The sequence below is a fragment of the Verrucomicrobiota bacterium JB022 genome (assembly GCA_030673845.1).
Classification (GTDB): domain Bacteria; phylum Verrucomicrobiota; class Verrucomicrobiia; order Opitutales; family Oceanipulchritudinaceae; genus WOUP01.
Genome location: JAUTCQ010000001.1, coordinates 1 through 114,195, shown reverse-complemented (window position 1 = coordinate 114,195; position 114,195 = coordinate 1). Strand labels below are relative to the sequence as shown.

Sequence of the window (114,195 nt, the reverse complement as noted above, 5' to 3'; positions counted from 1 at the left end):
AGAGCTGTCCCGCCTGCTCCTGGATCAGAAGGATCGGGAGGAACACGACGAGCGTCGTCAGCGTCGAGGCCACCACGGCCCCACCGACTTCTTTCGCGCCGTCGAGCGAGGCCTGTTTGGGCGACTTGCCCATCTCCAGGTGGCGGAACACGTTCTCGATCACCACGATGGCGTTGTCTACCACCATGCCCACCGCAAAGGCCATCCCGGCCAGCGAGATGATGTTGATCGAGCGGCCCAGTGCCACGAGGATCACGATGGAGCCGATGACGGAGACGGGGATCGCGAGCGCGATGATGCCGATCGTGCGCAGCGAGCGCAGGAAGAGCAGCAGCGTGATCACCGCCAACACACCGCCCACCATGATGTTGCTCTGCACGAGCTCGAGCGCGGCGTGGACGTATTCGGTGGAGTCGTAGGTCTGCACCAGCTCCAGCTTGCCGTCGATGCCCAGGCGGGCGGCCTGTTGCTCCAACAGCCCGCCGGGGGCGTTCAGGCGGTCCACCTCGTGCTGGATCGCGGCCATCGTATCGAGCAGGTTGGCCCCGCTCTCGAGCTGGAAGTTGATGAAGGGCATGAGCACGCCGCGAGCGCGCACCCAGTCGGTCATCTCCTTGTAATGCTGCGTGACGGAGGCAACGTCTTTGACGAAAACGGGGCCGTATTCGTCGCGGCGGATGATCATGTTTTCCACCGCATCGACATCCGGGAAGCGACCGACCGAGCGGATGCGGATGTTGTTCTTCCCCTCCTCCAACTGCCCGCCGGAGAAGTTGCCGTTGGAGAGTTGGAAAGCATCCATCAACTGGCTGTAGGTGATGCCGCGCTGCGCCAGGGCGAGCGGATCGACGTGCACCTGCAGCTCCGACTCACGCGCGCCGACGAGGCCGACCTGGCTGACGCCCGGGATGCGCTCGAAGCGGGGGTTAAGCCGGCGCTCGATGAAGTCGTAGAGCGTCGTGGCATCAAAGTTCGGGTCGGAGGACGAGAGGCCGATCCAGGCGATGTAGTCGACCGATTCGGGGTCGACGTCTTCCACCACCGGCTCGTCGACGCCTGCCGGGTAGCCGGGGACTTCGTCGAGCTTCTGGACGACTTCGGCCATCGCCTTGTTGATGTCGGTGCCGGTGCGGAATTCGAGGCGCAACTGCCCCTGCCCGGCCGAGCTGATGCTGGTGAGCGAGAGCAGGCCGCCCACGTTGCCCAGGCGTTCTTCCTGGGGCTCGACGACGTCGGTTTCAATCTCTTGCGGCGAAGCGGCTTCCCAATGGGTCGTGACGGAGATCACGACGGAATCCACTTCGGGTGCCATCTGCACCGAAACGCTTTGCAGCGCCATAAAGCCGGCCAGCAGAGAGAGGATCATCCCCACGGCGACGGTTATAGGTTGGCGTATAGCCAACTGAATCAAAGAGTTCATGGCCTCAATTCCCTGACGGGAAAACTAGAATGTGAGCGTCTGGTAAGTCTTACAGCGTGTTGGGCTGCGGGCGGGTCGTAGCCGCCACTTCCATTTCGGGTTCGCCGGTGGGCACACGCTCCACCACCACGGGCTGGCCAGGCAGCAGGCGCTCATTGCCTTCGACGACGACGAGTTGACCGGCCTTCAGGCCTTCGCCTTCGATCGCGAGCCACTTGCCTTCGGTGAAGAGTACCTTCACTTCCTTGCGCGTGGCCTGGGAGCCTTCGCCCCCGGCGTCGACGACGTAGATATAGGTCGACTCCTGGCTACGAATGACCGAGTCGACATCCACCGCGAAATACGGGCGGCGCTCGCCGGTCGGGATCCAGGCAGTGACGGACATGCCGGGCGAGAGGCGCCCCTGCGGGTCGTCGAGCTCCACCACCACGTTGAAGGTGCGGGCGCGCGGGTGCACTTCGGGCACCACCACGACGCTCTCGGAATCGACGTCGAGCTGGAGGCCGCGGACTTGCACGCTGATCTCCTGCGCATGGGCAGACACATCGGCGGCGAAGCGCTCGGGCACCGTCAGCCAGGCCTCGATCTTGCCCGTCGAGACGAGCGTGGCGATGGATTCACCGGGCGTAACCCACTCGCCAAGCTCCACGTGGCGGGCGACGACGCGGCCGGCAAAGGGCGCGCGCACCGTCAAGTCCGACAGGCGGACGTCGAGGTGCTCGATGCGGCTGTCGACCTCCTGCAGGGAGACCTTGGCGGAGTTGAGGCGGGTCTCGGCGACGCGGAATTCGCGCTGGGCGTCGAGGAACTCACTTTGCGAGATCGCATCGCGCTCGCGCAAGGTGCGCTTGGTCTCGAAGTCCTGCCGCGCACGGTCCAGCTCGGCCTCGCGCTGGGCGATCAGCGAGTCGGTCGTGGAACGGAGGGCCTTTTGCTCGGCGAGCAGGGCCTGCAGGCGGCGGCCGTCGAGGCGGGCGATCACCGCGCCCTGCTCGACCGTATCGCCTTCGTTCACGAGGATCGCATCGACGGCGGCGCTTTCGCGGGCGGCCAGTTCGGCCCGGGCCACGGCCCGGAGCGAGCCGGTCACGTAATCGTGCGGCTGAAGCGGCACCTGCCGGATCGGAGCCGCCAAAACGGTGGCCGATTGAGCCCAGCCCTGCGTAGGAAGAAGAGCGAGCGTGGTGGCGGTAGCCAGAGGAAGAAGAGCTTGAAGGTGTTTCATTTTGACTAGATGGTCATCTACTAAGAAATGACGATTGAGCGTCTCGAAATAGGACATGAAGGCGCACATTTTTTGAAAAAAGTGCGTCAAGAGGACAGGCAATGCCCGTTAGGGCACAAATGGGGAGATCACCCGCCAAACGGCGGTCTCCCGATAATCACTTGGACGAGCTGCAGGGCCTTGGGCTGAACAGCCTCACCTGCGTCAATAGGATGGTTGCGTTTGAATGACGGCGAGTATGAGATGCACCCTACCACAGAATAGTTGACTGTCTAGTCAAAAATCGAGAAAGGCAAAAGAATCATTTGCCCACCAACTGGCCATCCTGCTTGAGGCCGAGGATACGCTGGAAGCCCGGCTTGAGGTCGCGCAGGATTTCCGGGTCGTTCCGCATCCGGGCCTGGCTCATCATACCGTCATAGAGGCAGTCGATCAGGCGCACGGCCTCATCGGGGTCGATCTCGTCGATCTGCTTTTCGGCAATCGCTTCGCGGATGGCGTTGCCGATGTAGCGGAGGTAGCGCTGGTTGATCTCTTCGATCTTTTCCGCCAATTCGGGCTCCACGCAGGCGCACTCGTTGGACATGCTGGTGAAGGGACAACCGAGCGCGCGCCCTTTGTCCTTCTGGATCTTGCGCACTTTCTCCAGCGCGTAGTCCGCATGGTCGAAGAGGCGTTGCAGCGGGTCTTTGGATGCAGAGTAGATGGTGTCGAGCTTGGCCCGCATCTCCTGCCAGGAAACGTCGAGCGATTCGATCGCCAGCTCCGTCTTCGACTTGAAGTAGTAGTAGAACGAGCCCTTCTTCACGTCGGCCGCCTTGCAGATCTGGTCGATCGTCAGCGAGGAGTAGCTGCGCTCCCACATCAGGTCGTAGATGGCCTCCAAAAGGCGTTCCTTCGCGTCGCTGGTACGTCCCATTATCTCGCAATATAGTTGACCAACTGGTCAAGTAAAGGGCAAATGCACAAATTGAGCCCTTATTATCAGAATTACTGAAGGCGCAATCGCCTTCCTCTAATCCACCAACGCCTGTCCGTAGATCCGGATCAGCTCCCGGCAATGGCGCTCGACCGTCCACGGGGCGGCCCAGTAGCGGCTGTAAGCGGTGCGGCGCAGCTCCTCCCCCCGCGGCAAGGTCTTCTTGATGGCCTCGGCGAGGGAGGCCGCATCGCCGCGCTCAAAGATCGTCCCCGTAACGCCATCCTGCACGTATTCGGTCGTCGCAATGCCATTGGGCACGATGACGGGGCAGCCGAGCGCCATCGCCTCCAGCGCAGTCAGCCCCGCCGTCTCATACCAAACAGAGGGGAACACGAGGCAGCCGGCGGTAGGCAGGAAATCCCAGACAAAGCTCTGCGGCTGCCAGCCGAGAAAGCTATGCTCAGGGTAACGCTCCTGCAGCTCTGCCAGCGCCGGGCCGTCGCCGATCAGCGTGACGGAACGCCCCAGCAGTCGCCCGGCCTCCGCCAGCAAGTGGCAGCCCTTTTCCGGGGAGATGCGACCGGCAAAGACAATCGGCCCGTCTTCACTCCAGGGCGCGAGCGGGCGCTGCTCGATGCGCATGGGCGAGGTGGGGACCTCTGCCGCCACCTTGGGCAGATGCGGGGCGAGCACCTTGCGCGTAAAGTCCGACGGGTAGACGATCGCGCGCAGATGGCGAGCCTTGCCCAGGATGTGCGCCTGCGAGAACGACCGCACCGAGCGCCAGAGCTTCATCGGGTACGAGCGGCTGTCGCAGTTGGTGGTCAGACAGCGCGCGCCCAGCGGCGACAGCGTGCAGATCTTTTGCGCCGGGTATTGGTAAAAAGCACCGTTGGGGCAGGCGCCGAAGTAGTCGTGCGCGGTGAAGATCCAGGGCAGGCCGGCGTGCTCGATCGCAGAGATGGCGGAGGGCGAAAAGACTTTTACCCAACCGTGCAGGTGGACGACGGTGCCCTCCTTGGGGCGCGATTGCAGGAGCGCCTCCAGTCGGCGCTGCACCTCGCGGTCGTGGATGCCGTCGATGGCCGCCTGCTTGCGATCCGGCCGGTCCAGGAAGGCTTCGCGGCCCAGCTTGACCACCTCCAGGCCACTGGCCTCTTCCAGGCGCGGATCGACCGCCTCGGTGCCGGAGATAAAGGTGACGCGGTGGCCCTGCCGGGCGAGGCCGAGCGCACTCTCGACCGCCACATAGGCGAGGCCGCCATTCACCACCCCGGTATCGGTGATGACAATGATATGGTCGAGGGACATCCGGCAGATTCGATGAGCAACAGGGCAAGGGCCGACCCGCCAAAACAGGCCTGCCCATGGTCGAGCGACAAGATTCGCCTGTTTTGCATGAAGCCCTCACCGAGGCAAGCCCAAAGGGCACCCCCGCCCCACCCGCCTAAACTTGTTAACTGAACTGCCGATATATAGGGACATAAACCCAATCCTCACCATGATGCCCCTTCCACCAAAATTCTGGGATCGCCTGATCCTGCTGCGGGGGTCATCGGCACAACACACGTATCCGCGCCCGTCTGCCGAAGATATGATGCGCTGGGTACCGGCGAAGGCCGTAGACCCCCGAGGACGTTTTGCCGCCTTGCAGAAGTTTCACGGCGGAGACTGCCTCAAAGACTGATCGGTCTGTTCTGGTTTGCCAGACCGTCCTCCCCGTGACACCTTTCGGGGATGCAAAAGCGACGCCTCGGCTCATCGAGCATCACCGTCTCTGAAATCTGCCTCGGCACCATGACCTTCGGGTCGACCTGCGACGAGGCGGAAGCCCACCGGATCCTGGACCGCGCCCTCGACGCCGGGATCGACTTTTTTGACACGGCGGAGATCTACCCCGTGCCGCCCGACATCAGCTATGTGCACCGCACGGAAGAAATCGTCGGGCGCTGGCTGAAGAACCAGCCCCGCGAGTCGATCATCCTCGCCACCAAGGTGGCCGGTGCCGCGCACGCGTGGTTTACGCCGCCTGTGCGCCACGGCAAGACGGCCCTCGACCGCCACCACATCCGTGCCGCGATCGAAGGCAGCCTGCGCCGCCTGCAGACAGACTACATCGACCTCTACCAGACGCACTGGCCCGACCATGACTTCGGCTACGAAGAGACCCTCGAAGTATTGCACGAGCTGCATGAAGAGGGCCTCGTGCGCGTGATCGGCAGCAGCAACGAAACCCCGTGGGGCACCATGAAGGCCCTGCAGGTGGCGAAAGACAACGGCGTGCGCCGCTACGAGACGATCCAGAACAACTTCTCCATCATCAACCGCCGCTTTGAAGACAGCCTGGCCGACATCTGTCGCCGCGAGGGGCTGAGCTGCCTGCCCTTTTCCCCGCTGGGCGGCGGCGTGCTCTCCGGCAAATACAACGCCTCGGAGCTGCCGGAGGGCGCCCGCTTTTCCCGCTACCTGAGCATGGGCCTGGAGCGGCAAAAACAGATGGCGGAGCGCTTCGTCAACGAGCGCAGCCTCGGCACCACGGCCGAGCTGATCGAGCTGGCCCGCGAGATCGACCTCCACCCCGTGACGCTCGCCCTCGCCTGGAGCAAGCAGCACGATTTTGTCGCCTCCACCATCGTCGGCGCCAACACCGTCGAGCAGCTCGAGCCCTCCCTCGCCGCCGCCGACGCCACGCTGCCCGCCGATGTGCTGGAGCGGATCGACGAAATCACGCGCCGCCACCCCTACCCGCTTGGCTAAAGGAACTGCGATGCACGGCCCCGATCCCCGGAACGTCCACCCGATGGAAGGCTTCCCGCAGGTGTGCTACATCCGCAACACCGTGCGCAACCCCAACATCGAGATCGGCGAGTATACCTACTACGACGACCCCGATGGCGCGGAAGACTTCGAGCGCAACGTGCTCTACCATTATCCCTTCATCGGCGACAAACTGGTGATCGGGCGCTTCTGTGCGCTCGCTCGCGGCGTGAAATTCATCATGAACGGGGCCAACCACAAGATGGCGGGCCTCTCCACCTACCCCTTCCAGATCTTCGGCCACGGCTGGGAAAAGGTGATGCCCGCGATGGACGAGCTGCCCTACAAGGGCGACACGGTGATCGGGCACGACGTGTGGATCGGCTACGACAGCCTGATCATGCCCGGCGTCAAGATCGGCAACGGCGCCATCGTCGCCGCCCGCTCGGTCGTGACCCGCGACGTCCCAGCCTACACCATCGTGGGCGGCAACCCGGCCCAGCCCATCAAGGCCCGCTTTGCGCCTGAAGACATCGCCCGCCTCGAAGCCATTGCCTGGTGGAGCTGGCCCATCGAAAAGGTTACCGCGCACCTGCCGCTGATCGTCGGCGGAGACATCGCCGCCCTGGAGCAGGCCGCATCAGCCTAAAGTCTTATTAAATGAACCTTTCCGTAGTGGCACCCTTCCAGGGTGCATCCTTTCTTTGGACGGTTACCTGCAGTGTCGGTTCGCATTGCGAACCTCAACTGCAGGCTAAGTGATGGCATCCCTTAGGGATGCTGCAACTTGTAGCAAGCCAGAGGCTTACCAGCTCTTAGCCCGGGGTTAAGGTCCGCAGTAGCGGACCGACACCCCGGGTTCTTCAGGATCAAGAATGCACCCCGGCGGGGTGCCACCATAGGGCCTACCAAGACCCGGATCAAGAGCACTCGCATCCGGCACTGTTCACTCAATATGACACTAGAGCATTTCAAGAGCAAGTGGCCGCGTTTTGCGCTGTTCAAAGCACCAAGCAAGCGCGGCAACAGGATTTTGAAATGCTCTAAGTACAAGCAATGGCCCTCCGCCTGTGCCGTGAAGAAAAACGAGCTCATTTCCTATGTTGTGTTATAGGTGGGTGCCCTGCGCACGAGCGATTGTCTTCCGATGGACGGCATGACAGGGACTCGCGGCTTTAGGCTCCCTTATTAAGCTTATCAGGGAAGAGCGCTTCGAAAATCTTCCGAACACCGCAGAGGGCCAAAGGAACCGTGAACATACGCAAACGGCCCCCGGCGTCAACCCGCAGTTTACAAGAAAAGGGGCAGATGCCGATTTCACCCTAAAGCAGGTAAAAAGCTGCCCATATCGGCTTTCACATCGCTTGCTCGCGCCGGGGTTTTTGCTCAATGTGCCTCGATGGCCGAAATGCCCTCCGACAAACCCGCCCCTGCCAAGCAGGAGCGCAAAGACCTCTTCCCCCTGCCCTGGGTGCTGATCTCGATCCTCATCTACATCCTGTTGCAGATGGCTTACCTCGTTTTTTTCAGCGGACGCTGAGCCGACCTGCGAAATTCTCCGCAAATGCGCTTGACGCTCAGGGAGATTTCCGCACGATCTTCAACTTTCCAGCATTGAGTCATTTGATGCTGAAGTGTTCTTGCTCAGGTGGTGGAATTGGTAGACACGCTGTCTTCAGGCGGCAGTGCCGCAAGGTGTAAGGGTTCGAGTCCCTTCCTGAGCACCACTTTCTTACTCACGGCCAACGTAGCCGGGGTATCCTTTTTCCCGTTGATCGGGCTCCTTGCAACTCGCTCGCAGAGAGGGATCTAAATGATCTTTTGCGTTGCGAATCTCGTGCAATCGAAAACAATACGTGCTTATGCCTACGGAAGTGGCAGCGCGCTCTAACCGCCAACAGGTCCACCAGCTCTCGGTCTTCGCCGACAACAAGGTGGGCCGTCTCAACGACTTGATCGGCCGTTTTGCCTCCCGCAACATCCACATCGCGGCTCTCAGCCAGGTGGATTCCACGGAGTGCTCGATCATGCGGCTGATCGTGAATTACCACGACGAAGCCAAGGCGCTACTGGAGGAGTTCAACTACACCTTCAGCGTCACCCCCATCCTCGTGGTCGAGCTGCCCTCCGCCGACGCCCTGCGCGAGGTGACTTGCGGGCTGGTAGAGGCAGAGATCAATATCCACTACCTCTACGCCTTCCTCACCCGCCCGATGGAGCGCACCGCCCTCGCCCTGCACCTCGAAGATATGGACCTGGCAGCCCAGGTGCTGATCTCCAAGGGGCTCAAGATCCTCGATCAGGCGGATATCGCGCGCTAGTTTCAGCGGCGAGCGCGGGAAAATGTCGTCGGGCGTGCTTTCACCGCCTTCGCGCCTTGGATAATTGCTTCCACGGATGTGCCGGGCTTAACGTGGAAGCCCCAATCCGACTCACCAGATGGAGAAAGGCGCCATACGACCAGCCCGGTGCCCCGCTGCTCCATCCTGATTGCGATCGATGAAATCCGAGCGGAAGCAGCCTCAGACTTTTGCCGCATGTGCTGGACAAGGGGCTCCTGACTCTCCGGCCAAACCCCTGTTTTCACATAGTAGTCGGCGACAGAGTAAAGCAGTTCCAGCTTGTCCATTGTAGCGGCGTCGCCGAAAGCGCAGCTGGCGGTTTCCGCCTCTGCCAGGAGGTGGCCAGGAGTCCCAGCTAACGCCAGGCTTACCAAGATCAAAAGCCACTTTAACGACGAAGGTATCACGCTGATTAACTTATACCAAACGTGTCGTGTGGCAAGCCCTTCAGTCCTTCGTCTTCACCTTCTCGAAAGCCTTCAGTGCCCGCTCGCGGCCCTTCTGGTGGTCGATGATCGGCCACGGATACGTTTCACCCAGCTCCACCTTGGCATACTCGCGCACATTTTCGGGGGCTTCCCAGGGCGCAGAAAGATACTTGGTGGGTAACTTGACCAGTTCCGGCACCCATTGGCGGATGTAGGCCCCGTCGGGATCGAACTTCTCGGCCTGCGTCATGGGGTTGAAGATGCGGAAGTAGGGCGCGGCGTCGGCCCCGCAGCCAGCGATCCACTGCCAGCCCAAGATATTCGAGGCCAGATCGGCATCGACCAAGGTGTCCCAAAACCACTGCTCGCCCTCCTGCCACGGCAGCAGCAGGTGCTTGACCAGCAGCGAGCCCACGATCATGCGCACGCGGTTGTGCATCCAGCCTGTCGCCCAGAGCTGCCGCATGCCGGCATCCACGATGGGATAGCCGGTCTGACCGCGTTGCCAGGCCTGCAACGCCTTTTCGTCCTGCGTCCACGGGAAGGCACGGAAGCGGTCGTTCATCGGCTCAATCACCGTCTTGGGGAAGTGGTAGAGGATGTGGTAGCCGAATTCCCGCCAAATCAGCTCTTTGAGGAAGGTATGCCCTCCCCCTTTCTCCGCCCGCTTGCCCAGCGCCGCCACCACCTCGCGCGGCCCGATCTGCCCCCAGTGCAGGTAGGGCGAGAGGCGTGAGGTGCCGTCCTCCGCCGGCAGGTTGCGCGCGTCGGCGTAATCACTGGCGGAATGCTGCACGAAGTCGTTCAGCCGCTTCAACCCGCCCTCGCGCGTAGGGTCCCAGGCAGCGTTAAAGCCCGCATCCCACGAGATCTTAGGCAACAACCCCAGCTCGTCCACCTTCAGGCTTTGCGGCCACTTGCCCGGCCCGATCGCCTGCTGCATGTCGACCTTTACCGGCTCGGGCAACGCGTGCTTCAGCACCTCCTTCGAGTAGGGCGTGTAGACTTTGTAGGGACCGCCGTCCTGCTTCGCGACCTTCCACGGCTCGACCAGCAGACTGGAGTTGAAGGAATCGACGTCGAAACCGGCGTCCTTCAGCGTAGTCTTGAGACGGCTGTCGCGCTGGATTGCCTCTGGCTCATAGCGGCGGCTCCAGTAAATCCGCTCCGCGCCGGTGTCCTTGGCCACATCGCGCAGCACCTGCTCAGCCGTACCCTGGCGAATCGTCAGACGCAGGTTGCAACCGGCGAGCTGTTGTTGCAGGTCGCATAAGGCATGGTGTAGCCACCACCGCCCTGCCCCACCGGGCGCGCGCCCACCCTCTTCGTCCGGGCTCCAGATAAAGAGCGGTACGACGTTGCGGCTTTGCTCAAGCGCCGCCGCCAAGGCCACATTGTCATCCAGACGCAGATCCTGGCGAAACCAGACGATGGTAGGTGCAGACATGGCCCCACCATAGGGCAGTCGCCGAGCTTCACCAGCCCGAGCACAAAAAAGCCGCGCATCGGGCAGATGAGCGGCGAAAACTGAACGGCAAGCGGTAGGCGGTCTACAGCTCGACCGTGACCAGACCGGCGGCCTTTTCGCGCGCGGCTTCGGCCAGCGGGGTGCTGAGGTAGCGCTCGGAAGGGCTGCAGCCCACCGTGACAATCGTCTTGCCGGCATTCTCCGGGCGCTTGGCCAGCTCGAGCGCGGCCCACAGGTTGGCCCCCGAGGAAATGCCGAGCGGCAAGCCGTCGTTGATCGAGGCGGCACGGGCGGTGTCGAAAGCGGCTTCGTTCGTCACCTTGATCACCTCGTCGATGATGTTGACGTTAAGGTTACCGGGGATGAAGCCGGCGCCGATGCCCTGAATCTTGTGCGGGCCGGGCTGGCCGCCGCTGATCACCGGGCTGTTTTCCGGCTCGACGGCCACCGTCTTCAGGCCGGGCTTGCGATCCTTCAGCACTTCAGAGACCCCCGTGATGGTGCCGCCGGTGCCTACCCCAGCCACAAAGATGTCGATCTTGCCTTCGGTCGCGGCCCAGATTTCCTCAGCCGTCGTGCGGCGGTGGACTTCCGGGTTGGCCGGATTGTCGAACTGGCTCGGCATGAAAGCCTTGCCCTCGCTCTCCACCATCTCGCGGGCCTTGGCGATCGCGCCCGGCATGCCCTTCGGCCCCGGGGTCAGCACGATCTCGGCACCCAGCAGGGTGAGGAGGATGCGGCGCTCCATCGACATCGTCTCCGGCATCGTGAGCACGCATTTGTAGCCCTTGGCGGCGCAAACGAAGGCCAGTGCGATGCCCGTGTTGCCCGAGGTGGGCTCGATCACGAGGCTGCCGGGCTTCAGGCGGCCATCCTTCTCAGCCGTCTCGATCATCGCCAGGCCGATTCGGTCTTTCACGCTGCTAAGCGGGTTGAACCATTCGGCCTTGATGTAGACGTCGGCTTCGAGACCGGCCGCCATGCGGTTTACCTTGATCAGCGGGGTATTGCCCACCGTGCGGATGATGTTGTCTGCGCGCAGTGCCATAGGTGCAAAGGGGTTAATTGGGTATGCTACCTAAGAGACTAAAGTATGAGTCCCTTCCTGCAACTCATTTTCGACATTTGGGCATGAAAAAGCCAGCCCCGATGGCAGGGCTGGCGGTAAAGCTGTCTCTGAAGGCCCGGAAATCAGCCGCCGACCGGGCCGAAAAGCTCGTCGAGCTCGGCCGCCGTCCACTGCTGGCCCTGGTCCGCCGTTTGCGAGCGGACTTCGGCAACCATTTCTTCCGTCACTTCAGCCGCGTTGTTGTTGAAGTCGGGCGTGGTACGGATGTAGGTGAGCACGGCCGCGACTTGCTGGTCCTTCAAGCGCTCGAAGGGCGTCATCGCATTGTTGTAGGTATTGCCGTTCACCGTCACTTCGCCCGCCAGGCCGTGCAGCACGACGGCGATCAGGCGCTCCGGAGCACCCTGGACCCAGTCCGAGCCGGCGAGAGGCGGATAAGTGCCCGGGATACCCTGGCCGTTGGTCTGGTGGCAGGCGACGCAGTTTTGCGCAAACGTGCGCTTGCCCAGCGCCATCATATCGACCTCCACGGGGCCTTCGTCGGCCGCCGCGCCCGCCACCTTGTCTTCATTATAGTGGAAGGGGTCGAAGCTGAAGGTGTACTTCGCCAGGTAGAGGCCAGCCCACACGCAAAGGAACATGACCATGGCGGTCAGGACGAGCGGCAGAGGCGCAAAGCTCTCGGTCGGCTCCGGACGCTCGCGCAACAGCTGGTTGTGCACGCGCTGCATGCGGGCATCCTCGAAGCGGTTGCCTTCGAAGGTGTCGCGCGACTCACCGTCCGGTGGATACTGTTTGCGAATGTCGTCGCTCATGCGGCTTTATTGCTCAAATTTCATTTCGGGGAGTTCGTACTCCTGCTGAAGGCTCAGCAGATACGCCACCAAGTCTTTCGCCCGCTGCGTGGGAACCAGCTCGTAGCCGTCCTCCAGCGCCCAATCGCCCGGCAGGACGATGGCTTCAGGGCTGGGCCCGCGCGTTTCCGAGATCTTCTGCTCTTCGAACAGGAACGCGTAAGGCGGCATGATCGAGTAAGGCGAAGTGATCTTGGGGTTGTAAAGGTGCTGGAACTGCCAGGTAGCGTCGTAGCGAATGCCCACATTGGCGAGGTCTGGCCCCGTCCGCATTGTGCCGAGCATCACGCGGCTCTGCATGATGTAGTCGCGTGCGACGGACTGGCGTTGCCCCCAGCCCCGTTCAAAGTCGGAACCGAAGCCCTTGCGGCGCACCTGCTGGCTATGGCAGTAGAGGCAGCCCATCTCTTCGTAGACACGCTGACCTCGCAGCGCGCTGCCCGAGACCATCTGCGGGTAGAGAGGCTCGTTGGCCTGGTTCAGGCCGGGGAGAACTACGCCGGTATCCGGGTCCTCGTAAGTGACGCCAGAAATGGGCGTCTCCGTGGCGTCCGTCAGCGTGGAGCTGACAGGGTCCAAATCATTCAGCTGGCGATTCGTAACCAACACGATCCCCGTCCAGGAGAACGCGAGGGTGAAGAAGATCCCCAAAAAGAGTAAAGGTAGACTACGCATTGGCTTCAGCAGTAGGGCGCGTCAACAAAGTAGGTTCGGAGGCTCGGCCAGCCTGCGACGGACGGAACAACATCCACATCACGTTGATGAAGAAGGCAAAGTGGCCGATCGTGATCAGGAAGCCCGAGATCGAGCGCAGCCAGTGCCACGGAATGCGGTCTTCCACCAGTTGTTGGAACGCATAGGCATAGCTGGAGCCATCGGGCGTCAGCGCGTTCATGTGCTCGCCAAAGAGCCAGCCACCGATCTGCAGCGCATTCACCATCAACAGGATACCGATTGCGGTCATCCAGAAGTGGGTCTTGATCAGGAAGGCGCTCGGCCATTCACGGTTGAGCAGGCGGGGCAGCATGAAGTAGATGCCGCCAAACATGATCATCGTGTAGAAGGCATACAGGCCGTGGTGCGCGTGCCCAACGGTGAAGTCCGTGAAGTGGGTATTCAGGTTCACATCGCGCAACGCCATGGCCGAGCCGATGAGGCTCACCACCGTATAGTTGATGGCCCCAAACACGATAAAGCGGATAGTCGGGCTGGCCCAGCCTTGGCGGTGCAGGCCCACGACCGTCATGTGGTGATTCAATGCCACCACAACGACCGGGATCACCATCATCACACTGGCGACCGTGCCGCAGGAGATAACCCAGGCGGGAACGGGGCCACCGATCAAGTGGTGCACACCAGCCCAGTTGTAGAAGAGGGCCAGCGTCCAGAAACCGTAGACGGAAAGATAATAGCTGTAGATCGGGCGGCCGAGCACCTTGGGAATCAGGTAATAAGCCGTGCCAAGGCCGATCGGAGTCAGCCAGAGGCCGAGCACGTTGTGCGCGAACCACCAGTTGGTCAGCGCTTGCACGACGCCCTTGGCGGGCTCGAACACGAGCAGGATCTGGGCGGCGCAGTAGAGCCAGGGCAGCCAGAAGAAGGCCGCCAGGATATACCACTGCGAGACGTAGACGTGGTCCGACTGGCGCCAGCGGAAGGCGATGATCGCCCAAACGCCGATCATGGCAAAGGAGATGGCCAGCAGCGGCGTCACGTAGGCCGGCATTTCGAGCCACTCTACCGCAATCATGTCGCCGCGCAGGATGCCCAAGACCCCGACCGTCACGCCGAGGTTCCAGAACACGCCGCCCGTCATCAGGATGTTGATGTGGCGGACGCGGGTACGGCAGAGGCGGGCCATGATCCACAGCGCTACGCCAAAGCCGGCGTTGGTGGCCCAACCGTAGATGACGCTATTAAGGTGAGCGGCACGAACGCGGCCGAAAGTAAAGGCTTCGAGATCGCCGAGGAACCCCGGGTTGGTGAACTTGATGGCGGTCAGCAGCGCGAAGAGCGTGCCCACCATCAGCCACAGCACGGAGGCGACCACAAAGAAGGTCCCGGGCAGACGCATGGAGCGGTCTACCTCGCTCAACCGAGCGCGGAGTTGCTCATGCTGCTCCGGCGCGGTGGGGCTGAGGGATTCCAGCAAAGTAGGAGATTGGCTGCTCATGGCAAAATTGGCAGGCAGGGTAGATTACTTCTTGCCCGGGAAAAAGTCGGTTTGAGTGCCTTCCGGCTCATCCTCATCGAAGATGACCCGGGCACTTTCTTCTAAATTATCGAACTGGTTGTTCTTCTTCGCCCAATAGAGCGCGAACACGCCGCCAAAGAAAAAGAGGCTGGCGAATACCGCACCTATGCCGATGTATTCCGGCCAGCTCATTGAGCCGCGTTACCCTCCAGCTTTTGCTGGTTTTCGGCCTGCAGTTGCTGCAGCGTCAAAGCCTTGGCGCGCTCGATGGGCACGCGGACTTGGCCGTTGGCCTGGTCGACCCACACGTAGCCCGTGGCGAGCTTGTTCTGGGCGGCGAAGACTTCTCGCTTGATCTGCAGGCGGGCGTCGCCACCGGCCTCGATGGAGTTGGTCCCTTGATTGGGGCCGTAGGCGATCAGCACGATGACGCCGAAGAGCAGGATAACCCCTACCCAACCGATCGCGGAAAACAGAATCTTGCGATCGGAGGGCTCCGGCTGATGGATATCAGTGTGTGCGTTACTCATTGGGGTTCAGCGATTCGAGGATGCGCGGGTCGCGGATCGGGACGGCCCGATACTGGTTGCTGCTGCGGAGGTAGGCCCAGATGAAGATGCACCCGGTGCCGAGGAACGTCAGCACGTCGACCGGCATGATGGAAAACGGACGGGTGAAGGTCTCGTGGTGATCACCCACCAGCTCCTGCGGCATGATGTTCCAGTAGAGGTCGACAATGTGGAAGGCCAGGATGTAGACCGCTGCGGCCAGGATGCGCCAGCCAAACTTGTTGGTGTAGAACAAGAGCCAGAAGAACGGGATGAAGAAGTAGCCGTAGATCAGCAGGCGGCTGATGATGTACCAGCTGTTCTTCGAGCCATCGGCGGCAAACTCGCGCATGTTGTACCAGAAGGTTTCTTCCGGGATGTTGGCGCTGTAGATGAGGAAGAACTGCGAGAAGCTGATATAGGCCCAGAAGATCGTGAAGGCCAACATGATGCAGCCCATCAGGTAAAAGTGCGGGCGCTTGACGATGCCTTCCAGGCTGCCGTTGCGGCGGGATTGCCAGAAGAGGGCAAGCACCGTGGCGGCGAGGCCGGCGCGCATGCTGGCAGCAAAGAACCAGACACCATACATGGTCGAGAACCAGTGGTAGTTCATGGACTTGAACCAGTCGATCGCGGCAAAGGTGGTCGCGAACGCACACAGTGGGATGCCGGCGGCGGAGAGCTTGCGAGCCCAGTGCACGTATTTGTGGTCACCCGTCTCGTCCATCTTGAGCGACCACTTGCGGAAGAGGTGCGTCAGGCCGATCCACACGGCGAACACGCCGAAGAAGCGGATGAGCAGGAAGGCGAGGTTGAGGTAGCCCGACTTGGCCTGATACAGCACGTCGTCAGCGACGGTGCCGTGGCCGCCGGGGGCTTCCTTGGCAGCGCCGAGCCACGTCCAGGCCACTTTGCCGCCTTCCGGGTTCATGATCACCAGGGCGATCAGGGGGAGGAAGCAAACGAGGAGCCACGGGGTGGCGGCGAAAAAGTGCTCGATCTGGCGACGCACCACGATGGACCAACCGGCATCAAAGAGATACCAGATCATCGTGAGGAAAAGGGTGCCGATAACGATGGACACCCAGAAGGAGGCGCCCACGAGCCAGCCGGAGAAGCTGCGAGCCGGGTCCACCTCGCTGCCCGTGACGAACAGGAGGATGGTGCTGAGGGCCAGCAGGATGGCGCCCGCGATCAGGAAGATCGTCGAGGGCTCTTTGCGGCCGCCCGCACTGGCGGCAATGGAGGGAGAGTATGTATCCGAGCTGCTGCTCATGGTCCTTAAAGGTCTTCGCGGTGTTCGGGGGGGACATCGTCGATGGTCGAGGCGGAGGCACGCTGCAGGGCGCGCACATACATCACGACCTTCCAGCGATCCTCAACGCGGATCTTGCTGCCGTAGGCATACATCGTGTTCTTGCCGTGGGTGATGGTGTTGAAGATCTCACCGTCGGGCTGTTCCATGATGCGGGTGTCCAGCAGGCTGACGATCGTGGCGAAGCCGTAACGCTCGGCCGCGACGACGCCTTTGCCGTTGCCCACTTCGCCGTGGCAGGCGATGCAGTAGATGTTGAAGAGCTCCTGGCCGCGGTCCATGTTTTCCTGGGTTAAGTCGACCGGGATGCCGTCGCCGAAAGCGTTGTTGGTGCCCAGGTTGCCAGCGCCGGTGGCCAGGTAGTCATCCTCGCGGAAGTGACCGTCGGGCTGGGTGTGCACGTAGTTTTCCTGGAAGGCGGTCAGGTGCGGCATGGTGCCGGGCACCGCCGGGCGGTCGTTGCGGCCGTCGGCGAAGTAGCCATTGCCAGCCTGTTCGAGGAACTTGGCCTGACGGTCCATGTCCGGGAAGATCTCCAGCGGAGCCTGGCGGAACTTGCAGCCGCGGAAGCCCATCAGCGAGATGAAGGCGATGAGGCCGAAGACGTAGATGACGAGGAACTGTTTCATCAGGCCTTCACCTCCTCTACATCTTCAAGCAGCACGACTTCGCTCGGGTGCAGCCCTTCGAGGAGGGAGCGGGTGCGAGCTTCGTCATACAGGGGATCGTCCACTTCGATTACGACGGCAAACTTGTCGTCCATCAGGCGGTGAAATTTCGAATAGTCCATCACCGGGTGGTGGTGGCGCGGCAGGCGATTGATGAGGAACATGCCGAGCAGGGTGCCGAAGGCCGACAGCAAGATCGTCAGCTCGTAGGCCACCGGGAAGGGGAACACGAAGCTGAAGTACGGCTTGCCCTGCACGATCAGGGGGTAGTTGACCTGCCCCATGAACCAGGCGATCGTCATACCCGTGGTAAAGCCGGTGATGCCACCCACGAGCGTGAAGGCGCCGACAAGGGAGCGGCGCAGGCCCATCGCTTCGTTCATCCCGTGAATGGGGAACGGCGTGATGCAGTCCCAGCGCTTGTATCCCGCGTCCCGAACGGCTTCGGCCGCGTGGTAGATCTCCTGGGCGGTATCAAAAAGAGCTAGAATTCCGTAGGGCTTGCTCATTCCGTCGGAGGCGTAATGTGGTGTTCGTGAGCGTGACCGTGCACATCGGCTTGAGGCGACACTGCCTTGATTTCCGCAAAGGCCATGAGAGGCAGGAAGCGGATGAAGAGCAGGAACAGGACGCTGAACAGGCCGAAGGTGCCAAAGAAGGTGAAGATGTCGACCACGGTTGGGCTATAGTAGTCCCAGTTGGCCGGCAGGAAGTCGTTGGCGAGCGAGGTGACGGTGATCACAAAGCGCTCGAACCACATGCCGACGTTGATGATGCAGGAGAGGATCCAGACCAGCCAGAGGTTTTCACGCACGGCCTTGAACCAGAAGAACTGCGGCGTGATCACGTTGCAGGAGATCATGATCCAGTAGGCCCAGGCGTATTGACCAAACGCACGGTTGACGAAGGCAAAGCCTTCATAGGGGTTCGCACCGTACCAGGCGATGAAGAACTCCATGCCGTAGGCGTAACCGACCATCGTGCCGGTGGCCAAACAGATCTTGGCCATGCAGTCGATGTGGCTCTGGGTGATGAGGTCTTGCAGGCCGAAGATGGCGCGCAAGGGGAGCATCAGCGTAAGCACCATTCCGAAGCCGGAGAAGATAGCGCCGGCGACGAAGTAGGGCGGGAAGATCGTGGTGTGCCAGCCGGGGAGGTTGGAAGCTGCGAAGTCGAACGACACCACGGTGTGCACGGAGAGCACGAGCGGTGTGCTGAGGCCTGCCAGGAGGAGGTAGGCCATTTCGTAGTTGTTCCAGTGGCGGTGGCTACCGCGCCATCCCATGGCCAGCACGCCGTAGAAATACTTGCGGAAGGTATACCAGCCGCGTTCCCAGCCTTGGGCAAATTTGCCGGTGATCAGCTTCATGCGCTCGGCGTGGACGCCGTGGGCGCGGTCGCGGATCGCCGCCAGGTCGGGGATCATGCCCATGTACCAGAAGAGCACGGAGACGGTGCCGTAGGTCGAGACCGCAAACACGTCCCACTCCAGCGGGGAGCGGAAGTTGGGCCATACCCACTGGTAATTGTGGAAGGGCGTGAGGAACCAGGCGAACCAGACGCGGCCGACGTGGAAGAGCGGGAAGATGCCGGCGCAGACCACCGCGAAGATGGTCATGGCCTCGGCGGCCCGGTTGATCGACGTCCGCCATTTCTGCTTCAGGAGGCATAGAATGGCGGAAATCAGGGTGCCGGCGTGGCCGATACCGATCCAGAACACGAAGTTGACGATGGCCCAACCCCAGAAGACGGGATTGCGCAAGCCCCAGACACCGGTGCCGGTGGAGACGAGGTAGATCAGGCCGGCGAGCGTGAAGCTCGCCATGAGGCATGCCAAAATGAAGGCGGTCCACCACCAGGTGGGCGCGTTTCCTTCGACGATGCCGCAGATCTTCTGAGTGATCCAGCCGTAGTCGCGCTGGTTCTCAATGATCTCACGCCGGGGCATGTTGGCCGGGCGTACCTCTTTGAGGACGGCCGGCTCCTTGGCGGAGGCATGAGCTGTACTGTGTGCGCTGCTCAAGGTTATCGATCGTTAAAGGTTAGCGTCGGTTTAGTGGTGATGCTCATCGCCGGCGGCGTGGTCATGGTTGTCGTGGCTGTCGTGCGCTTCGGCGTCGTGGCCGTGGGCGGCATGTGCCTCATCGCCATGGGCTCCGTGGTCCCCGCCGCTGGCACCTTTGTATTCCTTGTAGCTCAGCGGCTCGGAATAGTCGGGCATCTTCGGGTTGGGGTTGCGGAGGCGCGCCATGTAAGTGGTGCGCGGGCGGACGTTGAGGTAGCCGAGCAGCGCGTAGTCGCGGTCATTCGCCTTGGCCTTGGAAACCGCCGTGTTGGCGTCGGAGATGTCACCAAAGGTGATGCACTCCGTCGGGCAGGCGTTTTGGCAGGCGACGCGCACGAGGCCGTCGGGGATGTGAATGTTGTTGCTATCCTTGGCCTTCACCTTTTGGGCGATCTTGGCCTGCTGGATGCGCTGGACGCAATAGGTGCACTTTTCCATCACCCCGCGCATACGGACGGTCACGTCCGGGTTGCGCTGCATGGCTGCGAGGGTGCCGCCTTCGGTCTTGTACTTGTCGGTGCCGAGCGGCCCAGCATACAGCTCGTCGACATTGCGCTTGTTGTAATCGAAGAAGTTGAAGCGGCGGACCTTATACGGGCAGTTGTTCGCGCAATAGCGGGTGCCGACGCAGCGGTTATAGGCCATCACGTTGAGGCCCTGGCTGTCGTGGACGGTCGCATTGACGGGGCAGACCTGCTCGCAGGGGGCGCTTTCGCAGTGCACGCAGCCCATGGGCATGAACGAGGCCTGCGGGTTGGCCGGGAGCGAGACGCGGTTCTGCTCCATGTCGCCGGAGCTGAAGTAGCGGTCGAGGCGCAGCCAGTGCATTTCGCGGCCCATGGCGGTCTGCTCCTTGCCGACGATCGGGATGTTGTTTTCCGATTGGCAGGCAATGATGCAGGCGTTGCAGCCGGTGCAGGTGTTCAGGTCGATGCTCATCCCCCACTGTTGCTCGGGGATGAACTTTTCCATCGCGCCTTCCTTCTTCCAGGCGGAGACGTTGGGCGGCGGGGCACCGAACTCGGGGTGCTCGTAAAGGCTGTTACCGCGGGGCTGCTTGAGGGACTTCTCTTGCAGCGACATGTCTTTCGCCGTGCCGTAGATGGGCGGCGAGTGCGATTCCATGCCCACGTGGTCGACCCAGTCTGGATGCTCGGCGTGGTGCGAGGCGTTGGCTTCGCGCACGATGGCGCGGCCTTCCATCGACCAGTGCTGGCTGGTGTTGGCCAGCGGGTAGCGCTCGGCGAGGACGGTCATCTTGGCACCGATGCGGGCGCCGGGCGAATCGCTATGGGTCAGCGGGTAGGCGTTGAAGCCTGTGCCCTTGCCCACGCGGCCCACCTTGCTGCGGCCGTAGCCGAGGGTGATGACCACGCTGTAGTCGGGCAGACCGGGCATGATGTAGAGCGGGCCGCGGATGGTGGTGCCATCGAGGCTCAGCTCAGCCACCGGGCTGGTCTGGGTGTCCTTGGTAAAGGAGTTTTGCTGCTTGGCAACGCCGCCGATGAGGAACTTGCCGTCCTTGGTGCTGTAACCGCTTTCCTCCGCCAGCTTGGGGCTGATGAGGATGGCGTTGTCCCAAGTGAGCTTGGTCATCGTGTCGGGCACTTCCTGGAGCCAACCGTTGTTGTTCCAGAAGCCGTCGCCGACGCTGTCGCTGGGCTTGATGCGGACTTCGAGGGCGTCCTTGCCGAGGCGCGGGGCGCTGAAGTCGAACCCGCCGAGGCGGCTGCGAATGGCGCCAGCCGTGACCGTGGCGTTGATGGCCGGGAAACGGCGATCGAGCAGACCACCGTCGGCCAGGAAGCGGTTGAAGGCTTTGGCCCTGTCGGCTTCCTGGGTAAAGGCACCGAAGGTCTCGACGACGAGGGCGTAGGTGTCGGAGGTCTGCTGGCCGCCGAGGCGGGCCACGACTTCCAGCTCCGAGATACCTTCGAAGAGCGGGAGGATCATCGGCTGCACCGGCAGCAGGGCACCGTAGTAGCTGAGGCCGTCGCTCCAGCTTTCGAGGTAGTGCGTGCTGGCGATGTTGACCTGCGAGAGGAGGGAGGTCTCGTCGTAGTAGTAACCGTGACGGATGACCTGCTTGACCTTCTTTTGCAGGGCTTCCCAACCGAGGTTGGCCGGGGCATTGTAAACGGGGTTGCCGCCGAGGATGATCAGCGTCTCGACTTCGCCAGCGTCCATCGCCTGCCCAAGCTCCTGAATGGTCAGGGCTTCATCGGCGGGCAGCTCGACATACTGGACGGTGTGGCCGACTGCGCCGAGCTGGGCGTTGATCAGCTGGACGAGCTGGTGCACCGGAGCCGGCAGGTGGGCACCTGGGTGGACAACGGCGTGGCCGGCGTTGGCGAGCAGGTCGGCCGCACATTCCTTGATCCAGGAGGCGTCGATACCGGCGCTGGCGCCTTGTTCGCGGAGTTGCTGGACGAGGCCAGCGTCCCCACCCTTTTGGCTGAGCACTTCCGCCGCAATCAGGGCGACGAAGGCCGGCATGTGGGAGGTGGGCAGACGCAGACGGTGATCCGCCATAGCACCGGTCGCCGTAAAGGCGCTCTCGGCGAGGTAGAGGCGGTTCATGTTCTTCGCGTCGGCCTTGTTCTCGACCTTGCGGCCCTTGGCGTAAGCACGCGCGAGGCCGAGGGAGCCGGGCTCCTGGGTCGTGAAATCGCTATCGACGGCGAGGATGACCTTGGCCTGCTCGAGGCTGTAGAGCGCACGGGCCGAACGACCGAGGGCCTGACTGAGAGCCTTGTCGGGATTCGTGCGGCCGGCGGGGGCGTATTCGGCCCAGCGCAGGCGCGGCATCTTTTGCTTGAGCTGCTGGGCGAGGCGGCGGCGGGTCGGCGAGCTGCTGGGCTCGGCGAGGATCGCGAGGCCTTGGCCGCCCGTCTGGCCAAACTTGTCACCCACTGCTTTGAGCACGTCCGCGACTTCGGCGCTGCTGATCCGGCGATTGTTCGCGCCGGAAGAGGCCGTCATGCGGTCGGGATCGTAAAGGTTGAGCACCGAAGCCTGAGCGAAGGCGTTCATGCCGCCGCCGTAGAGCTGGTAGCCGCGATTGCCTTCGAGGTGCGTCGGGCGATTCTGGTGGGTTTCGACCACCAGCGGAATGCTGTCGACAGCGTCCGGGAAGGAGGTGGTGTAGAAAACCGGCAGGCCCGGGATGCTATTCTCCGGCTGGCGGGAATAGGGAAGGATGTTGGCTTCCGGGCGGCGGCAACCGGCAAGACCGATGCCGGCGGCACCGAAGGAGGCCGCCATGATCTTGAGGAAGTGGCGACGGTTCACGCCGGTGGCTTCCGAGGCGCCTTCCGGGAATTCGCGGTGGAGCCAGTTGCGGAAACCTTGGGTGTCGGCGAGTTCGTCAAGGCTACGCCAGTAGCTCTTGCCCGTCGTGCCCGCCCCGGAGGCGGAAGAGTTTTGGAAGTCCTGAATCATCGGTGACAACCCGAGCAGCTTTGGGGAGGATTAATGTTCCAGTCGACGACCCGTTCGTGCGCCTGTTCCAGGAACGCTTCACGGTTTTCCGGTTGCCAGGTCAGGTCGTAAACCTTGTCGAGCGGGCGGACGTGTTGGTCGGCATTGCGGTGGCAATCGAGGCAGAAGCCCATCGAGAGGGGCTTGTCGTGCCAGACTTCCGTCATCTCGTTGATCTGGCCGTGGCATTCCACGCAGCTCACGCCACGGTTTACGTGCACGGAGTGGTTAAAGTAAACGTAGTCGGGCATCTCGTGGATGCGGACCCACTCGACCGGCTCGCCGCTCTCGAAGCTTTCGCGGATCGGGGCCAGGGCGGGACTGTCGCGACGCACCTGCGAGTGGCAGTTCATGCACGTCTGCGAATCCGGCACATTGGCATGGCCCGACTGGTCGACATAAGAGTGGCAGTAGCGGCAATCCAGGCCAAGCTGATCGACGTGGATCTTGTGGCTGTAATAGACCGGCTGGTGCGGCATGTAGCCGACACGGGTGTATTGCGGCGGGTAGTAATACCAAACCGCTGCAGCTACCGTGCAGGCCAGTACAACCAGGACCATAATGACCTGGAGCGGCACACTGTTAGCGGAGCGCGAAAAGATGTTGGGCATGAGATCTCCGAAAAATGGCTTACCGTTGATCGGCCTGGTAAGGGACCGACCGCTTGTCGCGCTCCAACTGGCGCGGCAAATCCGACGCTTCAGTCGATCGTGTGGGCTCTTTCTGCGGCGTTTGACCTTTCACCAGGGAGACCCCGGCGAGAAGTGCACCAGCCGACAGCAGGAAACTTTTACGCGAAATTCGCTCTTGTGCCATGGTTGATGGTGAGACGTGAGAATGTCGAAGCTGCGACGCCGACCTCGCATCGCGATTGAAAGCCGGAATTACGTGTGTATCCCGGGATCAAGGCAACAGAAAAAAATGAACGAGATGGGGAGAACTTCTATTGCGACAGAATCTCACACAAGGCGCTCACTACTCGGTAGTTATCTGCATCCTACCGGAGGCCGCTCGGCTACTGGCCCCACTGGGCAAATTCTGTCAAGGAGGTCGCAGACCCTGCATTTATGGCGCTTAAGCAGCCCATCAGGGTGGAAAATATTGCACAGGGTATGGTCAAGTTTTCCCAAATAACCGGAGCTAATGCTAAAAATCAGCCACGGTTTTACTTCGTCTTTACCCGAGAGGCGGCTGCAGGCAGGTAGGGATTGGCTGCCGCCAGCGCACGGGCTGAGACGAGGAAACTGGAAACGACCATCAGCAGGGCCGCCGCCACTGGGTGCAGCCACCCCATCGCGGCCAAGCCCATACCGACTATATTATAGCTGGCGGCAAAGCGGAGATTCCAATGGACGACCTTGCGCACGTGGCGCGAGAGCTGCACCGCCTGAGGGAGCGCGGCCAGCGAGTCGCCCAGCAAGACGGCCTCGGCGGTGGAGCGCGTAAGAGCTGAGCCGCTCCCCATCGCGATGGCCGTGACGCCTGCCGTCATCGCGGCCGCGTCGTTGATGCCGTCGCCCACGTAGAGCCAGGCCCCCTCCCCCACCAGCGCGCGCACCCGGCGCTCTTTCTCCAGCGGGTCGAGCCCTGCTTCGACCGGGGCCCCGCCGATCTCCTGCCAGCGCGGCTGCGGGTCACCCGTCAGCACCCGCCCGGAGAGCCCGAGGGCTTGCATCGCGGTCATGGCTTCGGCCGCATCGGCCCGAAGACCTTCCACCAGATGGATCTGTGCCACCGACTGGCCATCGACCAGCACCCAGATCTCGCGGTGCTCGCTCGCCGTGGCCCAGGCTGGGCGTTGCGCGAGCAGTTCGAAGCTGCCGATCGACACCGTGCGGCCTTCCACGCTTGCCTGCACGCCGAGCCCGGGCAGGAGCTGCGTGTCCTCCACCGACAGGCGCTGCTCGGAGGCGGTGGCAAGGGCTCGCGCGACCGGGTGCGGCCAGAGGGCTTCGACCGAGGCCACGGCAGTGGTGATCCAAGCTCGTTCGGCTTCGGCGGCGGGGGCGAACTGCCAGTTCGTCACCTGCAAGACGCCTTCGCTCAGGGTGCCCGTCTTGTCCCAGACGACGCCCTCGGAGAGCGCCAGACCGTCGATCACCGTGGCAGAGCGCGCGACGAGCCCGAGCTGGCTCAGACCATACAGCGCACGCCACACTGCCAGAGGCGTTGCGAGGCCCAGGGCACAGGGGCAGGCAACCAGCAGCACCGCCATGGCGTTGAAGAGCCCTTGCCACCAGACGGCCCCGGCGAGGGTCCAGCCCACAAAAGTCAGTAGCGAGACGCACACTACGATGGGCACAAAATAGCGCATCAGGCGGTCGGCCTGGGCCTGCAGCCGCGAGGGGCGCTCACCCGCTTGCTCGACCAATGTGAGGATTTCGTCGAGCTGACGAGACCGCGTAGCACGGGGGCGAATAATGAAATGGCCGTCGACGGAATAGGTACCTGCCAGCACCGTATCGCCTTTTTGGCGCACGACCGCATCGGGCTCGCCGGTGAGGCTGGTCTCTTGCACGTAGCCCCGCCCGCCCACGACCTCGCCATCTACCGCGATGGGTTCGCCCGGGTGCACCACCACGCGGTCGGTCTCCGGGTCGACCAGGCCGACGGCCACTTCGCGGCGCCCTCCCCCATCGGTAGCCACCCACGTGGTCGAAAAGGCATCGCGCAGGGCGGCGAGCTCTTGCTCGATCTTGCGCCGCTGCCGCGCCCCCACGAGGCGCCCGATGGTGTATATAGAGAGTACTACGGCCACGATCTCGTAATAGACACTCGTCTGCCCGGTGAAGGTCGAGACGAGAGAGCCGCCCAGCGCGCCCATCATGCTCAGCGTAAAGAGCGACTCGATGGTGACTTGCCCGCGCGTGAGAGCCACCCAGGTGGCACGAAGCAGCGGACGCCCGAGCAGGGCCAGCGGGATGAGCGCCGAAAAGAGCAGCCCCCCGTGAATACACCAATACATCGGGCTGCCGAAGGCGGGGGCCTCCCCAGCCAGCCGAGCATTATTATAACCGAGGCCGAAGGTCATCCCCTGCCCCACGAAGACGAGGGCGATGGCCAGCTTGAACCATTCGCCCGACTGGTCGCGGTCGCTGACCGGGTCGAGCAGGCCGGCAGCCGTCGGGCTGGCGCAGGCGCAGCCAATCACGGTGGGACGCAGGGATGAGGCCGAGGCGGATCGTCCGGACATGCTCCCAATGTGGGCGATCCAAGGCGGTTCGACAACTCTTCTGGTCGAGCTGCGGAAGGACTCCCGTCTTAAATTTCGGTAAACAATGGGTTTTTCGTTTGCCGAGAGGCGCGTGCGGGCCTTTAGTCCACCGGTTAATCATGACGGATGCTTTCAAGATGGGCGTTCTCGCGCTGGAGGACGGAAGTGTGTTCCGCGGTCGGGCCTTCGGGGCTACCACCACCGCGGTGGGCGAAGCGGTTTTTAATACTGCGATGACGGGTTACCAGGAGACCATTACGGACCCCTCCTACTACGGGCAGATCGTCACCATGACGGCCCCGCAGATCGGTAACTACGGCATCAGCCTCGACGACAACGAGAGCGATCGGCCGCAAGTCTTTGGCTTCGTCGTCCGCGAGCTCAGCCGCGTTTCGAGCAGTTGGCGCGCGTCGGAGACGCTCGACGGCTGGTTGCAAGCCCACGGCGTGCCCGGCGTCAGCGGCGTCGACACTCGCGCGATCACCAAGCGCCTGCGCGTGCACGGCGCCCTCAAGGCCTGCATCAGCACAGAGGGCATCTCCGATGAGGAGGCCGTCAAGCGCGCGCGCGAGTGGACCGGCCTCGTCGGGGCCGACTATGTGCGCGAAGTGACCACCAAGGAGGCGTTCGACTGGAACAGCCGCCAGGTGGATGCCACGCCGTTTACGGTGCCCGGCACCCAGCTGATCGCCCCGAGCATGGAAGGCCGCAAGCGTTACAAGGTCGTCGCCTTCGACCTCGGCGCGAAGTACAATATTTTCCGCAAGCTGGCCTACCATGGCTTCGACGTGACGGTGGTCCCGGCCACGATGAGCGCCGAACAGGTGAAGGACCTCCAGCCCGACGGCGTCTTCCTCAGCAACGGCCCGGGCGACCCCGCGCCGCTGACCTACGTGCACCAGACCGTGGCCAAGCTGATCCAGGAATACCCGACCTTCGGCATCTGCATGGGCAACCAGATCCTGACCCACGCCCTCGGCGGCAAGACCTACAAGCTGAAGTTTGGCCACCGCGGCGCCAACCAGCCGGTCAAGAACCTCGAAACGGGCAAGGTCTCGATCACCTCGCAAAACCACGGCTTTGCGGCCAGCCCACAGGAAGTGGAGCAGCGCGGCGGCATCGTGACGGAGATCAACCTGAACGACGGGACCGTCGAAGGCCTCCGCCACAAGGACCTGCCCTGCTTCTCGGTGCAGTATCACCCGGAAGCCTCCCCGGGCCCGCACGACAGCGACCCGCTCTTCGACGAGTTCCACCAACTGGTGGCCAAGGTCAAGGGCGACAAGTAAGCAAGATCTTAGATCGACTTTCAGCGCAGCATCCGCTCCCGGATGCTGCGTTTTTTTTTGCAGCCTGGCGTCGCCCGCATCTACAGGGCTCCCCACCCCAGCATCAGGAGGGCTTTGAGGCTCCACGCGACGAGGCGGCCACGGTTCACCACGAGCAGGCGGCCGATCAGGGCAGGCTCGGGGCGTTGCTCCAATTTCTGATGCAGGGGGACTGCGCCCAACCCGGTCGTCAGCCAATTCGTCACCACCAGGCCGATCAGCATGAGGCGGAGAGCTAGCGGAAGGCTACCGTCGAAGCACAATGCTACGGTTGCGATCAGTTCGGCCAGCATAACGGGCGCGACAACCCAGCCCATGCGACGCGCATGTTGGGCGTGGTAGGCCGGCCAGCACTCGGCGGCCACCTGCCGAAAGAGCGGGTAGAGCGCGAGGTGCACCGTCCAGATCAGGCCCAGCAGGAAGAGGCCGCTTGCGCTTGAAATCTGCCATGCCCAGTTCATCCTCGATCCTTTAACCCTGATCACGCATGAGTGCCGAGCCAAATCAGGTGGTGGGAGTCGACGGGTGCCGCAGCGGCTGGATCGCGGTGGCAGGTGGCGCGGAGCCGACGACGATGCGGGTCTTCGGCTCCGTGCAGGAGCTATGGGAGGCTTACAGCGACGCCTCTACCATCGCGATCGACATGCCCATCGGCATGGCCAGCGGGCGCCAGCGGAGGGCCTGCGACCGCGCGGCCCATGTAGCCTTGCGCTTGCGACGGGGCGCGCCGAGTCGCGTCTTCCCGGTGCCGGTGCGCGAGGTGCTGGCGCTGACGGTGGATGCGCCGTACGCAGAGGTGTTGAAGCTGCACCGGCAGGTGGGTGGGCGCGGGCTCAGCCAGCAGGCTTATCACATCTTGCCGAAAATTCGCGAACTCGATGCCCTGCTCCAGGCTGTCCCAGACGCCCGGGAGCGAATTGTCGAAGCGCATCCGGAGATCGCGGCCGCAAGGCTGAACGGCGGGGTGCCGCTGCCGCCGAAGAAGGAGAGCGCCGGTTTTGAGCGGCGGCTACAGGTGCTGGAGGCGGTCATCCCGCGCGCAAGGGAGCTCTATGCGACCTGGCGACCTTTGATCCGGGGCGCAGCTCAGCCGGACGACTTGATCGACGCCTTGCTCTGCTGGCGGGTGGCCCGACGCCCGAGGCAAGAGCGGGGCACGTTGCCGTGGGGCCCCACGCCGCACGACGCCACCGGGCTGCCGATGCGGATCGTGTTTTAGAGCCCCAGCAGGCGACGGGCGTTGCCTTGCATCACCAGCGAACGCGCTTCGAGATCGGTGATCTCGGCTTCGGCCTCCTGCACGAGGTGGGCAAAGGAAGGCTCCTTCTCCGTGCGGGGGTAGACGCGCAGGGGGTAATCGGTGCCGAAAAGGATCCGCTCGGGGCCGACGAGGCCGAGCACGGTCTGCCAGACGCGGCGGTCGTAGAGCAGCGGACTGGCGGCGGTGTCGAAGTAAACATTGTGGAGCACCTTGCGCACATGGCGGTTGAGGAAGTAAAAGGGCAGCCCCCCACCCCAGTGGGCGAAGACCAGCGGCAGCTCCGGAAACTGCTCGGCCAGCCAGAAGTAGTCGGCCAGCGGGGTCTCGATGCGGCCCGGGTAGTCGTGCCCTACCGGCTCGGTCACGTGCAGGGTGATCGGGACGTGCCGCTCTTGCGCGAGGGCGCAGATTTTCAGCCAGGTGGCATCGGTTCGCACGTTGAAGCCCTGCACGGTGGGCATCATCTCACCGATGCCCTTGCAGCCTTGGTCGAGCGCCCAGACGAGTTGCTCGTAGGCCAGTTCGCCGGCGGCAGGTTGAACGGTGGCAAAGGGGACGAAATGCTCGGGGTCCTGCCGTGCCCACTCCAGAAACAGCTCGTTTTGCCAGTGGCAGGTGCGCTGGTGGATCCAGTACCAGCCTTGCAGCACGCTCTTCTCGACGCCCCCGGCATCCATCGCGGCGACCATGGTTTCGTGGTCGGCCCAGCCCTGCGGCCCGCGCGTCACGAGCAGGCCCCAATAGTGCTCCCCCTGCTCGGCCGCCCATTGAGCCGGGGCCTGCGCGACCTCCGTCGGGTAGCGGTGAGTATGCCAGTCGATGTATCCAGCCATGAGAGTCATGAACTTGCCATACCAGCGAAGAAGTGGCTGACGATCCAGATCAAGAGCAATATCGCAATCACCCACAGGAGATAATGGAACATGGCCGCCGAAAGGCCAAGTAGCAGCGCGGTTTCCGAGATGCGCCGCTCTTCCCCCCGAATCAGAGAAGCCAGGCCACATGCCGATCCGATCATGCCCAAACCAATAACGCCCATATATAGGTACTGCGTCTTCTGCTTTTCCTTCGGCTCCGATTCAGGCTCAGGCTCTTCCTGCTTTCTGAAAGTAAACGAAAGGAGGGGATCTTTCTGCTCACCCAGCGTAACCACCGTAGAGTGCTTCTTTTCCTTTTCCTCGACCCCAGGCAGCTCAATGCTGCCGCGAATCCATGGCAGCAGCAGGGCGCCGGTCAGTGCAATCCATCCCACCATACAACCTGCCGCACCCCAAGGGCTTCGATTTGAGGATTTCATAGTAATGACAGGTTTTAGCATATGCTCCTGCCCCTCCCGCACGAGCACAAAAAAAGCCTGATCCGGTGCGCGGATCAGGCTGAAAGGTGTTTTGCGAATCCTGGGACCAGCAGCGCTTAGGCGCCGATCTGGAAGCGGGCGAAACGCTTCACAACGATGTTTTCGCCCATCTTGGAGATCTGTTGCTTGATCAGCTCGGTGATGGTGATGTCCGGGTTCTTGACGAAGGGCTGCTCCATGAGGCAGATCTGTTGATAGACCTTCTCGATCTTGCCTTCGACGATCTTCTGGACGATGTTCGCGGGCTTACCTTCGACTTGACCGGCGGCGATTTCGCGCTCCTTTTCGAGGAGTTCGGCCGGCACTTCTTCGCGGCTCACACAGACGGGGCTGGCGGCGGCGATGTGCATGGCGATGTCGCGCACGAGGGCCTTGAAGTCGTCGGTCTTGGCCACGAAGTCCGTCTCGCAGTTGAGCTCCACGAGCACGCCCACCTTGCCACCCATGTGGATGTAGGATTCCACCAGGCCGTCACCGGCTTCGCGGCCCGACTTCTTGTCGGCGCTGGCGATGCCCTTCTTGCGCAGGTAGGTAATCGCCTCTTCTACGTTACCGTTGGTTTCGAGAAGGGCTTTCTTGCAATCCATCATGCCCGCGCCGGTCTGGGCGCGGAGGTCGGAGACCATCTTAGCGGTGATTTGGCTCATAAGTCGTTACGGAGAGGATAAGTCGGAGGAGGAAAGAGCAGTCTTTACTCGTTGTCGCTGCTGTAGGACTGGGGCACTTCTTCGGACGCGCCACGCGGGTTCACGGGCACGACTTGCTCTTCGGTCGCGGGAGCGGCGATGACGTTGCCCACATTGCGGGGCTGGATCGTCTCGGGGCTTTCGCGGCGGGCGAGGCCGGCCTGGATCGCGTCGACGATCGTCTCGACGACGATGCGGATCGACTTGATGGAGTCGTCGTTACCCGGGATCGGGTAGTTGATCACCGTCGGGTCGCTGTTGGTATCGACGAGGGCGACGAGGGGGATCTGGAGGCGGCGGGCTTCTTCGACGGCGATGTGTTCATTCTTGGTGTCGATGATGAACATGGCGCCGGGCATTTCGCGCACGTTGGCGATGCCTTCGAAGTTGCGGGTCATGCGGACCATTTCGCGACGGATCGCGGCCACTTCCTTGTTGTGCATCTTGTCGAAGGTGCCGTCAGCTTCCCACTTCTGGTACTTCTGATACTTGTCCATCGAGCGGCGCACGGTGGTGAAGTTGGTCAGGGTACCGCCGAGCCAGCGGGCTGCGGCGTAGGGCATGCCGCAAGAGTTGGCGGCTTCGCGGACGATTTCCTGGGCTTGCTTCTTGGAGCCGACAAAGAGGATATCCTTGCCGCTGGCGACGAGGTCTTCGACAAACGCGGTGGCCTTCTCGAGCTGAGCGTAGGTCTTCTCGAGGTCGATGATGGAGATGCCGTGGCGATTGTCGTAGACGAACTTCTTCGCCTTCGGGTTGTAGCGGCGCACTTGGTGGCCAAAGTGAACGCCGGCGTCCAGGAGGTCTCGGATCGTGATATTCATGTGTCGTACTTGCCCCATCCCTCTCGGGACAAGCTGGCGCAGGGGGGGGCGGTGCCAGCTTTATTTTTCGTTGGTTATTGGTGGTTTCGTTCTTTTCCAGCCCGGGAATTCCGTGCGCGAAAAGGTGAAAAGACAACCGCCCGCGCGCGGGGTGGCAAGCGAAAAGTCGGCCCGAGGGTAAACTTGCCCCTTCTGGCCTGGTTCTAACGCAAGCGATGGCAGCTTCAAAGCTCTTGGCGGCCGTTGGCGAGGGCGTCGGCCAGGGTCTTGCGCAAGACGTCGATCGAGAAGGGCTTGCCCAGATAGCCGTCGAAGCCGAGGCGCTGGAACCGCTCGGACTCGCCCGGCAGGGCATGCGCGGTGAAGGCGAGGATGGGGACGCTTTGGTAGGGCTCGATCTCTCGCATTTCCTGCATGTATTGGATGCCGGCTTCGCTGGTTTCGAGGCTCAGGTCCATGAGCACGAGGTCGAACGGGCGTTGCTTGGCCAGTTCGAGCGATTCGGCGCCGGTGGAAGCGAGGGCGACGTCGTACTGGTCTTTGAGCAGCATCCCGAGCAGGCGCTGGGTGCTGGGGTTGTCTTCCACGGCGAGGATCGAGCGCCGGGCATCGCTGCCTTCCGCTGCTTGCTGCGGCTCGGTCTGGCGCGGGTCGGAGGTGAGCGGTTTCGGGCTTTTCATTAATGAAACGGTAAAGGAACTGCCTTTGCCTTCCTCACTTTCGACGTGGATTTCGCCTCCCATGAGGCGGACCAGCTGACGGGTGATGGTGAGGCCGAGGCCGCTGCCTTCGATCTGGCGGGTTTCGCTCTGGCGCGAGCGGGTGAAGGCGTCGAAGATGTGCGGGATGACGTGCTTGGGGATACCGAGCCCGGTGTCTTCCACTGCCACGTAAAAGCGGTCGGACTGCTCCCAGAGGCGGACGGATACGCTGCCTTCGGCGGTGAACTTGAGGGCGTTGCCGATCAGGTTCATCATCACACGAGTGAAGGCGGCGCGGTCGACCATGCCGGAGACGGGCTCGCGGCAGTAGGTGTAGCTAAATTCGATGCCTTTTTCGTTCGCCTGCGAGCGGAAGAGGTCGACCAGCTCCTCCAGCTCGCCGCGGATGTCGATCGGCTCGCGCTTGAGCGGGGATTCGCCGCCTTCGAGGCGGGCGAGGTCGAGCACGGAGTTGAGCGTATCCATCAGGCGTTTGCCGCCGCTGCGGATCATGGCGGTAATCTCCTTGATCTCGCCATTACCGTGCAGGTCGAGCACTTCCGCAAAGCCGAGGATGGCGGTGAGCGGGGTGCGGATGTCGTGGCTCATGTTGGCGAGGAAGACGGACTTGGCGCGGGCGGCTTCTTCGGCCCGGTCTTTGGCCCGCCGCAGCTCCTGCTCGGTCCGCTTGCGCTCGGTGATCTCGCGCGAGACGGCGAGGACTTGCGCGACTTCGCCCGTTGGCGCCAGCTCGGGCGCAAGGCGGGTGTGAAAGGTGCGAAGGGTGCCGTCCTGGTGTGGGTAGTCAAACTCCAGCTCGGCATGCTGCGCCCCTTCGTAGATGCGTTCGATCGCGATACGCCAGGCTTCCAGACGCTCGGGAGCGACCTGCAGTTCGTTCAGCGTCTTGCCCGTAAAGTAATCGGAGGTGAGCCCTGTGAGGTCCAACACGGCGCTGTTGATGTAAATGATGCGCAGCTCGCGGTTGTAGCGGGCGATGACGTCGGGCGAGTGCTCGACGAGGGCGCGGAACTCCTGCTCGCGCCAGTGGAGGGCACGCTCGGCCTGGCGGCGCTGGCTGATGTCGTGTGCGACGCCGATGGCGCGGGTCAGGTTGCCCTCCGCATCGCGAAAGCCTTTGCCGCGGCAGGATACGTAGACGCGCTGCTCGCCTTCGAGCACGGAAAACTCCACCGAAAACTCGTCCTGCGTAGTCGCAGCGGTGTGGAAGGCATTGACGAGGCGAGCCCGTTCGTTGGGGTGGACGCGCTCCAGCAGGTCGACCACGCTGATGCCTTGCAGGCTTTCCAGCGCGATGGGGAGCCCCTCGACCGACTGCCAGTAGAGGGCGTCGCGCTCGTGATCCCACTCCCAGATAAAGGTGCGGGAGGCTTCCAGCGCCAGGTGCAGGCGGTCCACGGCTTGCTTCAGCTCTTCTTCGCGCTGGTTGACTTCGCGGAGCATGAGCGCAAGGGCTTGCGCGAGCTGGGCCATCTCGTCGGAGCCTTCGTCGGGCACGTAGACGGAGTAATCGCGGTCGCGTGTGACGCGGCGGGCCAGATCGGCCAGAGCCAGCACCGGCGTGGACAGGCGGCGCTCCAGCATTCGGGCTGCCAGCAGCGAACTGGCCGCCGCCAGCAGGAAGGCGCAGGCGGCCGTGATCAGGTAGAGCACGAAGCGCTCGTCGCGCGCATCGTAACCGGCAACCAACAGCAACCGACCGACTTCGCTGCCTCCCACTTCGATGGGCAGGACGATCTCGATGGCATCGGCCCCTGTCTTGACGCCGATCGGGGGTGCCGCCGGGGGGATTTCGAAGGAGGAACCGGGCTGGACGAAGTTGGCGATCAGCTCGCCCGTATCCAGGTAGACGGCAGCGGCATTGACTTCGCGGTCCGACTTGAGACCGTTCATCATGCGGCGAGCATCGGGCGCGGAGCGGAAGGCGACCGCCGCACTCAGGTTGTCGCGCACGATCCGGGCCTCCGTATGCAGCTTGTCGACGAGTTCCCGCTCGGCCGAGCGCCATTCGAAGATGAGCAGGATGGTAAAGGAGACGACGAGGCTCAGGACGCTGGTCATGAGGAGGGCCAGGGTCACTTTCATCCGGATCGACTTGCCGGGAAGCTTCATCATGGCGCTTCGATCACCTCCCGCGCCACGGCCAGCAGGCGGGCGCTCAGTTGCAGACGGGCGTCTTGGCATTTGGATGGGTTGACAGCCAAGGCAATGCGGTCGCGCTCATAAAAGAGCCCTACCATGCCTCCGCGTTTGGGAAAGTCTCGATAATCCGCTACGGTGAGGACGGGCCGCCCTTCATAGTCCTTTACGATCCGCTCGGTCCAGCGGCGGAAGGAGCGGCTGACGAATACTACGTGGGCGTCGTCGACTACGTCGAGGGAATCGGTGGTGCGGACTTCGATGGCATGGCCCTCCACGTCCTTGCCCCGCACCAGTTCCGTCAACTCCTCGGCAATCTCGTTCGCGCCGATCACCAGAAAGACGAAGGGGCGGTCGGCCGGGAGCTCTTCCCAGTCGACAAAGAAGCAGAGGCGGAAGAGGAAGGCGGCCTTGAGCTTTTCGGCCGCCACCGGGATCTGCTCGTCGTCGTGCTGCGCGTAAGCAGTGCCGCACCCTGCCAGCAGGATGGCCAAAAACACACTGAAGAGGCGTGAGAAACGAGAGCGCAGCATGTACCCCTAAAAAGTGAACGCAGCCTGTGCTGCCACCATCCGGCTGATCTCGCGGCGCACGGGAGACGCCTGACGATATTCCGGATGGTAGCGATCGAGCAGGTTTCGCCCGATCAACGCAAGCTCGATCCCTGGGCGGGGTGCCCAGGCGAGACGCACGTCCATTTCCAGATAATCGGGTACGGCCGGCGCGGGCAAGTCTCCAACATAACGAAGATGCGTGGTCAATTCCGTGGCGCGGGGCAGCTCAAAATGCGCGACGAAGGAGGCGAGGTGTCGCGCGTCGTTGCCCAGCAGCTGTTCCGAACTGGCGAGGGCGGCCCGGCTGCCCGGCTTGAGGTCGTAATCCTGCCCCAGGTAGCTGTAGCTGGCCTGCAGGCGCACCCAGTAGAGGGGGCGGTATTCCACCTGCGCCTCCCCACCCCACGTTTCGCCCCGCTGGCCGTTGGCATAGACGTAGCGGCTGCCGCCCAGCGGCTCGACCGTCGCGAGGTCGTCGTAGTCGTGGTAAAAGAGCGAAAGCTCGATCGAAAAGGTGTCGTTGGTGCGAAAGCGGTGGCCCAGCTCGTAGGCAACGAGCTTTTCGGATTTATAGTCGTCGTTGCCTTCGATCGAGAAGAGCGGCGTGACCCAGCGCAAGTCGGTATCGGCCCGGGCGGGGGTGCGCACCGCGCGGGAGATGGCGGCCCAGAACATGTAGCGATCGTCGGGCAGCCATTTGAAGCGGGCACTGGGCTGCACTTCCGCCCGATCGACGAGGCCGTTGTATTCGTACTTGCTGCCGAGCACGAGGCGGAAGGCCGGGTGGATCGTCCACTCGTCCTGCAGGTAGAGGTTGGCCACGCCAAAGCCTTCGTCTTCCGGCTGCAGGTAGGGGATCGAAACCTGCCGGGTCTCGTCCCAGGAATAGCGGTAACCGCCGCCCCACACCATGTCGTGCCGCTCCAGATGGCCGACGTGGTGGCGCAGGCTCAGCTCTGCCGTCTCGCGAAACTCGTCCAGCGCGCCGAGGTGCAGGCGGTCGTAGCGGTCGTACCAGGTTTGCACGTGCAGGGTCGAATCGTCGGCCAGCGCCTGCTCCCAACGGGCGAGCAGGTGCCCGCCTTCGTAGGTCTGGTAATCGTCGTAGTGGAGGCCGAGCTTGTCGGTAAAATACTCGCCAGTTGTCACCAGGCGACCGCGCTCGGTGGGCAGGTAGTCGGTGCGGAAGCCGAAGCGCGCCATTTCCGTGCGGTCGTAAGGGCTTTTGTCGCCGCCCTGGAACCAGGTGGCGTTTTCGGTGTAATACTTGGAGTAGACGCGGGCGTAGAAGTTCTTCGAAGGCTGGAAGCCCACGCGGCCCGACTGCACAAAAGTCTCCGGTGCGCCCCAGGTCGTCTCCAGCCGCACGCCCTGCGTATCCTCCGCCGGCTTGGTGTAGATGTTGATCACGCCGTTGACGGCATTGGCGCCCCACATGGTGGCCCCGGGCCCGCGAATGACTTCGATCCGGTCGAGATCGCCGAGGATGTAGTCGGGCCCGTCCCAGATCACGCCCGAGAAGAGCGGGCTGTAGAGGCTGCGGCCGTCCATCAACACTTCCAGCTTGTTCGACGTATCGAGGTTGAAGCCCCGAATGCTGATCGCCCAGGCTCGGCTGGTGTGTTGAGACACCTGGACCCCCGTCGCATAACGTAGCACATCGGGCAAGCGCAGCGCTCCCGTCTGCCGGATCTGGGAGGCCGAGAGCACGTCGACCGCGGCTGCCGTCTCGAAGAGCACCTCATCCTTGCGAGACGCTGAAGAGACGGGGATGCTGAGCAGCTCCTCGATATCGAGCTCGCCAAACGAGGCATCGGGCGGAGAGCCGACGTCCTGGGCGAAAAGCGAGGGGGACAGAACTACCGAGACAAAAAGGAGCGAGCGAAATTTGGACATGTGAGACGGGAGCGGGAGAAACTAGCAGCAGTAACCGTTTCCATCAAGCAGGTGAAAACCATTCAGCGAAAAATCTTTCCTGAAATGGAAGTTACCGACCGTTGATCCTTCCGCCTCACTAAAAACACGAAGGCCCGTCTCCACAAGGGAAACGGGCCTTTACTTGAGGCTGGCTTCTATTAGCTGGTGTTCTCCAAAAAAAGAGAGCGGCCCGCCCTACCACTTGTAGGTGCCGAAGCGGTCGAAGAACTGGCCGGTGGGGCCGTCGTCGTCGATCAACGCGTAGTGCACGGGGGCTTCTGCGCCCACTTCGACCGGCTGCGCACCGGGGATCTTGACCGCGCGGGTGGCCGTCAGACCCGGCTCGACGGCATTGACCTTGATGCCGGTACCTTCCAGCTCGCGCGCGAGGTGCACAGTCAGCACGTTGATGGCAGCCTTGCTGGAGGCATACACGGGCAGCAGGACGTTGTAGTAGGGGCTCTTCTCGTCCGTCATGCCGGCGAAGGAGGCCAGGCTGCTGGAGACGTTGACGATGCGCCCGTGGGCGGAGCGGCGCAAGAGCGGCAGGAAGGCCTGGGTGACGCGGATCATACCGAAAAGGTTGGTCTCGTAGGTGGCGATTACGTCTTCGAAGGGCGCCGTGCTCCAGGGGCCGCGATCAAGCGCAATGCCCGCGTTGTTGACGAGGATGTCGAGGCGCCCGTAGCGGCTTTCCAGCTCTTCCGCCGCACGTTGCACGGTTTCCTGCACTGTCACATCGAGTTGGACGATGTCGATTTCAAGGCCGTCGCGGCGGAATTCGGCGGCGACGCCCCGCCCTTTTTCCACGTTACGCGCGCCGATCACGACTTTGATGTCCTGCAGGCAGAGCTGCCGGGCCACTTCCTTGCCAATGCCATCGGTCGCGCCGGTGACGAGAGCGATACGCTCGTTTTCCTTGTTCATGAGCTGTGTATCTTTCTGGGATTCGAGTTAAGTCGGTTCGGAGAGAGGACGGGCCTGCGCTTGACCTCAAGTTCGCTTGAGGCCACGCTGCGTGACATGTCCAAAAAAGAGTCGTTGCTGACCGTGGGCGAGATCTCCCGCCGTAGCGGTATTGCGGTGTCGGCGATCCATTTTTACGAGTCGAAGCAGCTGGTCCGGAGCGTGCGCAATGGGCAGAACCAGCGGCTCTTTTCCCGCCGCGAGCTGCGAATCCTCGCCTTCATCAAGGTGGCGCAGCGGCTCGGCTTCACGCTGGAAGAGATCAAGGAGGCCTTTCGCGACCTGCCGCCCAGCCGCGTGCCGACGAAGGCAGACTGGCAAAAAGTCAGCCGCAACTGGCAGCTGGCGCTCACAGAAAAAATTGAATTAGCGAACAGAATGAAGGACCAACTGGGCCGTTGCATTGGCTGTGGCTGCCTGTCGACGAAGGACTGCCCGCTGCGCAACCCCGACGACGAGCTGGGGCTGCAGGGCGCGGGGCCTCGGCTGCTCTAGCCGCCACGCGGATCGCCCGTGTCTTGCGTCGCTTGGCCCGAGGTGCAGCCATGGCCGTGGGAGGTGTTTCCGGTGTCATGGCCGAGGTTTATACGACCTCAAGTTAACTTGAGGACAAGGGAATACTTCGGGATTCCGCGGTCATCACTAGCGCTTATTCTCAAACGAGATTACCTGATGGCTGTGAGCAAGGAGAGCCGCCTTAGCCGAGTTTTATCGCACAAAAAAGCCTTCCGTGGCGGAAGGCTGGGCAGGTTGCGGAACTAAAAGGCGGCGTTAACTGTCCTGACCGCTGGGGCGCAGAGGCTCCAGCCGCCAGATCGCCCCGTCTTTGGTATCCGTAATGACGTAGAGCATCCCGTCGGGGCCTTGTTCGACATCGCGAATCCGCTCCGGCAGCGGGATCCGCTCCTCGTGGGCGACTTCCTGCCCGTCGATCTCGATGCGCACGAGCTGGCGGCTGGAAAGGCCGCCGACAAAGAAGCTGTCTTGCCACTCCGGGAAGCTCTCGCCCGTATAATAGGCCATGCCGGAGGGGGATATAACGGGCGAGTAGTATTTGACCGCGCCGGTGAACTCTGGATGCGTTTCAGGCTTGGCGATCTCCGAGCCGTTGTAGTGATAACCCGCGCTGACGACCGGCCAGCCGTAGTTATGGCCTTTTTGGGGCTGGTTGAGCTCGTCCCCGCCCAAGGGCCCCATTTCGACAATCCACAAGTCGCCCGTGTCGGGATGCACGGCCGCAGCTTGCACGTTGCGGTGCCCGTAAGACCAGATTTCTTCGCGCTTGCCTGCTTCGCCGACAAAGGGGTTGTCATCTGGCACCGAGCCATCGGCGTTGAGGCGCACCACCGTGCCCAGGTGGTTGGAGAGGTCTTGCGCCGGGTCGAACTGGAACCGCTCGCCCAGGGTGAGGAAGAGGTGGCCTTCCTCGTCGAAGACGATCCGCCCACCGAAGTGCTTGTTACCGTCGATGCGCGGCTCCTGACGGAAGAGCACCTCAAAGTCCTGAATGCGGCCGTCCTGCCACTTGCCTCGCCCGAGAGCGGTCGACGCCCCACCCTGCCCGGATTCGGCGTAGGACAGGTAGACCCAGCCATTTTGCTCAAAATCCGGGTCGAGCGCCACGTCGAGCAAGCCCCCCTGCCCGTCGGCAAAGACTTTGGGCACGCCGCGCACCGGGCGGGAGAGCTTGCCGTTGCCTTCCAGCACGCGCAGGTCTCCGGCGCGTTCCGTCACCAACAGGCGTCCATCGGGCAAAAAGGCGAGCCCCCACGGGTGATTCAGGCCTTTGGCAATTTCCTTGACCGAGACCGGGCCGGCTTCGGTCAGGACGGATTCGACTTCATCGTCGGACGAAAAGACGGGCTGCTGGGCCGTGAGCATGGCCGTGCCGGCCAGCACGGCGAAGGGGTAGATCATCGAGCGCTTCATAGCCGTCTACCTTCGCAGGTGACGTACCAGAATCATCGTTATGGGCTAGCGGGAGTTCCAAGGGATGCGGCTGGAGCGGAAGATCAGCTGCATGCGCCGCAGGAGCGTCAACTGCAGCGGCTCCGCCGAGCCAAGGCGGTCGGCCTCCGCACTTTCGATGGCCTGCTCCTGTTGCCGACGGCGGTTGGCGAGGTTGCGGCTCAATGTCTCCAGCAGTGCCGGCTCTTCTTCCACGAGCTTCATGATCGTCCCGCGCTCGATCTCGAACAGCACGACGGGTGTGGTGGTCGCGACGGAGGCGGAGCGTGGATCGCCGGTGAGCATCGCCATTTCGCCAAAAAAGTCGCCCGGCAGCAGGCGGCCAAACTGGATGCGCCGCCCACCCTTGTCGGTATAAGCCTGCAAATGACCTTCCAGCACCACGTACATCTCCGTAGTATGGGCGTGCTCCTTTACCAGCACCTCTCCTGCCCCAAAGCGCCGCAGCTGGACGTTGGAGGCCAGGGTGCGCAGGCTATCACGGCCCAGCCCGAGGAAGAGTGCCACCCCCTCCAGCACCGCAATGCGGTCGGCCACATCGTCGAGGTGGGCGCTGCCGTTTTGCAGACGGCCTAGATAGATCTCCTGCCGGCCCGACGAGAGGCGGATGCCCGCCATGCGCAGGTGCCGCATCACGCTCTGCTGCACCCGGCTCATGACTGTATTCTGCGAATATGCGGTGTTGTCCATCCAGAAGCGGACCCAGTATTCGACGCCGGTGTGCGAAAGGTCGGACACCAGCACCTCCGGGGCCGGATGCACCCGCGGGCCTTCCGGGTGCGTGGTCTCCGCCATCACCCCACGCATGATCAGCTCGATGGCGCGCTCGCAGGGCACTTCCGGGGGCAGGCGCAGGCGAAAGTCGATCCGGCTCTCGATGTGTGGGCGGGTGTGGTTGAGGACCACGGAGGTGCTGAAAAGGCTGTTGGGGCAGACGACGATCGTCCCGGCACGGGTGCGCAGGAGCGTAGTGCGCCAGTTTACCTCCATCACCCAGCCGGTGTGGTTACCCTTGGCGCTCTCGAGCGTGATCCAGTCGCCAATCTGGTAGGCCGATTCGAGGTTGCTGCTGAGCCCGGAAAAAACATCGAGGATGATCGGGCGCAGCGCGAGGCCGATCACGATACCGAAGATACTCGACAGCGTGAGCAGCGAACCGAAGACCCCGTCGAAGAGGATCGCGATGCAGATCGCCACCGCGACGAAGAAGAAGATGACGCCGCAGAAGTCTTTGATGATACGCGGCACCGCCTTCTTGGTCGCCCGGCTGAGGATCCACTCCAACCCCACGATCCAGACGAGCGCGAAGGCAAACCAGACGCCGACAGCGGCATAGGCGGCCAAGATGCCCCGATGCAGACGCTCCACCCAGCGAGGATGCTCGAAACCCCAAAGGGATTCGAGCCAGGGCTGGACCGTCAAAGTGGCGATTAACAGCAAAGCCAGCGCGATCGTGGGAGGTACGAGCGCACGCAAGAGAGAGACCGGGCGGGCGGAGGCAGCCGTAAGTGTCATGGAGGCGGGCCGAGAGACGTCTCTTGCGTTCTGAGCCGGACCGCCCAACGCGGCAAGCCCCTTTCACCCAGACGCCCAGAAACAAGCAAACGACCCTAAAGCAGACATAAAGCCTAGGGCCCAAAACGCCGTAAGCCTACTGGGAGCTGCGCCCACGAGGGGGGTAATCCTCCGGGGGTGGCAATACGTCCAATTGCTGACGCGGCAGCGAAGGCACGATCTTCCCCCGGTGCTCAGCCTTGTTCATCTCTTCGGACAGGGCGATAAAGAGGTTGCTCGACGCCCGACGACGCGAGCGCACCTCCACCAGATAGCGCACGGTGACATTGGTCCACGCATCGGTCGGCGTCACGTAGCTTTGCGGCTCCAGCGATACATCGCTATCGAGGCGGCGACGCTTGAGCAACTCGGCGTAGGCAGCGGCCGACTGCGCCATGCTGTTCCCCAGCTCACGCACGGCTACTTCGCGCAAAATGCGGGCAGCGTAAGGCAAGTCCGACTCGTTGGCGATGCCCACCGTCACCTCGTCCCACACGTAAGGGAAATCGCGGGTGTAGTTCACGATGCTGCTGCGGAGGATCTCGCCGTTGGGGAAGGTGATCAAGGCGCCCGTCGGCTGTGCGCCCTGCACCGGCTTGTCGGGGCCGCCGATCTCCCACACGGTGGTCGTGAGGATGTCGATCTCGTAGACATCGCCCACGACATCCCCGATTGCGATGCGATCTCCCGGGCGGTAATAGCCCTTGAAGGAATTGAGCAGCCAGCCGCTGAAGCTCTCGATGGGCGTCTGTAAGGCCCACGACAGGGCGAGGCCCGCCAGCCCGACCGAGCCCACCAGCGCCCGAGCGTCCCCCGCGATCACGCTCAACGCCGCCCCGACCGCCAGGAGGTAGACGGCAATACTCGTCAAGGCCGCCACCGCATCGGCACGCCGCCAGTTGTGCAGGCTACGGCGCAGGATATAGGCAAAGAGCCGCGCCAGCAGCGCCCCGATCAGAATAACGGCCAGCCCCACCCCGATGCGGGGCAGCAGGTGCACGAGGCTGTCGCCCAGATCGCTGAGAGTGGAGCCTGCCTGCCGGATGGATTCGCTGGCATCCAGAGCCTCCGCGTCCCCGGTCGGTTGCTCCACCACGGGTGCCTCCGGCTCGTCTTGCGCCGAGAGATCGACAGGAGACAACCCGAAGACGAGCAGCAGGAGGGCGGTGAATGTCACCGCCAGCATCGAACCGGCCCGAAATCGCGCGAGGCGACGTTGAGCACCGGCGGCATATGCGCTCGTGCGCTCTGCCCGGCGGCCCAAAGCCGCCTTGCGTCGTGCACGGTTGCGATTTGCGGCACGATTGCGCCGGGTAGGCGGTTCAGCGCGGTTTCTGGGCGATGGGAGGCGATTACGGGGCTTCACGCGGGTAGGTGCAGCAACCCACGCGCCATGGACTGGCATATGAATTGCGATGGTTAGGGCGGAAACAGTTTAACAACCTCAACCCCTGAGAACCATGAAACCCAGCGATAAAGACAAGTCCGAAGGCAACACCAAGAAGGTAACCGGCCAGGTAAAGGAAACCGCTGGCCGCGTCGTCGGCAACCGAGACATGGAGGCCAAGGGCAAGGCTGAAAAGGCCGAAGGCAAAGGCCAAAAGAAGGCCGGCGAAGTCAAGAAGGTCTTGGGCAAGTAGGATTGCCATTCCCTTTTCACTCCCACGAGGGCGACCGGCTAAACGGTCGCCCTTTTTCTTTGGGCGCACGCGCTGCACATGGAAGCCGTGCGTCGCTGGCACGGGTTATGCAAGAGGGGAAGAGGACATTGATCCAAACAACTCAAACCCCTCATACTCATGAAACCCAGCGACAAGAACAAGACCGAAGGCAACACCAAGAAGGTAACCGGCCAAGTGAAGGAAACTGTCGGCCGCGTGGTGGGTAACCGCAATCTGGAAGCCAAGGGCGCCGCCGAGAAGGCCGAGGGCAAGGCCCAGAAGAAAGCCGGCGAAGTCCAGAAGGTCTTCAACAGCTAGCGGAACGACTTTCGTATCCTGAAAAACGAAGGGCGACCATTTGCGGGTCGCCCTTTTTTGTTTGAAACTAGCGCGCGTCCCTCATTTGTGAGAGGAGGTCCACGACCGTGGAAGATCGTTGCCCCAAGCGCCGCGTGACTTCGGCGATCCGCTCTCTCCGTGAGACCGCAAGGTAATCTTCACACTGTTGGCGGATCAGAGCACTTGCTGCAGCGTCTGGCATTGCATGATGCTCCACCACATTATCATACTCCAGAACGTTCTGCAGACTCCGAGTTTTATGGGAGTTGGAACTGAGGAACACGCAAGGTGTACCACCACACGAAGCCATAACCGCCGGGTGAAATCTTCCCGAGACGAATACTTCTGCATTACCAAGGATAGCGGCGCCAATTCGGATCGGGATACCAACCGGCACGCTTGGAAGGGAAAGATCTTCTGCCAGACGATTCAGAAAGACATCACCTCCACAAGTCGGGACGATCAACAACGGAAGTCCCAATTTCTGGAGTTCGCTTATGAGACCTTTGTAGGTGTTGTAGGCCCTATCTTGATCACGAGCGGCCCACGAACTGCCACTCACAGCAATGTATGGCTTCGAAAGGTCCACATCAGGAACCCTCTTGTGCGTCTCATATCCAAAAGATTCAAAAGCCTCAACGCCACCCCGCATGTGCTCTTTCCATTCGGCCATATGCGCTGACCAAGTGAAAAGTGCGTCCGGGACATACTTCACGTTGTGCCCCTCGAGGTCGGGCATCAAGTAATCATAAGACTCTGGATCCCGAGTGGTAATCAAATCTGTTTGGCGCAGGACGCGAACCGTTTCGTCATAAAGCTTCTTGTTTTTACCGAATTCCGGCTCGTCGGAAAACATCGCGTTCACGACGCATGCTTTTTTGCCCATCTTCTTGGCAAGCGCAATCGCGAAGTTATAGTACAGGGTATCTCGCCGTGGTCGATCGGTAAAAATGTAAGTCCCCTCTCCGTTTATTACGAGCATTTCGCATCGCACAAACTTCTGGTAGATTCCTTCCAAAACTGGAAAGCGTCCTTTCAGACGAAGAAAACTTTCAACTGAGCGTTGAGTGTCTACCTCCAGAAAGTCATGAGAGAGATCCAGAAAAGAATCCAACGCGTAAAACACACTCCAACTGATTCTTCTAGTACCTCGGAAAAAACGCCGCACTCCTTTGGGCAGGGCGATCCCGCTCCTCAGTGGGGTCATAGTTGAAGCCGAAGTCTCAACTCCATTGATAATATCGCTAATCGGTCCGACTTGTTGCAGGAGCGCACCAAGGGCCATGCTGGTCGCACGACATCCCCAATTGGGGCGCGAGCGGTTATCGGCTAGATATAGAATCATGAAGAGACAGAGTTTATATTGCAGAGCCTAAAAGTCACACCCGCTTCCTGAGCAACATCTTATCAAGAACGTCCGGCCAGCCGGGAAGCTAGAACCGGACATCGCGGCATACTACTTGGGGCCGGCAATCCATTTGGTCAAGCGATTATTGCCGCCCTACTCCACCGCACGGAAGGCGTTTCGAACCAAAAGGGCGACCGTTTACGGGTCGCCCTTTTGTTAATGCAAGTCTTGGAGGCAGTGCCTACTTCTCCTTGAACTGGCCGACGAGGCCGGCGATGGTCGCCTTGGCGTCGCCGTAGATCATGCGGGTGTTTTCGCGGAAGAAGAGCGTATTGACGAGGCCACTGAAGCCCGCGCCCTTGCCCCGCTTGAGCGCGAAGACGGTGCGGGCGTGGTGCACGTTGATGATCGGCATGCCGTAGATGGGGCTGCTTGGGTCCTCTCCCGCCGCCGGGTTCACCACGTCGTTGGCGCCGATCACGATGGCCACGTCGACCATCTCCATCGTGGGGTTCACCGCGTCCATTTCGCAGAGCTGCTCGTAGGGTACGTCGGCCTCGGCGAGTAGCACGTTCATGTGGCCGGGCATGCGGCCCGCCACCGGGTGAATGGCAAATCGCACTTCCGCGCCGTTTTCTTCGAGCAATTCCGCCAGCTCTTTCACGACGTGCTGGGCCTGCGCGACGGCCATCCCATAGCCTGGCACGAAGACGACGTTGCGGGCCGATTCGAGCACGTAATAGGCATCCTCGACGCTCAGGGCCTTCATTTCGCCCTCCACCTGCTGGCTGCTCTGGGTGGAGCCGAAACCGCTGAAGAGCACATTCGTGAGGGTGCGGTTCATCGCCTTGCACATGATCACGGTGAGAATCAGGCCCGAGCAACCGACAAGGCAGCCCGCGACGATCAGCACGTTGTTCACGATGACAAAGCCGGCGGCAGCCGCCGCGAGGCCCGAGAGCGAATTGAGCAGCGAGATCACCACCGGCATGTCGCCGCCGCCGATAGGCATGACGCCGAAGATACCGAGCAGCAGCGCGCCAAGGGTGGCACCGGTGAGCAGCAGCAGGCCGACTTCACCCTCCGGCATGAGCGGGAAGAGCACGCCGCAGAGGACGGTGACGGCCAGCAGCAGGGCGTTGCAGGCCTTTTGCGCCGGGAACGTCTTGGCCGCGCCGCCGAGCTTACCGCTCAGCTTGCCCCAAGCGTAAATCGAGCCCGTAAACGTCACCGCGCCGATGAACACGGCGAGGAAGATCACCGCCATGGTAAACCCGCTGAGCGGGGGGAGCAGGTCGAGCGGCGGCAGGAGCGCCGTATCGGTCTGTTCGTTGAAGCGAGCCTGATCCCAATAGGGTTTAGCCAACCGCACGTATTCGGCCCAGCCGACGAGCACGGAGGAGAGACCGCCGACGCCGTTGAAGAGCGCGACCATCTCGGGCATGCCCGTCATGGGCACTTTCTTGGCCGCGACGGCACCGATGGCCCCGCCGATGGCGAAGGCGAGCACGATCCAGAGGATCTTGTCGGCAAAAGCCGGGTGGATGCAGGTGACCACGATGGCCAGCCCCATGCCCCAGGCAGAGACGAGGTTGCCGCGCTTGGCCGTGTCGGCCTTGCCCAGCATCTTGATCCCGAAGATGAAGAGGATCGAGGCGGCGATATAAGAAAGGTTGATGATGACTTCCATGGAAGCGTAACCGGAAAGGGGTTGATGCGAAGGGGGCTACGCCTTGGGCGCCGGCTTGTCCTTCTTCTTGAACATGCCGAGCATGCGGTCCGTCACGAGGTAGCCGCCGACGACATTGACCGCCGCGAGGATCATCGCGCCGATCCCGATGAGGAAGGCGACGCTGCCGACGGGGTTGTCGAGGATGGCCACAATGGCGCCGACAATGGTGATGCCCGAGATGGCGTTGCTGCCGCTCATCAGCGGGGTGTGCAACTGGCTGGGCACCTTGGCGATCAACTCGAAGCCGAGGAAGGCCGCGAGGGTAAAAATAAAGAGTAGCAGGAGCAGGTCGTGCATGGCTTAGGCTTGCTGGAATTTGGGATGGATGATCTGCCCGTCGTTCGTCATCAGGCAGCCCTTGAGGATCTCGTCGTCGAGGTTGAGCTTGAGGGTCTTCGCCTCCTTGTCCCAAAAGTGCTCGATGAAGTTGTAGATATTGGTCGCGTAGACCTGGCTGGCGTGGGTGGGCACGAGGTTTTCGAACTTCGCGTAACGCAGAATCGTCACGCCGTTGTCCGTCAAGACGATGTCGCCAGCCGCCTTCAGCTCGGCTTCGTTGTCGGTCCAGCTGACGTTGCCGCCCGTTTCCGCCGCGAGGTCGACGATGACGCTGCCGGGCTGCATCCTGGCCACCACATCGGGCAGGATGAGCTTGGGCGCGGGGCGGCCGAAGAGCTTGGCGGTGGTGACGACGATGTCGCTGCGGGCGCAGATGTCGCCTTGAGCCTGCCGCTGCTTTTCGAGCTGCTCGGGCGTCAACTCCTTGGCGTAGCCCTGATCCGTCTGGCCCATCTCGCCAAGGTCGATCTTGATGAACTTGGCGCCGAGGGACTTGACCTGCTCTTCCACCACCGGGCGCGTGTCGAAGGCTTCCACGCGCGCGCCGAGGCGCTTGGCGGTGGCGATCGCCTGCAGGCCGGCCACCCCTACCCCGATGACGAAGACCCGGGCGGGCGAGATCGTGCCGGCGGGGGTCATCATCATCGGCAGGAGCTTGCGGCTGACCTTGGCGGCCTCGATGATGGCTTCATAGCCGGCGAGGTTGGCCTGCGAGCTGATCACGTCCATCTTTTGCGCCAGCGTGGTGCGTGGGATCATCTCGAGGCTCACGGCCTTGACCTGTGCCGCCGCGAAGGCTTGCAAGAGGTCTCGTCGGTTGAAGGGGTCGATCATGCCGAGGAACCACGAGCCGGGCTTGAGGCGGGCGATGGTCTCGGGCGTGGGTTTGTCCACCGCAGCCACGATGTCGGCGGCGGCAAGCGCAGCGGAGGCATCGGGGGCAATGGAAGCACCGGCGTCGGTAAACTGCCGGTCGGGGTGCATGGAAGCGTGGCCCGTATCGGCCGCCAGGCTGACGTCCAGCCCGAGCGCGATCAGCTTACGGGCGGTGTCGGGGGTGACGGCGCAACGGGGTTCGGTGGTGGGATCGAAATCCTGGGTAAACAATTTCATCGTCGGAGCGCATTCATTCTGGTCAGCACAAAACGGGGTGGTCAAGAACTGTTGCTAATCGTTGGCAACACGACCGGTTCAAACCCAGCCAACGCGCCCCTCATTTGACGAATTGCCCGTCGCGGATCAACCCGTGGGGCCTCAGAACGTAGGAGATGGCAGCCCGTATTAGAATGGCTGGTGCGTCGTAACAAAATACCGAATACATTCTGCAGCCTTTTGCTCGATGCGCAGCTTTTAGTGCGAAGGCGAAGGCTCGGCCTGCTTTTGCGCCCACTGGATCTGATTCCACGTCTCCAGCGGCAGCTCGCGCACGTTGAGCTCACCGAGTTCGCGGAGCAATTCCAGCCATTGCTCCCGCTGGGCCTCGTCTCCCTGCGCTTGATAATAGAGCGCGGCCGAAGCGAGCAAAGACAGCAGGTAAGGGCGCGCCTGCCGCTGGCTGGGATCGTCTGCCTGTAGCGGAATCTTGCGCACGTGCGCCTCCCAGCTTTCATCCTTCAGGTAAAACTTGAGCGCATCGTCGAACAGCATCCGGGCCTCGGTGGCGGAAAGCGTCAGCCCCCGCTGTAAAGTGTAGCGCGCCAGAAAATCGTGGTAAGAAAGCGGCACGGGCAAAGTCCTGCCCCGCTCCCGCGGCGTCCACGTCATCATGGCTGCCTCGTCGAGGATGCGGCGGAAAACGGTTGCCTCGCCAGCGGCCAGGCGGCGCACCAAGGCCGGCATTGGGTCTCCCCGCTCGAAAAGTGCGGCCATAGGGGCGAGTTCGGAGCCACTTTGGCCGGTCAGCACCGCGCTGAAGAGGCAGAGCCGCGCGCCTTCCAGCTCGATCCGGCTCCCGCCTTCCCAGACGGAGGGGTCGTCGAGCCACGCCACCGCCTCCGGGTAGTAGCCGTAGAAGTAATAGACACGGCCCAACTGGGCTCGGGTGGAAACGACGCGCCGGGGGCCCAGGAATTTCCGCACTGCCTCGTCGTAAGCGCCGAACTCGTCGCGCTCCAGGGCCAGCAGCGCATCGCCGGTCGTTTTGGGCGGCATGTAGTAGACGAGCACGTTGGCCAGCTCGAGCATCGTGTCGTCGTTGGTCTGCTTGCAGCCGGCAAAGCAGAGCAGGCTCCAGAGGACCACCAGACAGCGATATGGGCGACACATCGCTCTGCAAGCTAGGGCGAACCAGCGGAGAGCGCTAGCGCAAAAGACGCTCGCCCGAACGCCATCCGAGCTCCGCTGACACGACCGCACTTTCCTGCCCGTACCTGGGAACCTATGGGGGCCCTCACTCCGCTCGGCATTTGCCGCTAGAAAACTCCGGGGGATAGCTTTTTCCATCTCCGCGCGTCAGAAAACGCAGACAGAACCCCATGAATCAGATGGGGCAAACAGCCTTGACACACCTCCAGCAGCGCCCTTCGCTAACGAGCGAACCACCTGATAAAATCAAAAGTTATGTCTCTCATGAATCTAATCTTACGCGCTTTCCTCTCAACTCCTTTGGCCGTGCTGGCACCCTTATCGACTGCCAATGCAGCAATCAGCCTTACAGGTGATGTTCTTACGACCGGAGGCGTCTTCACGATCACGCAAGACATCACGCTGGAGATCAATACCAGCGGCACGCAGAACTTGATCCTGTCTTTCGACCAGTGGGTTAACAGTGATGGTGGCTACGGCAGTCTGGATATTTATCAGGCCGACCCTATCTACGTTCAAATCAACAACGGTCCTTTGCAGGCACTCTCCAACCCTTATATTGTAGACGACCTGCCCTTTTCGCTCTTGGACATGTCACTAAATAGCGGCTACCTCGCCCTCGATGCGTATGATCTTGTCGCGGGCGATACCTTTATGGTCCTGGCCGGCAGTTGGGAGACTTACGCAGCCACCGAAGATTTTAACCCTGAAGCGGTTCAGACCTTTACGGGCGAAGTCTTCCTGGTGGATATCAACACCGCGCAACGCGTCTCTTCTATCGTCAGCGTCGACGCTCCCCCCGCCGTGCCCGAACCCGGGGCCTACGCCGCGCTTGCCGGCCTTGCCACGCTCGGGTTTGCCTTCTGGAATCGTCGCAAGGCGTAAGGGCGTCTTACGGTTCGTTTTTACCAGCCGCTTCCGAAAATCGGAAGCGGTTTTTTTTTTGCGGACAAAAACGGGGGCATAGCAATTAAAAACAATGTTAAACCTATGACTATAAACGCAATGTGAACATCAGCCTTATTCTAAATCTTGCACCCTGGGGATAATTACCCATAGTAGACGGCCTGATCCATTTTACTATGAAAAAATTCCTGACCCTCCTCGCACTATTCGCTGCTGCGATCCAAACACAGGCAGCTGTCCTGCTGACCATCGACATGACCGACATCAGCGCGGTCGTGATCACCGCCACCGGTAATTTTGCCGATATCAATGCCACGAGCGATGCCGCCAACTTCCCCGTCCAATTGAAGGGCTTCTTCACGGTCGACCCCGGCACGACGACCTACAGCGCGCTCGAAACCACGCTGCAAGGCCCCTCCTCCGGCGATATCCTCGACAGCATCCTGGGCGGCCGTTCCGGCCCGTCGCAGACCACCGCGATCCTGCGTACCGGTTCCGGCAAGGTCGAAACCTTCAGCACGACCAGCACCGCCTTCACCGGCTACGCCATTTTCGACCTGTCCTCCATCGAGTCATTCCTGCCGACCTGGGGTGACAGCGGCAACATCACGACCGACAATGCTGGCAGCGAAATCATCGGCACCTGGGAAGTTGCGACCGTCGCCGTGCCCGAGCCCAGCACCTACGCTGCTCTCGCCGGCCTCGCCACCCTTGGCCTCGTCTTCTGGCGTCGTCGCAAGGCGTAAAAGGTCGGCGATTCGATTTTCAAGAACAGCCGCTTCCGTAATTCGGGAGCGGCTTTTTTGCGCTCCACCTAAGGCCTGCAAGGGAGAACGATAATCCGGAAAAGACCCACGTCGGCTTCACGACGCAGCGGACATCCGCCCTTACGTGGTAAATAGAAGCAAAAAATTGTAAATAACAATAAGTCTGCCGAGGCGTAAGGGACATTGACCGATCTAGCTCCAAGGGCATCAAGACAATTAGCCGTTGTCTTGGCGAGAGCCCGCATCTCATAAACCAATATGTCCATGTCGCTCCAAACACGCATCGCGGTCGTTGCCGCTGTCTCACTCGCCGCTGTCGCGGCTTCGACTGCCTATGGCGCCATCAACCTCAGCCCCGAGATTCTCACCACCGGAGGCACGCTCGAGTTCACCAACGACCTGACTTTCACCATCTCGACCGATGGCACGGTCGATTACATCGCTTTCGATGAATGGTCAGCAAGCTATACCACCCAGAGGTTGGCTTACTCCTCCGGTTCGATCTCCTATCAGATCAACGACGGACCCGTCCTCTCAGCCGGCGCCTACTATCTCTATGACAGCGTGTACAGCGATTGGAACGACCTGAGCGCATACGACGGCATTCTTGCGATCGACAGCATTTTTGTCAGCGTCGGCGACACCCTCACCTTCTTCGCCACCAGCATTGAATTTGATCCTGAACCCGAGTTCAATCCCGCCGGCATCGGTGAGTTTACGGGTGATGTTTTTCTGGCCAGCATGTTTGCATCCCGCATGAGCGGCAATATCAGCGCCAACGGGGCACCCGAACCCACCCCTGTCGTGCCCGAGCCCAGCACCTATGCCGCGCTCGCCGGCCTCGCCACGCTCGGCTTCGCCTTCTGGCGTCGTCGCAAGGCGTAAAAGCTCGACGATTCGATTTTCAAGATCGGCCGCTTCCGTGCTTCGGGAGCGGCTTTTTTGTGTCCGCTCGTGTCTCGTTGAGTGGATAAAGACGGAAACAGGTCTTACCCATCTGACCGTTTGCCAATTCTTTGGTGGTACCCCTCCAGGGTGCTTTCTTGACCTTGATAACCTGGGGTGTCGGTCCGCTGATGCGGACCTCAACCCCAGGCTACGAGCTAGCAAGCCTCTGGCTTGCTGGATGATGCAGCATCCCGGCGGGATGCCAACGACATAGCCGGTGGTCGAGGACGCTTGGCGTCCGACACCACCGGATAGGACCGAGCTAGAGTCTGCACCCTGGAGGGGTGCCACTGGGAAAAGGTCCAATCAACTGGATACTAAATCAGGTTCACCGCGTCCACGTCGAGGATCTCGATCACCTCGGAGTCCCACTTGAAGGACTGGCGCAGGGCGTTGAGCTTGGGCACGAGGCGGGCGGCGCTGGGGGTGAAATACCAGATCTGGAAGCGGTAGTGGTCCTTGATCTTCTCCACCGGGCAGGGCGCGGGCCCGCGGATCTCCAGCGTTGGGTCGTGCGGCAGCAGCTCTTGCTCGATGTGCTTGACCCATTCCTTGGCGTAAAAGGCCACCTTGTCGGGATTGGGGCCGCGCAGGAGGTGGTGGACGAGGTGGCGGTAGGGCGGGTATTCGAACTCGCGGCGCCGCTCCAGCTCGTCCTTCGCAAAACCGTCGAAGTCCTGTTGGCGTCCGAACTGGATGGGCTCGGAGTGCGGCAGATAAGTCTGTACGACCACCTCCCCGGCGCGTTCGCCTCGCCCTGCCCGCCCGGCTACCTGCACGAGTAGCTGGAAGGTGCGCTCCATCGAGCGGAAGTCGGGCAAGTGCATCGTCAGGTCGGCATCGAGCAGGCCGACGAGGGTCACGTTGGGGAAATCGAGACCCTTGGCGATCATTTGGGTGCCGACAAGGATGTCGACCTTGCCCGCGCGGAAGTCGGCCAGCACTTCGCGGAATTTGTGCTTCTGCTGCATCGTGTCGGCGTCGATCCGCAGCACGCGGGCGCTCGGTAGCAGGCGACGCGCAAAGTCCTCGATCTTCTGCGTGCCGGAGCCACGATAGTGGATCTTCGGGCTCTTGCACTCGGGGCAAACGTTCGGCACCGGATGCTCGGCCCCGCACAGGTGGCAGCGCAAGTGGTTGTCGTGCCGGTGGTGCGTGAGGGTGATCGCGCAATGGTCGCAGTAGGCCACCCAGCCGCAGTCCGGGCAGCGCACGCTGGAATCGTAGCCCCGGCGGTTGATAAAGAGGATCGACTGCTCGCCCTTTTCGAGACGGTCATAGAGTTTGTCGGCCAGCAGACGGCTGAAGAGCGGCGGCCCCTTGCTCTTGTATTGCTCGCGCTTCATGTCGACCACGTGCACGAGCGGCAACTGGCGGTTGTCGACCCGCTGGCGAAGGTGGTTGATCTGGTATTTGCCCTGCGAGGCGTTGTGCAGGCTCTCCAACGCAGGGGTCGCCGAGCCGAGCACGACGGTGGCCTGGTTGATGAAGCCGCGATAGACCGCCACATCGCGCCCATGATAGCGGGGCGTCTCCTCCTGCTTGTAGGCGGGCTCGTGCTCTTCATCGACGATGATCAGCCGCAAGTCCTTGATCGGCGCGAACACGGCGGATCGTGCGCCCACCACCACCCGAGCTTCGCCGGTCGAGAGCGCGTGCCAGGCGTCGTAGCGTTCGCCGTCGCTCAGCAGGCTGTGCCACACGACGGCCTGTTCGCCGCTCGCCGCCTCCAGTCGCGCCCGCAGGCGGCCGACCGTCTGCGGGGTCAGCGCCACCTCGGGCACGAGAAAGATCACACCCCCACCCTGCTCCAGCACGTGCCGCAGCGCATGGAGATACACCTCTGTCTTGCCGCTGCCGGTAACGCCGTGCAGCAGGTGGGTCACAAATTGGCGCTTGTCGATGCTCGCCACGAGGGCCTCACCGGCGGTCTGCTGCTCTTCGTTGAGCACGAGGTTGGCCACGCGGACCCGTTCGGCCCCGGCCAAATCGTCGGCATAGGCCTCGCGCTGCACGACTTGCTGGCCTTCGCTCAGGATGCCCTTGGCCACGAGGCCATCGACGACGGCGGTGCTGGTCTTGAGGCGCTTGACGATCAAGGCCTTGGGCAACGGGCGCGGGTCGATCTGGTCGCGCAGGAACGTATAAAGCTCGGCCTGCTTCTTGGCCCGCTTTTCGAGCTGCGCCAGTTCTGCGGCGTCCAGCGTGCGGGCGATGGAGACAAACGCGCGCTGCTGCACCTTCATCCCACGCCGCACGGAAGCGGGGATCATCGTCTCGAAGATGCTGTTGAGGTCGGCCGCATAGTAGCGCTCCATCCACTGGGCGAGCTTCAGCAAGTCGAGCGTCAGCACCGGGAACGGCTGCTCCAGGCTGTGCACGTATTTGAGCTTCTCCAGCGGGAAATTGGGATCCGACGCGAGGGCCGTCACCACCGCCAGCTCGACGCGGCGCACCACGGGCACCTTGACGAGCGACCCGACCTCCACCTGCCCGACGAGCGCCTCCGGCAGGCGGTAGCCCAGCTCCCGGTCGAGCCGGGTGAGCAGACGCACGCTGATCGTCGCTTGGGCGGCATCTTCAGGCATCCCCACAGACAAGCGCGTGCGCGCCGGGCGTCAAGGGAGGAGGTGGGCGCGGCGGATTCCGGCCACGGATGCGACACGGATGGGCACGGATTAGGGAGCAGTAAGAAAGGCAGGAATTGAGCCGCAGATGGACGCAGATTTGCGCGGATGGGGATTACCAGTTGCCGATGTCGTCGGCGGGATCGTCAGAGTCTGGGCCGAGGGACCAGATGTCGTATTTCCGTGCGCCGTATTCGTTACGTTCTCCCGGAAAGCGATATTGGTACGGGCGGCTCCAAAGGTCGATCACATCGTCCGGGGCGTCGATGTAGGGACCATTCCAGCTATCAGCATGCTCGGCCGGAGCTTCCCAAAGCGCCGCCAAGCCTTGAGCGGTCGTCGGGTAAGAACCGGTGTCGATACGGTATTGAGTTAGTGGAGCCTGAATGCTGGCGTTGGTAAATATGCTGGCGGTGCTTTCGTTACTCTGAGGACACATGCATCTGGAATAGTCCTAACCACATAAAAACTCCGATGGCCGAGCAGCAAGCCGCCACCGCCCAGAAGGTACATCCTCCAACAAACCGTTTCTTACTTTGCGTCTTGGTCATAACAGCAGCACCTGCCTAACCCAAACCGGCCTGCATGGGCGAAGTTACGGCGTAGCAGCATCTTCTTCCTATCTGCGCCCATCTGCGTGAATCTGCGGCTGACTTCCCATTCTTCACCCTACCGCCCAACGCACAAAATCCTGAGCCGGGCCGGTTTCGGCTTGAGGGCGGCGCGCGGCTTGCATGTGTTGAAGGGCATGTTGATCTGGGGTTACCGGGTCTTGTTTTTGCCCCTCTTGCTCATCGGCCTGCCGTATTACCTGTGGCGGATGGTGCGCCGTGGCGGTTACGCGCGCGACTTCGGGCACCGCTTCGGCTTTGTGCCGCGCCAGCCGGACAAGCTGCCCGGCAGCAAGCGCATCTGGCTGCACGCCGTGAGTGTGGGCGAGATTCTGGCGCTCGACCCGCTGCTGAAGGAGCTGAGCCTCGACCCGAATCTGGAGGTGATCCTGACCACCACCACCAGCACGGGCTACAAGCTGGCCCGGCAGCGCTACAAGCGCCAGGTGGAGCTGGTCGCGATTTTCCCGATCGACTTTTACCCGTGCCGGCGGCTCGCGTGGAAGCGTTGGCAGCCCGACATCGTGATCCTGACCGAGGGCGAGATCTGGCCCGAGCTGCTGCATCAGGCGCGGCGCGATAGCGTGCCCGTGCTGCTGATGAACGCCCGCCTTTCCGACCGCTCGTTCCGCCGCTACCAGTCGCTGGAAAAGCTCGCCCGGCCCCTTTTGCTCGACGGGCTGACGCGCGTGCTGGCTTCGAGTCAACAAGACGGCGAGCGCTTCCGCCAATTGCTGGGCGACAGGACGCGGGTCGACTATGTGGGCAACATCAAGTGCGATGTGGAGCTGAAGCCGGTGCTCAACGAGATGCAGCGTCGCCTATGGCTGCGCGAACTGGGCTTTATCGGCTCGACAGAGGTCTCCGGTCCACAGGATCGTTCCGCCGCCTGGGGCGCACAGGGGCAACTGGAAAAAGCTCCCCTGCCGCTTGTCTTGCTCGGCTCGTCGACCTGGCCAGGCGAAGAGGCCATGCTGATGCGCATCACCAAGGTGGCTCTGGAGCGGGGCCTGAATGTGCGCCTGCTGCTGGTGCCGCGCCATGCCGAGCGCGCCAGCGACGTGGTGCAGGAGCTGCGCGAGGCGGGGCTGACTTTCCACCAGCGTTCGAAGGGCCATCAGGCGCCCGAGCCGGTGCAGGCTTATTTGGCGGACACCACGGGCGAGCTGCGTCAACTGGTCCAGTTGGCCGACGTGGTGCTGATCGGTAAATCCATGCCGCCGCATACGCAGGGGCAGACCCCAATCGAGGCCGCTGGCTTTGGGCGTCCCCTGATCATGGGGCCTGAAATGAGCAACTTTCGCGAGATCGCCCACTCGATGACGAGTGCGGGCGGTGCGCGTCGCGCAGCCGACGAGGCCGAGCTGCAGGCCGTCGTGCTGGAGCTGCTGGAAAACGGCGACACGCGGCAGGAGCTGTCGATCAAGGCGCGGAGTTGGTTTGGCGAGCAGGAAGGCGCGACCCGCCGCACGCTGGATGCCATCCGCGAACTGCTGGGCCTGCAGGCTCCCAAGGCTACCCCGGGCGAACAGGCTGACCCGCCCAATTTGACGCGGCTATGATGGACCGGAGGGATGCGGCGCGCCCGATGCCCCGCTTGCCCCACCGCCGGTTGTTCTTCGCCATCGACGTGCCGGAATACGTGCAGGAGGCCTTGCTGCGCCTCTACATCGACCAGAAGAACTGGCAGTGGGTGCGCCCCGAAAATATGCACCTCACGCTCAAATTCCTTGGCGCAACGCCGGGCGAACTGGCCGAAGAGGTGATCGAGCGCATGGCAGGCGTCGCCGGTCGTGCGTTCATGTTGCCGGTCGAGGAGGTCGGCGTGTTCCCGAGCGTGCAGCGGCCGCAGGTGGTCTGGGCGGGGCTGGGCGGCGGCCATCCCGAGCTGTTCGGCTTGCAGAAGCGGATCGAAGACGCCTGCTTTGCCCTCGGCATCCAACCGGAGAAGCGGCGCTACAGCCCCCACCTCACGCTGGCGCGGGTCAGCCAGGCCAGCCCGGAGAGCGTGCGGCAGTTTGTGAAGGCGCAGCGCGAATTCAGCGCCCCGCCCTTCCGCGTGGAGGCCTTCCACCTCTACCGCAGCGAACTCCAGGACCACCACCGCGTCTACATCAAGGAAGCCACCTGGCTGCTCCACGACGAGCGGGCGGAGGCGTGATGGGTGTGGCTTCGGGTTTAACCAGAGAAGGCAGAAAACGGGTCAGGAAGGCAGCAGAAGGACGACCTGATTCGGATTTCTCCTATTTATTGAAGAATTGTTTAAGGAACCGAACAGGAGGAGCCTTTTCTGACTTCTCTGCTTTTTATGGTTAAATTCATCTCCCTCTTAAACGAGAACCGGCTGGCCCCCTTTTGGCCAGCCGGTCTCATCCTACCTTCTAATTTCCTCAGCCGTACTAAGGAAAGGGGGATCTGGTCTTCCCCCGGACGTTTTACCCTAACGTTACTTCAGATGAATCTCGTTTTCTCCAAATTGCAGGCGGTCGGTTGAGCCGCCAGGGCGCTGGACCTCCACCGTATCGCGGTCGACCACCTTCAGCGTGAGATCGGCGAGGTCGCTGGCCTTTTCGGTAGGCCAAAGCAGCGAGTAGATGACGACGTCGCCCGAATATTCGGCGGTGTCGGCGCGGAAGTGCTCCTGATCGACGTTCGGGGCCGTCAGCCACCCACGTTTGGCCACTTCTTCGGGGTCGACATAGTCCTGATCGACCGCCACATCGAAGCCGCGCCAGGTGTTGAACTCGAAGTCGTTCTGCCACGCCTCCAGACGCACGCCCAGATGCACCTGCCCGTTGACGATGTGCACGGCGTTGACCGCATCGCTGTTGGCGATGGGCTTTTCGGCGTGCAGGAGGTAGCTGACCATCACCGGGTCGTCGGCCTTCACCACGTCGCGCACCACGAAGTAACGGTCGTCGATGAAGACGATGTCGCGCGTCACCTGCTCCAACTCGATCTGCGGTTGCAGGATCTGGTAGGCCTGCTTGGCCTCGCCCCGCGCCCAGGCGTAACGCTCGCCCGTCTCGTAGTGCGTGATTTCGCCCTTCGCGGCTAGGTTTTGGGTGTCCTGCCCGCGCATGTCGATCAGCAGGGCGTTCTTGGAGCGGGTCTCGCGGGTGTAATACTTGTGGTGCTTGGAGCGGTGGTATTCGCGGTAGCCGCTATTGATGGCGAGGTTTTCGCCAAAGGCATTGAGGATAAAGGCATTCTGGTCGCCATGGCTGTGACTGAACGAGCCGTAGGGGCTGCTCTTGAATGACAGGTGGATATCCTCGTCGGGCTGGCCCAGCGCGGAGTGAAAGGCAACCCAACCCACGTCGGCAAAGTAGCGGCTGCTGGGCAATTCGCGCAAGTCCTTCGCAGCGGGCAGCTTGCGCCCGGCCACCGCGTAGTCGCGCCACACGTATTCGGTCAGGTTGGGGTAGACGCGGTAGATTTCCTTGAGGTCGTACTCGCTCGGCAGGGGGCGCGGGTCGTCATAGAGGTCCGTCCAGGCGCGCAGGTAGCCGTCTTGCAGCACCTTGGAAAGGTGACGCACGAAGTGGTAGACGCCCGGCTCGATGTCGAACTTGCCGGAATTGGACAGGTCGCCAAAGCCGGTCGCGAAGTAGGGCTGCGTGAAGTAGACCTGAAAGTAGCCGGTGTTTTGCCAGAACGGCTGGTTGTAGGCCAGCGGGTCGTCGATCAGCAACAGGGCGTCTTGAAACACCGCGTGCTCATAAACGCCGCGCCAGTAGGCTGTGCCCTCCGCCCAACCGCCATCGTCGCCGCCAAAGGGCGTGAAGATGTCGCGGTAAAAGTCGTAGGCGAAGGCATACCACTCCTTGGCCTCGGGGATGTCGTCCCAAAGCGCGAGGCCGGAGGCGCCCGTCATGGCCATGAAGCGGACCGGGTGGCTGCTCGGCTTGTGCTCGACGGAGTTGCGCTTCACCTGCTCAATGCCCGAGCGCTTGATCCACTCCACCGAACGGTTGCCGCGCTCGCGGAAGGCCGCGATCACCTTCTCGCGCTCGGCAGGCGTCAGCTCGTCGCGGATCTGGTCGAACACCTCGGGCAGCTTGCGCCAGAGGCGGAAGTGAGCCTCGTCGTTGTAATAAATATCCGTCACGCCGCGCGGGTCCCACTCGCAGACCTGCAACAGAAAGCTCTTGGCCTTGTCGAGGTAGCGCGTATCGCCTTCGACGAGCCAGATCATGGTCGCAGCCTCGGCCACGGTCGCAATCTGGTTGCTCACGTCCTGGGCTTCGCGCCAGAGGATCACCTTGTCGGCGGTGCGCTTCTTGGGGTCGGGATCGCCGTAGGTGCCGGGCTCTTCCGGGAAGGCGAAGTCCATCCAGTAGGCGTCGAAGTCGCGCTTGATCGTGGCGTAATACTGCTGGCCTTCGGGCGTCTCAATGAAGGCGCGGAAGCCTTGCAGCTCGCCCGCCGGCACCCAGGTGCGCGGGGCCTCCGCCGGCACGTGGTCGGCAGGGGCAGCGTGGAGGGCGAGGCAAAGCCCGAAGGTCAGGAGGAGCGTAAGGGGGCGGATCAGCATGGGGTCTAGTCGAGGGCGGGCAGCCAGGCGTGGCGCAAGGTCCACGGGCCGAGCTGCGGGTGCTGGAGGGTCCACTCGCCAGCGGCAAGCGAAACAACCTCCCAGGGTTGCACGGAGTCACCGTAGCCGGCGAAGCAGAGGGCGGCGAGCCAACCTTCATCGGCTTCGGCGGGAGCGGTGAGCAAAGGCGTGATATGATACGGGGCCTGCAGGTGACGGCGCGGGGCGGCGTCTTCCAGCCGGGAATTGCTCGCGGCCTGCAGGTGGGCTTGCAGCGGCTGCAGCGCCACCACCCTGCCCTCTCCGCTGGCCTGCAGGAAGGGCTGCTTCAGCGATTGCGCGGCTTGGGGCTGTTTCAATGGTAGGGCATAGCCGCCCAGCGTAAATTCCATCGGCTGGTAGGCAGTGTAGCGGTGCACCTGCAACAGCCAGCCGCCCTTCCAGGCGACAAAGGTTTCGACCGACACGTTGGCCTGCAGCTCGCGGTCGCCCAGGTTGTAGCTGCTGAGATAGTGCGAGCGGCCCATTTCGAGCGGCACGGTATAGTGGCGGCCAAAGCGGCGACCATCGCGCGGATCGACGCCCGTCAGGCCGAGGTCGGGCGAATAACCGCCTCGCTCGGCCACGCAAAAGCCGAAGTCGGTGCGATAGGCGAGCTTCCCCCACTTATAGGGGCCGAACTTGTCGCGATTGCCCGCGCAGATTTCGGAACCGGCGTTCAGGATCTCCGCCGCGCCTTCGTGGGTGCGGAAGATCAGCCCGGCGGGGTCGACCACGTGCACGGCGTCTTCCAGCTCAGCCACGAGGGGCTGCTCCGGCTCTTGCCAAAAGGCGTGTTCGCGCGGCACGAGCAGAGCCACAAAAGCCTTGGCCGCCCAATAGACGGAGCCCGCGCAGGAATAGGGCTCGGACACGCCCGGAAAGGTATCGTGCCAGCCGATGGAGAGCGCGCCCTGCCCTTGCCGCGTCTCGCGGTCGAGGAAAAAGCGGAGGTTGCGCGTGCAGAGGCGGCGGCAGCGCCCGGGCGACAGCTCGGTGGCGTCGACCAGCTGCGCGGCAGCGAAGGCAGCGGAGGCGTTGAAGCGGTAGGTGATCGAGCGCCCGAAAGCCGGGTGCTCGCCCGAGGCCGCGAAGACGTGCTGATACGAGGTCAGGAATTCGCGGGACCAGTCGCACCAACGCTTGGCGCGGACGGGGTTGCGGTGCCCGTAGAGGTGGGCCCACATGGGCCCGTAAAAGTGGAAGGCGTAGGCGTTGTAGTGGTCGTAGCTCTGGTTCATGCCGTCCATGAACCAGCCGCGCCCGCGATACATCAGCTCCATCTCCTGGAACCAGTGATCGATCGCCTGCCGGTCGGAAGCGCGCCCCGCCCCAACGCTTTCCAGAAACTCCAGCGCGAAGACGCCGAAGTAAAAGTGGTTGTTCCAGTGGTGCCCCGTGCCGCGATTGGAGGCCATCCAGCGGATCACGCGCTGCTTTGCCTCTTCGTCCAGCGGCTCCCAAAGAAAGGGCTTGGCGACTTCCAGCGCAATGGCGAAAAGCCCCATCTCGACGCCGTTCTGGTGGTAATTCGCGTTCGGCCCCCAATAGTGCTCAGGTTTGGACGGGTCGGTGCCCAGCGCGAGGGCTTCGCGGAACCACCTGGCGATCTTCTCCGCCTCGTCCTGCTCCTCCGGGCTGCTGGCGAGCCAGAAGGCGGCCAGCAGGCAGGGGCGCGCAAAGGCTTCCAGACGGTCGGCATTGGCATCGTGATCGCTCGCCTGCCCTTCCAGCGGCAGCTCGGAGAGGCCGGGGCGCATGAGCTCGGTCAGGGGCTGCAGGAGCTCCCAGGCCGCTTGTTGCCATTCTCGGTATGCTGCGGGGGTGGTCATGGGTTATGAAGCGCGTTGGTAGACGTCGACGTTGACGACGGATTCGAGATCGCCGCCTTGCAGGAAGGCCTTGAGGTTCTGGATCGCGAGGCGACCGGAATCCTGACGGCGGTCGGTGGTGGGGCCGCCGAGGTGGGGCAGCGTGAGGATGGCGTCGTTGTGGCGGAAAGGCGAGTCGGCAGGCAGCGGCTCCTGCCCGTAGACGTCGAGGCCCACCTGGATCTTGCCGTCGGCAGCGACGCGGGCCAGTGCGGCCTCATCGACCACGGCCCCACGCCCGATGTTGACGAACGCCCCGCCCTCGGGGATCCGGCGCAACAGCTCTTCCGTCACGACTCCCGTGTTCTCGGGCGTCAACGCGGCCAGTTCGAAGACGATGTCGTTGTCGGCAAAGAGGTCTTCGAGGGTGTCGGCGCGGTGCACATTGTATTCGGCCAGCAACTGGTCGGGCACACGCGGCGAGTAGGTCGAAATGGTGGTGTCGAAGGGCTGGAGCAGCTTGACCAGCTCGCGCGAGATCGCGCCAAAGCCGTGGATGCCGATGCGGCGCTCGAAGACCGAGCCGGTGATGGTGTCGGGAGTCTTCCAGGTGCCCTCGCGGTGCATGGAGATGGTCCAGTAGCTGGCGCGGCGCATGCAGGCGATGGCGAGCATCAGCGCGCACTCCGCCACGACGCGGGAAATGGTGTTGCCCCAGTTGGTGACGATGAGGCCGTCCTCCAGTTGGCGGGGGTTGACGAGCTTGCGCACCGACCCAGCCAGGTAGCAGAGGTATTTGAGGCGCCCTCCCGTCAACGTGGCCCAGTTGTCGGGCAGCGTCGGCGTTTTCCATGCGGCGACGAGGATGTCGGGCTGCGTATCCTGCAGTTGCTGGGCCCAACCCGCTTCATCGAAGGAGAGCGGATCGACGACGACGGCTTTACCCGCGAGCGACAGCACATCGGCGCGCATCTTGCCGGGGAAAAACGTCTGCCATTCCCAGTCGGTCAGGGCAAATAAGATGGTTTTGGACATAAAGTTCGGGACATGCGGCAGGCACAAGCGCCCGCCCTCCAGGCCAGAACGGCCCGGAATTAACGGATAAGGGGGAGCGGGAACACGGGCGGGGGTCGGACCCGTCGTGTGTTCTCCAAAGCAAAGCCCGGAGGCTTATTCAGCGGCGGGGCGGCCAGCCCAGAGCCAGACGCCGGCATCGGCTTCGAGCGAGCCGTCGGCATCGGGCACATAGAGCCACTTGCTCAGATTGTAGGAGTAGACCCAGGGGTAGTCTTCCACCCACAGCGGGCCCATCCATTGGCCGGTGTGCACCGAGCCGTCTTCCAGGGCAAAGCCGCCGAAGATGCCGGGGCCCATCGCGGTGCCGCCGAGCGGGTTGGCGAGGTTTTCGCCGCTGGTGTCGACGTAGAGGTTGTCGAAGTAGGTCGGGTCGATGCCCTTGATCACGTCGGTCGTGCGGCCAGCGGAGGAGAGGATGCGGAAGTTATTGATATTGTCGAAACCGCCCACCTTACGGAAACCAGCATAACCATCGGAATCCGGGTCGTTGTTAGGGAGTGCCGGATCGGGGTAGACAAGGGTCTGCTCCGGATATTCCGGCCCGCCCTGCACGTAGACCTTGTAGCCGTTTTCGGCCGCATTGAGGACGATCCAGACATTGTACCACACGCCTCCGGTGACGCCCACGCCGTTGGCCAGCACCGTCTGGTAGCCGACGCGGTTGCTGCCGATCGTGGTGCCGTCGTAGACATCAAACGACTCATCGTATTCGATGCGCATCAGCGCCATGAAATCGTTGTAGCGGTCCTGATTGACCTGAAGGTCGGATACGCCCCAGACGGTGTCGATCTGGCCTTTGGTGCCGTTGACGATTGGCTGCTGGACCTGCAGGAAGACGGTGCCGGCGCCAAAAATGTCGATGTCGGGGATTTGACGGTAAGCGCCCAGGTTGAGCGTATTTTCGTCGGCCACGCCCGGGTGAATGGCGAGCTTGCCGTCTTCCACCGCGATGGAGGGCGAGGTGTTTTCAACAGGGTTGATGTCGTAGGTCCAGGCACCGGAAGCGACGGTGTCGGTCGAAAAATCGTCCACCAGTTGCCAGGCGGCGGAGGCCGTGGCGGCGAGCGTGGTGCACAGAGCGAGGGGGAGGAGTTTCGGGTAGTTCATGTCTTTGTGGAGGATGTTTGGGTGGTAGTGATCAGAAACTGACGGACGCCGTGAGGCGGAAAGTCCGCGGAGCGTAATACTGCTCGTAGCGCTTGTTGACTTCGCCGCGGCCCGTCAGGTCGTCGATATAGCGCACCTGGGCGGAGTCATACGTGTCGTCGAGCAGGTTGAAGACGTTGAGGCGCAGGTTCCATTTGGTGTCGTTCCAGGTGAAACCGTAGTAGACGCCCATTTCGAATTCCCAGCGCTCCGGGGCTTCGGGCGTGGCAAAGCGGTTGGCGCCTAGCGAGTTGCCGCCGATGGGGATGGAAGTTTGCGCCGGGCCGTTCCACTTGGCACCAAAGCCGATGCCGAGGCGCTGCAGAGGACCTTCGGTAAAGGTGTATTTGGTCCAGAGGCGCGCGGTATCTTCGGATTGGAAAAAGAGGCTCAGCCCGTCGATGCCGCCAGTGGCCTCACTCGGGCGCAGCGGGTTGCTCTGGCTGATCTCGTTGCCATTCTGGTCGAGGAACTGGTCGGGCACGCCATCGCCATCGGTGTCGTTGGAGGTGATGCCGAAAGCTTCGCGTCCGAAGATGCGCACGATCTGGTCGTACTCCGTGCCTGCATAGGAGATGCCGGTCGTCAGGTCCGTAAAGTCAGACATGTTGAAGGCACCCTGGGCTTCGCGCTCGGTGTGGGCGAAGTTGAAGACGATCTCCCAGTTGTCGAGCGGAGTGTAGATCAGGGACAGGTCCCAACCGGTAGCCTCGTCCTCGAACGTCACGTTGGCACCGGTCGAGCGGGAGGCGGAGGGGTTGTTACCAGCAGTGTTGTTGTTGCTGGTACCAGCCGGTGTGCGCACATAGCGGATCGGGTCGAAGGAGCCTGGGATGTCCGACGAGTATTGGGTGGCGTTGAAGGCGCGCTCCATGATGGGTCGGAGGCCGCCCGCATCGAGATCGTCGTATTTGAAGAAGTAGACGGTCCGCCGGTCGGAAGCGCTGCCGCCGCTCTGGTCCTCGATCCGGTAGAGGCCGGTCGCAGGCAGAAATTCGCGCGGGTTATCGGGATTCTGGTAAACGTAGGGGGTCGAAGCCGGTACCCCGCTGACGTCAGGGCGGGTGTTGCTCAGCAGTCGGACGCCGTCTTGCATCCAGGTAATACGCTCGCGGTCTTCTTCCGTGATGAAGAAGGAGTCGACCCCGTAATTCAGCACATAGTCATCATTGGGCGTGGGATCGAACTCGGTGCCGCTATTGCCGCCAAAGCCCGGCGGGCGCAGCTCATCGGGTACGCCCTCCCAGCGGTTGGGAGCCGGGGCGTGGGTAAAGTACCAGATGGCGTTCTCACGCTTGATGTTGTAGACCGCGAGGCTGCCGGTGAGCTTGTTTTCCAGGATCTCCCACTTGATGCCGATTTCGCGCGATTCGGTGCTTTCGGCCGGGATGGTCTTGCTGTTGCCGTCGATCAGGCCCGTGTTGGGCGCGATGCCTTCGGAGTAGAGGGCATACACGGTCAGGCCGGTCAACAGGCGGTAGTTGGCGGCAAAAGTTTTGGTCGTTTCCTCGACGTCCTCGTCGAAGCTGTCGATGTAGGAACCGAGGCCGTAGGTCTTGTTGGTCGGATTGTCGATGTAGCGAAAGCCTGCTTCGCTCCAGCGGCCGGTGGCCAATTGCTCGCGCGTCACGTAGTCTGAGCCTTCCGGGGGGTTGCCGGCGCCGTCCCAGATCGGCACGCGGGCATATTGGGCGGTCTTGGCGTTGTAGATGTCGTGGCGGACCCCGGCGATCAGGCCCACGCGGTCGTCAAAGAAGCGACCGTGGTAGATACCGTAAAAGCCGTGGAAAAAGATCTCGGTGTTGTTGTAGGAGTCGCCCGCCAAGGCCACCTGTTCGCCGTTGTAGCGGAGCACCGAATAGTCGTCGGGTGCGAAGAAGTGGAGCGCGTCATTGGCCGGGTCTTCAGGATTCCAGGCAATGAAAGCCTCTTCGTTGCCTTCTACGTAGTCGACCTTGTCCTTGATGTAGTGGTAGCCGAGGAGGAAGGTGTGGCGAGCCTCGGTATCAAAGAGGAACGGCGTGTCGAAATCATAAACCGTGCGGGCGCGCCATTGAAACGACTCGGAATGCGTCGGCTCGTAAGTCCAGTAGTAGGCACCCAGCTTCAGGTCGTCGTAGTTCGAGGAAAGGTTGCGATTGGTCCGGTTGCCAGCGGCGGGGTTGAGGCGGCTGTAAACCAGATCGGAGACACCGGGCACATCGCGGTCAAGGATCTGGTTGATGTTGATGCTCGAAATCTGGTTGTTCTCGATCCGCGCATCGACCGTGAATTCCTCGGTATCCGTCTCGGTATAGTAGGTGCCGACGGAGAAGGTGAAGCCCTCGAAGGGCGTCAGCGTCACGTCGAGCAGGTAATTCATCTCCTCACGCTCGGCCCAGGTGTCGGGCCCAGTGAGGCGGGTGCTGGAGTCAAGACCGCCGCCCTGGATGCCGCGCGCATTCTGGTCGAGGGTGCTGTGCAGCGGATTGCCGCTGGAGTAGTCGATCGGGGCCAGCTCGCCGATCGTGCCGGTCTCGCGGGCGTAGTTGTGTTGCTCGTCGTAGTAGTTGCGCCAGAGGTCGTCGTTGGAGTCGCTCAGGTCGTCGTAGATCCATTGGCTGCCGATGCCCTCCTGCCGGGTTTTGCCGTACTGGACTTCGCCAAAGACGGTCAGCTTGTTCTTCCAGCGGTATTCCAGCTGGCCGGCGAGGTATTCGTCTTCGTCCTGACGCCAGTCCGTCCAAGTTGCGTTGCTCTGGTAGGCGCCGAGGATGCGGTAGGCCAGCGAGTGGTCGTCGTTCTGGAAGATCGGGCCGGTAACGTCGCCCGTGGTGCGGAAGTAGTCGTAGGAGCCCACGCCGAGGGAAAACTCGTAGGCTTCCTCCAGCATCGGGCGCTTGGGGATGACGTTGACGATACCCGAGAGCACCCCTACCCCGTAGAGCAGCGAGTTCGGGCCCTTGACCACTTCCATCCGCTCGATGTTGACGGAGTCGAGCAGGCCGCCTAACGCGGTGGCGTCGCCACCCGGGTCGATCACGAGGCCGCCGGAGCGGAAGCCGTAGCGATTCTGGAAAGGAACGTCGAAGCCGCGAATGTTGACGATGTTGGCAAAGCGGGCGCCGCGAGCACTGGCCGAGGCCGAGCGCTCCGAAGAGGACGAGCTACGGTTGGCGTTGGGGCCGCTGGTGCCGCGGGAGGCCTCGCGGCTGTCGGTAAAGACGCCGGAGGAATAGGCGAGCGCAGAGTCGAAATCGGTGGCGCCGGTATCGTTGATAAAGTCGGCGGTGATCGGCTGGATGCTCATCGGCAGGTCTTGCAGCCGCGTGTTCAGGCTGGTGCCCGAGACACTGGTCGCGGCGCGGTAGCCGTCGTCATCCGTGGATTGGATCACAAAGGGGGACAGCTCGAAGACCTCGGTTTCGTCGGCCTCATCTTGGGCCCAGGTGGTCGCGGGCAGAAGGCTGGCGGCCACCCATCCGGTTGTGGCCAAAAGCCGAAGCTGTCGCAGGGAGGGGACAACACGAATGTTCATGTAGAGTAGTGAGCGGGGGTTGGGGGAACTCGGAAGGGCCCTTTCGTCACGGGGGTAGTGAAAGCCCTTCTAGCAGGAAGCTGCTAATATTTATTGGAAACCGCACGCGCCAGTCAATGATAATTAGCAGGAAATCTTTGGGACGATGAAATCAGCAGGGCAATGGCAGCAAAACACGCCGTGAAGCGGCGGAAACAGGGGATACGCAGTCTTTACCTGCCTTCCCGGGGGTGCGGGATGCAGGAAAACAGACGCAGGGGTGGAGTAGAAGAACTAAAAGTAATTATCAGGCGCGGGCGCGCAGGCCCACTGGCGCCCCCGTCGTCTCGCGCACCGTCAATTCGGCCGGCAGCACGAGGTCGGTATAGGCATGGGCGCTGTCTTCGTCCTGCGCCGATTCGAGGAGGATGCGAGCGACTTCGCGGCCCAGATCTTCCGGGCGGGCGGCGGCACCGGTGATACCGGGGATCTCCTCTTCCATCACGCGCGTGCGGTCGAAGGCGGCCACGCTGACCTCGGCCCCGAGGCGGATCTGCGCCTGGAAGAGCCGATTGACTGCGCCGCGTGCCATGAGCCCGTTCTGGAACACCCATGCGGTGGGGACTTGGGAGGGCTCGCGAGCGAGGACTTTTTCCGCCGCCTGATAGCCGAAGCGGCGCTCCGCCTCGTCTTCGAGCAACAGATTCTCAGGCTTGAGGTTGATCCCACGCGCGCGCAGGGCTGAAAGGAGGGCCTCGTACCGCTCCAAGTGCCGCCCGGGCGTAGCGCGGGAGGAAAAGAAAGCGAATTCGCGGTGCCCCAGGTTATACAGGTGGCCGACCAACAGGTCTGCCGCCTGGCGCTCGTTGGAATTGACGCTGTGGCAGATGCCGGGGGCGCGGGCGCTGACCATCGCAATGGGGCGCTTCAACTGGCAGATGAGATCGAGGAACTCCGGCTGCACCTGCCCCATCACCGCAATACCTTGCAGGTAGCGGGCGAAGCCTTCTAACGATGGCGGATTATCGGTGGAGAAATCGCTCTCGGAGCCGAGGAACGTCATCTTCAGCCCCTTGTCGCTGAGATACTCGTGCATCCCCTGCGTCACGTGACTGAAGAAGTTGCTCTTCGTGGCCATACGGATGGGGCTGCGCAACACGTAACCCATCGTAAACGGTTGGGGCTGAACTTCTCCCAGCGGTTTGATCTTCATCCCGCGCGGGGAGTATCCGTGCTCCATCGCAAAGGCCCAGATGCGATCATACGTCGCTTTGGCCACTTCGCTCGTGCGCCCATTTAGGGCCATGGAAACCAGGGTTTGCGAGACGCCAAGCTGCTGGGCGATCTCGGTCTGACTGATGCGCTTCTTCGACATCCTTTATTCTCCAAGAAAGACACGTTGTGATTAAAATCGCAACACAAGTTTATTAGATCATTAGTTTTTACCCGATAGACCCTGAATCAGCGGCCTGAAGGGGAAACGAGACGATTTTTTCCAACCGGGTTCCGATTTTCATTGATTGTGGATCGCCCAATCCAATAAAAATTAGTCGACATTGGTTCAAGCCCAAATTCCCCGCTCCTTACCCCCACCCCACCATGAGAATCAGCCCCTACGACTTGTTCGTGGTCATCTTCTACTTTGGGTTCCTGGCCTCCATCGGCCTGCTGACCCGCAAATTCGTGTCCGACACCAGCGACTACTTTCGCGGCGGCGGACAGATGCTGTGGTGGATGACTGGCGCCACCGCCTTCATGACCCAATTCAGCGCCTGGAGCTTCACGGGCGCGGCGAGCCACGCCTACAGCAACGGCCCGATCATCCTCACGATCTTTTTCGCCAACGCGCTCGGCTTCTTCATCAACTACGCGTATTTCGCGCCGAAATTCCGCCAGCTGCGGGTGATCACCCCGATTCAGGCCGTGCGGCAACGCCTGGGCCGGGCCAACGAGCAGTTCTTTACCTGGATCTTTCTCCCCACCAACATCGCTTACGCCGGCATCTGGCTCAACGGCCTCGCCGTGTTTCTCGCGACGGTGTTCGGCTTCGACCTGCAAACGACGATCATCGTCACCGGGTTGATCGTGCTGTTCAACTCCACCATCGGCGGCGCGTGGGCCGTGGTGTCGTCGGACTTCATGCAGACGCTGATTCTGATGATGATCGCCGTCACCACCGCGATTTTTTCGCTGGCCAAGATCGGCGGCCCGGTCGAGCTGTTTGAGCAGTTCCCGGCCGAAAACATCTTCCTCGGCAACGACGTGAACTACCCCCTGCTGATCATCAGCTGGATGGTGCTGATCTTCGTGAAGCAGTTCGCCTCGACCAACAACATCATGGAGGCCTCGCGCTATCTGAATGCCAAGGATTCCAAGAACGCACGCTACGCCGGCCTGATGGCGTCGATGCTTTTTGTCTTCGGGCCCATCCTGTGGTTCATCCCGCCGATGGTTTGCGCCGTCTATTACCCGGACCTTTCGACCGTGTTCCCGCAGCTCGGCGCGCGTGCATCGGAAGCGTCTTATGTCAAGATGGCCATCGACACCCTCCCGGCGGGCATGATCGGCCTGCTGATCGCGGGCATGTTTGCCGCCACCATCTCCTCGATGGACAGCGGCCTCAACCGCAACGCCGGCATCTTTGTGAAGAATTTCTACCTTGCCGTGGTCCGCCCCGCCGCTTCGGAAAAGGAGCAGATGCTCGTCAGCAAGAGCGTCACCGTCATTCTCGGCCTGTGCGTAATCGGTGCCGGCCTGTTTTTCAGCAGCCTGAAGACGCTCGGCCTGTTCGACATCATGCTGCAGTTTGGGTCGCTCGTGGCGATGCCGGTGACGATCCCGCTGATCATGATGATGGTCGTGCGCAAGACGCCCGACTGGTCGGGCTGGTCGACCGTGGTGCTGGGCCTCACCATCAGCTACTTCGCCCGCGACCACTTCAACGCCACCTTCTGGGACACCACCTTCAGCCTCGGCCTCTCGCAGCGCGAGATCAACGACCTCGATGCCATGCAGGGCATCCTCCTGAGCAGCACCATCCTGCCCACCTGGTTCCTCTTCACCAAACTCTTCTACCGCGAGCCTAAGGGTGCGCGCGCCGATGAGACCCGCATGTATTGGGACAACATCAATACGCCCGTGCTGGAGACCGAGCACAAGGTGAGCCTCGATGGCCGGCAGGGCAAAACGCTGGGCACGCTCGCGGGCGGCTACGGGCTCTTCGTGGCACTGCTCTTCCTCATCCCCAACCCCATCGGCGGGCGGATCACGTTTATCCTCTGCGGCGGCTTCATGATGGGCCTCGGCTACCTGCTCTACTGGGGCTACAACAAGGAAGCCATCAAGGCGCGCCGCGCCGCCCGCGCCAACCGAGCCTGAGCCTGTCATGGACCTTCTGCCACTCCTCCCCAACCGCGTCTGGCGCACCTACCCGGGCGGTCGCGAACTCGACCGCCTGGAAGGCAAGCCTGTTCCCCGCGACGACCACTGGCCGGAAGACTGGCTGGCCTCCACCACCCGCGCCATCAATCCCCACCCCACCCGGGACGACGAGGGGCTGGCGCAGGTAGAGCTGGCCGGCGAGCGGCGCTACTTCCGCGACCTGCTGCAGGCCCACGCGCAAGACTGGCTGGGCGCGGCTCATGTGGCCCGCCACGGTCCGGAGCCGCGCGTGCTGGTCAAGCTGCTCGATGCCGCCGTGCGCCTGCACTTCCAGGCGCACCCAACGGCGGCCTTTGCCCAGCAGCACGGGCTCGGCCCGTCGGGCAAGGCAGAGGCCTACCACATCCTATCCATCCGCCCGGAAGTGGCGGAGCCGTATATCTACCTCGGCTTCCAGCATCCGCCCACCCGGGCGGAGCTGAAACGCATGATCGAGCAACAGGACCTGGCCGCGCTGGAGGCGTGCTTTGAGCGTATACCCGTGCAACCGGGCGACACCTTCTTCATCCCCGGCGGCTTCCCACACGCGATCGGCGAAGGCATCATGATGGTCGAGATCATGGAGCCCTCCGACCTCGCGGTACGCTTCGAGTTCGAGAAGGCGGGCTACGTCTTGCCCGAATCGGCCCGCTTCATGGGTCGCGGGCTCGACTTCTGCCTCGACGTCTTCAACTACGATGCGGTTTCGGTCGAGACGATGCGCCAGCTCTATGCCTTTCGCCCGCACGAAGTGCGCAAGTGGGAAGGTTCGGGCAAGCACTACCACCTGATCGGGCCAGAAACGACCCCCTGCTTCCGTGTCGACCTCAGTGTGTTCGACGGCCCTTCCCGACGACCGGTCGACCAAGCCTTTATCGGCATCGTTACCGGCGGGCGCGGCACGATTCAGGCCGGCCGCAGGGAATGGACCGTCGAGCCTTTCGACCGGTTCTTCGTGCCGGCCAGCAGCGGCGGGCTGGACATCCGCCCCGTCGGATCAGAGCCGCTGAAGCTGCTGGAATGCCTCCCGCCTGAGGCCTGATCTTCAGCCACGGATGAAACACGGATTGTACGGATAAATAAGAACCCGCACCTGTAAGAGGAGCGGGTTTTTCTTTTGAATTCTCTATCTGTGCAAATCCGTGTTCATCCGTGGCCTGAATTTTGGCTAATGTTCACCCCACGTGTTGCGGGAGCTGGCGCATGATGTCCTCCACAATTTCCTCCGGCGTGCCGGCGATGGAGACATTGAGGGCGTCTTCGGGTTTTTCGAGCGTGGCGAGCTGGCTCGTCAGCAGGCGGGCGGGCATGAAGTGCCCTTGGCGGCTGGTCATGCGCTCCAGCAGCAAGTCATACGTCCCCGTGAGCATGACGACCGCCTTATGGCGTAGGCCATCGAGCAAGACTTCGCGGTAGCGCTGCTTGAGCGCGCTGCAGGCGAGGCAGACGATCTCCTCCTCCGCTTCGCGGCGCTGCAGCTCTTCATGCAAGGTACGCAGCCACGGCCAACGGTCTTCGTCGGTCAAGGCCACGCCATCGCGCATCTTGTCGATGTTGTTTTGCGGGTGGAAGTCGTCGGCATCCAGGTAACAGCCGCCCAGGCGCTCGGCGAGCAGGCGGGCAATGGTGCTTTTACCGGAACCGGAGACCCCCATCACGAGCAAGGTCAGGGGCGTCGGGCAAGGTGCGTCAACAGGCATACACACCACCATTGATGTCAATCGTCGCTCCCGCAATAAAACCGTCGAATTCGCTGGCGAGGAAGCAGACCGCCCGCGCCACGTCTTCGGGCTTGCCGCCGCGCCCCAGCGGGATGCCCGCGATGGTGGCACGGGCCGATTCCTCCGTCGTGTGGGTGTTGTGGAAACTCGTGCCGAGGATCAGGCCCGGCGCGACGGCGTTGACCCGGATGCCCTCCGGCCCCAGCTCCTGGGCAAGCGCGCGGGTGTAGGTAAGGATCGCGCCCTTCATTGTCGAGTAGGCCAACGAGCCGGGATGCCCGCCCTTGCGGCCTGCCAACGAGGCGAGGTTGACGATGCTCGCGCCGTCCTGGGCTTCCCGCAGGGCCGGGAGAGCCGCTTGTGTGATCCAGTTCATCGACGACACGTTGAGGTCGAACGAGTCTTGCCAAAAGTCCGGGTCGAGCTCGTTCAGGCGACGGCGGCCAATGAGCGAACCCGCGTTGTTGATCAGGATGTCGAGGCCGCCCAGCGCGTCCACCGCCTGTTCGACGCACGCCGACGCCTGGTCGCGCTGGCGCAAATCGGCCTGAAGGCCGCAGACTTTGGCGTTTTCGCGCGAGCAGACGCTGCGCAGCGCGGCCGTATCGACTGCGCTGGAAAAATAATGGACCGCCACGTCGCAGCCTTCGGCGAGCAGTTGGCGCGTGATGGCGAGGCCGATGCCTTGTCCGCCCGCCGTGACGAGCGCTTTTTTGCCAGCAAGTTTTCCCATGGTAATATCAGTCAGGTAGTTTGGAGGAGATGCAAGAGGGGTTGCGAAAATGTCTTATATTTATTAGTTGACCGACGGGCAAGAATTTTTGATTATCAGGGCACAGCTCCCTTACCCAACCCCGAGATTCCCCATGACTCTGATGCGCTTTACTACGCTTTGCGGGTCGCTCGGCTGTCTGTTGGCTGCTTCCGCCAGCGCCGTACCCTCCGCCCTGTGGACGGACTATGTCGACGCCCGCGCCAACGGCACCGAGCCCACGCTGCCCGATTTTTCTTATGCCGGCTACCACCGCAGCCAGGCCCCTTTGCCTACCGTCAGCGGCCCGATCTTTGACGTAACGGCCTACGGTGCGGTGCCAGACGACAACCGCAGCGACCGCGACGCCATCCAGGCGGCGATTGTGGCGGCGGAAAACGCGGGCGGCGGCGTCGTTTACTTTCCCAGCGGCCGCTTTCATCTCAACACGCTGAGCGAGGTCGGCTCGCCCATCCGCATCCGTCGGAGCAATATCGTGCTGCGCGGCGCGGGCGTGTGGGAAGACCCCACCGAGCTCTACATGGAGGCCCCCTTCGAGCCGGAGAATCCCGACCAGATGTATTCGACGCCGGAGATGTTCCTCGTGCAGCCCAGCGGCAGCACCTCCAGCTCCACCCTGGCGACGATCAACGCCCCGGCCGAGCGCGAGAGCTTTAGCGTGGAGGTGGTGAACCCGGCTGCTTTGCAAGTCGGCCAGTGGGTCTGCCTCTACCTGCGCGACCCTGATGCCGCCGCGCCTTTTCTCGCCCCCAAGGAACTGGAACCCGAGTGGACCCAGTTGACCGATGAGGGCTTGAAGGTTGAAGAAAAGCACCAGATCGTGGCGATCGACGGCAATGTCGTGACCTTCGCCGAGCCGATCCACATGGAGATCGACCCGACCTACGACTGGAGCCTGCGCACCTACCCGCACATTGAGGAGGTTGGGTTCGAGAATATCGTCTTCCGCGGCAACTGGGTCAGCGACTTCGTGCACCACCGCAGCGCCCGCGACGACAGTGCCTGGAGCGCGCTGCAGATCAACAACGTCGTCAACGGCTGGATCACGCGCTGCCGTTTCATCAACTGGAACGAGGCGGTGAACCTGCACGACACGAGCTTCTTCACCCTCGCCCTGACCCGGATCGAGGGCAACGGCGGGCACTTCGGCATCCACACGCGGCGCGGCAATGGCATTCTTGCGACCTACGGAGCCGACACTGCCAACCAGTGGCACGGCCCGTCGGTCGGCTACCAGAGCGCGGGCGCCGTTTTCCACCGCTACACCTACGGCAGCAATTCGTCGTTCGACGCCCATGGCTCGGGCCCCTACGCGACCCTGCTCGACGCCAACGAAGGCGGGCTGCTGCGCGGGCGCACCGGAGGCACGCAGGCCGGACAGCCCAATCACCTGCGCTGGCTCACGCTCTGGAACTTTGAGCAGACCAACAACGCGCAGTCCAATTACTATTTCTGGGACGAGAACAACGCCAACACGCGCGACCGCTTCCTCTTCCCGATCATCGCGGGCTTCCACGGCGCGGCCACTACTTTTGAGACCGACGACCTGCAGGTGCTCGAATCGCTGGGCACGCCCGTCGAGCCGGAATCGCTCTTCGAGGCCCAACTGACCGACCGTCAAGGCAGCGTGCCTTCTTTCATGAGCACCTGGGCCGCCGAATGGACCCAGTGGGAGGCCCAGCCCGCCGAAACTGTCGTGCGCATCTCCAACCAGTCCCAACTGGAAGACGGGCTGGAACAGGCGACCCCCGGCACGACGATCGTCATCGCCGACGGCGTCTACGTGAACCAGAACTGGTCGTTTGACGGCAAGGACAGCGCCAACGGCACGGGAGGCACCGCCACCCACCCCATCCGCCTGCGCGCCGAGACGCCGGGTGGGGTCGCCTTCATCGGCCAATCTTCCCTGGAGATCGACGGCGCCTACATGGAGGTCGAGGGCCTGCTCTTTACCAAGGGCACGGCCAACGGCGCGGTCGTATCGTTTGCCAGCGGCAGCCGCCATTGCGCGTTTCGCAACTCCGCCATCGTCGATTACAACCCCGATAGTAGCTCGACCGATTACGACTGGATCTCCGTGCGCGGCCAGTTCAACGCGATCACGGATAATCAGCTGAGCGGCATGACCCATAAGGGCGTGCAACTGGTCGTGATCCTCGACGAGAGCCTGGAGCCCAACGGCACCCATATCGCCCGCAACTACTTCGCCGACCGCGCTCCAGGCACCGGTAACGGCTACGAAACGATCCGCATTGGCACCAGCGACCGCTCGATGCTCAACGCCAATGCGCTGGTGGAGCACAACCTGTTTCACCACACCGACGGCGAGATCGAAACGATTTCCAACAAATCGGTCGGTAACGTCTACCGCGGCAACACCTTCCTCGAATCGGCTGGCCAACTGACCCTGCGCCACGGCTCGGCCTGCACTGTCGACGGCAACTTCTTCATCGGCAACGGTTACAACGACTCTGGCGGCGTGCGCGTAGTCGGGCCCGACCATGTGGTGATCAACAACTACTTCAGCGGCCTCAGCAGCTCGTCGGAGTTGCGCGGCGCCATCGTGCTGATGAACGGCGTGCCCAATTCGCCGCTCAACCGCTACCTGCAAGCCGAAAACGTCACCATCGCCCATAACACGGTCGTCAACAGCGCCCGGGGCATCGTGATCGGCACCACTTCCAGCGAGGGCGACACGACCCTGCCGCCGCAGAACAACACGATCGTCAACAACGTCGTCGCCGGCTCCAACAACCCGTATGTGGAGGTGACGGCCCCCATCGGCCACACCTACGCCGCCAACGTTTCCTCGACCAACGTACCGAACCTGCCCAGCGGCTTCACCTTCGCGAACCCGATGTTTGCCGAGGCCGCCGATGGCCTGCAACGCCCCCAGCCGGGCAGCGCGTTGATCGACGCCGCCGTGGACTCCGTTGCCGCTGCCACACTCGATATGGACGGCCAAACCCGCCCCGCCACCGGCCGCGACATCGGAGCCGACGAGGTGCTGCCGGGCGCAATCAAGCAAGGCCCGCTGGAGCCGGGCGACGTGGGTCCGAGCTGGCAAATCGTGATCCCGGACGACCCCGGCGGCGTGGGCGACGAGGGCTTCAACGAGCCCTTCAGCTACAACGACGGCCCGCTCAACGGCAACGGGCGCTGGATCGAAGCCGTCACCACGGCCACGCGCGACAGCGAATCGAGCGACGCCATGGTGGTGAGCGAGTTGGCCTTGAAGCTCTACAACAACCCCGCAGCCATGCCGGGCACCGTGGTGGCCCAGATCTTCGAAGACGAGAGCGTCACCGCCGGGCACCAGTTTCTCAGCTTTTATTTCACGGTAAACGCCCTGCCGACCGACGGCGCGGCGGCTGGCTACCTCATCGGTTTCAGCGACTCCACTGGGGCGAAAAACCGCGCCCGCCTCTGGCTGCACCAGCAAGATGCAGACTCCGGCACCTACCGGCTCGGCGTGACGGCCAAGAGCGGCTCGTCCTTCCAGCTAGCAGACTACCCGGAGGCGCTCGAGGTCGGCCAGACCTATCAGGTGTTGATCGAGCACGAGTATAACAGTAGCGAGTCGATCTCCACGCTGTATGTCGACCCGGTGACGCTCGACGACCCGCATGCGACCAACAGCTCGACCGGCGACAGCGGCCTGAGCAGCGTCTTTATCCACCAGAGTGCCGCCGCTATCGCAGAGGTCACGATCGACCACTTGCAGGTGCAGAACAACTTCGAGGCTGCTCTCGCCCCCCTGCGCGACCGCATCGGTGGCACCGGCATCCGCGGCTACCCCATGTGGTTCACTTCCCCCGCCCTCGGCACCTATTACCGTGTGGCGAGCGGCCACCTCTGGTATCCGCAACTGGGCTGGCTCTGGCCCGTCCCTTCCGAAAGCGGAGACAGCCTGTATATTTACGATTTCGAAACCTCTGAATGGTGGTGGACCTCCGGCGAAGTCACGCCCTGGTTTTACCGTTTCGGAGACGAGGCCGGTTGGGTCTTCGTCTTCGAAAACAGCACGGCAGACAACCGCCGCATCTACGTCGACCAATAACACATCATGTCTTTTTCCCTCAACTGGTGCATTTCCACCCTCGGCTGTCCCGAGGCCACGCTTGAAGACGCCGCGCAACTGGCCGAGCGCCACGGCATCCGCAACCTGGAGTTGCGCACGCTGGAAGACCGCGTCGACCTGCCCGCCTACTTCGCCGAACGCTTTGGCTCGGCACAGGCGGTGACGGCGGTGGCCCAGCGACACGGCTGCCGCATCGTCGCGCTCGACCCCTCCGCCAAGCTGGTGGGGCTGACGCAGGCACACCGCGAAGAGCTTGCGGCCATTGCGCCCTGGGCCGATCAACTGGGTGTGCGCTACCTGCGCGTGTTCGACGGCGGAGCCCCGGCGCCGGAGCTGAGCGACGAAGACCTCGCTGCGGCCCGCGATGCCCTGGACTGGTGGCGCGCCCAGCAACAGCAGCACGGCTGGAAGGTCGAGCTGATGCTGGAGACGCACGATTGCCTGTGCTCGCTGGCAGCGATCGAGCGCCTGCAGGCCGCCCTGCCCCACCCCGCCAACATCCTCTGGGATGCTCACCACACCTGGCGCAAGCAGCGCGAAGACCCGCTGCGCATGTGGCCGCGCATCAAAGACCAGGTGGTGCACATCCACTTCAAGGACAGCATCGGCAAGCCCTCCGCGCGCCACCCCTTTACCTACGTGCACCTCGGCGAGGGCGAGTTCCCGCTGCAGCCCTTCCTTGAAATGCTGGAGCGCGACCGTTTTGCCGGGCCGGTGAGCCTCGAATGGGAAAAGAAGTGGCACCCCTACCTGCCCGACCTCGACGCCGCCCTCACCGTCTTCGACGCCATGCGCGCCCCCGCCTGATCTTCCCCCAACACAACAGCAGTACCTCACACTCCTCATGACAAAATACTCCCTCCTCCTGTTAGCGTCTCTCCCCGTCGGGCTCTTCGGCTCGACGATCTTCGACGACAGCTTCTCCGACGGCCTTGCCGCCGCCACCGGGCCCAGCGATACGAACTGGTACAAGAGCACCAGCAGCCAGTCGTACGAAGAGGCTACCGGCTACCTCGGGCTCGTCTCCGGCAGCTCCGGGCGTGGCATCCATACCGTCTTCGGCAGCCAGTCGCTCAACGTCGGGGACTCCCTTCGCGCCTCGTTTACCTTCAATACGCCCGACACCGTCGGCACCGACCGCACGGGCTCCTTTCGCTTCGGCTTCTTCAACTCCAATGGCATGAGCGCAGCGCAGGATTACACCTCGTCGACTGACGCCGCCTGGGATCCCGTCCGGGGCTATATGGCCGCCATGGACGTCAACGTGCTTGACGGCTCCGACACCGGAATCTTCAAGCGCCAGGACCCCTCCGGCACGGGGGCAAATAACCGCCTGCTCGGCACCACCAGCTTTTACGACACCCTCGGCACAGGCGGCAGCGACTTTTCGATGGTCGACAACGCTACCTATACCGGCACGTTTTCGATCACGCGGCTCGACGCCACCACGCTCCAGTTCACGGCGGTCCTGAGCATTCTGGGCGGCGGCGAAATCACCTCCTTCAGCGTAGAAGACGATGCGGCCACCACGATGGCCTTCGATATGTTCGGCCTGCACGTCAATTCCGCCACCTTCGGCACCAGCAACGCGGCGGGCGAAGCCGATAACGGTCTCGACTTTACCAACGTGATGGTGACCTACGTGCCGGGTGCCGTCGTGCCCGAGCCTTCCACCTATGCCGCACTGACCGCACTCGTAGCGCTGGGCTTCGTCGCCTGTCGCCGCCGTCGGGCCTAGCCTCCCCTTCCCTTTCCTCAACGGAAGCGCACCATCCCCACACCCGAAGGATGTGCAGCAAGCGAATCGTTTGGGGGAATGTGGCCTGCTGCGCGCGGGTGTGGGGACCGGTGCGGCTATCTTGAGTTTAGTAGCCAACAGACCGAGACCACAGATACAGACAGGAACAGCCTCGCCACCCCGGCGGGGCTGTTCTGTTTCCGACGGCGCTCAGTGACCGCAGCCGCAGGGCGTGGGCGCTGCTTCGTAACGGTCGTGGTGGCGCACCCAGGTGCTCAGGTCTCCCTCCTCGTTGCGGCCCAGCGGCATCATATCGAGGATGCCATAGGTGCTCATCACCGTCTCGCCACCTCGGCTGTAGGACGAATAGGTGTGGTAGACGGTGCCGTCGGCGTCGCGGTAAAAAGCGCTGCTGCCGGGCAATTCTTCGCAATCGACCTCCCGCTCCTCAAAGTTGTAGAACGCCTTGCCGCTCGCCAGTTGCTCCGGCGTAAAGGAGGCCTGAAAGTCGAAATTGAAGTCGCTGGAGGCGGAGGAAACCCATGGGAAGTGCCAGCCCATCCGGCGCTTGAAAGCCTGGATCTTATCCAAAGGCGCGCGCGAGACTGCCACCAGCGTCACATCGTGGTAATTGAGGTGCGGCAGCGCACCGTCGAAGTGGTCGGCCATGAATGAGCAGCCCACGCAGCCCTGCTCCCATTCCGGACCAAACATGAAGTGGTAGAGATACAACTGGCTGCGTCCGGCAAACAGTTCGGACAAGCGGCGCGGGCCTTCCGGGGAGTCGAAGAGGTAGTCCTTTTCCAGGCGCACCCAAGGCAGGCGCAGGCGCTCGGCGTTAAGGGCGTCCTTCTGTTGCATGAAAGCCTTTTCCTGCTGGAGTAAGGCGCGGCGGGTTTCCAACCAGGCGGCGCGGTCCACCACCGGGTGAGGAGCGTTCGAAGTCGAAACGGTCATAGCGGATAGGTTTGAGGTGAGCGGGCACGAAGCTCTTTCGCTCCGGCCCTACCTCATGACGCACGAACCCGCCGCAAAAGGACAACGCAGCTCAAGAAGGTTTTTTTTAGCCGCAGATGAACGCGGATTTACGCGGATAAAAGTGTATGCTCATCCAACCTCGGATTCTACTCCCTGCCCAGCGGGACGACTTCCCGCTCGATCTCAGGCCCTAGGGTAGCACGAGCCCCTGTCGCAGGTCGAATTCCTGTTGTAGGCCCAACCAGAACTCAGCTGAGTTGCCGAAAAAACGTGCGAGGCGTAGTGCCGTATCGGGGGTCACCGCGCGGCGCCCCTTGATGATGGCGGTCACACGGCTGTGCGGGAGCCCCGTCGCCACCGCAAGACGATATTGTGTCAAATCCAGCTCTTCGAGGAATTCGGTGCGCAGAATCTCACCGGGATGGGGAAAGTGTAATTCGGTCATGGTAGCCTCCTCACCTAGCATGAACGTAAAGTATCACTTTACAAAGATAAGTTTTTCAGCCACTGATGAACGCAGATTTACGCGGATAAGAATCCAATTTCATCCGTGCCTGTCCGTGTTTCATCCGTGGCTAAAGCCCTCCCCTACCAGGCGATGATCTGACGGTCGCGGAGGAAGCGGCCGGTGAGGTCGGTGGGGGCTTCGAGGGCGAGCCAGACGGCCGTGTCGGCGCCTTGGGAGACGTCGCGTTCGGCGTTTTCCCCGCCCATGTCGGTGCGGACCCAGCCGGGGCACATGGAGTTGACCACCACCGCGCCGTCCAGCTCGGCCGCGAGGATACGGGTGACGGCGTTGAGGGCCGCCTTGGAAATGCGGTAGGCCGGATGCCCTGCGCCCATCGACGAGATGGCGCCGAGCCCGCTGGAGAGGTTGACGATGCGCCCGGGCGAGGCCTTGCGCAGGAGGGGCATAAGGGCCTGCGAAAGCTCGAGCGGCGCGAGCGTGTTGGTCGCGAAGGTCTCGCGCACCACGTCGGTGCCCACGTCGAGGCCGGAGTTGTCTTCATCGTCCATGATCCCGGCATTGTTGATCAGCACGTCTAGGCGACCGTATTGGCCCTGCAGGTGGTCGCGCAGGTCGGCGATGCTCTGGCTGTCGGTCACGTCGAGCACGTGAAACGAGGCGCGGTCGCTCTTCAGCTCGCGCAGGGCTTTTTCGCCGGCTTCGGGGCGGCGAGCGGTGAGGATGACTTGGGCGCCGCGCTGGACGAGTTGGCGGCAGATTTCGAGGCCGATTCCGCGATTTCCGCCGGTGACAACGACGATTGGAGAGTCTGGGGAGGTTTTCGTCATGATGGGATGGTAAAATTCTAAACAAAGTGGGGCCTGGCGCAACCCACGAAACGCATCACCAGACCATCTAGTCTGATATTGTGGCAAAGGGCTCGTGTCTTTGCCCCCGTGGCTTATAGTAGCGGCATGGACTTCACCGATCTGGGCAATGCGCCCCTCCGCGTGTCCCGCCTTGGGCTGGGCTGCATGGGTATGAGCGAATTCTACGGCGAATATGCCACCGCAGCCGCCGAAAAAGAGTCGATCGCCGTCATCCAGCGCGCGGTCGACCTCGGGGTGACGTTTTTCGACACTGCCGACATGTATGGGCGGGGCGAAAACGAAAAGCTGCTCGGCAAGGCCCTGCACGACGGTCGACGCGAGCGCGTGGTCGTGGCCACGAAGTTTGGCATCACGCGGGGCGACAGCCCGTGGATCCGAGGCGTCAATGGCCGCCCGGAATACGTGAAGCAGGCCTGCGAGGCATCGCTGCAACGGCTGGGCCTCGACCATATCGACTTGTATTACCAGCACCGCAAAGACCCGGAGGTGCCCATTGAGGATACCATCGGTGCGATGAAGGAACTCGTGCAGGAGGGCAAGGTGATCGCCGTCGGCCTGAGCGAGGCCAGCCCGGAAACCCTCCGCCGCGCCCATGCCGTCCACCCGCTGGCGGCGCTGCAGACGGAATACTCCCTCTGGAGCCGCGACCCGGAGCGCGAGTTGATCCCAACCTGTCGCGAGCTGGGCATCACGTTTGTCGCCTACAGCCCGCTGGGCCGGGGCTTCCTCACAGGGGCCTTTGCTAAGCCGGAGGATATCCCCGAAGGCGATTACCGCCGCCTGCACCCGCGCTTCCAGGGCGAGAACTTTTACCAGAATCTGGAGCTGGTGAAACAGGTGGAGCACCTGGCGGAGCAGAAGGGCGTTGCGGCGTCCCAACTCGCACTGGCCTGGCTGCTCGCCCAAGGTCAAGACATCGTACCCATCCCCGGCACCAAGCGCCTGAAGTATCTGGAGCAAAACATTGCCGCGCTCGACGTCACCATCACCGACGAAGAAGTCGCCCGTCTCAACGCCATCCTCCCCCTCGACGCCACCGCCGGCACCCGCTACCCCGAAACGTCGATGAAAGAGCTGAACCGATAGAGGGGCTCAACTTTCGGGCAACACGATAGCACGCTTGGGTGGAGTCGGATAGAGACTAGTGGTTCTGTGGACCTCTTCAAACAAGCTGTCGGGAATAAGTTCGTAGAGCTTGGGGGCGACTAACGTCGTCACATGGATAACCGTGCCGCTCCGAAGCGTGATTGAAAGGTAGCCAAAATACTCCCAGAAGATGGCGATCCGATACACGGGCCGCCCCATCGTGAGCTTCAGTTCCAGAATGTCATCTTTATCAAAGGTCACGCGTTGTTGATTTTGCTCAACGTCGAAACGTCGGCTATCCTGATCCACGTATACAATCAGGTCTCTGCTGCTGATTTCGTATCGCAGATACAAAATCAGATGTAGAACAGTCTGCCCTCCCCATAGAGGCCCTAGAAACCACAAGGCTTCAAGCCAGTGGCCAAAGCGCCAATCAATATAGACGAGAGCCAGACTGTAGATGCAGCAGTAGACAAACGCCAGCTCCCACATCTTCAGGCGGTTCGCCAGGCATTTTTGGTAAACGCGAGCCATGCAGCAAGTTCGTAGCTGTCGACACGATCCGGGCAATGCCTTTCTTTAGCCGCGGATGAAACGCGGATTTTCGCGGATTCAGAATTCGAATGGGCCTTCTTTTGAAGCCGGAGAAAGGGGGAGATGGATTGCTGAAAATCATCCGCGTAAATCCGCGTTTCATCTGCGGCTTAAAAACTTATCCGTGCCAATCCGTGTTCATCCGTGGCCGGAAGAATTAAGCTCCCCATTTTCAGGCTTCCGCTGGAGTCGGTCTCTGGCTAAGGTGCGCGGTTGTGAGTGCTTCCGCCGTTGCCGCCAATCGTTTTTACGGAGAGTTTGACTTCGCCACCTTTGGCGACCGCCCGCAGAGGGGCCCGGATACGCGTCGCCCCTTCCAGGTGGACCGCGACCGCATCGTGTTTTCGACCCCATTTCGGCAGCTCCAGTCGAAGACGCAGGTCTTTCAGAGCGGCAAATACGACTTTTACCGCACGCGGCTGACGCACAGCATTGAGGTATCGCGGATCGCGCGCTCGATCGCGGAACACCTCAACGTGCAGAGCCCAGAGCTCGGGGCGGATTTCTTTATCGACCCGGACCTCGTCGAGGCAGTTGGGCTGGCGCACGACCTGGGGCACCCGCCCTTTGGCCACATCGGCGAGCGCACGCTCAACGACCTGATGCGCTCGCACGGGGGCTTTGAGGGCAACGCCCAGAGCCTGCGTATCCTCACCGATACTTTTTACACCAGCGGCAAGGAGCGCAAGGGCATGGCCCCCACCCGCGCCTTGCTCGACGGGGTGCTGAAATACCAACCGCTGCATGCCGAAGCCTGCATGCACGACGGCCACACGCCGGACAACCACTTCCTCTACGACGAGCAGGCAGAGACGCGGGCGTTTATCTGGGGGCGCACGCTGGGCGAAAAGGAGCCCCGCCCCGGCAAGTCCATCGAGTGCCAGATCATGGATTGGGCGGACGACGCGGCCTATTCGCTGCACGACATCGTCGACGGCATCCGTGCGCGCTTCATCACGCTGGAAAACCTGCACCGCTGGGGCGAGGCCAACGCGGCGACCTTGGGCGACCGCGAAAAGGAGCTGCTGGAACGTCTGCAGGAGCTGATCCAGAAGGAGCGTTACGAGCCGTATTTCGAATCGCGGCTGGGCCGGTTTATCCACGCCTGTCAGCTCGTCGAGGCCCCGGATTCGTTCCTGAAGGCCGAGACGGCGCGGCACCAGTTTGCGCTGGAGGTGGACGAAAAATACACCCGCGAATCGAAGCTCTACAAGCGGCTGGCGTTCGAGCTGATTTTCCAGAGCGCGCCCATCCAGCAGATCGAATTCAAGGGCGGCCGCGTGCTGACTCAGCTTTTCCAGGCCGTGGAGCGGCATTATCTGGAAGATGCGGGGCAGCGCACGTTGAAGATCCTGCCCGAGCCGATGCACTCGTGGGTGCTGCAACCGAAAGCCCCCAAGGCACGGCGTCGCCTGATCTGCGACTACCTCAGCGGCTTGACCGATGCCAGCGCCGTGCGGCTCTACAAGCGGCTTTACGACGCGGACTTCGGTTCGCTGGCGGATCTGGTGTAGAATTTTCTTTTAACCAGAAAAGGCAGAAAAAGGGGTCAGGAAAGCGGTAGATAGACGCCTCGACGCAGTTTTCTATTCGAGTTTGAGAATCTTCAGGAGAGGCGCGGAGCTTTCGCGGGCTCTGCGCTTTTGGTGATCAATCCAAGGCCTTTTGACGCTGTGCACTACTCGCCGCAGTCGTCGCCGGCGGTGGTATTGGCACGGAGTTGGTTGTGCTGGGAGTAGCGTTCGAGCACGGCGGCGAGGCTTTCCACGCGGACGGGCTTGGTGATGAAGTCGTCCATGCCGGCTTCGAGGCAGTCCTGCTGGTCTTTGGAAGAGGCGGCGGCCGTCATGGCAATGATCATCGGCTGGCGCTCGAGCGGCAGCTCGGCCCGAATGCGGCGAGTGGCTTCGATGCCGTCCATCTCCGGCATGTGCAAATCCATCAGCACGAGGTCGTAAGACTGTTCTCGCAGCTTCTCGACGGCTTCGACGCCGTTGTTGGCCACATCGCTGGTCAGCCCCATGCGCTGGAGGATGAGGGAGGCCACGCGCTGGTTCATCTGGTTGTCTTCGACCAGGAGCACATGCAGGCCACGGATCGCGCTGCCCAAATCCTTGAGGCTACGGCTTTCGAAGGGCAGGTCGCGCTTGTAGCCCGAGGCAGCCTTGACGAGTGCCGTCATCAGCTCGTCACGCTTGGTGGGCTTCATCAGCATCTCGTTGATGCCCAGCTCGGTCGCGCGGCGGCGGATGATCGCCTCCGACATCGAGCTGAGGAGGATGATGGGCATGGCGCGCAGGCTGGAGATCTGGCGCAGGCGCTCGGCCAGCTCGATGCCATCCATCCCGGGCATGTGGTAGTCGAGCACCGCGATGTCGGGCAGCTCTTCGCGGCTGAGGAGGTTGAGCGCCTGGCGGCCGTCTTCGGCCTCGATCACGGGCATGCGCAGTTGCTCGGCCTGGACGCGGAGGATGCGGCGGTTGCTGTCGTTGTCGTCGACGATCAGCAGGCGCTTGCCGGCGCAGATCGCGGTGTCGATCGAGGGCAGGTCGCGCTGGTGGTCGAGCAGGCAGAAGACGGTGAAATAAAAGGTGGAGCCGTCGCCTGGGTGGCTGCGCACCCACATGTCGCCATTCATCAGGGTCGCGAGGCGGCGGCTAATGACGAGGCCGAGGCCCGACCCGCCGAAGCGGCGCGTGTGGGAGCTGTCGGCCTGCGAAAAGGGCTTGAAGAGGCGCTCCATGCGGTCTTGCGCGATGCCGATCCCAGTGTCGCGCACGGACCACTTGAGCATGACGCCTTCGGCGGTGACGCTCTCGGTCTCCACCTCGACCATGATCTCGCCCTGCTCGGTAAACTTGAGGGCGTTGCCGACGAGGTTGATCAGGATCTGGCGCAGGCGACCGGGGTCGCCGATGAGGAACTGCGGCACATCGGGGTGGCGGTAGTGGAGCAGCTCGAGGTCTTTCTCCGCCGCGCTGCCCGCAAAGATCTCCATCACCTCCTCCAGCGTTTCCTGCAGGTCAAACGACACGCGCTCGACTTCGAGCATGCCCGACTCGATCTTGGAGAAGTCAAGGATGTCGTTGAGCACGCTGAGCAGGCTGTTGCTGCTGCTCATGATCGAGCGCAGGTAGTTGCGCTGCTCCACCGTCAAATCGGTATCGCCGAGGATGGTCGACATGCCGATCACTGCGTTGAGCGGCGTGCGGATCTCGTGGCTCATGTTGGCGAGGAATTCGCTCTTGGCGTTGTTCGCGCGCTCGGCCTCCTGCGTGGCGAGGCGGCTTTTGGCCAGCGCGGCAGTCAGCTCTTCGTTGAGGCGGCGCATGGCGTCTTCCTGCCGGCGACGCGTCACGATCTGCCAGATGAGCAGGGTGACGAGAATGCTGAGGGTGCCGATGATGACGGCGGCGCTGATCAGCCAGAGGTTGCGGCTGCGCAAATCGGCCTCTGCCTGGGCGATCTGGGCCTGCTGCTGGGCCAGCTTGGTCTCGCGCAGGGCCTCGCGGTGCTCGTCGACCACGTTCTGGTAGTCCGCCCGGATGGCCGAAAACTGGCGCTCGCTCTGGTCTTGCAGGTTGGCGATGCGCGATTCGGCGTATTGGCGGTAGTGGTCGAGCGCGTTGCTGGCGTTGCCGAGCGATTCGTAAGTGTCGGCCAGCAGGCGGTGCGCTCCATAGATAACGGTGCTCTGGTCCTGCGCCCGGGCGAGGTTGAGCGCGGCCTCGGCGTGGACGCGGGCGAGCGAAAAGTCACCTTGCGCAAAGTGGGCCCGGGCGCGTTCGAGATAGATGGAGGGGATCAGCTCGTTGGCGCCTGCGCTGCGTTCGAGGCGGCTGGCGGCGGCATACATCTCCAGCGCCTGCCCATACTGGTTGAGCATGAAGTAGAGGCGGCCCAGCTCGTAATGGATCTGGGCCGAGAGGCGCTTTTCTTCCGTACTTTTGAGCAGCGTAATCGCCTGTTGGTAGGCTTCCTGCGCCTCCGTCATGCTGGCGACTTCGCGGGCGTAGGTGGCGGCCTGGGCGAGGATGCGGGCTTCGAGCACCGGGTCTGCCTCGTCGCGCGCGGCTTCCATGGCCTTGCGCAGCTCGTCCTCCATCGTCTCGCGGTCGCCCAGGCTGCGGGAGAGCTGGGCCAGCTCCATGCGCAGGTGGGCTTCCACCACATGATTCTCACGCAGGCGGGCCAGCTCGGCCGCCTCGGAAAAAGCGTTCAGCGCCAGCTCGATATCCTGCTGACGGGCGAGCAGCTTTCCGCGCAGCCGCAGGGCAGCCAGGCGCACATCGCCCGTCAACCCGCGCTGTTGCAGGCCTTCCTCCAGGGTCAGGAGGGCGGCAGCCGGGTCTCGGACCGACTGGATGCGGGCCTGCTCCAGCCAGGTGGGCATCTCGACTCCACTCTCGACCGCAGGCGCGACGGCTTCCGGCTCGGGCAGGAAGGTCTCGGTCACCAGGCTCTCCCCCCGCAGGGGTTGGCTGATGCACAGCGCTGCCAAGAGCAGTCGATACCGGTATCCTGTTCGCAGATCCATGTGGGGAAGTTGGGCGGTCAAGGAGCTGATCCACGCGCGCAGAGACGATCTAAGGTAGTGCCTTTGGGCAGGTCGAACGAAAAAACGGCGTGGGGCGTTAGCAAAGCGGGTAATTCAACAAATGCGAAGCCATTCTCATCGCTCCTGCTTAGCAAGAGGCTTGCCATCGCAGCGGCTCCGCCACGATACTCCCGCCGCGTTGGACACCTCCCTTTTCGATTATGAACTACCGCCGGAGGCTATTGCGCAGAGCCCGGCCCAGCAGCGCGATGCGTCGCGGCTGCTCGTGGTCGACCGTGCCCGGCGGACGCATGAGCATCGCTTCTTTTACGAACTCGCCGAGCTGTTGCCGGGCAAAACGCGCTTTTTCCGCAACAACGTCAGCGTGCTTCCGGCCCGTCTCCAGGCCCGGCGGCCCAGTGGCGGCGCGGTCGAGTGCCTGTTGTTGCGCCCTGCGGCCGAGGCCGGTGAGTGGTGGTGCCTGGTCAAGCCGGGCCGGCGACTGCCCATCGGCGCGACCTTCGGCTTGCCCGGGGCCTTCGAGGCCGAAGTCCGGGCCAAAGACGACGAGGGCCGCGCCCGGGTCCGCTTCGACCTGCAAGGTGCGGAATCGGTGGTAGACCTGGCGCACGCGATCGGCGAGCTGCCTCTGCCTCATTACATCGAGCGCCCGCAAGGCAACCGCCCGGAAGACCTCCAGCGCTACCAGACGGTGTTTGCCGACCCGACGCACCCCAACGCCGTGGCCGCCCCGACCGCAGGCCTGCACTTTACCCCCACCCTGCTCGACCAGTTGGCCGCCCAGGGGCACGCCTTCCACGACCTGCGCCTGGAGGTGGGCCTCGGCACCTTCCGCCCGGTGAAGACCGAGCGGATCGAAGACCACCCGATGCACAGCGAGGCCTATCACCTCTCGGCCGAGACCCGTGCGGCCCTGCATGCACAGGATGGCGCACGCAAGCTCGCGGTGGGCACGACAACCCTTCGCGCGATCGAAGACTACTTCCGCCAGCCCGCCAGCCGCAGCGGCGAGACGGGGCCCTACACCGGGGAGGCGAACATCTTCATCTATCCGCCCGCCCCGGCCTTCCACGTCGATGCGATGATCACCAACTTTCACCTGCCGCGCTCAACGCTGATGTGCCTCATCGCCGGCATCCTCACCCCGGGGTCGATGGACGGCATCGAGTGGCTGAAGGCGCTCTACCGCGACGCGCTGGAAATGAAGTATCGCTTTTACAGCTATGGTGACGCCATGCTGATCCTCTAAGCCATGCCCGCTGCCACCACATCGCCCGACTTCCGGCAACTGGTCGAGAATCACTACCAGAATCTCTTCCGCTTTGCCGTGAGCCTGACGCGCAATCAGGACGATGCCTCCGATCTCGTGCAGCAGACTTTCCTGCGCTGGGCGGAAAAGGGCCATACCTTGCGCGAGCTCGACAAGGTAAAGTCGTGGCTCTTCACCACCCTCTACCGCGAGTTTTTGCGCGTGCACCGCAAGAACAAGCAGACGACCGCGCTCGAGCCCGAGCTGCTGGAGCTGGAAACACCGCCCGAAGCCCCCCAAGTCGCCCGCCGCTACGATTCCAAAGCCGCAGTCGAAGCGCTCGAAGCGGTCGACGAAATTTACCGCGCGCCGCTCTCGCTCTTTTACCTGGAAGACCTGGCCTACAAGGAGATAGCCGACATCCTCGACATCCCGATGGGCACCGTCATGTCCCGCTTGTCGCGCGGTAAAGCTCAATTGAAGAAGATTTTGACCGAACGGGAGAAATAAGTAGCCGCCTAGCCGCTCCTACGAATGACCCTCTGGGAATAAGCCATGGATCAGGAAGACAGCCTCAACTGGAAGCATGTGTATCAGCCCGGCCGCGACGACAAAGCGCCCGAACTGGAGCCCCTGCGTGCACGCCTGACCCGCGACCCGGAACTGCAAGCCGAGGTCGAGGCCGAGCAGGCGTTTGACGATGCCATCGGCCAGGCGCTCCGCTCCTCCCCCGTCCCCGCCGGGCTGGCCGATTCGATCCTCGCCCAGCTGGAAGCCCGCGAGAAGCCCGCAGCGGCGCCAGCCAACGCCTACCCACCCCGCACGCCTTTCTGGTGGATCCACCCGGTGCTGCTCGGCGCGGCGGCCGCCGTCGTGATGTTCTTCGCGCTCGGCTACACCTTCTTTTTCCCGCCCAACCAGGGCCGGGAGCAGTTGCCGCCCGACGTCTACGCCCTCCTCGCCGCCGCCGAAGAGTATAGTGAGCCGGGCGATACGCGCGTGATCGACAACAATTACGAGCGCCTCGTCTCCTTCCTCCAGGCCCACCACAGCCCCACCCCTGCCGCCTTGCCGGGCGAGCTGGACAAAAAGTCGAGCGTGGCCTGCGAAAGCTTCAAGATCAAAGGCGTCGGCACCGGCCTCGTCTGCTTCAAGAAAGACGAAGACCTCTACCACCTCTTTACCATGAACCGAGCCGACATGCCTTGGCTCGAAGACCTGCCGCAGCCTCGCCTGGCCAAGATCAACGACCATTGCTGCGTCATCTGGACCACGCCCGACCAGGTCTACATCATGACGACCAAGGCGCCGGAGAAAAATGTGAGAAAGATACTTTCCATTTAATCGAATCCGGCTATAAATATCTTGGTATGAAGACAAAATTAACGTCTCTCGTCAGCATGTCCCTCCTCGCCGCGGCCTCCTGGGCCCAGGCCGAAGTCCTTGTTTACAAGGTAGACCCGGTTCACTCGGGCGTGAACTTCAAGGTGCGCCACTTCCTCAACCAAGTCCCTGGAGCCTTCCAGAACTTCACCGGTGAGATCCACTTCGACAAGGATCACCCGGAGAAGAGCAAGGTGGTGGGCGAAATCCAGGTCGCCTCGGTCGACACCCGCAACTCCGACCGCGATGCGCACCTCCAAAACGAAGATTTCTTCAACGCCCCCAAGAACCCCACCATCACCTTCGAATCCACCAAGTGGGAGCAAGACGATGATGACAAGGACGAGTTCAAGGTGACGGGCAACCTCACCATGGCCGGCGTGACCAAGCAGGTGACGCTCGACCTCGAATACCTCGGCGAAATGGAAGGCCGCAACGGCCAGATGGTCTCCGGCTGGGAAGCCGAAACCAAGATCAAGCGCTCCGACTGGGGCATCACCTACGGCTCCGGTATGGTGGGCGACGAAGTCGAAATCGAACTCAACATCCAGGCCAAGCGCGGCGGCGAAAAGTAAACTGCCCGCCTGCTCTATTCAGCCCGTAAAATTTGAAAAGCCTCCCGGATCGCCGGGAGGCTTTTTTGATAAGAGCAAAGCGTTGCTCGGGAGGGGCTATGCGTTGCGACGGCGGCGCCAGGCGACAAAGCCGAGCGTGCCGAGGCCAAGCAGGGCCGCGTATTCCGCCGGTTCCGGGACGGCTGCGACTTCCGTGCCCAGTATCTGGAAGGTGTTCAACGTGCTCGAGCCACCGTAAGTCGCGCCATTGGTGTTGGAGAAGTAGTGGCCCAGGTAGGTAGCCTCACCACCCGGCGTACTTTCAATATGCGCCGCCATCCAGTCAAAACCGCCTGCGGTGGTGTCGATCATGAGCCAGTAGGTCGTGTTGGCGGAGAGCGTCAGGGTCGAGGTGGGCGTGAAGGTGAAGTCTGCGATCGTATCGGAATCGGAGGAAGGAGCCTGCAACATGCCCACCAAGGCGTCAGGCATGCCCTCGCTATCGGCATAAAAGCCAATGGCTGCCGTATCGAAGGATGAGTTGTAGCCGCCCAACTGCAGCGTAACGGCATCGACGGTGTAGCTGAGCTCCGGCATGGTAAAGAGCACTCCTTTCTGGCCAACCCCAGCGGAAATCGTGCTGCTGAAGTAGTCGTTGGCCGGCGGGTAATTCCCGAGGATGTTTACGGAGGCGGAGACGGAATGAGACGAAATGGCGCCGAGCAAAGCGGCGCCGATAATCATGATAATCTTAGACATAGGGCCTAGATCATAGCAATTAGAGTATTTTTACTCAATCTATATGAGTATTTTTACCCAGTATTTACGGTCGCCGATTCTGGAATCGGCGACCGCGCGTTGATTTGTATCAGCCGACCTCCTGCTCCACCAACTGGCGGCGACCCTCCGCGCCGGTGGCAAAAAGCCGAATGTGGCGGAAGCGCAGGCCCACCACTTGCCCGGTCTTGAGCTTGAGGTGGTCGAGCTCCGCCCGCGGCACTTCGGCTTCGAGGATCTCGCCCGCACCCACGCGTTCCAGCGTCACTCGCCCGACGCTGCCGGCGGAGAAGATATGGAGCACGCGCGCGTCGACGCCCGTCTTGCCGGGCTGCTCCAGCAGCTCGATGTCGTGCGGGCGCACGTAGAGGCTCTCCTTGGAGTCGATCCGCACGTGGCCGAGCCCGGCGGTGACGCGATTGACGTTGCCCATGAACTCGATCACGAAGGGCGACTCGGGATGGTCGAAGACTTCCTGCGGCGGGCCGACCTGCTCGATCTTCGCCTGGTTCATCACCACCACCTCGTCGGCCAGCTCCAGCGCTTCCTCCTGGTCGTGGGTGACGAAGACGGTCGTCAACTGAATCTCTTCGTGGAACTGGCGCAGCCAGCGGCGCAAGTCCTTGCGCACCTTGGCGTCGAGCGCGCCGAAGGGCTCGTCGAGCAACAGGATGCCGGGGCGGATCGCCAGCGCGCGGGCCAGCGCGACCCGTTGCCGTTGACCGCCCGAGAGCTGGTGCGGCAGGCGGTTGCCATAATCGGCGAGCTGCACGAGGCGCAGCAGCTCCTGCACGCGGTCCCGGATCTCGTCGCGCGCCGGTCGCTCCTTGGCCTTGCGCACGGTGAGGCCGAAGGCGATGTTGTCGGCCACCGTCATGTGGCGAAAGAGCGCGTAGTGCTGGAAGACCATGCCCACGCGGCGTTCGCGCGCCGTGGTGTGGCTGACGTCTTCGCCGTGGAAGCGCAGGGCACCGCTGCCGCGGTCGGGCGTTTCGAGGCCCGCCAGGATGCGGAGCAGGGTTGTCTTGCCCGAGCCGGAGGGGCCGACGAGCGCCACAAGGTTGCCCTTCTTCACGTGCAGAGACACGTCGTTGAGCGCCTTGGTCGTGCCGAAGGTCTTGGAGATGTTGAGGGCTTCGATGCTCATGATACGGAAAGCTGATGGAGGGGCGTGTTGTCGGGCCGGCGCATCTTCTCGCGCAGCTCGGCGTTGCGGGCGAGGCGCCATTCGATCAGCGACTTGCCCGCGAGGGTGAGGAGGGCCAGCAGCGCCAGAGATGTCGCCATGGCGAAGGCGGCCACGAAATTGTATTCGTTGTAAAGAATCTCGACGTGCAGCGGCACGGTGTTGGTCATGCCCCGGATGTGGCCGGAGACGACCGAGACGGCACCGAACTCGCCCATGGCCCGCGCATTGCAGAGCAGCACGCCGTAGAGCAATGCCCAGCGCACGTTGGGCAGGGTGACGCGCCAGAAGATCTGCCAGCCGCTCGCGCCCAGGAGGTAGGCGGCCTGCTCTTCCTCGCGCCCGGTGGCCTGCATCGCTGGGATCAGCTCACGCGCGACAAAGGGGAAGGTGATGAAGACGGTCGCCAGCACGATGCCCGGCACCGCAAAAACGATCTGCACGCCCATCGAATCGAGCCAGGGGCCCAGAAAACCGTGCGCGCCAAAGAGCAGCACGAAGATCAGGCCCGCGATCACCGGCGAGACCGAGAAGGGCAAGTCGATCAGCGTGAGCAGGAAGCTCTTGCCCGCAAAGTCGTGCTTGGCGATCAGCCAGCTGGCCACCAGGCCGAACACGAGGTTGAGCGGCACACTGATCACCGCCACGAGCAGCGTCAGGTAAATCGCATGTTGCGCGTCGGGATCCTGAAAGGTCGCGCAAAACAGCTCGACGCCCTTGCGAAAGGCCTCGGCAAATACGGCGCCCAAGGGAGCCACGAGCACGAGCACCAGAAAGGTGAAAACGAAGCCGAACAGCGACCAGCGTAGCCAGCGGGGGTCGTCGACCGCCCGGGCGGGGCCGCTGCGGCGGCTAAAGGATGGTAGGGAACCTGCCATGGGATGAAGAAAATTGAAGGGCTTAGGCGCTATGGCCGAGGCGGCGGCTGGCCCAGCGTTGCAGGAGGTTGATCACGAAGAGGCAGAGGAAGGAAACGACGAGCATCGCCACCGCGATGGCCGTCGCCCCCTCGTAGCTGTATTGCTCGAGCTGGGTGATGATGAGCAGGGGCGCGATTTCGGTGCGCATCGGCATGTTGCCGGAGATAAAGACGACCGAGCCGTATTCCCCCACCCCACGGGCAAACGAGAGCGCAAAACCCGTGAGAATCGCGGGCAACAGGGCCGGCAGGATCACGCGGCGGATCGTCTGGCTGCGGCTCGCGCCCAGCGTGGCGGAGGCTTCCTCCAGCTCAGCCTCGAAATTCTCGAGCACAGGCTGCACGGTGCGCACCGCAAACGGCAGGCCGATGAAGATCAGCGCGATCACAATACCGGCGGGCGCAAACGCCACCTTGAGGCCCAGCGGCTCCAGCACCGAGCCGAACCAGCCGTTGCGGGCGTAGAGCGCGGTGAGCGAGATGCCCGCGACGGCAGTCGGCAGCGCAAACGGCAAGTCGATCGCCGCGTCCACCAGGCGTCGCCCCGGGAACTGGTAGCGCGTGAGCACCCAGGCCACCGCCGTGCCGCCGACCACGTTGACGAGGCCGGCGATGAAGGCGGTGAGGAACGAAAGCCGGAGCGCGGCCAGCACCCGAGGCTGCGATAGCTCGGCCCACAGGCCGCCCAGCCCAAGCCCGGAGGCTTTGAGAAACAGGGCGGAAAGCGGGATGAGCACCACCAGCCCGAGGTAGCTGAGGGTGAGCCCCAGCGTGAGCCCAAAGCCGGGCAGGCGCGCCCGGCGAGGGTAGTTGGAGGGGGTCGATGACATGGGATCGGGTTTAACGCGCGTTATTCGGCGAGCTCGGGCAGGGCATGGAGTTGTGCCTCCGCATGCGCCCGCAGGAAAACGACCAGCAGTTGGCTGATCCAGTGGACCGCGAGGTTGGAGGCCCAACTACGGGGCACGGCGATTTCCACTTCCCAGGGGCCTTCGGCGGGGGCTTCCAACAGCCGCAGGCTCGCGCCCTCCGCGACGATGGTGTCTTCCGACAGGAGGCGATCGAGGGCGTCCCAGGAGCGACGCACGGCCTGGCGGACGGGCGAAGGGCCGGCCACTTTCACATGCAGCGCATCGTCGGTCGAAGTCCGGATGCTCACTACGCCGTCGAGGGCCGAGGTGTGGAAGGCGTCGATCTGGCGGTCGAGCAACGCGGCCAGCTCCGGGCTCGCGGCAGCATCGCCTTCGAAGCCCACCGGGTCGGCCACGGGCAACACGCGCAGCACGGTGCCGGTCGCCACGCGGGGCTGCAGCGCGAGCCGCTCGATCAGCTGCATGAGGATCTCCGGCAGCGTGGTGTCGCGGCCTTGGTTGTGCCCCACCAGCCCGATAAAGTGGGTCTCCAGATCGGGGTGTGGCGGGCCGAAGACCGTGAAGATGGGCAGGCCGTATTTGCGCCCGCCAAAGTGGATGAAGTGGCGGATGTCGCCGACGAGCGTGCGGGAAAACTCGCAGTGCTCGACAAAGCCGCTGAGGAGCGCACGGGCTTGTTCGCGAAACTCGGGATGCAAATGTTCGATGTGCTTCATGGTATCGAAGGGTGAGTGGGTTCAGATGCCGTAGGCTTCGGAGGCGTGGGCCGCGAAGCGGTAGAGGATCGTTTGCAGGGCAGCGAGCGACGCCTCGAAATCGGGATCGCTCAAGACGAGCGGCAGGTGGAGCCGGAGCTCGAAGGCCCGCCGCGGCAGAAGGGGCCCCAGCGAAAGGGGCCCGTTTTCCGGCAGCCGCTTCTCGAACAGCAACGACCAGTGGAACCAGCCTTGCGAATCGAAGGAGCGCGCCAGCTTCTCGGGCAAGCCGAGGAACTGCACCGTAGGGTGCACCACTCCCGCGTTGGAGCGGACGGTTACAAAACCGTCGTAGACAAAGTGTTGAAAATCGGCCATCAGGGCCGTGGTCAGCGGATCGGCCCGGTCCAGCCAGTCGACATCGAGCGCGTGGAGCGCCACCTCGGTCCGATTCTCGCGGGTATTGAGGTCGAGGCCGGGGTAGGCCACCAGATCCGGGAAGGAATCGTCGCGCCGGCGGGAGAGGCGCTCGACAAACTGGAGGATGAAATCGCTGGCCAGCACGTCCTGATTGCCCGCCCCCGCCAACAGGGCCACGAGGGCCTGGTGCTGACGCCGCCCGGCCCCAAAAACAAGGAACCGCGACATGCACACCTTGGCTTCGCGAGTAAGGGCGTGGGTGGGCACCGGGGAGGCGAAGAGGAAGTCCGAGCGCTCACTACGCTGCACGAGCAGCTGGAACAAGGCCTGGACTTGTGGCGTGATCGATGTGGAGGGCGTCATGATGAAGGCGGGGGGTGGAGGGTGAGATGTGGCGGGAGAGCCGTGGAGCGCTCCCGCCACGGGGGCGAAGGTCAGCGCTTGGACAGGTAGATCTGGTCGAAGACGCCGCCGTCGTTGAAGTGGCGCTTTTGGGCGGCCTGCCAGCCACCGAAGGCCTCGTCGATGGTCACGAGCTTGAGGTCGGGGAAGCGCGCGAGGTCTTCCTTGTCCGCATACTCGGGCTTGAAGGGCCGGTAGTAGTTCTTGGCCGCGATGCGTTGACCTTCGGGCGAGTAGAGCCCTTCGAGGTAGGCCTGCGCCAAGTCGAGGTTACCGGCGGGCTTGGCATTGCCGTCGACGACCGTCACCGGCGGCTGGGCAAGGATGCTGAGCGAAGGCACCACGATCTCGAACTTGTCGGGCCCCAGCTCGTTAAGGGCCAGGAAGGCTTCGTTTTCCCAGGCCAGGAGCACGTCGCCGATGCCGCGCTGGACAAAGGTGGTGGTGGAGCCGCGGGCCCCGGAGTCGAGCACCGGCACGTGGCGAAACAGCTCCGTCACATAAGCCTGCGTCTTGGCTTCGTCGCCCTTGTATTCTTCGCGGGCCCAGGCCCAGGCGGCGAGATAGTTCCAGCGTGCGCCGCCGGAGGTCTTCGGGTTGGGCGTGATCACTTCCACGCCCTTGCGCACGAGGTCGGGCCAGTCGTGGATGCCCTTCGGGTTACCCTTGCGCACGAGGAAGACGATGGTCGAGGTATAGGGGGCGCTGCCGTTGGGCAAACGCTCCTGCCAGTTGTCCGGGATCTTGCCGGTGTGCTCGCCGATGGCGTCGATGTCGTAGGCTAGGGCCAGCGTCACCACGTCGGCCTTGAGGCCGTCGATCACGGCACGGGCCTGCTTGCCCGCCCCGCCGTGGGACTGGCGGACGGTGAGGTTGTCGCCCGTCTTTTCCTTCCACTGCTTCTGGAACCACGGGTTGTACTCTTCGTAGAGCTCCCGGGTCGGGTCGTAAGACACATTGAGCAGCGTGCGGTTGGCCGCGAAGGCGCTGGTGGCGGTAAGGGCCGAAATGAGGCCCATGAAGATCAATTTGCGAAAGTTCATGACAAAAAAACGTTTGGGAGAGGTTAGAAATCGAGTTGGAAGCGGGTCTGGATGACTTGTTCGGTCGAGCGGTCGGCGCCTTGGCCGGAGAAGTCCGTCACCTCGTAGGCGAGGGCGATCAGGGTGTTGTCGGTGAGGGTCCAGTTGAGGACTGCGCCGTAGCCTTCGGCTTTTTGGGCCGAGCCGTTGCGGGCGAGGCGGGTCGTGGCATCGCCGGAGAAGGCTTCGTCGCCCACCTCGAGCGTGTGATAGCGCAGGCCGAGCTCGAAGGCGCCCCAGTGGCCGTCGGCCGGGTTGAAGGGGTTCTTCGGGCGCACGCCCTCGTAAGAGGCCTTTTCGCCCGTCACGACCCAGCCGACCTGGAAGGTAAAGCCGTCGCTATCGACCGATTGGCCCACTCCCCCCCGCGTCAGGTCGTAGGACGAGCGGACCCACTCGGTCAGCACACCCACCGGGCCGTAGTACCAGGAGGCGTAGGCGTTGAGGCGGGTATGATCGCCGTCGATCAACGCCCCGTCGGCGTAACGGAAGAAGGTGTTACGGCCTGAGGTGCGGTAGCGGATGCGGGCATCGCGGTCGCTATCGGCAATGGTGACGTTTTCGTCGCCGATCGACCCGGCCACGCCCACCGTCAGCCCTTGGAATACGCTGTCTTCGGCGTGGGCGAAGGGGCGCAGGCTCAGCCCCGCAGCCACGTCGAACCCATCGCTCAGGTTGGCGTTGTTGGACTGGTCGGTATCGTCGAGCGTGCCGTTATAGACCCCCAGGTTCCAGGAGACCACGTCGTCGAACGCCGCGCCGTTGAGCTGCAGGCCGATCTCGCGAGTGGCCGTGAGCACGCTCGGCAGGCCGCGCTCGATGAAGAGCGTCTTGCTGAACGACTGGAGGCGCTCGTAGCCGACGGGGCCCTTGAACTTGCCCGCCTGCAGCGAGAGGCCATCGGTCAGCTCCAACTCACCCCAGGCATCGATAATGCGCACGGTGCCCGCCAGCTCTGGCATGAAGCGCCAGGAGACGGGGCCGGCGACGCCTTGGATGACTGGGCGGACGCGGCGGAGCGTGAAGCCGTTGGTGCCGTCGTCGTCATCCGGGAAGAAGTTACCGTCGACCTGGATGCGGGGGCGGATCCGGATGTTGAACGACTTGTCGGTCGCTTCGACCACGAGCCCGCGGCGGTTGACTTGCACCGAGACGTTGCTGCTCGGGGCGGCAGGGGCCGGTGGCGGTTGGCTTTCGAGGGCGGCGAGCCGGTTCTGGATCGCCGCGAGCTGGGCTTTGAGGGCTTCGACCTCCTGCGCAGGGCTTTGCTGTGCGCCTAGAGTGACGGCGGCAAAGCTGCTGGCGGCCAAAAGCAGTTGCTTACGGAAGAATGGGCGCGAAAGCGGCCCAAGGTAGTGTGGCATATAGCTGGTCTCTGCGAGAACCAGCTTCCGGTGGTCCGGTCAGCGGCAAAGCGAAATCCCATGGCGGATTTCGTGAGTGATGCGGGATAGATGCCTCCGGTCTGGTGCCGGTCGGCCGGAAAAATACAGGGACGCGGGGCTACTTGCGCCGGGTAGGCGAGAGCCGGGTGCGTTCCGTCTTCTGGACTTCGATCACCGATCCTTGATGGATCGTGAGGGTGACTTGTCCGTAGCTCAATTCACCGACGTAGCGGGCGGTCAGCTCCAACCAGTCGGGCAGCGGTGTTCCTGGCTCGGGAGCGGAAACCGCCGGAGAGGAAAGCGATGGATCATTCATGTGGGCGAGTGAGTTCGGCGAGGAAGCCGTCCGCCGGGTTGGCCCGTTCCTGGTCAACCGGCAGCGGCAGGCTGTCCTGCGGTGTCAAAAAGTAGTGGTCTACCCCGTCGCGGCGCAGCTTGCGCAGGGTGATCTCGACCACGTCGTGCAACGAGTAGCGGTCGAGGATGTTCGAGACGGCGTTGCGAACGTCGATCATGAGCATGCGCAGGCCGCAGTGCGTTTCGTCGGGACAGGAGCAGCGCTCGTAGGCCGTCTTGCTCGCACAACCGATGGGGGCCAGCGGCCCGTCGAGGAGGCGCACGATTTCGCCGATCTTGATCTCGCGGGTCGGCTTGGCCGCGAAGTAGCCCCCGCTCTTGCCGCGCACCGTGTCCACATAACCAGCCGCCCGCAGCTGCAGGAGGATCTGTTCGAGGAACTTGAGCGGCAAGTTGTCGGCCGTGGCAAGGGTAGCGGCTGGCACCCGGTCGTGCCCCACCTCCTGGGCGATTCCCAGGTTGATGAGGGCTCGCAAGCCATATTCGGCCTTTTTGGAAAGCTTCATAATTTCCCTACTATTTCAGTAGTCTTTAAGAAGTCAACATAGATGTCTGGTTTTTTCTGCATGGGAATAACTTTTCTGGTGGGCACGGGAATGGCGTGAGCTTTCGCTTGTGTCTTGGGGCCGGGCGCTTAGCCTGCGCGATGTGAAAAATTACGCGCTGCCCCTCTTTTCGTTGGTGGACCAGCACAAGGTAAACCTCGACAGCCCACAGTTGCCGCAACTGGCGGAGCAGCTGCAGCTGTTTCTGGGGAGCCGGTTTGGCCTGCATGCGCTCGATTGCCGGATCGAAGTGCTGGAGCGCAAGCGAGCCGTGTTTGTGCTCAACGGCGTGGAAGAGGAAGACCTCGCCCCCCTCTTCGCCCTCGCCGACGCGCAGGGCACGACGGTGTTTCGCTACGAGCGTAGCGGGACCGACGAGGTGACGCTGACCCCGCTGGCGGTCAAGCCAGACTAGGCCTCCCTACTCTCCCCCCATGGAAGCCTCTGCCTCCCTGCCTGCCGCCCCCGGCCTGGCCCCCTTGAGCCAACTCGTGGGCCTGCTCTTGCGTATCGCGCGCCTGTTGCTGGAAAACGGCGCCGAAACCCGCCGCACTTTCGAGACGGTCCAGCAAATGGGCCGGTCGCTCGGCGTGGAAGAGCTGCACGTGCTCGTCACCCACCGCTCCGTCATGATGACGGGCACCCGCGGCGAAGAGCACATCACCCGTATCATCCGCGTCAATACGTTGAGCGTGAACTTCACCATGGTCTCCGGCATCAGCCGCCTGCTCAAGCGCTACCAGCGGGGCGAGCTGAGCCTGGCCAAGGTCGAGAGCGAGCTGCAGCGCCTGACCGCCATGCCGCCGCACTACCCGCGCTGGCTCGTGATCACGATGGTGGGGCTGGCCTGCGGGGGCTTTTCGCTGCTCTTCGAGGGCGACTGGCAGGCCTTCGTCGCGTGTGTGGTGGCGGCATCGCTCGGCCTCTTCGTGCGGCAAGAGCTGCACCACCGTGCCTTCCAGCCGCTGCTCTACTTTTTTGCCACCGCGCTCGTTTCCAGCTTTGTGGCCAACCTGTTGGCGCGCCTGCTCGACAGCAGTAACCCCAACGCCGCACTCGTCGCCTCCGTGCTGATGCTCGTGCCCGGCGTCCCGATGATCAACAGCGTGGCCGACCTCGTGAAAGGCCACCTGCTGACGGGGATCGCCCGCGCCACGACCGTCGTGCTGATCACCTTTGCGGTCGCGCTCGGGCTGCTCGCCTCGATGTATCTCGGAGGCTTCACCAAATACTGAGGGTGCTGCGATGTTTGTAATCCTGTACAAAGCCTGCTCCGCCGCCCTGGCCGCCCTCGGGTTTGCCGTGCTCTTCAATGTGCCCAAGCGAACGCTGGTGGCCTGCGCGCTCTGCGGTGCCTTTGGCGTCTCCCTCCGGCTGGGCCTGCTCCACTGGAGCGAACACCACATGCACCTCGCGGCCGCTACCTTGATCGCCGCTGGCGGGGTGTCGCTGTTGGGCGAGTTCTTTTCGCGCCTGCTCAACGCGCCGCCCGCCGTATTCACCGTACCCGGGGTGATCCCGATGGTGCCCGGCAGCCTCATGTTTCGCACCATGGTGGGCTTCCTGCGCCACACCAACCCTGAGTTGCCAATCGACTATCAGGCGCTGGGGGCCGATCTCCAGCTGGGCCTGACGGCATTCCTGACGCTCACCGCCCTGGCCGTCGGCATCGCCATGCCCAACCTGCTCTTCTACCGCCGCCGCCCGGAGATTTGAGGGGGCACAAAAAAACGCGCGGCAGCGCTGGGCCACCGTGCGTTTTCTTAAAAAAGGCGTAAGCCTGCTTAGGCGATCTGCTTGCGGATCATGTCGCGCAGCTTGACGGCGTCGGCACCGAACTTGCGGATGCCTTCGGCCAGCTTTTCGGTGGCCATGGCGTCGTCGTTCAGCATCCAGCGGAATTCCTTTTCGTCGAGGTGGATCTGCTCGATGTCGAGGTCCTTGGCGGCGCTTTCGTTGAGCTTCTCCGCCAGTTCGGCGTCGCTCTTGCTCAGCTCTTCCAGCAGGTTCGGAGAGATGGTGAGCAGGTCGCAACCGGCGAGCTCGACGATTTCACCCGAGTTACGGAAGCTGGCACCCATGACCTCGGTCTTGTAACCGAACTTCTTGTAGTAGTAGTAGATCTGGGTGACGGACTGCACGCCCGGATCTTCCGCGCCTTGGTAGTCGCGGCCGGTTTCCTTCTTGTACCAGTCGAGAATGCGACCGACGAAGGGGCTGATGAGCGTAATGCCGTTTTCGGCCGCCACGATGGCTTGGGCGAGGCTGAAGAGCAGCGTCAGGTTACAGTGGATGCCTTCGGCTTCCAGCACCTTGGCGGCTTGCAGGCCTTCCCAGGTGGAAGCGATCTTGATCAGGATGCGCTCCTTGGCGATGCCCTTGTCGGCGTAGAGCTGGATCAGCTCGCGCGCCTTGGCGATCGTGGCTTCGGTGTCGAAGGAGAGCTTGGCGTCCACTTCGGTGGACACGCGGCCAGGGACGATCTTGAGGATCTCGATGCCGAAGAGGATCAGGAGACGATCCATCACGGCTTCGACCAGCTCGTCGCCCTTGGCGCCGGTTTGCTTGGCTTCTTCGATGGCCTTGCCGATCAGGGGGCGGTAGGCGTCGTCACTGACGGCCTTGAGGATCAGCGTCGGGTTGGTCGTGGCGTCCTGGGGCTCGTAGGCCTTCAGTTCCTGGAAGTTGCCGGTGTCGGCCACCACGGTGGTAAATTGTTTCAGTTGGTCGAGGGTCGACCGCTTGACCTGAGTCGTGCTCATGAGAGGGTTAGGGCTGAGATTACGGATATGAACTCCCCTCAACTAAAGCCCCTTCGGCCTTGAGGTCAACGCCAGTGACACATGCGCGTATGAAGATGCATCATGATTTGCGTGAATGGGATCGGGAAAAAAGGCAAAAGGGAATTGGAACAGGAGTTAAAAGGAGTGAAAAAGAGTAGAGGCAAAACATTGGATCCACAGAAGGGCACGAAGAACACAAAGGCCCAAGGATCCTCTACATCTTGAAGATTTCCTTCTTCGCGTGCTTTGCGTCCTCCTGTTTGAAAATACTCCTTTAACTCCCCAAACTCCTGTTCAAAAAGAACCCATCCTTCACTGTTTCAGCAATTTGTGGAGGTATTGGGCGTAGCTGCTCTTGCCCATGCGGCGGGCTTGCTCGGTGAGGGCAGCATCGTCGATCCAGTGCATGCGCCAGGCGATTTCTTCGAGGCAGGCGATGGCGAGCCCCGTGCGTTCCTGCATCACGCCGATGAACTGGCCAGCGTCGAGCAGGCTCTGGTGGGTGCCGGTATCGAGCCAGGCGGTGCCGCGCCCGAGCTTTTCCACGTGCATCTGGCCTTCGCGCAGGTAACGGGCTGCCAGGTCGGTGATTTCGAGTTCGCCGCGCGCGCTGGGCTTTTGCTCGCGGGCGTAGCGGGGGGCGTCGGCGTTGAAGTAGTAGAGGCCCACCACGGCCCAGTCCGAGGGCGGGTCGGCAGGCTTTTCGATGATCTGGTCGACTTGCCCGGCTTCATTAAAGCCCACCACGCCGTAGCGGTGCGGGTCGGCCACCTGGTACACGAACACCGTCGCCCCATCGTCGCGGGCGGCGGCGGCCCGGAGCTGTTGGGGCAGGCCCGTGCCGTAAAAGAGGTTGTCGCCCAGCACGAGGGCCGAAGGCGCACCCGCCAGCCAGTTTTCGGCGATGGTGAAGGCCTGCGCGATGCCGTCGGGGCTGGGCTGCTCGGCATAGCTGAAATGCACCCCAAACTGGCTACCGTCGCCCAACAGGCGCTGAAACATCGGCAAGTCCTGCGGCGTCGAAATGACCATCATCTCGCGGATCCCCGCCAGCATGAGCACCGAGATCGGGTAATAGATCATCGGCTTGTCGTAGACCGGCATGAGCTGCTTGCTGACCGGCAGCGTGAGGGGGTAGAGACGCGTGCCAGAGCCTCCGGCGAGGATGATGCCTTTGCGATTTGGGGCCATGGGAAGGAGATTTTGGAACAGGAGTTAAAAGGAGTGAAAAAGAGTTTTTTAAACAGAAGGACGCAAAGGACACGAAGAATGGAATCTTAAAGAAATAAAGTTCAGGGGCTTCGTGTTCTTTGCGTCCTTCTGTTGAGCAAATATTCTGCCTCTACTCTTTTTCACTCCTTTCAACTCCTGTTCAAGCCAGACCACCTTACCCCAGGCCGAGGCGCTGGCGTTGGTAGCGGCGGTTGGTGATGGCGTCGCACCAGGGGCGGTTGGCCAGATACCAGTCGACGGTGGCTGCGAGGCCTTCGGCGAAGGTGACTTGCGGTTGCCAGCCGGTGAGGGCGTGGAGCCGTCCCGGGTCGATGGCGTAGCGGCGGTCGTGGCCGGGGCGGTCTTTGACGAAGCGGATCTGCTCGGCGTAGGAGCGGCCATCGGGGCGCGGACGACGGGTATCGAGCAGGCGGCAAAGCTCGCGCACGAGGTCGAGGTTGGTCCGCTCGCTCTGGGCGCCGACGTTGTAATGCTCGCCCGGTTGGCCTTCTGCCAGCACATCGACGATGGCGCGGGCGTGGTCCTCCACATAGATCCAGTCGCGCACGTTGCCGCCGTCGCCGTAGACGGGCAGGTCGCGGCCATCCAGCGCGTTGAGGATCATCAGCGGGATCAGCTTTTCCGGGAACTGGTAGGGCCCGTAATTGTTGCCGCAATGCACGGTGAGCACCGGCAGGCCGTAGGTGTGGAAAAAGGCGCGCACTGCCTGGTCGCCTGCGGCCTTGGAGGCGGCATACGGGCTGTTGGGCGCGTAGGGGTGGTCTTCGGTGAAAGGTGCGTCGTCGGGCTCGAGCGAGCCGTAGACTTCGTCGGTCGAAATCTGCAGCAGGCGGAACTTGCCTTGCTCGGCCGGGGTCAGCTCGCGCCAATAATCGCGGCAAGCCTGCAGGAGGCCGAGCAGCGACATCACGTTGCTCTCGAAAAACGGCGCGGGATCGTCGATGGAACGGTCCACATGGGTTTGCGCGGCGCAGTTGATCACGCGGCGCACGCTCTCTTCGCGCAACAGACGCCCCACCCGCTCGCGGTCTCCAATGTCGCCCTCGACGAGGCGGAAGCGCGGGTCGGCCTGCAGATCGGCGAGGTTTTCGCGCACCCCCGCGTAAGTGAAGGCGTCGAGCACGATGAGCCGTCGGTCGGCAAAGCGCTCCCAAGGCCAGTTGCGAACGAGGTTGGTGCCGATAAAGCCGGCTGCGCCAGTCACCAGGATACTCACGCGCAACGTTTTAGGCGTAAGCGCTCGCTGGCGCAAGAACGGAAACGCTCAACCCGCCACCGCACGCACCGCCAGTTCGACGACCGGCTGCAGTTCTTCACGGGTGGCCCCGTCGCGCGCTTGCGAGGATAGGCCGCGAACCTGCACGGCCAGGAAGCGCGCCAAGTCCGCCGGGGAAGCATCGGCAGGCAACGCACCTTCCGCCTGCGCCCGCTCCAGCCGTTGGCGCAATGCCGTCTCATTGGCGGTGCGACGGCGCTTCAGCTCTTCAAAGACGGAAGCCTCGGCCTCGCCGCAGGAGCCGACCCCCTGCACCACGAGACAGCCGCGTGGTTCCTGGCCCGAGCACTGGAGGCCTACCACCAAGCCAAAAAACGCCCGCAGCGCATCGCCCAAATCAGGCCGGTTCAGCGCCTCTGCGGTGGCTGCGCTGCCACGCGCCTGATAATGGTCGAGCGCCTGACGAAAGAGGCCTTCCTTGCTGCCAAACGCGGCGTAGAGGCTCGGAGGGTTGATGCCCATCGCCTTGGTCAGCATCGACATCGAGGCGGCTTCGTAGCCGTGGACCCAAAACACTTCCATCGCCCGCTCGAGCGCCTGCTCAAGGTCGAAGGCGCGCGGACGGCCTTTGCGGGAGGATGTTGAAACGGTGCCCATGCCTCTAAATCTGGGCACAAATCGGGTGGTCGCAATATTTTTATAGTGAAAACTACAAAACGAGTTGACGGCACCAGAAAAATCGAATCTGTAATGATCATTACACAAACAACCAGTTCAGCACGCACATGAGCCAAACCACTGCCACCACCTCCGCTTCCCACGCGCCGCTCGCCGGCAAGATCGCCCTCGTCACGGGCGGTTCTCGCGGTCTCGGCGCAGCCATCGTCCGCCGCCTCGCCGCCGACGGCGCGCACGTCGCCTTTACCTACGTCAGCTCGGCCGACAAGGCCAACGCACTGGCCGAGCAGGTCCAGACCCTCGGCGTCCGCGCCCTCGCGATCCAGGCGGATTCCGCCCGCCCGGAGGCCGTCGAAAACGCCATCCATCAGGCCGCCAAGGAGCTGGGCGGGCTCGACATCCTCGTCAACAACGCCGGCGTCGCCGCTGGTGGGCCTATCGACCAGACCTCGCTCGAAGACTTCGACCGCCAGTTTGCGGTGAACGTGCGCGGGGTCTTCGTCGCGATCAAGACGGCAGCCGGCTACCTCAAGGAAGGCGGTCGCATCATCAACATCGGCAGCGTCTTGGGCGACAGCACACCCCTGCCCGGCCTGTCGGTCTACTCTGCGACCAAATCTGCCGTCGCTGGCCTGACCCGTGGGGCTGCCCGCGACCTCGGCCCGCGCGGCATCACCGTCAACAACATCCAGCCCGGCCCGATCGACACCGACATGAACCCGGCCGACGGTCCCGGAGCCGACGCTCAGCGTGCGCTGCTTTCGATCAAGCGCCACGGCAAGGCGGAGGAAATCGCCGCCGCCGTCTCCTACCTCGCCAGCCCGGGCGCAGCCTTCACTACCGGCATTTCGTTGAACGTCGACGGCGGCTTCAACGGCTAAGCCTTCACCCGCTTGATTTGACGACGAGTAGACCCCGGTTCAGCACGAGCCGGGGTTTCTGCTTTGGTCGAATTGAAAATAGAGGTTTACCAGAGAAGGCAGAGAAATGATCAGGAAGACGACTGTATGGCCTTACCATTTTAATTTCTCATCTTTGATAGGAAAATCGATTGCCGCGCTTCTCTGCCTTTTCTGCTTTTTCTGGTGAATAAAAAAGCTCCGACCTCACTGAAGAGGCCGGAGCTGAAAAGAATCCTTGTTTTGTGGTCCTACTCCGTTGGTGCGTCGCCTTCGAGGGGCACGGGCTGGATGATGATGCGGAGGGCGCGGTCGGGCTGGAGGTATTGCTCGGCCAGCGGGAGGACTTCGGCTGCCGTCATCTTCGGGTAGTCGATGAAAAGCGAGCGCGACCATTCGAGCTGTTCGGGGTGCGAATCGGCGCCCAGCAGCACGCGACCCAGCCAGTAGGGGTTGTTACGCTGTTGCTGCTCCAGCGCCTTGATGCGCGGCAGCAGGAGGCGTTGGAACTCGTCTTCGTCAAAGCCCTCATGCGAGAGGTTGTCGCCGATCTCGACCAGCAGGCCCGCGATTTCCTCGGCGTGCTCGGGGTCGCAATCCACGACCGCCCGCAGGTAGCCATAACCTTCGTAGACCTGACTCGACAGATTGTAGGCGTAGGGGCTGTAGGCCTGGCCGATGGCTTCGCGGATCTTCAGGCGCATGCGGTCGTCGAAGATGTCGGCCAGCATACTGAGACGACGGACGAGGAAGATGTCGTCCATATCGACGGTGGGCCACGCCACGATGACGCGTGCCTTGGGCAACTCGCTGCCAAAGGTGAAGGTCTTCGCATCGGGCGGCGTCGGCTGCTCGAGCTTGCGTGACTTCGGGTAGTCCGGCAGCTTCGTCTCGCGGTCGGGCAAGGCACCGAAGGTGGCGGCCACGGCGTCGATCACGGCCTGCTCGTCGATGTCGCCGACGACGGCCAGCTCCAGCTTGCTCTTTTGCAAGGCAGGCGTCAGCCAGGCCTTGACCTCGTCCAGTTGACGGCTCGCGACGGTTTCCATGGGCGCAAAGCCGAACCGAAAATCGTCCCCGCTCAGGTAGGCGGCCACCTTGTCGGCCGCGACACCGTCGGCGGTGTGCAGGATCGACTGATAGATCTGCGGCAGCGTCTGGCGGAAGCGGCGGGCGGCCTCTTCGCGATAGCCGGGGTGCGTGAGGTAGGCCACCATCAAGTCGAGCTGCAGGTCGAGGTCGTCCATCGTGGTAACGCCAGCCAGCGTAAAGGCGTCCTCACCCACCGAGAAGCTGGCACCCACGTTGTGGCCGGCCAAGAGGCGGTTGAGGTCGTCCGCGCTGTGGGCCTCCAGGCCGCCGGAAATAAAGGTCGCCTCCGTAAACATGGCCAGGCCGCGCTGATCCGGCTGGAGGGTCAGCATGCCACTGCCCAGCGTAGCGGCCACGCGCACATTGTTTTGCTCGAAGGCAGTCTTCTTGAGGTAGAGCACCACGTGGTTGTCGAACTCGACGCGCAGCGTGTTTTCGAGGCCTTCCACCGGCTCGCGGCTCACTACCTTGGCCGGCTCTCCCCACTCGGCGTAGGCAAACTCGCCCAACTCGCGGTCTTCGTAGGGTTCCACCTCCGTCTTTCGGCTGGCCTCATAGCCACGGCGCAGCTTGAGGGCTGCATCGGCATCGCGCGCCTGGCTTTCGAGCCGCACCATGCGGTCGTCGGTCGACCAGGCGGCGCGCCAGGCATCGAGCACCACCTCGGGGGTCAGATGCGCGCGGTATTCTTCAAAAAGCTCCAACTGCTGCTCGGCGTCGAGATACACCTTGCCCTTGCTCAGCAGCGCAACGAATTCGTCGGCCAAGGAGCGAGATTGGCGGGAAGGGGCCTGCGCAACCGCCGTCTCCAGCATGTTTTGCTGATTGGCGAGAAAGACTTCGAGCTCGGACTGGGTAAAGCCGTGCTCCAGCGAACGCCGCAGCTCCTGCTCGATCAGCGGCAGGGCCTGCTCCCACTGCTCAGGCGAGGTGCGGGCGTAGATGCCGGCAAACTCGACGAAGTTGAGCATGGTGTAGCCGTAGCTGTGGGCGGAGGTAAAGGGGGCGCCTTCCTGCTTGGCCAGCTCTTCGAGGCGGCGGTCGAGCATCAGGTTGGCGGCGTCGATGGCCAACTGGTAAAAGCGGGCCTCCTTGCTGTCGCGGTCATACATCGGGTAGCGCGAGGTGGCGATGGAGACCTCGGTCGCGGTCAACTCCGGATCGCTGTAGACGCTGAAGGCCTCGCCTCGGCTCAGAATGCCGCCGAGCGCCGGGTCGGGCAGCGTCTCTTCCAGCGGCTCCATGGAAGCAAAGTGCTGCTCGATGGACGCCTTGATCTGCTCCGGGTCGGCATCGCCCACTGCGACCACGGCCATGCGGTCGAGCGTATACCAGGAGTCGTAATAATCGCGAAAATCTTCCGCCATCATCGCCTTCAGCTCCTGCGTCTGGCCGATGGGCATGCGGTTGGGGATCAGCGAATACGGGAGCGTCCAACGGAAGCCGTCGATCGACGCACGGTAGTCGGCGTTGTCGCGGTCGCGCATCTCGCTGAGGATGACGCCGCGCTCGCGGTCCACCTCTTCCTGCAGCAGCAGGAGGCCGTCGGCGTAGTCGCGCAAGGCGAGCATGGCGGTGTCGAGGGTCTGCTCTTTCAAGTCGGGCAGCTCAAACTTGTAGACCGTCTCGTCGAAAGTGGTGTGGGCGTTGGTATCGGCGCCGAAGCTCATGCCCAGGCGCTGGAAAATCTCGACCAGCTTGCCCGGCTCGATGTTTTTGGAGCCGTTGAAGGCCATGTGCTCCAGAAAGTGGGCAATGCCCTGCTGCGCGTCGGTCTCCATCAGGCTGCCCGACTCCACCAGCAAGCGCAGGCTCAGGCGACCCGGGGGCTCCTGGTGCGGCACGATCGCGTAGCGCAGCCCGTTGTCGAGCTGGCCATAGACGACGTCGGCCGCCGGTTGCAGGTCGCTCGCTTCCTGCGGCCAGTCGGCCGCATCGGAGGCGTAGGGAGACTGAGGAGCCGCCAGCAGCGGGGAGGCGGCCAAAAACACGGCCCCGAGGCGGCCAAGAGAAGACACAAGTGACGCTCGTCGCATAACGGATGTAACCCCACTATAGGGGACTCGTGGCAGCAAGCGAGCCCGCACCGAGATTTTCTGCAAACAAGGCCCCGGCGGAAAATTTCGTTCTTGCGAGTCAAAGGGCTGGACGTTTTTGTTACAGATGTCTCAATAAATACGGAATGGCCCAACCCGCAGACCACAACCCGACCGACATGGACGCCGCGCGCGAGACCTTTCGCGAGTTTCTCGGGCGCAAAGGCTTGCGGGTCACCAACCAGCGCATGGCGATCTTCGAAGCCGCCTACCGCAACCCTCAGCACTTTACCGCCGAGGAACTGCTGGACCAGGCCCGCGCCATCGACCGCTCGGTCTCCCGCGCCACCGTCTACCGCACGCTGCCCATCCTGACGGAGAGCAACCTCGTGCGCGAAATCGACGTGGGCAAAGACTACAAGTTTTACCTCGCCAGCCAAGGCAAGCAGGTGGAGCGCGCCCAGGTCGTCGACCTCGAGAACGACAAGATTTACGAGATCGACGCGCCCTTCCTCGAATGGTACGCGCGCTCGATCGCCGAAAAGGTCGGCCTCGAAGCCGTCTCTTCCCGCCTGCAGGTGCAGGCCCGCCCGATCCGCCCCAACCCGGCCCCCAAGGAGTAAGCAGCCATGCCGGACGACCGCCACGTCTTCAAGCGGGCGGAACCGATCCGCCTCGATGCCCTGGTTCGTGAATGGCTGCAAGGCAGCTGGAACCAGACGCGCGCCGCCATCTCCACCGGCAAGATCTGGCTCGACGGCCAGCCAGAGACCGACATCGCCCGCATGGTGATCGAGGGCCAGCTGGAATACCGCCCCAACACACCCCGCGCCGACCGCACCGCCGTGCTGACGGATGCCGACGTGCTCGCTTTTACCTCCGATTACGTGGTGGTGCGCAAGCCTGAGGGCCTGATGACGGTGCCCTACGAGAACGAACGCGACACGCTGGAATCGCGCGTGCGTCGCTGGGTCGAGAAGAAGCGCCAGCAACAAGGCCGCCCCTATCTCGGCTGGGTCCACCGGCTCGACAAGGAGACGAGCGGCCTCTGCGTCTTCGCCACCTCCATCCGTGGCAAGCAGGTGCTGCAGCAACAGTTCCAGAGCCACGCCGCCCAGCGCGTCTACCACGCCATCGTCGAAGGCCGTGCGCTCAGCGGCACGATCGAGACCGACCTCGTGGCCGACCGGGGCGACGGCAAGCGCTCCAGCGTCAACAAAGTCTTCCCCCACCGCCGCAAGAACCCGGGGCCCACGCAGCACGCCATCACCCACGTGCAGGCCACCGTCTTCGGCCAGCGCCTCTGCCAGGTCGTCTGCCACCTCGAAACGGGCCGCACCCACCAGATCCGCATCCACCTTTCCGAGACCGGCACCCGCATTGTCGGCGACCCCGTCTATGGCGAGACGGCCCTGCCCCGCGAGATCGTGCCGCCCCGCATGTTCCTCCACGCGGTAGAGCTTAGCTTCACCGACCCGGCTACCGGCCAAAAAGTCACCTTCGAAGACCCTGTGCCGCAAGTCTTCCGCGACTTCTGGGCGAAGGTGGAGGGGTAAGAGTTGGTTTTTCAGCCGCAGATGGACGCGGATTTACGCGGATGAAGAAGGAATATGGTGATTCTTTGCCCGTCGGCTGCCGCAACGTCACCATCGGCAGACACCGACTTTCAAAGATTCTTCTATCAGCGAAAATCCGCGTTCATCTGCGGCCAAATTGCCTTGAGAACCTGGACGCCAGACCAGTTTAACTCACCCCTGCCCTTCCGTCAGCCTAACCCGCCCGCCGGGCTTGCGCGTGGGGCGGAGGAATGCGTATAGTGGGGGTATGAACAAGGATGTGGTCCGTGTCTCGATCAAGGGGGTTATGCCCACCTCCAATGGCTGTGCCATTTTTCTGGGGCCGGAGGAGAAGACGTTTATCATCTACGTCGATACCATGATCGGGCGCGCCATCTCCGACATCGTCAACCAGGTCTCGCGCGAGCGGCCGATGACGCACGACCTGATGGCCAACATCCTCGTCGGCCTCGGTGTGGAGCTGACCCGCGTGGTGATCAACGACGTGGTGGAACGCACCTTTTACGCCCGCATGATCCTGAAGATGGACAACGAGCTGGGCTCCAAGATCGTGGAGATCGACGCGCGCCCGAGCGACGCCATCGCACTAGCCCTGCACGAGAACAAACCGATCCTGGCCGCCCGCCGCGTCGTCGACTCCGAGGAAGACATGACGGAGCTGCTGGAGCGCATCCTGAAAGAGCAGGAGTAGCCTGCCCGAAGCGATTGGCGGGTTTTTCGCTTGGCGTCACCGGCGTCTTGGCGGAAAGATCGACGTTTCCTTTCTGAACCGTGCCGAAACCGCTTCCAGACCCGATTGTGCCCGGCCAGCCATGGACCGCCCTGGCGCCGATGCAAGATGTGACCGACCTGCCCTTTATGCAGGTAATCGGCCACTATGGCCCGCCCGACTACTTCTTTACCGAGTATTTCCGCGTGCACGAAACGTCGCGGCTGGACAAGCACATCCTGGAGTCGATCACCGAACAGACGACGGGGCGACCGGTTTTCGCGCAGTTGATCGGGCACGACCTGGTGCACCTGCGCCGCACGATCGAGGAGCTGCTGAAGCACCCCATCGCGGGCATCGACCTCAACATGGGCTGCCCGGCCCCCAAGGTCTACCGCAAGAACGTGGGCGGCGGCCTGTTGCGCAACCCCGACGACATCGCGGAGATCTTTGCGGTGATGCGCGACGCCTCGCCCGGCCTCTTCACGGTCAAGACGCGCATCGGCTTTGAAGATACCCGCCACCTCGACCGCGTACTGGAGCTGGTCAACGAAAACCGCGTCGACCTGCTGAGCCTGCACGGGCGCACGGTCAAGGAGCTCTATCGCAGCGAGGTGCACTACGACTGGATCCGCTACGCCCGCGAGCGCGTCGACTGCCCGATGTTTGCCAACGGCAACGTGCAATCGGCCACGCACTGCGAGGAGGTACTGCGCGAGACGCGTTGCGAAGGCGCGATGATCGGCCGCGGCGCGATCCGCAACCCCTGGATTTTCCGGCAGATCCGCGAGCATTTTGCCGGGCAGCCGATTTTTGAGCCCCGGCTGGGCGACGTGCGCGACTACATCGAGCGGCTTTGGATCGCCACAACCAAGCCGGACGTGCCCGACCGCAACCGCCTGAACAAGATGAAGAAGCTGCTCAACTTCGTCGGCACGGGAGTGGACCCCGACGGCGCGTTCCTCAAGGAGATGCGGCGTGCGCGGGAGGTAGACGACTTTTTCGCGATCTGCGACGCCCACCTGGCGGGCGAGCGGGCGCAGGAGCCATTTGCGAGCGAGCCTTACGCGGGCGTTGTCGCGCGGCCCAACTGCGAAGTGCCGATCGACACCGATGACGGCTGCCGCTTGTAAAGGCACGCGCTTACCGATTGCCAAGACACCGGCAAGCGCTTTACCTTCGGCGCTTTCCGAAACGAACAACCCCACCCTATTGGACGTATGACGATGAAGCCCATCCCCTCCGGCCTCGGCACCAAGGCCCTGCACGCCGGTCAAAAGCCCGACCCTGCCACCGGTTCCCGCGCCGTGCCAATCTACCAGACGACGAGCTACGTGTTCCGCGACACCGAGCATGCGGCCAACCTCTTCGCACTCAAGGAGCTGGGCAACATTTACACCCGCATCATGAACCCGACGAGCGACGTGCTCGAGCAGCGCGTTGCGGCCCTCGAAGGCGGCACGGGCGGCCTCGCCCACGCTTCGGGCAGCGCGGCGGTGACCAATGCCATCCTCAACGTCGCGGGCGCGGGCGACCACATCGTCTCCGTCTCGCAGCTCTACGGCGGCACCTACAACCTCTTCCACTACACGCTGCCCAAGCTCGGCATCGAGGTGTCGTTTGTCGACGGCAACGACCCGGATGCGTTCCGCGAGGCGACCAAGGACAACACCAAGGCCTACTTCGGCGAGTCCATCGGCAACCCGAGCCTCACGATCTTCCCGTTTGAGGAAGTCGCCGCCATCGGGCGCGAATTCGGCATCCCGCTGATCATCGACAACACCGCCCTCAGCCCCGCGCTCTGCCGTCCGATCGAGCACGGCGCAAACGTCGTCGTCCATAGCCTCACGAAGTTCCTTGGCGGTCACGGCACCAGCATCGGCGGCATCGTGGTCGACGGCGGCAATTTCGACTGGGCGGCCAGCGGTCGCTTCCCCGGCTTCACCACGCCCGACAACTCCTACCACGGCCTCGTCTACTCCGACGTGTTCCAGAGCTTTGCCCCGGCGGGCGGCGCCAACATCGCCTACATCATGAAGATGCGCCTCCAGTTGCTGCGTGACACCGGCAACTGCGCCTCGCCCTTCAACAGCTTCATGCACCTCCAAGGCATCGAGACGCTGCACCTGCGCATGGAGCGCCACTGCAGCAACGCCCAGAAGGTGGCCGAGTTTCTGCAAAAGCACGAGAAGGTGGCGTGGGTCAACTACCCCGGCCTGCCCGACCACCCGCACCACACCCGTGCCCAGCAATACCTGACGGGCGGCTACGGCGCGCTGCTCGGCTTCGGCGTCAAGGGCGGCCTCACGGCCGGTCGCAAGTTCATCGAGCAGCTGAAGGTGTTCAGCCACCTCGCCAACATCGGCGACGCCAAGAGCCTCGCCATCCACCCGGCCAGCACCACGCACAGCCAGTTGAGCGAAAAGGAGCAGATCACCACCGGCACCCTGCCCGACTACGTGCGCCTCAGCATCGGCATCGAAGACCCGGCAGACCTCCTCGCCGACCTCGACCAGGCCCTCAAGGCAGTCTAAGGGACGCGTAACAGACGGTTTTATGGCAAGGGAGGCGGCAACGTCTCCCTTTTGTGTAGCTACCAATAAATGCCTCACGCCAAGCCGCAAAGGCGCAAAGAACGGAAGACAATGCCCAGAAATCGAAGATTTGGCTTCTTTGCGTCTTGTAGGTTTCCGTGTGTTCAGATTTTGCCGGGAATCTTCTGCGGGTATGGCCATCTGGCCTGCTCAAGAAGAGATTGGCGATGGCCTCAGCCTGTTGGCAGGCTTGGGGGGCCAGGGATCAGCGGGGCCGGTGGCCACCGGCCCCGCTGAAGCTTCGGGAGAGATCATTTTGCGTCTGGAACCGCTCCGATGTCGGAGCGAAGTTCATCGCCGAGCAGGGATCGCTCGAAGCGTCCTGGCTTAATC

At 62.7% G+C, this 114,195-nt stretch carries 99 protein-coding genes, 1 tRNA gene, 1 other RNA gene and 1 pseudogene (1 of these 102 only partly in view); 35 read left to right on the top strand and 67 right to left on the bottom strand.

Features of this window, described 5'->3' with window-relative positions; genetic code table 11:
- The 4 genes and pseudogenes from Q7P63_00510 to Q7P63_00495 form a co-directional block, all read right to left on the bottom strand.
- Positions 1 to 1,420, bottom strand: partial view of an efflux RND transporter permease subunit gene (locus tag Q7P63_00510; GenBank protein ID MDP0498556.1) — the beginning only. It extends 1,979 nt beyond the left edge of the window; the window shows 1,420 of its 3,399 coding nt (coding positions 1-1,420); the start codon lies at positions 1,418 to 1,420; its stop codon lies beyond the left edge, outside the window.
- A 49-nt stretch (positions 1,421 to 1,469) separates the two neighbouring features.
- A complete protein-coding gene (locus tag Q7P63_00505; protein ID MDP0498555.1) occupies positions 1,470 to 2,645 on the bottom strand; it encodes an efflux RND transporter periplasmic adaptor subunit in 1,176 nt (391 codons plus the stop codon).
- 763 nt (positions 2,646 to 3,408) lie between these two features.
- Positions 3,409 to 3,564: pseudogene (locus tag Q7P63_00500) on the bottom strand (TetR/AcrR family transcriptional regulator).
- A gap of 96 nt (positions 3,565 to 3,660) precedes the next feature.
- Entirely contained in the window at positions 3,661 to 4,878 is a 1,218-nt protein-coding gene (locus tag Q7P63_00495) for a glycosyltransferase family 4 protein (GenBank protein MDP0498554.1), read from the bottom strand.
- 426 nt (positions 4,879 to 5,304) lie between these two features.
- Here Q7P63_00495 and Q7P63_00490 point away from each other — a divergent pair, with 426 nt between their 5' ends.
- Both Q7P63_00490 and Q7P63_00485 read left to right on the top strand, forming a co-directional pair.
- Positions 5,305 to 6,324, top strand: coding sequence for an aldo/keto reductase (locus Q7P63_00490; GenBank protein ID MDP0498553.1), 1,020 nt, complete (start codon positions 5,305 to 5,307; stop codon positions 6,322 to 6,324).
- Between the two features lie 10 nt (positions 6,325 to 6,334).
- On the top strand, positions 6,335 to 6,973 hold the full coding sequence (locus tag Q7P63_00485; GenBank protein ID MDP0498552.1) for a Vat family streptogramin A O-acetyltransferase: 639 nt from the start codon (positions 6,335 to 6,337) through the stop codon (positions 6,971 to 6,973).
- 408 nt (positions 6,974 to 7,381) lie between these two features.
- On the opposite strand, the gene ssrS is transcribed toward Q7P63_00485, so the two are convergent.
- Positions 7,382 to 7,566: non-coding RNA, 6S RNA (ssrS, locus tag Q7P63_00480), on the bottom strand.
- Positions 7,567 to 7,723: 157 nt separating this feature from the next.
- Here ssrS and Q7P63_00475 point away from each other — a divergent pair.
- The 3 genes from Q7P63_00475 (at position 7,724) to Q7P63_00465 (ending at position 8,645) form a co-directional block, all read left to right on the top strand.
- The gene (locus Q7P63_00475; GenBank protein ID MDP0498551.1) at positions 7,724 to 7,864 is read left to right on the top strand and encodes a hypothetical protein; all 141 of its coding nucleotides are present in this window, start codon (positions 7,724 to 7,726) and stop codon (positions 7,862 to 7,864) included.
- Between the two features lie 102 nt (positions 7,865 to 7,966).
- A tRNA-Leu gene (locus Q7P63_00470) sits at positions 7,967 to 8,051 on the top strand.
- A 147-nt stretch (positions 8,052 to 8,198) separates the two neighbouring features.
- Positions 8,199 to 8,645: an acetolactate synthase gene (locus tag Q7P63_00465; protein MDP0498550.1), complete on the top strand. Its 447-nt coding sequence runs from the start codon at positions 8,199 to 8,201 to the stop codon at positions 8,643 to 8,645.
- A 2-nt stretch (positions 8,646 to 8,647) separates the two neighbouring features.
- Here the strand turns inward: Q7P63_00465 and Q7P63_00460 are convergent, their stop codons facing one another.
- The 15 genes from Q7P63_00460 to Q7P63_00390 form a co-directional block, all read right to left on the bottom strand.
- Complete coding sequence (locus Q7P63_00460; protein MDP0498549.1) at positions 8,648 to 8,953, bottom strand: hypothetical protein; 306 nt, start codon at positions 8,951 to 8,953, stop codon at positions 8,648 to 8,650.
- A 160-nt stretch (positions 8,954 to 9,113) separates the two neighbouring features.
- The gene (locus Q7P63_00455; protein ID MDP0498548.1) at positions 9,114 to 10,541 is read right to left on the bottom strand and encodes a deoxyribodipyrimidine photo-lyase; all 1,428 of its coding nucleotides are present in this window, start codon (positions 10,539 to 10,541) and stop codon (positions 9,114 to 9,116) included.
- Between the two features lie 103 nt (positions 10,542 to 10,644).
- Positions 10,645 to 11,610 carry a cysteine synthase A gene (cysK, locus tag Q7P63_00450; GenBank protein MDP0498547.1) on the bottom strand — a complete coding sequence of 322 codons (966 nt, stop codon included), beginning with the start codon at positions 11,608 to 11,610 and terminating at the stop codon, positions 10,645 to 10,647.
- A gap of 143 nt (positions 11,611 to 11,753) precedes the next feature.
- A complete protein-coding gene (locus Q7P63_00445; protein MDP0498546.1) occupies positions 11,754 to 12,446 on the bottom strand; it encodes a cytochrome c in 693 nt (230 codons plus the stop codon).
- A 6-nt stretch (positions 12,447 to 12,452) separates the two neighbouring features.
- The gene (locus Q7P63_00440; protein MDP0498545.1) at positions 12,453 to 13,160 is read right to left on the bottom strand and encodes a cbb3-type cytochrome c oxidase subunit II; all 708 of its coding nucleotides are present in this window, start codon (positions 13,158 to 13,160) and stop codon (positions 12,453 to 12,455) included.
- The gene (locus Q7P63_00435; protein ID MDP0498544.1) at positions 13,153 to 14,658 is read right to left on the bottom strand and encodes a cbb3-type cytochrome c oxidase subunit I; all 1,506 of its coding nucleotides are present in this window, start codon (positions 14,656 to 14,658) and stop codon (positions 13,153 to 13,155) included. The genes Q7P63_00440 and Q7P63_00435 overlap by 8 nt, the downstream gene beginning before the upstream one ends.
- Positions 14,659 to 14,682: 24 nt before the next feature.
- Positions 14,683 to 14,871 carry a cbb3-type cytochrome oxidase assembly protein gene (locus Q7P63_00430; protein MDP0498543.1) on the bottom strand — a complete coding sequence of 63 codons (189 nt, stop codon included), beginning with the start codon at positions 14,869 to 14,871 and terminating at the stop codon, positions 14,683 to 14,685.
- A complete protein-coding gene (locus Q7P63_00425; GenBank protein ID MDP0498542.1) occupies positions 14,868 to 15,209 on the bottom strand; it encodes a hypothetical protein in 342 nt (113 codons plus the stop codon). The genes Q7P63_00430 and Q7P63_00425 overlap by 4 nt, the downstream gene beginning before the upstream one ends.
- A complete protein-coding gene (locus Q7P63_00420) occupies positions 15,202 to 16,503 on the bottom strand; it encodes a hypothetical protein (GenBank protein ID MDP0498541.1) in 1,302 nt (433 codons plus the stop codon). Before Q7P63_00420 ends, Q7P63_00425 begins: the two co-directional genes overlap by 8 nt.
- A 5-nt stretch (positions 16,504 to 16,508) precedes the next feature.
- The gene (locus tag Q7P63_00415; GenBank protein MDP0498540.1) at positions 16,509 to 17,171 is read right to left on the bottom strand and encodes a cytochrome c; all 663 of its coding nucleotides are present in this window, start codon (positions 17,169 to 17,171) and stop codon (positions 16,509 to 16,511) included.
- A complete protein-coding gene (locus Q7P63_00410; protein MDP0498539.1) occupies positions 17,171 to 17,719 on the bottom strand; it encodes a DUF3341 domain-containing protein in 549 nt (182 codons plus the stop codon). The genes Q7P63_00415 and Q7P63_00410 overlap by 1 nt, the downstream gene beginning before the upstream one ends.
- Positions 17,716 to 19,158 (bottom strand): NrfD/PsrC family molybdoenzyme membrane anchor subunit, encoded by a 1,443-nt coding sequence (nrfD, locus tag Q7P63_00405; GenBank protein MDP0498538.1) that lies wholly within the window; start codon positions 19,156 to 19,158, stop codon positions 17,716 to 17,718. The genes Q7P63_00410 and nrfD overlap by 4 nt, the downstream gene beginning before the upstream one ends.
- Before the next feature lie 105 nt (positions 19,159 to 19,263).
- Positions 19,264 to 22,716: a TAT-variant-translocated molybdopterin oxidoreductase gene (locus Q7P63_00400; GenBank protein MDP0498537.1), complete on the bottom strand. Its 3,453-nt coding sequence runs from the start codon at positions 22,714 to 22,716 to the stop codon at positions 19,264 to 19,266.
- Positions 22,713 to 23,366, bottom strand: a complete 654-nt coding sequence (locus Q7P63_00395; GenBank protein MDP0498536.1) for a cytochrome c3 family protein — start codon at positions 23,364 to 23,366, stop codon at positions 22,713 to 22,715. Before Q7P63_00395 ends, Q7P63_00400 begins: the two co-directional genes overlap by 4 nt.
- Positions 23,367 to 23,920: 554 nt before the next feature.
- Positions 23,921 to 25,948: a cation-translocating P-type ATPase gene (locus Q7P63_00390; protein ID MDP0498535.1), complete on the bottom strand. Its 2,028-nt coding sequence runs from the start codon at positions 25,946 to 25,948 to the stop codon at positions 23,921 to 23,923.
- Between the two features lie 140 nt (positions 25,949 to 26,088).
- Here Q7P63_00390 and carA point away from each other — a divergent pair, with 140 nt between their 5' ends.
- Complete coding sequence (gene carA / locus Q7P63_00385) at positions 26,089 to 27,258, top strand: glutamine-hydrolyzing carbamoyl-phosphate synthase small subunit (GenBank protein MDP0498534.1); 1,170 nt, start codon at positions 26,089 to 26,091, stop codon at positions 27,256 to 27,258.
- An 80-nt stretch (positions 27,259 to 27,338) separates the two neighbouring features.
- Here the strand turns inward: carA and Q7P63_00380 are convergent, their stop codons facing one another.
- Positions 27,339 to 27,758, bottom strand: coding sequence for a hypothetical protein (locus Q7P63_00380; protein ID MDP0498533.1), 420 nt, complete (start codon positions 27,756 to 27,758; stop codon positions 27,339 to 27,341).
- A gap of 26 nt (positions 27,759 to 27,784) precedes the next feature.
- On the opposite strand from Q7P63_00380, the gene Q7P63_00375 reads away from it, so the two are divergent.
- Complete coding sequence (locus Q7P63_00375; protein MDP0498532.1) at positions 27,785 to 28,516, top strand: DUF429 domain-containing protein; 732 nt, start codon at positions 27,785 to 27,787, stop codon at positions 28,514 to 28,516.
- On the opposite strand, the gene Q7P63_00370 is transcribed toward Q7P63_00375, so the two are convergent.
- The 8 genes from Q7P63_00370 to Q7P63_00335 form a co-directional block, all read right to left on the bottom strand.
- On the bottom strand, positions 28,513 to 29,391 hold the full coding sequence (locus Q7P63_00370; GenBank protein ID MDP0498531.1) for an amidohydrolase family protein: 879 nt from the start codon (positions 29,389 to 29,391) through the stop codon (positions 28,513 to 28,515). The two genes, Q7P63_00375 and Q7P63_00370, sit on opposite strands and share 4 nt — an antisense overlap.
- A gap of 5 nt (positions 29,392 to 29,396) precedes the next feature.
- Positions 29,397 to 29,855, bottom strand: coding sequence for a hypothetical protein (locus Q7P63_00365; protein MDP0498530.1), 459 nt, complete (start codon positions 29,853 to 29,855; stop codon positions 29,397 to 29,399).
- Between the two features lie 116 nt (positions 29,856 to 29,971).
- Positions 29,972 to 30,562 (bottom strand): translation elongation factor Ts, encoded by a 591-nt coding sequence (gene tsf, locus Q7P63_00360; GenBank protein MDP0498529.1) that lies wholly within the window; start codon positions 30,560 to 30,562, stop codon positions 29,972 to 29,974.
- Between the two features lie 44 nt (positions 30,563 to 30,606).
- Positions 30,607 to 31,425 carry a 30S ribosomal protein S2 gene (gene rpsB / locus Q7P63_00355; GenBank protein ID MDP0498528.1) on the bottom strand — a complete coding sequence of 273 codons (819 nt, stop codon included), beginning with the start codon at positions 31,423 to 31,425 and terminating at the stop codon, positions 30,607 to 30,609.
- A gap of 224 nt (positions 31,426 to 31,649) precedes the next feature.
- The gene (locus Q7P63_00350; GenBank protein MDP0498527.1) at positions 31,650 to 34,262 is read right to left on the bottom strand and encodes an ATP-binding protein; all 2,613 of its coding nucleotides are present in this window, start codon (positions 34,260 to 34,262) and stop codon (positions 31,650 to 31,652) included.
- Positions 34,259 to 34,819, bottom strand: coding sequence for a YfiR family protein (locus Q7P63_00345; protein ID MDP0498526.1), 561 nt, complete (start codon positions 34,817 to 34,819; stop codon positions 34,259 to 34,261). The genes Q7P63_00350 and Q7P63_00345 overlap by 4 nt, the downstream gene beginning before the upstream one ends.
- 6 nt (positions 34,820 to 34,825) lie before the next feature.
- Positions 34,826 to 36,736: a TonB-dependent receptor gene (locus Q7P63_00340; GenBank protein ID MDP0498525.1), complete on the bottom strand. Its 1,911-nt coding sequence runs from the start codon at positions 36,734 to 36,736 to the stop codon at positions 34,826 to 34,828.
- A 216-nt stretch (positions 36,737 to 36,952) separates the two neighbouring features.
- The gene (locus Q7P63_00335) at positions 36,953 to 37,684 is read right to left on the bottom strand and encodes an SDR family oxidoreductase (protein ID MDP0498524.1); all 732 of its coding nucleotides are present in this window, start codon (positions 37,682 to 37,684) and stop codon (positions 36,953 to 36,955) included.
- 96 nt (positions 37,685 to 37,780) lie between these two features.
- On the opposite strand from Q7P63_00335, the gene soxR reads away from it, so the two are divergent.
- The gene (gene soxR / locus Q7P63_00330; GenBank protein MDP0498523.1) at positions 37,781 to 38,218 is read left to right on the top strand and encodes a redox-sensitive transcriptional activator SoxR; all 438 of its coding nucleotides are present in this window, start codon (positions 37,781 to 37,783) and stop codon (positions 38,216 to 38,218) included.
- Between the two features lie 276 nt (positions 38,219 to 38,494).
- Here soxR and Q7P63_00325 read toward each other — a convergent pair whose 3' ends face one another.
- The 3 genes from Q7P63_00325 to Q7P63_00315 all read right to left on the bottom strand — a co-directional run bounded on the left by Q7P63_00325 (position 38,495) and on the right by Q7P63_00315 (position 42,431).
- Entirely contained in the window at positions 38,495 to 39,652 is a 1,158-nt protein-coding gene (locus Q7P63_00325) for a PQQ-dependent sugar dehydrogenase (protein ID MDP0498522.1), read from the bottom strand.
- Between the two features lie 45 nt (positions 39,653 to 39,697).
- The gene (locus Q7P63_00320; GenBank protein ID MDP0498521.1) at positions 39,698 to 41,206 is read right to left on the bottom strand and encodes a mechanosensitive ion channel family protein; all 1,509 of its coding nucleotides are present in this window, start codon (positions 41,204 to 41,206) and stop codon (positions 39,698 to 39,700) included.
- A 136-nt stretch (positions 41,207 to 41,342) separates the two neighbouring features.
- The gene (locus tag Q7P63_00315; GenBank protein ID MDP0498520.1) at positions 41,343 to 42,431 is read right to left on the bottom strand and encodes a mechanosensitive ion channel; all 1,089 of its coding nucleotides are present in this window, start codon (positions 42,429 to 42,431) and stop codon (positions 41,343 to 41,345) included.
- 274 nt (positions 42,432 to 42,705) lie between these two features.
- Here Q7P63_00315 and Q7P63_00310 point away from each other — a divergent pair, with 274 nt between their 5' ends.
- Positions 42,706 to 42,885, top strand: coding sequence for a CsbD family protein (locus tag Q7P63_00310; protein MDP0498519.1), 180 nt, complete (start codon positions 42,706 to 42,708; stop codon positions 42,883 to 42,885).
- 159 nt (positions 42,886 to 43,044) lie between these two features.
- A complete protein-coding gene (locus Q7P63_00305) occupies positions 43,045 to 43,224 on the top strand; it encodes a CsbD family protein (GenBank protein ID MDP0498518.1) in 180 nt (59 codons plus the stop codon).
- A gap of 67 nt (positions 43,225 to 43,291) precedes the next feature.
- On the opposite strand, the gene Q7P63_00300 is transcribed toward Q7P63_00305, so the two are convergent.
- From Q7P63_00300 to Q7P63_00280, 5 genes are all read right to left on the bottom strand, one after another.
- Positions 43,292 to 44,590, bottom strand: a complete 1,299-nt coding sequence (locus Q7P63_00300) for a polysaccharide pyruvyl transferase family protein (protein MDP0498517.1) — start codon at positions 44,588 to 44,590, stop codon at positions 43,292 to 43,294.
- Between the two features lie 244 nt (positions 44,591 to 44,834).
- Entirely contained in the window at positions 44,835 to 46,283 is a 1,449-nt protein-coding gene (locus Q7P63_00295; protein MDP0498516.1) for an NAD(P)(+) transhydrogenase (Re/Si-specific) subunit beta, read from the bottom strand.
- Positions 46,284 to 46,319: 36 nt separating this feature from the next.
- Positions 46,320 to 46,622, bottom strand: a complete 303-nt coding sequence (locus Q7P63_00290) for an NAD(P) transhydrogenase subunit alpha (GenBank protein ID MDP0498515.1) — start codon at positions 46,620 to 46,622, stop codon at positions 46,320 to 46,322.
- A gap of 3 nt (positions 46,623 to 46,625) precedes the next feature.
- Positions 46,626 to 47,777: an NAD(P) transhydrogenase subunit alpha gene (locus Q7P63_00285; protein ID MDP0498514.1), complete on the bottom strand. Its 1,152-nt coding sequence runs from the start codon at positions 47,775 to 47,777 to the stop codon at positions 46,626 to 46,628.
- Between the two features lie 237 nt (positions 47,778 to 48,014).
- Positions 48,015 to 48,929, bottom strand: a complete 915-nt coding sequence (locus Q7P63_00280; GenBank protein MDP0498513.1) for a hypothetical protein — start codon at positions 48,927 to 48,929, stop codon at positions 48,015 to 48,017.
- A gap of 303 nt (positions 48,930 to 49,232) precedes the next feature.
- On the opposite strand from Q7P63_00280, the gene Q7P63_00275 reads away from it, so the two are divergent.
- From Q7P63_00275 to Q7P63_00265, 3 genes are all read left to right on the top strand, one after another.
- A complete protein-coding gene (locus tag Q7P63_00275; protein MDP0498512.1) occupies positions 49,233 to 49,853 on the top strand; it encodes a PEP-CTERM sorting domain-containing protein in 621 nt (206 codons plus the stop codon).
- 197 nt (positions 49,854 to 50,050) lie between these two features.
- Positions 50,051 to 50,620, top strand: a complete 570-nt coding sequence (locus tag Q7P63_00270; protein MDP0498511.1) for a PEP-CTERM sorting domain-containing protein — start codon at positions 50,051 to 50,053, stop codon at positions 50,618 to 50,620.
- 285 nt (positions 50,621 to 50,905) lie between these two features.
- Positions 50,906 to 51,526 (top strand): PEP-CTERM sorting domain-containing protein, encoded by a 621-nt coding sequence (locus Q7P63_00265; GenBank protein MDP0498510.1) that lies wholly within the window; start codon positions 50,906 to 50,908, stop codon positions 51,524 to 51,526.
- A gap of 380 nt (positions 51,527 to 51,906) precedes the next feature.
- Here the strand turns inward: Q7P63_00265 and priA are convergent, their stop codons facing one another.
- Entirely contained in the window at positions 51,907 to 54,177 is a 2,271-nt protein-coding gene (priA, locus tag Q7P63_00260; protein MDP0498509.1) for a primosomal protein N', read from the bottom strand.
- A 154-nt stretch (positions 54,178 to 54,331) separates the two neighbouring features.
- Positions 54,332 to 54,655, bottom strand: a complete 324-nt coding sequence (locus tag Q7P63_00255) for a type II secretion system protein GspG (protein ID MDP0498508.1) — start codon at positions 54,653 to 54,655, stop codon at positions 54,332 to 54,334.
- A gap of 198 nt (positions 54,656 to 54,853) precedes the next feature.
- Between Q7P63_00255 and Q7P63_00250 the strand changes: the two genes are divergently transcribed.
- Together Q7P63_00250 and thpR are read left to right on the top strand one after the other, a co-directional pair.
- On the top strand, positions 54,854 to 56,389 hold the full coding sequence (locus tag Q7P63_00250) for a glycosyltransferase N-terminal domain-containing protein (GenBank protein MDP0498507.1): 1,536 nt from the start codon (positions 54,854 to 54,856) through the stop codon (positions 56,387 to 56,389).
- A gap of 26 nt (positions 56,390 to 56,415) precedes the next feature.
- Entirely contained in the window at positions 56,416 to 56,988 is a 573-nt protein-coding gene (gene thpR, locus Q7P63_00245) for an RNA 2',3'-cyclic phosphodiesterase (protein MDP0498506.1), read from the top strand.
- A gap of 285 nt (positions 56,989 to 57,273) precedes the next feature.
- Here thpR and Q7P63_00240 read toward each other — a convergent pair whose 3' ends face one another.
- The 6 genes from Q7P63_00240 to Q7P63_00215 form a co-directional block, all read right to left on the bottom strand.
- Positions 57,274 to 59,364 carry a heparinase II/III family protein gene (locus Q7P63_00240; GenBank protein ID MDP0498505.1) on the bottom strand — a complete coding sequence of 697 codons (2,091 nt, stop codon included), beginning with the start codon at positions 59,362 to 59,364 and terminating at the stop codon, positions 57,274 to 57,276.
- Between the two features lie 5 nt (positions 59,365 to 59,369).
- Positions 59,370 to 61,235 (bottom strand): DUF2264 domain-containing protein, encoded by a 1,866-nt coding sequence (locus Q7P63_00235; protein MDP0498504.1) that lies wholly within the window; start codon positions 61,233 to 61,235, stop codon positions 59,370 to 59,372.
- Between the two features lie 3 nt (positions 61,236 to 61,238).
- Positions 61,239 to 62,249 carry a hydroxyacid dehydrogenase gene (locus Q7P63_00230; protein ID MDP0498503.1) on the bottom strand — a complete coding sequence of 337 codons (1,011 nt, stop codon included), beginning with the start codon at positions 62,247 to 62,249 and terminating at the stop codon, positions 61,239 to 61,241.
- A gap of 135 nt (positions 62,250 to 62,384) precedes the next feature.
- Positions 62,385 to 63,398, bottom strand: coding sequence for a hypothetical protein (locus Q7P63_00225; GenBank protein MDP0498502.1), 1,014 nt, complete (start codon positions 63,396 to 63,398; stop codon positions 62,385 to 62,387).
- A gap of 31 nt (positions 63,399 to 63,429) precedes the next feature.
- Positions 63,430 to 66,954 carry a TonB-dependent receptor plug domain-containing protein gene (locus Q7P63_00220; GenBank protein MDP0498501.1) on the bottom strand — a complete coding sequence of 1,175 codons (3,525 nt, stop codon included), beginning with the start codon at positions 66,952 to 66,954 and terminating at the stop codon, positions 63,430 to 63,432.
- Between the two features lie 286 nt (positions 66,955 to 67,240).
- Entirely contained in the window at positions 67,241 to 68,308 is a 1,068-nt protein-coding gene (locus Q7P63_00215) for a LacI family DNA-binding transcriptional regulator (GenBank protein MDP0498500.1), read from the bottom strand.
- Positions 68,309 to 68,532: 224 nt separating this feature from the next.
- Between Q7P63_00215 and Q7P63_00210 the strand changes: the two genes are divergently transcribed.
- On the top strand, positions 68,533 to 70,311 hold the full coding sequence (locus Q7P63_00210) for a transporter (GenBank protein MDP0498499.1): 1,779 nt from the start codon (positions 68,533 to 68,535) through the stop codon (positions 70,309 to 70,311).
- Between the two features lie 7 nt (positions 70,312 to 70,318).
- Positions 70,319 to 71,395 (top strand): class I mannose-6-phosphate isomerase, encoded by a 1,077-nt coding sequence (locus Q7P63_00205; GenBank protein MDP0498498.1) that lies wholly within the window; start codon positions 70,319 to 70,321, stop codon positions 71,393 to 71,395.
- 133 nt (positions 71,396 to 71,528) lie between these two features.
- Here Q7P63_00205 and Q7P63_00200 read toward each other — a convergent pair whose 3' ends face one another.
- Complete coding sequence (locus Q7P63_00200) at positions 71,529 to 72,053, bottom strand: gluconokinase (GenBank protein ID MDP0498497.1); 525 nt, start codon at positions 72,051 to 72,053, stop codon at positions 71,529 to 71,531.
- Positions 72,043 to 72,807 (bottom strand): SDR family oxidoreductase, encoded by a 765-nt coding sequence (locus tag Q7P63_00195; protein ID MDP0498496.1) that lies wholly within the window; start codon positions 72,805 to 72,807, stop codon positions 72,043 to 72,045. The genes Q7P63_00200 and Q7P63_00195 overlap by 11 nt, the downstream gene beginning before the upstream one ends.
- Before the next feature lie 133 nt (positions 72,808 to 72,940).
- On the opposite strand from Q7P63_00195, the gene Q7P63_00190 reads away from it, so the two are divergent.
- The 3 genes from Q7P63_00190 to Q7P63_00180 are packed head-to-tail and all read left to right on the top strand — an operon-like array spanning position 72,941 to position 78,665.
- Positions 72,941 to 76,906: a chondroitinase-B domain-containing protein gene (locus Q7P63_00190; protein MDP0498495.1), complete on the top strand. Its 3,966-nt coding sequence runs from the start codon at positions 72,941 to 72,943 to the stop codon at positions 76,904 to 76,906.
- Positions 76,907 to 76,912: 6 nt separating this feature from the next.
- A complete protein-coding gene (locus Q7P63_00185; protein ID MDP0498494.1) occupies positions 76,913 to 77,734 on the top strand; it encodes a TIM barrel protein in 822 nt (273 codons plus the stop codon).
- Between the two features lie 37 nt (positions 77,735 to 77,771).
- Positions 77,772 to 78,665: a PEP-CTERM sorting domain-containing protein gene (locus Q7P63_00180; protein ID MDP0498493.1), complete on the top strand. Its 894-nt coding sequence runs from the start codon at positions 77,772 to 77,774 to the stop codon at positions 78,663 to 78,665.
- Positions 78,666 to 78,875: 210 nt separating this feature from the next.
- Here the strand turns inward: Q7P63_00180 and Q7P63_00175 are convergent, their stop codons facing one another.
- From Q7P63_00175 to Q7P63_00165, 3 genes are all read right to left on the bottom strand, one after another.
- A complete protein-coding gene (locus Q7P63_00175; GenBank protein MDP0498492.1) occupies positions 78,876 to 79,622 on the bottom strand; it encodes a thioredoxin family protein in 747 nt (248 codons plus the stop codon).
- A gap of 211 nt (positions 79,623 to 79,833) precedes the next feature.
- On the bottom strand, positions 79,834 to 80,088 hold the full coding sequence (locus tag Q7P63_00170) for a HigA family addiction module antitoxin (protein ID MDP0498491.1): 255 nt from the start codon (positions 80,086 to 80,088) through the stop codon (positions 79,834 to 79,836).
- A 143-nt stretch (positions 80,089 to 80,231) separates the two neighbouring features.
- Positions 80,232 to 80,939 carry an SDR family oxidoreductase gene (locus Q7P63_00165; GenBank protein ID MDP0498490.1) on the bottom strand — a complete coding sequence of 236 codons (708 nt, stop codon included), beginning with the start codon at positions 80,937 to 80,939 and terminating at the stop codon, positions 80,232 to 80,234.
- A 126-nt stretch (positions 80,940 to 81,065) separates the two neighbouring features.
- Between Q7P63_00165 and Q7P63_00160 the strand changes: the two genes are divergently transcribed.
- Positions 81,066 to 82,067, top strand: coding sequence for an aldo/keto reductase (locus tag Q7P63_00160; protein MDP0498489.1), 1,002 nt, complete (start codon positions 81,066 to 81,068; stop codon positions 82,065 to 82,067).
- A gap of 6 nt (positions 82,068 to 82,073) precedes the next feature.
- Here the strand turns inward: Q7P63_00160 and Q7P63_00155 are convergent, their stop codons facing one another.
- Complete coding sequence (locus Q7P63_00155; GenBank protein ID MDP0498488.1) at positions 82,074 to 82,601, bottom strand: hypothetical protein; 528 nt, start codon at positions 82,599 to 82,601, stop codon at positions 82,074 to 82,076.
- Between the two features lie 275 nt (positions 82,602 to 82,876).
- Between Q7P63_00155 and dgt the strand changes: the two genes are divergently transcribed.
- Positions 82,877 to 84,175: a dNTP triphosphohydrolase gene (gene dgt / locus Q7P63_00150; protein ID MDP0498487.1), complete on the top strand. Its 1,299-nt coding sequence runs from the start codon at positions 82,877 to 82,879 to the stop codon at positions 84,173 to 84,175.
- A gap of 164 nt (positions 84,176 to 84,339) precedes the next feature.
- Here dgt and Q7P63_00145 read toward each other — a convergent pair whose 3' ends face one another.
- Positions 84,340 to 87,198: a response regulator gene (locus tag Q7P63_00145; GenBank protein MDP0498486.1), complete on the bottom strand. Its 2,859-nt coding sequence runs from the start codon at positions 87,196 to 87,198 to the stop codon at positions 84,340 to 84,342.
- Between the two features lie 199 nt (positions 87,199 to 87,397).
- Here Q7P63_00145 and queA point away from each other — a divergent pair, with 199 nt between their 5' ends.
- From queA to Q7P63_00125, 4 genes are read left to right on the top strand one after another with little or no spacing between them, the layout of a single operon-like run.
- Positions 87,398 to 88,468 carry a tRNA preQ1(34) S-adenosylmethionine ribosyltransferase-isomerase QueA gene (gene queA / locus Q7P63_00140; GenBank protein ID MDP0498485.1) on the top strand — a complete coding sequence of 357 codons (1,071 nt, stop codon included), beginning with the start codon at positions 87,398 to 87,400 and terminating at the stop codon, positions 88,466 to 88,468.
- Between the two features lie 3 nt (positions 88,469 to 88,471).
- A complete protein-coding gene (locus Q7P63_00135) occupies positions 88,472 to 88,978 on the top strand; it encodes an RNA polymerase sigma factor (GenBank protein ID MDP0498484.1) in 507 nt (168 codons plus the stop codon).
- 45 nt (positions 88,979 to 89,023) lie between these two features.
- On the top strand, positions 89,024 to 89,812 hold the full coding sequence (locus tag Q7P63_00130) for a hypothetical protein (GenBank protein ID MDP0498483.1): 789 nt from the start codon (positions 89,024 to 89,026) through the stop codon (positions 89,810 to 89,812).
- A 56-nt stretch (positions 89,813 to 89,868) separates the two neighbouring features.
- Complete coding sequence (locus Q7P63_00125; GenBank protein ID MDP0498482.1) at positions 89,869 to 90,426, top strand: YceI family protein; 558 nt, start codon at positions 89,869 to 89,871, stop codon at positions 90,424 to 90,426.
- A gap of 96 nt (positions 90,427 to 90,522) precedes the next feature.
- Here the strand turns inward: Q7P63_00125 and Q7P63_00120 are convergent, their stop codons facing one another.
- From Q7P63_00120 to Q7P63_00075, 10 genes are all read right to left on the bottom strand, one after another.
- Entirely contained in the window at positions 90,523 to 91,164 is a 642-nt protein-coding gene (locus tag Q7P63_00120) for a choice-of-anchor R domain-containing protein (GenBank protein MDP0498481.1), read from the bottom strand.
- Between the two features lie 109 nt (positions 91,165 to 91,273).
- Entirely contained in the window at positions 91,274 to 92,329 is a 1,056-nt protein-coding gene (locus Q7P63_00115; GenBank protein MDP0498480.1) for a TOBE-like domain-containing protein, read from the bottom strand.
- Positions 92,326 to 93,246: a sulfate ABC transporter permease subunit CysW gene (gene cysW, locus Q7P63_00110; GenBank protein ID MDP0498479.1), complete on the bottom strand. Its 921-nt coding sequence runs from the start codon at positions 93,244 to 93,246 to the stop codon at positions 92,326 to 92,328. The genes Q7P63_00115 and cysW overlap by 4 nt, the downstream gene beginning before the upstream one ends.
- Before the next feature lie 22 nt (positions 93,247 to 93,268).
- A complete protein-coding gene (gene cysT, locus Q7P63_00105; protein ID MDP0498478.1) occupies positions 93,269 to 94,117 on the bottom strand; it encodes a sulfate ABC transporter permease subunit CysT in 849 nt (282 codons plus the stop codon).
- A 20-nt stretch (positions 94,118 to 94,137) separates the two neighbouring features.
- On the bottom strand, positions 94,138 to 94,875 hold the full coding sequence (locus tag Q7P63_00100) for a hypothetical protein (protein MDP0498477.1): 738 nt from the start codon (positions 94,873 to 94,875) through the stop codon (positions 94,138 to 94,140).
- A 21-nt stretch (positions 94,876 to 94,896) separates the two neighbouring features.
- Entirely contained in the window at positions 94,897 to 95,637 is a 741-nt protein-coding gene (locus Q7P63_00095) for a hypothetical protein (GenBank protein ID MDP0498476.1), read from the bottom strand.
- Positions 95,638 to 95,708: 71 nt separating this feature from the next.
- Positions 95,709 to 96,695, bottom strand: a complete 987-nt coding sequence (locus tag Q7P63_00090; protein MDP0498475.1) for a sulfate ABC transporter substrate-binding protein — start codon at positions 96,693 to 96,695, stop codon at positions 95,709 to 95,711.
- 47 nt (positions 96,696 to 96,742) lie between these two features.
- Complete coding sequence (locus Q7P63_00085) at positions 96,743 to 98,122, bottom strand: porin (protein ID MDP0498474.1); 1,380 nt, start codon at positions 98,120 to 98,122, stop codon at positions 96,743 to 96,745.
- A gap of 139 nt (positions 98,123 to 98,261) precedes the next feature.
- Positions 98,262 to 98,459, bottom strand: a complete 198-nt coding sequence (locus Q7P63_00080; GenBank protein ID MDP0498473.1) for a YezD family protein — start codon at positions 98,457 to 98,459, stop codon at positions 98,262 to 98,264.
- Positions 98,452 to 99,006: an Rrf2 family transcriptional regulator gene (locus Q7P63_00075; protein ID MDP0498472.1), complete on the bottom strand. Its 555-nt coding sequence runs from the start codon at positions 99,004 to 99,006 to the stop codon at positions 98,452 to 98,454. Before Q7P63_00075 ends, Q7P63_00080 begins: the two co-directional genes overlap by 8 nt.
- A 142-nt stretch (positions 99,007 to 99,148) precedes the next feature.
- Here Q7P63_00075 and Q7P63_00070 point away from each other — a divergent pair, with 142 nt between their 5' ends.
- The 3 genes from Q7P63_00070 to Q7P63_00060 are packed head-to-tail and all read left to right on the top strand — an operon-like array spanning position 99,149 to position 100,761.
- A complete protein-coding gene (locus Q7P63_00070; GenBank protein ID MDP0498471.1) occupies positions 99,149 to 99,460 on the top strand; it encodes a hypothetical protein in 312 nt (103 codons plus the stop codon).
- A gap of 19 nt (positions 99,461 to 99,479) precedes the next feature.
- Positions 99,480 to 100,280 (top strand): threonine/serine exporter family protein, encoded by an 801-nt coding sequence (locus tag Q7P63_00065; protein MDP0498470.1) that lies wholly within the window; start codon positions 99,480 to 99,482, stop codon positions 100,278 to 100,280.
- A 10-nt stretch (positions 100,281 to 100,290) separates the two neighbouring features.
- Complete coding sequence (locus Q7P63_00060; GenBank protein ID MDP0498469.1) at positions 100,291 to 100,761, top strand: threonine/serine exporter family protein; 471 nt, start codon at positions 100,291 to 100,293, stop codon at positions 100,759 to 100,761.
- 68 nt (positions 100,762 to 100,829) lie between these two features.
- Here the strand turns inward: Q7P63_00060 and tal are convergent, their stop codons facing one another.
- The 4 genes from tal to Q7P63_00040 form a co-directional block, all read right to left on the bottom strand.
- The gene (tal, locus tag Q7P63_00055) at positions 100,830 to 101,807 is read right to left on the bottom strand and encodes a transaldolase (protein ID MDP0498468.1); all 978 of its coding nucleotides are present in this window, start codon (positions 101,805 to 101,807) and stop codon (positions 100,830 to 100,832) included.
- A 333-nt stretch (positions 101,808 to 102,140) separates the two neighbouring features.
- Positions 102,141 to 103,019: a glucose-1-phosphate thymidylyltransferase RfbA gene (rfbA, locus tag Q7P63_00050; GenBank protein MDP0498467.1), complete on the bottom strand. Its 879-nt coding sequence runs from the start codon at positions 103,017 to 103,019 to the stop codon at positions 102,141 to 102,143.
- Positions 103,020 to 103,215: 196 nt separating this feature from the next.
- Positions 103,216 to 104,277, bottom strand: coding sequence for a dTDP-glucose 4,6-dehydratase (gene rfbB, locus Q7P63_00045; GenBank protein ID MDP0498466.1), 1,062 nt, complete (start codon positions 104,275 to 104,277; stop codon positions 103,216 to 103,218).
- Positions 104,278 to 104,325: 48 nt separating this feature from the next.
- Positions 104,326 to 104,934: a TetR/AcrR family transcriptional regulator gene (locus Q7P63_00040; GenBank protein MDP0498465.1), complete on the bottom strand. Its 609-nt coding sequence runs from the start codon at positions 104,932 to 104,934 to the stop codon at positions 104,326 to 104,328.
- A gap of 128 nt (positions 104,935 to 105,062) precedes the next feature.
- On the opposite strand from Q7P63_00040, the gene Q7P63_00035 reads away from it, so the two are divergent.
- Complete coding sequence (locus tag Q7P63_00035; protein MDP0498464.1) at positions 105,063 to 105,836, top strand: 3-oxoacyl-ACP reductase family protein; 774 nt, start codon at positions 105,063 to 105,065, stop codon at positions 105,834 to 105,836.
- Between the two features lie 269 nt (positions 105,837 to 106,105).
- Here Q7P63_00035 and Q7P63_00030 read toward each other — a convergent pair whose 3' ends face one another.
- The gene (locus Q7P63_00030) at positions 106,106 to 108,964 is read right to left on the bottom strand and encodes an insulinase family protein (protein ID MDP0498463.1); all 2,859 of its coding nucleotides are present in this window, start codon (positions 108,962 to 108,964) and stop codon (positions 106,106 to 106,108) included.
- Positions 108,965 to 109,128: 164 nt separating this feature from the next.
- Here Q7P63_00030 and Q7P63_00025 point away from each other — a divergent pair, with 164 nt between their 5' ends.
- From Q7P63_00025 to Q7P63_00005, 5 genes are all read left to right on the top strand, one after another.
- Positions 109,129 to 109,605: a Fur family transcriptional regulator gene (locus tag Q7P63_00025; protein MDP0498462.1), complete on the top strand. Its 477-nt coding sequence runs from the start codon at positions 109,129 to 109,131 to the stop codon at positions 109,603 to 109,605.
- Between the two features lie 6 nt (positions 109,606 to 109,611).
- Entirely contained in the window at positions 109,612 to 110,538 is a 927-nt protein-coding gene (locus Q7P63_00020; GenBank protein MDP0498461.1) for an RluA family pseudouridine synthase, read from the top strand.
- Positions 110,539 to 110,806: 268 nt separating this feature from the next.
- Positions 110,807 to 111,250 (top strand): bifunctional nuclease family protein, encoded by a 444-nt coding sequence (locus Q7P63_00015; GenBank protein ID MDP0498460.1) that lies wholly within the window; start codon positions 110,807 to 110,809, stop codon positions 111,248 to 111,250.
- Positions 111,251 to 111,330: 80 nt separating this feature from the next.
- Positions 111,331 to 112,401 (top strand): tRNA-dihydrouridine synthase family protein, encoded by a 1,071-nt coding sequence (locus Q7P63_00010; protein MDP0498459.1) that lies wholly within the window; start codon positions 111,331 to 111,333, stop codon positions 112,399 to 112,401.
- 93 nt (positions 112,402 to 112,494) lie between these two features.
- Complete coding sequence (locus tag Q7P63_00005; protein ID MDP0498458.1) at positions 112,495 to 113,802, top strand: O-acetylhomoserine aminocarboxypropyltransferase/cysteine synthase; 1,308 nt, start codon at positions 112,495 to 112,497, stop codon at positions 113,800 to 113,802.
- Positions 113,803 to 114,195 lie beyond the last annotated feature (393 nt).

Coding starts and splice junctions, on each gene's coding strand:
- Q7P63_00400 (MDP0498537.1), bottom strand. CDS start 22,716: ATGATTCAGGACTTCCAAAACTCTTCCGCCTCCGGGGCGGGCACGACG.
- Q7P63_00485 (MDP0498552.1), top strand. CDS start 6,335: ATGCACGGCCCCGATCCCCGGAACGTCCACCCGATGGAAGGCTTCCCG.
- Q7P63_00235 (MDP0498504.1), bottom strand. CDS start 61,235: ATGACCACCCCCGCAGCATACCGAGAATGGCAACAAGCGGCCTGGGAG.
- Q7P63_00215 (MDP0498500.1), bottom strand. CDS start 68,308: ATGTCGAAGAAGCGCATCAGTCAGACCGAGATCGCCCAGCAGCTTGGC.
- Q7P63_00020 (MDP0498461.1), top strand. CDS start 109,612: ATGCCGGACGACCGCCACGTCTTCAAGCGGGCGGAACCGATCCGCCTC.
- Q7P63_00490 (MDP0498553.1), top strand. CDS start 5,305: ATGCAAAAGCGACGCCTCGGCTCATCGAGCATCACCGTCTCTGAAATC.
- Q7P63_00090 (MDP0498475.1), bottom strand. CDS start 96,695: ATGGGCCTCATTTCGGCCCTTACCGCCACCAGCGCCTTCGCGGCCAAC.
- Q7P63_00120 (MDP0498481.1), bottom strand. CDS start 91,164: ATGTCTAAGATTATCATGATTATCGGCGCCGCTTTGCTCGGCGCCATT.
- Q7P63_00180 (MDP0498493.1), top strand. CDS start 77,772: ATGACAAAATACTCCCTCCTCCTGTTAGCGTCTCTCCCCGTCGGGCTC.
- Q7P63_00415 (MDP0498540.1), bottom strand. CDS start 17,171: ATGAAACAGTTCCTCGTCATCTACGTCTTCGGCCTCATCGCCTTCATC.
- Q7P63_00160 (MDP0498489.1), top strand. CDS start 81,066: ATGGACTTCACCGATCTGGGCAATGCGCCCCTCCGCGTGTCCCGCCTT.
- soxR (MDP0498523.1), top strand. CDS start 37,781: ATGTCCAAAAAAGAGTCGTTGCTGACCGTGGGCGAGATCTCCCGCCGT.
- Q7P63_00165 (MDP0498490.1), bottom strand. CDS start 80,939: ATGACGAAAACCTCCCCAGACTCTCCAATCGTCGTTGTCACCGGCGGA.
- Q7P63_00220 (MDP0498501.1), bottom strand. CDS start 66,954: ATGAACATTCGTGTTGTCCCCTCCCTGCGACAGCTTCGGCTTTTGGCC.
- Q7P63_00095 (MDP0498476.1), bottom strand. CDS start 95,637: ATGACGCCCTCCACATCGATCACGCCACAAGTCCAGGCCTTGTTCCAG.
- Q7P63_00460 (MDP0498549.1), bottom strand. CDS start 8,953: ATGGACAAGCTGGAACTGCTTTACTCTGTCGCCGACTACTATGTGAAA.
- Q7P63_00380 (MDP0498533.1), bottom strand. CDS start 27,758: ATGAACTGGGCATGGCAGATTTCAAGCGCAAGCGGCCTCTTCCTGCTG.
- Q7P63_00060 (MDP0498469.1), top strand. CDS start 100,291: ATGTTTGTAATCCTGTACAAAGCCTGCTCCGCCGCCCTGGCCGCCCTC.
- tsf (MDP0498529.1), bottom strand. CDS start 30,562: ATGAGCCAAATCACCGCTAAGATGGTCTCCGACCTCCGCGCCCAGACC.
- Q7P63_00080 (MDP0498473.1), bottom strand. CDS start 98,459: ATGAATGATCCATCGCTTTCCTCTCCGGCGGTTTCCGCTCCCGAGCCA.
- Q7P63_00005 (MDP0498458.1), top strand. CDS start 112,495: ATGAAGCCCATCCCCTCCGGCCTCGGCACCAAGGCCCTGCACGCCGGT.
- Q7P63_00290 (MDP0498515.1), bottom strand. CDS start 46,622: ATGCACGACCTGCTCCTGCTACTCTTTATTTTTACCCTCGCGGCCTTC.
- Q7P63_00145 (MDP0498486.1), bottom strand. CDS start 87,198: ATGGATCTGCGAACAGGATACCGGTATCGACTGCTCTTGGCAGCGCTG.
- Q7P63_00255 (MDP0498508.1), bottom strand. CDS start 54,655: ATGTGTCCTCAGAGTAACGAAAGCACCGCCAGCATATTTACCAACGCC.
- Q7P63_00125 (MDP0498482.1), top strand. CDS start 89,869: ATGTCCCTCCTCGCCGCGGCCTCCTGGGCCCAGGCCGAAGTCCTTGTT.
- Q7P63_00205 (MDP0498498.1), top strand. CDS start 70,319: ATGGACCTTCTGCCACTCCTCCCCAACCGCGTCTGGCGCACCTACCCG.
- Q7P63_00085 (MDP0498474.1), bottom strand. CDS start 98,122: ATGCCACACTACCTTGGGCCGCTTTCGCGCCCATTCTTCCGTAAGCAA.
- Q7P63_00420 (MDP0498541.1), bottom strand. CDS start 16,503: ATGAGCAGCAGCTCGGATACATACTCTCCCTCCATTGCCGCCAGTGCG.
- Q7P63_00130 (MDP0498483.1), top strand. CDS start 89,024: ATGGATCAGGAAGACAGCCTCAACTGGAAGCATGTGTATCAGCCCGGC.
- Q7P63_00425 (MDP0498542.1), bottom strand. CDS start 15,209: ATGAGTAACGCACACACTGATATCCATCAGCCGGAGCCCTCCGATCGC.
- cysK (MDP0498547.1), bottom strand. CDS start 11,610: ATGGCACTGCGCGCAGACAACATCATCCGCACGGTGGGCAATACCCCG.
- Q7P63_00345 (MDP0498526.1), bottom strand. CDS start 34,819: ATGCTGCGCTCTCGTTTCTCACGCCTCTTCAGTGTGTTTTTGGCCATC.
- carA (MDP0498534.1), top strand. CDS start 26,089: ATGACGGATGCTTTCAAGATGGGCGTTCTCGCGCTGGAGGACGGAAGT.
- Q7P63_00265 (MDP0498510.1), top strand. CDS start 50,906: ATGTCGCTCCAAACACGCATCGCGGTCGTTGCCGCTGTCTCACTCGCC.
- Q7P63_00365 (MDP0498530.1), bottom strand. CDS start 29,855: ATGAAATCCTCAAATCGAAGCCCTTGGGGTGCGGCAGGTTGTATGGTG.
- Q7P63_00505 (MDP0498555.1), bottom strand. CDS start 2,645: ATGAAACACCTTCAAGCTCTTCTTCCTCTGGCTACCGCCACCACGCTC.
- Q7P63_00025 (MDP0498462.1), top strand. CDS start 109,129: ATGGCCCAACCCGCAGACCACAACCCGACCGACATGGACGCCGCGCGC.
- Q7P63_00285 (MDP0498514.1), bottom strand. CDS start 47,777: ATGAAATTGTTTACCCAGGATTTCGATCCCACCACCGAACCCCGTTGC.
- Q7P63_00440 (MDP0498545.1), bottom strand. CDS start 13,160: ATGCGTAGTCTACCTTTACTCTTTTTGGGGATCTTCTTCACCCTCGCG.
- Q7P63_00135 (MDP0498484.1), top strand. CDS start 88,472: ATGCCCGCTGCCACCACATCGCCCGACTTCCGGCAACTGGTCGAGAAT.
- priA (MDP0498509.1), bottom strand. CDS start 54,177: ATGCCTGAAGATGCCGCCCAAGCGACGATCAGCGTGCGTCTGCTCACC.
- Q7P63_00445 (MDP0498546.1), bottom strand. CDS start 12,446: ATGAGCGACGACATTCGCAAACAGTATCCACCGGACGGTGAGTCGCGC.
- rpsB (MDP0498528.1), bottom strand. CDS start 31,425: ATGAATATCACGATCCGAGACCTCCTGGACGCCGGCGTTCACTTTGGC.
- Q7P63_00320 (MDP0498521.1), bottom strand. CDS start 41,206: ATGACACTTACGGCTGCCTCCGCCCGCCCGGTCTCTCTCTTGCGTGCG.
- Q7P63_00175 (MDP0498492.1), bottom strand. CDS start 79,622: ATGACCGTTTCGACTTCGAACGCTCCTCACCCGGTGGTGGACCGCGCC.
- Q7P63_00340 (MDP0498525.1), bottom strand. CDS start 36,736: ATGTCCAAATTTCGCTCGCTCCTTTTTGTCTCGGTAGTTCTGTCCCCC.
- cysT (MDP0498478.1), bottom strand. CDS start 94,117: ATGTCATCGACCCCCTCCAACTACCCTCGCCGGGCGCGCCTGCCCGGC.
- Q7P63_00200 (MDP0498497.1), bottom strand. CDS start 72,053: ATGCCTGTTGACGCACCTTGCCCGACGCCCCTGACCTTGCTCGTGATG.
- Q7P63_00065 (MDP0498470.1), top strand. CDS start 99,480: ATGGAAGCCTCTGCCTCCCTGCCTGCCGCCCCCGGCCTGGCCCCCTTG.
- Q7P63_00315 (MDP0498520.1), bottom strand. CDS start 42,431: ATGCTGGCGGTGACATTCACCGCCCTCCTGCTGCTCGTCTTCGGGTTG.
- Q7P63_00325 (MDP0498522.1), bottom strand. CDS start 39,652: ATGAAGCGCTCGATGATCTACCCCTTCGCCGTGCTGGCCGGCACGGCC.
- Q7P63_00190 (MDP0498495.1), top strand. CDS start 72,941: ATGACTCTGATGCGCTTTACTACGCTTTGCGGGTCGCTCGGCTGTCTG.
- Q7P63_00155 (MDP0498488.1), bottom strand. CDS start 82,601: ATGGCTCGCGTTTACCAAAAATGCCTGGCGAACCGCCTGAAGATGTGG.
- Q7P63_00210 (MDP0498499.1), top strand. CDS start 68,533: ATGAGAATCAGCCCCTACGACTTGTTCGTGGTCATCTTCTACTTTGGG.
- cysW (MDP0498479.1), bottom strand. CDS start 93,246: ATGGCAGGTTCCCTACCATCCTTTAGCCGCCGCAGCGGCCCCGCCCGG.
- Q7P63_00475 (MDP0498551.1), top strand. CDS start 7,724: ATGGCCGAAATGCCCTCCGACAAACCCGCCCCTGCCAAGCAGGAGCGC.
- Q7P63_00225 (MDP0498502.1), bottom strand. CDS start 63,398: ATGAACTACCCGAAACTCCTCCCCCTCGCTCTGTGCACCACGCTCGCC.
- Q7P63_00295 (MDP0498516.1), bottom strand. CDS start 46,283: ATGGAAGTCATCATCAACCTTTCTTATATCGCCGCCTCGATCCTCTTC.
- Q7P63_00305 (MDP0498518.1), top strand. CDS start 43,045: ATGAAACCCAGCGACAAGAACAAGACCGAAGGCAACACCAAGAAGGTA.
- Q7P63_00040 (MDP0498465.1), bottom strand. CDS start 104,934: ATGGGCACCGTTTCAACATCCTCCCGCAAAGGCCGTCCGCGCGCCTTC.
- Q7P63_00435 (MDP0498544.1), bottom strand. CDS start 14,658: ATGAGCAGCCAATCTCCTACTTTGCTGGAATCCCTCAGCCCCACCGCG.
- Q7P63_00495 (MDP0498554.1), bottom strand. CDS start 4,878: ATGTCCCTCGACCATATCATTGTCATCACCGATACCGGGGTGGTGAAT.
- thpR (MDP0498506.1), top strand. CDS start 56,416: ATGCCCCGCTTGCCCCACCGCCGGTTGTTCTTCGCCATCGACGTGCCG.
- Q7P63_00455 (MDP0498548.1), bottom strand. CDS start 10,541: ATGTCTGCACCTACCATCGTCTGGTTTCGCCAGGATCTGCGTCTGGAT.
- Q7P63_00300 (MDP0498517.1), bottom strand. CDS start 44,590: ATGATTCTATATCTAGCCGATAACCGCTCGCGCCCCAATTGGGGATGT.
- Q7P63_00430 (MDP0498543.1), bottom strand. CDS start 14,871: ATGAGCTGGCCGGAATACATCGGCATAGGTGCGGTATTCGCCAGCCTC.
- Q7P63_00350 (MDP0498527.1), bottom strand. CDS start 34,262: ATGATGAAGCTTCCCGGCAAGTCGATCCGGATGAAAGTGACCCTGGCC.
- nrfD (MDP0498538.1), bottom strand. CDS start 19,158: ATGCCCCGGCGTGAGATCATTGAGAACCAGCGCGACTACGGCTGGATC.
- Q7P63_00370 (MDP0498531.1), bottom strand. CDS start 29,391: ATGGCTGGATACATCGACTGGCATACTCACCGCTACCCGACGGAGGTC.
- Q7P63_00015 (MDP0498460.1), top strand. CDS start 110,807: ATGAACAAGGATGTGGTCCGTGTCTCGATCAAGGGGGTTATGCCCACC.
- Q7P63_00195 (MDP0498496.1), bottom strand. CDS start 72,807: ATGGGAAAACTTGCTGGCAAAAAAGCGCTCGTCACGGCGGGCGGACAA.
- Q7P63_00275 (MDP0498512.1), top strand. CDS start 49,233: ATGAATCTAATCTTACGCGCTTTCCTCTCAACTCCTTTGGCCGTGCTG.
- Q7P63_00170 (MDP0498491.1), bottom strand. CDS start 80,088: ATGACCGAATTACACTTTCCCCATCCCGGTGAGATTCTGCGCACCGAA.
- Q7P63_00335 (MDP0498524.1), bottom strand. CDS start 37,684: ATGAACAAGGAAAACGAGCGTATCGCTCTCGTCACCGGCGCGACCGAT.
- Q7P63_00375 (MDP0498532.1), top strand. CDS start 27,785: ATGAGTGCCGAGCCAAATCAGGTGGTGGGAGTCGACGGGTGCCGCAGC.
- Q7P63_00075 (MDP0498472.1), bottom strand. CDS start 99,006: ATGAAGCTTTCCAAAAAGGCCGAATATGGCTTGCGAGCCCTCATCAAC.
- Q7P63_00230 (MDP0498503.1), bottom strand. CDS start 62,249: ATGTCCAAAACCATCTTATTTGCCCTGACCGACTGGGAATGGCAGACG.
- tal (MDP0498468.1), bottom strand. CDS start 101,807: ATGAGCACGACTCAGGTCAAGCGGTCGACCCTCGACCAACTGAAACAA.
- Q7P63_00100 (MDP0498477.1), bottom strand. CDS start 94,875: ATGAAGCACATCGAACATTTGCATCCCGAGTTTCGCGAACAAGCCCGT.
- Q7P63_00185 (MDP0498494.1), top strand. CDS start 76,913: ATGTCTTTTTCCCTCAACTGGTGCATTTCCACCCTCGGCTGTCCCGAG.
- Q7P63_00410 (MDP0498539.1), bottom strand. CDS start 17,719: ATGAGCAAGCCCTACGGAATTCTAGCTCTTTTTGATACCGCCCAGGAG.
- Q7P63_00390 (MDP0498535.1), bottom strand. CDS start 25,948: ATGTCCGGACGATCCGCCTCGGCCTCATCCCTGCGTCCCACCGTGATT.
- Q7P63_00035 (MDP0498464.1), top strand. CDS start 105,063: ATGAGCCAAACCACTGCCACCACCTCCGCTTCCCACGCGCCGCTCGCC.
- rfbA (MDP0498467.1), bottom strand. CDS start 103,019: ATGGCCCCAAATCGCAAAGGCATCATCCTCGCCGGAGGCTCTGGCACG.
- Q7P63_00240 (MDP0498505.1), bottom strand. CDS start 59,364: ATGCTGATCCGCCCCCTTACGCTCCTCCTGACCTTCGGGCTTTGCCTC.
- Q7P63_00310 (MDP0498519.1), top strand. CDS start 42,706: ATGAAACCCAGCGATAAAGACAAGTCCGAAGGCAACACCAAGAAGGTA.
- Q7P63_00280 (MDP0498513.1), bottom strand. CDS start 48,929: ATGTGTCGCCCATATCGCTGTCTGGTGGTCCTCTGGAGCCTGCTCTGC.
- Q7P63_00270 (MDP0498511.1), top strand. CDS start 50,051: ATGAAAAAATTCCTGACCCTCCTCGCACTATTCGCTGCTGCGATCCAA.
- Q7P63_00395 (MDP0498536.1), bottom strand. CDS start 23,366: ATGCCCAACATCTTTTCGCGCTCCGCTAACAGTGTGCCGCTCCAGGTC.
- Q7P63_00115 (MDP0498480.1), bottom strand. CDS start 92,329: ATGAGCATCGAAGCCCTCAACATCTCCAAGACCTTCGGCACGACCAAG.